The sequence below is a fragment of the Microbacterium sulfonylureivorans genome (assembly GCF_003999995.1).
In the GTDB taxonomy this organism is placed as follows: domain Bacteria; phylum Actinomycetota; class Actinomycetes; order Actinomycetales; family Microbacteriaceae; genus Microbacterium; species Microbacterium sulfonylureivorans.
This window is the reverse complement of record NZ_RJAD01000002.1, coordinates 677121-790530: the sequence shown is the minus strand read 5'-3', so window position 1 is coordinate 790530 and position 113410 is coordinate 677121. Positions and strand designations below refer to the sequence as shown.

Sequence of the window (113410 nt, the reverse complement as noted above, 5' to 3'; positions counted from 1 at the left end):
GGTTCCTCTTCCGGACGGCGCCGCGAAGGACTCTGAGGTGCTCGATCCCGACGCCGTCACGCTGGCGCTGCACCGGCTCTGGAGCGGCGCGCGGTTCTCGAGCAGGCGAGTGGTGCTCGGCATCGGCAGCCGCCGCATCCTGGTTCGCGAGTACACGACGCAGGCTCTCCGCCCCGACCTCCTGCGGCAGGCGCTCCCGTTCCAGGTGCAGGACCTCCTGCCGGTGCCCGCCGACCAGGCGGTGCTCGACTTCTACGCCTCGTCGCAGACCGGCGGAGAGATCACGGGGCTTCTGGTGGCCGCGGTCGCGGAGACCGTGGAGCTGCTCGTCTCGACGATCGGGAAGGCGAAGCTGACGGTCGATGCGGTCGACCTCGCGCCCTTCGGGCTCGCGCGGGCCGTGAGCCGCCTCGCCGCACCGGGTGAGTCCGTGGCGGCGCTGCACCTCGGCGACCACACCAGCTACGTCGTGATCGTGCGCGACGGTGTGCCCCGCTTCGTCCGCATCCTCCCGCTCGAGATCCTCACCGACGCCGTGCGCGAGCGCCAGCTCGCCGCCGCGCCCCCTGTGGAGGAGGAGGCGGACCTCGTCGTCGAAGAGCTCGTCGGTGCTGCGGCCTCGGGATCCTCCTCGTCACGGCGCCGCCGCGGAGCCGTGGCCCGGAGCGAACGAGCCGCCGGCATGACCGAGGCGGCGCTCGCCGACCTTGTGGGGCGCATGCGCAGCACACTGTCGTTCTACGCGGGGCGCGCGAACGACGTGCCGGTATCGCGCGTGATCCTCACCGGCGCCGGAGCCGCCGCGGCCGAGGTGGGCGATTCGCTCGCGGCCAGTCTGCCGCTCCCCGTGGCATACATCAGCGCGAGCGACGTCGTCTCGGCGAAGATCGCGCCCCAGGGGACCGTCGGTCTCGACCTGCTCACGACCGTCGGCCTCGCGCTGGGGGAGAGGCGCTGATGGCGATCGCGAAGACGTCCGCGATCCTCATCGCGGGAACGCCGTTCGTCAACCTGATCCCGCCGTCCGAGACCGCGCGCCGTGACGGCGTGAAGCTTCTCCGCCGATGGATCGCGGCGCTCGTCGCCGTGATCGCCGTCGTGGCGATCGCAACGGCTGGTGCGTTCTGGCTGCAGCTCACCGCCGCCCAGCGCCTTCTGGCCGAGAACCTCCGAACGCAGGAGCTCCTCTCGCAGATGGCCGAGCTCTCGGACGTCCAGGCGCAGCTCGATCTGCAGTCGGAGCTCACCACGTTCCGCAGCGAGGCGATGGCGACCGACCTCCGCTTCGACGGTCTCGTCGACGCGATCGGCGCCACGCTCCCGGGCGGAGCGGAGATCGCGGGCTTCAGCCTCGCGCCGGCCGGCGCGCCGCAAGGGGAGGACCCCGCCGCGGAGATCGGTGCGGCGGGCACGGTGACGATCGCCAGTGCAGGTCCGCAGGAGGTCGTGCCCATCGTGCGGGCGGTCCGCGGGCTTGCCGGAGTCATGGAGGCGGACGGCTGGGTGGTTCAGTCGGCCGAGGGCGGCTACACCTACGAGCTGCGCGTCGTGTTCGACCAATCCGTCTACACCGGCGCCTACAAGGAGGCGGAGTGAACATCCCCCGTCAGATGATCAATCTGGTCGGCGTCGTCGTCGTGGTGGCGCTGCTCGTCGCCGGTGTGACGATGATCGCCCTGCCGATGTGGAGCTCGGCGCGCTCCATCGACGGCGACACGGCCACGGTCGCCCAGACCAACGAGGTGTACGAGGTTCGCGTCGCCACGCTCACCGGCGCCCAGGACGAGATCGAGGCGCTGACCGGAGAGGTGTCCGGACTCCGGCGGCAGATCGCGGCATCCCCCCAGCTCGACGACGTCATGCAGATCGTGGTCGACGCCGCACGGGCGACGGGAGCGGAGATCCAGAGTGTCTCAGCCGCCGACCCCGAGCCCTGGACACCACGCGCCGGCCTCGCCGGCGACGACGCGGAGGCCGCCCCCGCCGACGAACCCGCCGCCGCCGAAGGCGAGGCCGCCGACGACGCGAGCGGTCAGGCGCCCGCCACCGACGACGGCGCAGCCGCGGCCGAGCCTGCGCCGGAGACCGAGCCCACCGCCTCGCCGCAGCTGCAGATCCCCGTCACCATCACCGTGACCGTCGCCGACGCCGATGCGGCGGGTGCGTTCATCGACGCCCTCGGCCGCGGACCTCGCCTGCTCGCAACCATCGACGCGGCCTTCGAGGGCGACACCCTCTCGGTCACCACCCTCGCCCTCGTCCGCACGGAGGACTGACATGACCGCATCCGAAGACCTGACCTCGATGCTCGCGACCGCGGCGCGCTCGCGAGCGTCCGACGTGCACCTGACGGCGCGACTCCCCGCTCTCATGCGGGTGGACGGTGATCTCACCCCGATCCCCGGCTGGGCTGAGGCCACGTCGCCGGCGTGGCTCGACGAGGCCGTCGGCAGCCTCATGTCGCGCGACCAGCTGGAAGAGTTCCGCACCCACGGCGAGGTCGACCTCTCCCACACGGTGCCGAACGTCGCCCGCTTCCGCGTCAACGTCTTCCGGCAGCTGGGCGATGTCGCCGTGGCGATGCGCTTCATCCCCGACCAGATCCGCCCGCTGGACGAGCTGGGGGTTCCCGCCGCAGCGCGCGAGCTCGTCCTGCGGCCGCGGGGGCTGGTCCTCGTGACCGGTCCGACCGGTTCCGGCAAGTCCACGACGCTCAGCTCGATGATCGACGTCGTCAATCGCACCCTCCCGGCGCACATCGTCACCGTCGAGGATCCGGTCGAGTTCCAGCACACCAGCCGGCGGTCGCTCATCCACCAGCGCGAGATCGGCAGCGACACGGCCTCGTTCTCCGAGGCGCTGCGCCGGGTCCTGCGGCAGGACCCCGACGTCATCCTGATCGGAGAGCTCCGCGATCCGGCATCCATCTCCACCGCCCTTTCCGCGGCCGAGACGGGTCACCTGGTGCTCTCCACGCTCCACACCCAGAGTGCGGCGAAGTCGATCAACCGCATCGTCGACGCGTTCGCACCCGATCAGCAGGCGCAGGTGCGCACGCAGCTCGGCGACACGCTGCAGGGGATCATCAGCCAGACGCTTCTGCCGCGAGCGCAGGAGGACGGTCGTGTGATCGCGACCGAGGTCCTCGTGAACACGCCCGCCATCGCCAACCTCATCCGTGAGGGACAGGTCAGTCAGATCTACTCGATGCTGCAGGCGGGAGGGAGCCTGGGCATGCACACGCTCGACCAGGACCTGAAGAGACTCGTCGAGGACGGGTCGATCTCGCTGGCGCTCGCGAAGAGCTATGCGACCGACCCCGCGTCGCTCGACGGCGTACGCGTGCGGCCACGTGACCTCGACGCCGATGCGTGGTCGGCGCACGCCGACGCCCAGCCGGTCGGATGGGGGCACTGATGGCGCTCGTCGAGGAGTACACGTACCGCGCGATCGACGCGACCGGCGGCGGCATCGTCAAGGGAACACTCGAGGCCTCGGGCGCGACGGGTGTGACGGCGAAGCTGCGCGCACAGGGACTCACACCGCTCGAGGTGAAGCTCACCTCGAAGACGGGCCTCAATCGGGACGTCTCGATTCCCGGCTTCGAGAGGCGCGTCAAGGTCGGCACGCTGGCGGTCTTCTCGAAGCAGATGGCGGGCCTCATCAACGCGGGGCTCCCGCTCATGCGCACGCTGTCGATCCTGGTCGAGCAGGCGGAGGACAAGCGGCTGCAGAGCGCGCTCCTCAGCGTGCGCGCCGCCGTGGAGTCCGGATCGTCGTTCTCGCTCGCACTCGCCGCGCACCCCGACGTCTTCCCGCCGCTCATGGTCAGCATGATCCGCGTCGGCGAGTCCGGCGGCTTCCTCGGCGAATCCCTGTCGACCATCGCCGAGACCTATCAGGGCGAGGCCGAGCTGCAGGGCAAGATCAAGTCGGCGACGACCTATCCGATCATCGTCTTCGTGATCGCCATACTCGGCGTGGTGGCGATGGTGACGTTCGTCGTGCCGATCTTCGAGGGCATGTTCACCAACCTCGGGTCGGCGCTGCCCCTCCCGACCCAGATCCTCGTGACACTGTCGAACAACATGCTGTGGATCCTCCCCATCGCGATCGCGGTGGGCGCGGCCGGGTGGCTCTGGTGGGTGCGCAATCGCCGGGAGGAGAAGGTGCGCCGCGTGGTGGATCCGTGGCGGCTCAAGCTTCCGGTGGTCGGGCCGCTGACCACGAAGATCGCCGTGGCGCGGTTCGCCCGCAGCCTCTCGATGATGCTGGACGCGGGAGTGCCTCTCGTGCAGGCGCTGTCGATCGTGGGTGCCGCCTCCAACAACTGGAAGATCGAGCAGGCGGTTCGCGAGATCCAGGAGTCGGTCACGCAGGGGAAGTCGTTCTCCGGTCCGCTCTCCAAGGCAGAGGTCTTCCCGCCGATGGTCGCGCAGATGATCGCCGTCGGCGAGGAGTCGGGAACTCTGGCAGACATGCTCAAGAGCATCGCCGAGTTCTACGAGAACGAGGTCGAGGCGGCGACGTCGCAGCTCACCGCATCGATCGAGCCGATCCTCATCGTCGGAATCGGCATCATCATCGGCGGCATGGTCATCTCGCTCTACATGCCGATCTTCTCGATCTACGGCGAGCTCGGACAGGCCGGCTGACGCACAGTGGACTGTTCCCCTCTCGATGTCAACGCCCGGCGACGAGAGGCGGCGACTGGATAGCCTGGCGGGATGGCTGACCTTATCGCGAAGGCAACGGGGTGGGCGCTGTCCCTGAAGCCGGTCCGCGTGTGGTTCCACTATCTGGAGCGGCGCGGATTCATGCTCGCCGACAGCATCACCTACCGAGCCCTCTTCTCGGTGTTCGCGGCGGTCCTTCTCGGCTTCTCTTTCGCCTCCCTGTGGCTGGCGGACAACCCTGCGGCGTGGCAGGCGCTGGTCGATACCGTGGATGCCGCCATCCCGGGGCTGATCGGCACCGGCGACGACGCCGTGATCGAGGTCGACCAGATCACGGCGCCTCCCGGCCTCACGCTGACCGGCATCGTCTCGCTCGTCGCCCTCGTCGGAGCGGCGATCGGCGCCATCGGCTCGCTCCGCGCCGGCCTGCGGACCCTCGCCGACGAGATCCACGACGACGTCTTCTGGATCTGGGTGATCCTGCGCAACCTGCTGCTCGCGGCGCTCATCGGCGGCGGGTTCATCCTCTCGGCCGCGGTCACCTTCTATGGGACGACCTTCATCGACTGGGTCGGGGACTGGCTCGGGGTCGAGGGGTTCGTCGCCGACCTCGCCACCCGCAGCCTCGCCCTGATCGCCGTGTTCGTGCTCGACGCGCTGGTGATCGCCCTCGGATTCGTGGTGCTCAGCGGGGTGAAGGCCCGACCCCGCACCCTCATCGTCGGCTCGCTCATCGGCGGGATCGGACTCACCGTGCTGCAGCAGCTGTCGGGGCTGTTCGTCCGCGGTGCCGGCGCCAACCCCCTGCTCGCCTCGTTCGCGGCGCTCATCGCGCTGCTGCTGTGGTTCAACCTCTCGGCGCAGGTGATCCTGATCGCGTCGACCTGGATCATCGTCGGTGTGGCCGAAGACAAGGACCGCGTGCGCGAGCGGTTCGGCGCCCCGACCTTCGAGGCCCGACGCGTGAAGCGTGCAGAAGACGCCGTGCGCGTCGCGTCGGAGGAGCTCCAACTCGCGAACGAGGCCGCCGAGAAGGCGCGGCGTGGCGGGAAGCCCGAGGAGGCCTGACCCATGGCGCCGCTCGTTCAGACCTACACGGCGGAGCAGGTGCGCGCCGCCGAGCATCCGCTCCTCGACGCCGGCGAGCCGCTCATGCGACGTGCGGCATCCGCCCTCGCCGCCGTCGTGCGCGAACGGGTCCAGGATGCCTCGTCGCCTCGCATCCTCGTCCTCGCCGGCAGCGGCGACAACGGCGGAGACGCGCTCTACGCCGCAGCCGAGCTCACCGCCGTCGCCACGGTCGACGTCCTCGCCGTCGGCACCCGCGTGCACGAGCTCGCGCTCGGCGCCGCGCGTCGGGCCGGAGCCCGCGTCGTCGATCTGGCGACGGCGGTGGCCGAAGCATCTGACTACACGGTCGTCCTCGACGGGATCCTCGGCATCGGCACTTCGCCCGAGTCGTCGCTGCGCGGCCCCGCACGCGAGGTGGTGTCGTGGCTGCTCCCGCTGCTGCGTGACGGGATGCCCCGCACCATCGCCGTCGACCTGCCGAGCGGCCTCCACCCCGACACGGGCGCTGCCGACGACGTCGTGCTCCCTGCCGCCGTCACCGTGACGTTCGGCGCCGTCAAGGCGGGGCTGGTCACCGGGCGCGGGCCAGAACTCGCCGGCGACGTCGTGCTCGTCGACCTCGGCCTCGGCCCGGGCCTCGCCGGCGAAGAGGCGGCGGGCGAGGCATCCGTCGCCCGCGTCATCGTCGCGCAGGCGATTCCGCGGCCGCGGCAGCCGGGGGAGCAGCCGCCTCCGCCCAGAGCGGGCGACTGAACCGGGCGGCGGGGGAGCCCCTACCGCGAGTAGCGCTCGACGAAGGTGCGCAGCATCCGGCTGGGGTGAGACACCGACGCGCGACGCACGGCCGCCAGAGTGAGCTCGAGCTCGTCTGCGGCGAAGTAGCCGTAGCCGGCGTAGGCGTGGATGCGCGTGGTGATGCCGCCGACGTCGAGCTCGGGATGGAACTGCGTCGCGTACACGTTCTCGCCGACCCGGAACATCTGCACCGGACAGTCGGGCGACGACGCCAGGAGCGTCGCCGAGGCGGGGAGGGCGCTGATGGCCTCCTTGTGCCCGACGAACGCACCGAACTCGCCCGGCAGCCCGTCGAGGAGGGGATCGGATGCCCCGGCCTCGGTCAGCGTGACCGGCACCACGCTGATCGGCTCGGTGTAGGTGCGGTCGATGACCGCGCCCTGGTGCACGCCCAGCGTGCCGATGCCGTAGCAGGCTCCGAGGAACGGGAAGTCGCGGGCGACGACGTCGTCGAGGAGGGTCTGGAACTCCGCCTCGACCCGGTGCTGCACGGCCGACTTCCTCTCGGCCGGGTCGGACGCGTTGAACGGACCGCCACCCACGAAGATGCCCGACAGCTCGTCGAGATCGAACCGGGGCATCGGCCCCGCCTCGAGCCGGACGCGGACAAGATCCCGTTCGCCGAGCCCGGTGTACCGCAGGAACAGCGCGTACTCTTCGTCGGCGGGCACGTCTTCGGCCCGCGTGGCGAGGAGGACGAACGGCTTCACCCCCCAAGCCTACGGCGAGCGGATGCCGCGACCTCGCGCCGCGGCATCCGCTCACCGCTCTGCGAGGGGATCAGCCCCGGTAGTCCTTCGTCCAGGTGCTCTTCGCGCCCGACTCGATCGCGACGTACGGCTTCGGCACGGCGGTGACCGTCACCTCGGCCCCGCGGCCGACGCGCTGGATGCCCGCCTTCGCCTTCTCGCCGTCGAGGTAGTAGTCGAACCGCCTGTCGTTCGGCACGATCACGATGTCGAACTTCACGCCCGGCAGGTCGACGAAGGCGGGCTTCTTCGGCTCCGCCGCAGTCGTCTGCAGCGGCACATTCGCGAAGTCCATGTCGCTCGCGAGGTAGTACCCCGTGTACGACGGCTGGTTGTACGTCGTGTTCTGGCGCGCGGCCTCGGCTCGGTACTGCACGTCGTGCATGAGCGTCGTGAGCTTGTGCCCCGTCACTTCGGTGCTGGTGAAGATGCGCAGCGCCGACGAGTCCGCCGTCCGCACGAGCAGCTCCTCGCGCCAGTCGCCCAGCACATCGGCCACCAGCGACGGGTTGCCCTTGGTGCCGTTGTTCGTGCGGGTGCCGGTCGCCGTGACCAGGGTGCCTCGAGTCCAGTCGTCGATCGTCGGGGTGACCTCGAGCGCACCGTTGACGATCTGCGTGGTGAGGTCGGCGCTCCAGCGGATCGACTGGTTCGTCCCCGGGCTCGTCGGGGCGACCGACGCGCCGGTCGCGCTGAGCACGCCCGAGCCCTCCGTGCCGTTGGGCATGCTGGCCCACACCTCGATGCCCGCGACGTCGCTGCGGACGTCGCCGATCATGCTGCGACCCGTGTCACGGCCGGAGTACGAGCCGAACAGCACGTCGCCGGTCGCGGCATCCCTCATCGCCGACCCGTAGGGGGCGTACGTCGCACCCTCGTGCGCGGTCCAGATCTCGAGCCCGGGGCGGCTCGGGTCGATGTCGGTCACGTGCATCGCGTCGCCGTGGCCGAGGCGCACCTCTTCGCCTGGCGCCGCGCTGCCCTCGGGAAGCGTGTCGAACGAGCTGTACAGCAGACCGCCGTCATCGTCGAGCGTCGCCGAGCCGTAGACGATCTCGTGCCTGCCGTCGCCGTCGACGTCGGCCGCACTGAGCGAGTGGAATCCCTGCGTCGTGAGGGTGCCGTACTCGGGGTCGGAGCCGTCGCGGCCGTGCGGGCCGTCGTTGAAGGGATTGGCCATGGGCACGTGGCCGCTGTCGACGAACCAGCGCTGGGCGAGGTGCTCGCCGTCCCAGTCGTACGCCGCCACGGTCGAGCGCGTGTAGTAGCCGCGGGCGAAGATCGCCGACGGGTGCGTGCCGTCGAGGTACGCGACGCCCGCGAGGAAGCGGTCGACGCGGTTCCCCGGCTCGATGCGCGCCATGGCGTAGTCGCCCCACAGCAGGCCGTCGTCGCCGCGACCGGGCTCGTAGGCGACGGTCTCGAGCTCCTCGCCGGTGGCCGAGTCGAACACCGTGAGGTACTCGGGACCGTCGACGATGAACCCCTCGAACGTCGTGAGGTCGTTGCGGGCGCTGCGCGCCGGGGCGTACGTCGAGATGAAGTAGTCCGTCAGCTCGGTCGCGGCGGCCTCCGACAGGGGGTACTCGTGCGTCACCGGGATGCCCCACGCCTCCTCGAGCGTGGCGGGCCAGGTGCCCGCCACGACCTCGGGATGCTCCGACCACCCCTGGAACATCTCGACGAGGTGGGCGCGATACCCGGCCGCGCTGAGGCGGTAGTCGTCGGTGTGGGCGTAGCCGGCGTCGAGGTCGGCCTGCGGCATGGTGACGAAGCGCTCGGCCGTGGGGGAGCCGTCGGGTCCGTAGGTGATCGACTTCGTGCCGGGCGCGGTCTTCAGCATCGTCTCGGACCGGCCGTCGCCGTCGAAGTCGTAGACCATGAACTGCGTGTAGTGCGCGCCGGCCCGGATGTTCTTCCCGAGGTCGATGCGGTTGAGGAGCGTGCCGTCGAGCTCGTACGTGTCGAGGTAGACGGTGCCGGTGTAGCCCTTCTGCGACACGTCCTTCGAGTTCGAGGGGTCCCACTTCACGACGAATTCGTACGCGCCGTCGCCGTCGACGTCGGCCACCGCGGCGTCGTTCGCCGAGTAGGTGAACGCCTCGCCGACCGGCGTGACGCCGTCGGCGGGCCTCTGCAGCGGCAGGTCGTAGTATCCGCTCGTCCACGCCGACACCTCGGCAGACGCATCGCCGACGACGTCGTGCCACGCCGGCGCGACGGAGTAGACGGATGCCGCGGTCCCGTCGGGATCGGCGAAGTTCGTGCTGTCCTCGACCGTCGCGATGCGCTCGCCGTCGCGGAAGACCGCGAACGCGGGGCCGCTCAGGCCTGTGTCGGTGGCGGGTCCGGCCTCGGGCGCGAGCAGGCGCCAGCTGAGGAAGACCCCATCGGCCGTCGACACCGCGACGAGCCCGCGGTCCAGCGCTTCGAGCTGTGGACGCTCGTCGCCGCCGGTGCCGTGCGCCGTGGCGGGCTGCACCATGCCGAGGATCAGGGCGCCGGCGAGGCCGCCGGCTGCCAGTGTGCGTGCGGATGTGCTCCGAAGATTCATCGTCGAATCGCTCTCCCGGTTGACTGGAAGCGCGGAATACGCTTTCCGCCGTCGACGCTAGTTCGCGCTCACACGGCGGTCAACGGGGAGGCCCGGTTTGTTGGAACGTTTTAATGTTCGGGCTGTCGGCCTCCGACGCCCTGCGAGCTGCTGGTTCGCACGCCTGACGAGAGCGGAGAGCCGCAAGAGCGGGCGACGCGAAGTAGCGAGGCGCCGGGGCGAGCCGCGGTCAGGACGCGTAGGTGACGAGACCCAGCTCGACCGGCGACACGAGCTGCGGATGCGTCGGCACGACCCGCACGGTGTACCCGAACGTGCCCGTCACGGTCAGCGGCAGCGTGCCGGTGAACGTCGTCACCCCGTCGACCGCGGGGCCCGAGGGGGAGAGGCGGTAGACCGAGTGATCGCGCGCGAGCGTGTCGTCCTCGTTCGTGCGGCCGTACGCCAGCTCGACCGCGACGTCGTCGGGCGAGAGCCCGTCGAGCCGCACCGCGGCGCTCACCTCGAGAGCGTCTCCGGCCTGGGCCTGCGCCGGGATGCCCGACGAGTCGACGCCGGCGATCGACACGCGGGACCAGGCATCCTTCACCCGTGTGACGAAGGCCGCCAGGGCCCTGGCCTCGGCGAAGTCGTCGGCGCGCAGGGCGACCTCGTGCGCGGCGGCCGGCACGTACAGGCGCGTGACGTAGTCCTGCACCATGCGGTCGCTCGTCGCCTTCTTGCCGAGCTCGGTCATCGTGTGGCGCACCATCGCGAGCCACCGGAGCGGGATCCCGCCCTCGCGCTCGTAGAACCGGGGCACGAGCTGGTGCTCGATGAGGTCGTAGAGAGCGGATGCCTCGGCATCGTCGCGCTCCTCGTCGTTCGACGCGGTATCGGCCGTGGGGATCGCCCAGCCGTTCTCGCCGTCGTACCACTCGTCCCACCACCCGTCGAGGATCGACAGGTTCAGCACGCCGTTGAGCGCGGCCTTCATTCCGCTCGTGCCGCACGCCTCCAGCGGGCGCAGCGGGTTGTTGAGCCATACGTCGCAGCCCGGGTAGAGGTCCTTCGCGAGCGTGATGTCGTAGTCCGGGAGGAACACGATGCGCCCGCGCACCTTCGGATCGCGGCTGAAGCGCACGAGCTGCTGGATGAGGATCTTCCCCGAGTCGTCGGCCGGGTGCGACTTGCCTCCGATGACGATCTGCACGGGACGCTCCGGGTGGGTGAGCAGCCGCGTCAGCCGCTCGGGGTCGCGCAGCATGAGGGTCAGGCGCTTGTACGTCGGCACACGGCGCGCGAAGCCGATCGTGAGCACCTCGGGGTCGAGGAGGTCGTCGACCCAGGCAGGCACGACTCCCGAGCCGGTGGCCTGGACGGATGCCGCGACCCGCCGCCGTGCGACGGCGACGAGCTCGCCCTTCATCTGCTGGCGCACCCCCCACAGCTCGGCGTCGGTGACGGCCTCGCGATTCGTCCAGTCGTGCGTGTCGGTGCGGGCGTCGCCGAACACGCGCTCGCTCACGGCCTTGAGCGCGGGATGCACCCACGTCGGGGCGTGGACGCCGTTGGTGATCGACGTGATCGGAACCTCGTCGGGGTCGACGCCGGGCCAGAGCTGCCCGAACATCCCGCGGCTGACCTCGCCGTGGAGCACCGAGACGCCGTTGGCGTGCTGGCCGAGGTGGAGACCGAGGACCGCCATGTTGAAGACGCCCTGATCGCCGCCCTCCCAGGTCTCCAGGCCGAGCGAGATGGCGCGGCCCGCGTCGAGGTTCGCGAACAGGCCGCTCGAGAGGAAGTCCGCGATGAGGTCTCGCGGGAACCTGTCGATGCCGGCGGGAACGGGCGTGTGCGTCGTGAACACCGTCGACGCGCGCACCTGGGCGAGGGCCGCGTCGAACCCGAGCCCGTCGTGCGTGATGAGCTCCGACATGCGCTCGAGTCCCTGGAACCCGGCGTGGCCCTCGTTCGTGTGGTAGACGTCGGGGGCGGGGCGGCCGGCGATCGCCGACCACGCGCGCACGGCGCGGACGCCGCCGACGCCGAGCAGCAGCTCCTGCAGGAGCCGGTGCTCACCGCCGCCGCCGTACAGGCGATCGGTGACGCGGCGCATCTCGTCGGAGTTCGACGGCGTCTCGGAGTCGAGCAGCAGCAGCGGGATCCGGCCGATGTCGGCGACCCACACGCGGGCGTGGAGGCGCCGGTCGCCGGGCAGGTCGAGGGCGATCTCGACGGGGGAGCCATCGTGGTCGCGCAGCAGCGTCAGGCCCAGGCCGTACGGGTCGAGGAGCGGGTAGCTCTCGCGCTGCCAGCCGTCGTCGCCGATCGACTGGCGGAAGTAGCCGGCACGATAGAAGAGGCCGACGCCCGTCAGTGGGACGCCGAGGTCGGACGCGCTCTTGAGGTGATCGCCGGCCAGGATGCCGAGTCCCCCCGAATACTGGGGCAGCGAGCCGTCGACGCCGAACTCGGGGGAGAAGTAGGCGATGTGGGCGGGCTTCGCGCCGTCGAGCCGCTGGAACCAGCGCTCGCCGTCGAGGTACGCCGTGAGGCGCTCGTCCTCCTCGCGCACCCGCTGGACGAAGTCCTCGTCGCGGGCGAGCTCGTCCAGGCGGTCCTGCCCGAGCGCGCCGAGCATGCGGGCCGGGTTCGCGCCGATCTCGTCCCACAGCGCCGGATCCATCGAGGCGAAGAGGGAGTGCGTCGCCCGGCTCCACGACCAGCGCCAGTTGGAGGCGAGGCGGTCGAGGGGAGCGAGGGTTTCGGCGAGGACGGGACGGACGGTGAACGTTCGGATGGCCTTCACGCGAGCGATTCTAGGGGCACCAGGTGAAAACGCTTGCACCCGGGGGTGGGGGATGCTCCGCGAACGCACGGGATCTGCCCGAGCGCACACGATCCGTTCGCACAGGCGATGCTCATTCGCGCAATTCATGTGCGCTCGGCGAGGGGACGTGTGGGCGCCCGGGTCTAGGCTCGGCACATGGCTATCGCACGACTGCACGGGGGCCCGCTCGACGGACAGCTCCTGCCCCTCGAGAACTCCGACCTCGACCGTCTGATCGTCCCCTACAGCGAGACCCAGGTGGTGTACGAGCGCAAGGGCGACCTCGAGCGCACCGGCGACACCGACGGCCCCACCGAGGCCGAGTTCTGGTTCGTCGAGTCGCAGGACGACATCGACCCCTACAGCGACTCGGCGAGTGAGCGCCGCTGACGCCGATGCCGGTTCGGCGGCTGCGGCGCCGGCCCGCTCGATCGAGATCGAGCTGAAGTTCGACGTCGACGCGGGCGTCCCGCTTCCCGACTGGTCGGGACTGCCGGGTGTCGCCTCGGTGAGCGCGGGCGAAGCCCGCTCGCTCGACGCGATGTACATCGACACCGACGACGCCGCGCTCGCGCGCGCGGGCTACGCACTCCGCCGGCGCACCGGCGGACCCGACGCCGGCTGGCACATCAAAGGCCCGCGCCGCACCGACGGCGGCCGCATCGAGCTGCACTGGCCCCTCGGCGGGGCAGAGGCGGTCCCCGACGGGGCGCGGGCCGAGCTCGCCCCGGTCGTCGGCGACGCCGCACTCGTGCCGCTCGCCCGCATCCGCAACGAGCGTGTCGCATACCTCCTGCTGTCGGAGTCCGGCGAAGTCGTCGCGGAGTTCGCCGACGACCACGTGCGCACCACCGACGAGCGCGCCGGCATCGAGCGCGAGTGGCAGGAGTGGGAGATCGAGCTCGGCCCGGCGGGGCCGACCGATCCCGCAGCCCGCGCGGCTTTCTTCGCCGCGGTCGAGAAGGCGGCGACCGCCGCCGGGGCGCGGGCGGCGGCATCCGATTCGAAGCTCGCCCGGGCGCTCGGCCACTGAGTCCGAACGGCACCGCCGGCTCTATTCTGTGAGCCATGACGACCGACTCCCCGCGCACCCGGACGTTCGGCTGGGACGACCCCGGCCCGCCCCTCGCCGCCTCGCGCGGCCTGGACGGCCTCAGCTACCTCCGGGCACTCATCGCCGAGGAGCTGCCGCCCCCACCCATCTCGCGGCTCATGAACTTCTGGATGGTTTCGGCCGAGCCCGGCGAGGTCGTCTTCGAATGCGAGCCGGGGGAGTACCACTACAACCCGCTCGGCATGGTGCACGGCGGCCTCGCCTGCACCCTCCTCGACACGGTCGTCGGCTGCGCCGCGCACACGACGCTTCCCGCCGGCGTCGGATACACCTCGATCGATCTGAACGTGTCGTACCTGCGCCCCATCCTCGCGACGACCGGCCTCCTCCGAGCGCGGGGCCGGGTCGTCAAGCCCGGGTCGCGGGTGATCTTCGCCGAGGGCGTCCTGGAGGATGCCTCGGGCACCGCCCTCGCGACCGCGACGAGCTCGCTCCTCGTGCTGCGCCCCTGACCTGGGGTAACCGAGTGCCGAGGGTGCGCGAACGACCACGTCGGCGGGAGGGGGACGGTCGTTCGCGCACCCTCGGCGCGTTGCTGCCGGCAACGACGAAGCCCCGGGCCCGCGAGGGCGCCGGGGCTTCGTGCTCTGATCGGATCAGAGGTTGATCATGTGGCCGGCGAGGCCGTGGAACGCCTCCTGCACGGCCTCCGACAGCGTCGGGTGGGTGTGCACGTTGCGCGCCGCCTCGAGGGCGGTGAGGTCCCACTTCTGCGCCAGCGTCAGCTCGGGAAGGAGCTCCGAGACGTCGGGGCCGATCAGGTGGCCGCCGAGCAGCTCGAGGTGCTCGCCGTCGGCGATGAGCTTCACGAACCCGATGGGCTCGCCCAGGCCGTTCGCCTTGCCGTTCGCCGAGAACGGGAACTTCGCGACCTTCACGTCGTAGCCCGCGTCGCGCGCCTGCTGCTCGGTGAGACCGAACGAGGCCACCTGCGGCGAGCAGAACGTCGCGCGGGGCATCATGCGGTAGTCGCCGAGCGTCATCGTCTCGGCCTTGCCGATGGTCTCGGCGGCCACGACGCCCTGCGCCTCGGCCACATGCGCGAGCTGCAGCTTCGCGGTGACGTCGCCGATCGCGTAGATGTGCGGCACGTTGGTGCGCATGTGGTCGTCGATGTCGATCGCGCCGCGGTCGGTGAGCTTCACACCGGTGTTCTCGAGACCGAAGCCCTCGACGTTCGCGGCGAAGCCGATCGACATCATGACCTTGTCGGCGTCGATCGATCCGGCGGAGCCGTCCTTCGCCGTGTAGGTGACGGTGACCTTGTCGCCCTGGTCGGTGACGGTCTCGACCTTGGTGGAGGTGAGGATGTCGACGCCGTAGCCCTTGTACTGGCGTGCGATCTCCTTCGACACGTCGGCGTCCTCGTTGGGGAGCGCGCGATCGAGGAACTCGATGATCGTGACCTTGACGCCGTAGTTCACCATCACGAAGGCGAACTCCATGCCGATGGCGCCGGCGCCGACGATGACGATCGACTGGGGCAGGTCGCGTGCGAGGATCTGCTCCTCGTACGTCACGACGTTTCCGCCGATCTGCACGCCCGGGAGCAGACGCACCTTCGAGCCGGTGGAGATGATGGCGTTGTCGAAGGTGACGCGCTCGCTCGAGCCGTCGGCCTTCGCGACGTCGATGGTGTGGGCGTCGACGAACGAGCCGCGGCCCTCGTACTCGGTGACCTTGTTCTTCTTCATCAGGTAGTGGATGCCCTTGACGTGGGTATCGGCAACCTTGCGGCTGCGATCCCACGCGACGCCGAAGTCGAAGTGCACATCACCCGAGATGCCGAAGAGCTCGGCCTTGTGGTGGAACTGGTGCGCGAGGTCGGCGTTCTTCAGGAGAGCCTTGGAGGGGATGCAGCCGACGTTGAGGCAGACACCGCCCCAGTACTTCTCTTCGATGATCGCGACCGAGAGGCCGAGCTGAGCGCTGCGGACGGCCGCGACGTACCCGCCGGGGCCCGCGCCGAGGATGACGACGTCGTAATGGGGCATGACCTCAAGCCTATCCCTCGGCGGGAGGCTCGGAGTCGGGTCCTGGAGCGCCCCCGAGCACCTTCTCGCGGTTCTCGGCGAGGGCCTTCTCGCGACGCGAGCGCGACACCAGGAGGTACACGACGGCGCCGGCTGCGGCCAGGGCGACGATCCCGAAGAGGATCCACGGCACGGCAGACGATCCGTCGGCCGCGGGAGCGGCGGTCGGGCTGGCCGAAGCGGTCTGGGTGGGCTCGGGCGTCGACGTCTCGGTCGGGAGGGGCGTCGGCGTCGACGTCTCGGTCGGCGTGGGCGTCGGCGGTGCCGTCACGGTGAAGGCGAACTCTCCCGAGATGGGGTGTCCGTCGCTGGAGACGGTCTTCCACAGGACCGTGATCTCACCGGATGCCTCGCCCGCGAGCGGCTGGGTCAGCACGTTGTCCTGCGCAGACGGGGCCCCGGCGACGAGCGAGGTGCCCGCGGCATCCGTCACCGCCACCTCGGAGGCGCCCTCGTCGGTTGCGATCGCGCCGCTGAAGGTCAGGGTGAGCTGCGCCGGCAGGGCGTCGAGGCTCGCACCGGCGCCCGGGTCGCTGCCCAGCAGCTCGTCGTGAGCGTGCGCCGGAGATGCGGGGATCAGCAGCGCGGAGGCGGCGAGAAGAACCGCCGCGACGAGCGTGAGAGAGTGGGACAGGCGAGCGGCGCGGGGTCGGGGGGCTTCCACCCGATCGAGCCTAGCCGGTGCGTTTCGACCACTCCGGCCGCAGTGCGGCGGCCGGAAGCGCGGCGTCGACGAGAGTTTCCGGGTGGCGGCCGAGGGCGCCACGCCGGCGCCGAGGCGGTGGGCAGGCGATCGCGGTCGCGGCGCCACACGACGAGGCGAGGAGGGAATGAGACTCGTGCGCTCCATCGCGGTCCGCGGCGGCGTCGCTGTGCACGGGGGCGTGTGTGAATTCCTTGTGACATCACCACGATCGAACCTCGCCGAGGGTTCTCAGCACGCGACCCCGCGGGTAGCCTGGCCGCAGGCGGGCACTCCTGCTCGCGGACGAACCACGGAAGCGAGGTGGGCAGATGGACTCCATGATGATGGACGCCATGTCGAAGGACATGAAGTCGATGCCCGGCATGAGCACGATGGACATGTCGGTCCTGCAGGCCTGTATGGACGCCTGCTCGGCCTGCGAGCAGGCGTGCACGGTGTGCTCCACGCAGATGATGTCGTGCGCCCCCGCATGCATGAACTGCGCGGACATGTGCAACACGATGATGCGCGCCATGATGCGCATGCAGGGGATGACTCCGGCATCCATGATGGCGATGCTCGACGCGTGCATCGCGATGTGCCAGACCTGCATGGACGAGTGCATGGAGCACGCCGACCACAGCGAGGTCTGCAAGATGTGCGCTCAGGCCTGCAAGGCCTGCATGGACGCCTGCATGGCGGTCAGAGAAATGATGATGGCTACGGCCTGAGCCGCACCCACCCGCGACGGCTCAGCCGCGAAGGACGTTGAAGCGCTCGCGACCGACCGCGAGCACGTGATAGCGCTCGTGAACGGCCACCGGCGCTCCCGGCGTGAGCACGATGGCCGCGCCCGCACCGCTCCACAGCGCGACCGGCGCGCCGTCTTCGAGCCCGCGCACGACGATCTCGCCCGACGACGGATCGACCGACTCGACGATCGCGTCTGCCCAGTCCGACGGCGTCGCCGAGGCGAGTCGGGACTGGATCAGGTGCAGCGCGTGCCCCGGAGCGAAGGAGGAGCAGACGTCGCCGTGGTCGCACATGCACTCCGCACGCTCACGCACCTGGAGGGGCGGGATGTGACGGTGCTGGCTCGACACGACGGGACTCCTTCTCGTAGGTTCGTTCTCCACCCCACGTTAGGGCGGCGGTTCGTGCGAGGCACGCCGCTCGACACGGGGCGAAACAATGCGGAACCGCGCGTCGCGCGGATTCCGACCCTTTCGCCCGGCGGGTGATCGGATAGGCTTGCACGCAGAGGAGGACCACCGTGGAGGAATACCGCCGACCCGACGAGGGCGACATCCGCCGGGCTTCCGGCGCAGATCCCGAGTCCGGCGAGTCCGACCGTGGGACCGACACGACCCAGACGTTCGGGCATGACTCCGATCTCTCGTTCGTGCCCTTCGGCAGCGAACTGGCCGAAGCCGAGCTCGAAGCGATCGACGCGCTGCCGACCGGAGCCGCACTGTTCCTGGTCCGCTCGGGTCCGACAGCCGGCGCACGCTACCTCCTCGACACCGACGTCACGACCGTGGGCAGGCATCCCGAGGCCGACATCTTCTTCGACGACGTCACGGTCTCGCGCCGCCATGCGGAGATCACCCGCACCGGCACCTCGTTCGAGCTCGTCGACCAGCGCTCGCTCAACGGCACCTACGTCAACGGCGAACGGGTCGACCGCTCGACGCTGCGCAACGGCGCCGAGGTGCGGATCGGCAAGTTCCGGCTGAACTTCTTCGTCTCGCCCGCCGACCTCGTACAGGCCGCGGACGGGTGATGCCCGCCCCATCCGCCCGCGAACGATCATCGTCCGCGGGTCTTCTCAGCATCGGGCAGGTGCTGGCACGGCTGTCGCCCGAGTTCCCCTCACTGACCTCCAGCAAGCTCCGTTTCCTCGAGGTCCAGGGGATCGTGACGCCGCTGCGCACCGAGTCGGGGTACCGAAAGTTCTCGCCGTCTGACCTCGAACGGCTGCGCCTGGCCCTCACCCTGCAGCGCGACCACTATCTGCCGCTCGTCGTGATCCGTGAGTACCTCGCCGATGTCGACGCCGGGCGCGAGCCGGCCACTCCGACCGCCGTCCCGCCGCCGTCGATCGTGCCCGCGCCGCGCCGCTATCGCCGTGACGAGCTGCTCGCCGCGTCGGGTGCGGCGCCGCAGCTGCTCAACGATGCGATCAGCACCGGGGTCCTGAACGGGTCCGACGCCTACACCGACCAGTCCGTCGCGCTGCTGCGCGCGCTCGTCGCGCTCGACCGCCACGGCATCGAGCCGCGGCACGTGCGCGCGCTCCGGCAGAACGCCGAGCGCGACGTCGCGCTGGTCGAGCAGGCGCTCGCGCCGCTGCTGCGGCGGACGGATGCTTCGTCTCGCGGCCGCGCCGGCGAACTGGCGCCTGAGCTGGCCAAGCGGCTCGACGAGGTGCGCGCGATCTTCGTGCGCGGGGCGCTCGATCGACTGCTGTCCTGACGTCCGGCCGCTGCCCGATCGCGCGACACGCCGGGGCCCGAGGAGCCGATGTCGTTGCCGGAGCGGGGTGGCTCATCTAGCGTGGAAGTATCCGATTCCGGAGGGGGCGAGCATGACTGCTCGAGAAGTGGCCGACAACGAGCCGTTCGTCGCCGAACTCCTCTTCACCGACGGCATGCCCGCGATGGACGACGAGGTGGGCTACCGCGGTGCGGTGGCCGCTCGCGCCGCCGGGATCACCTACCGCCAGCTCGACTACTGGGCCCGCACCGAGCTCGTCGAGCCGACCGTGCGCGGCGCCAGCGGCTCGGGCTCGCAGCGACTCTACGGCTTCCGTGACATCCTCGTGCTGAAGCTCGTCAAGAGGCTTCTCGACACCGGCATCTCGCTCCAGCAGATCCGCACGGCCGTGGATCAGCTCCGCGCCTCGGGCATCCGCGATCTCGCCGGCACGACGCTCATGAGCGACGGAGCCTCGGTGTACCTCTGCACCTCGAACGACGAGGTCATCGACCTCGTGAGCCGCGGCCAGGGCGTCTTCGGCATCGCCGTCGGCAAGGTCCTCCGCGAGGTCGAGACCGAGCTCGTCGCCTTCGAGGCGCAGGCGCCCGACGCGCTGGACGAACTCTCCGCCCGGCGCGCCGCGCGCACCGCCTGACTCAGACTGCCGCGGCTTCGGCGATCTGACGCGAGGTCGCCCCCACCGCGAACGCTCGCTCGAGATCGGCGATCAGATCCTCCGGGTCCTCGAGGCCGATCGAGAGCCGCACGAGCGCGTCCGAGGGCTTCGCCTCGGACTGCACCGGCCGGTGCGTGAGGGCGGCCGGATGCTGGATGAGCGAGTCGACGCTGCCGAGCGAGACCGCGTGGGTGAAGAGCTCCACGGCGCCGGTGAGCTCGCTCGCCGCCTCGAATCCGCCGGCCAGCTCGATGGCGATCATCGCGCCCGGCCCCGCCTGCTGAGTGCCGACGAGTCCGAGGGGGTCACATTCGGCGAACTCGGGGAAGTGCACGCGGGCGACCTCGGGCCGTGTGGTCAGCCAGCGGGCGACGGCGCGGGCGCCGTCCTGCTGGGCGCGCACGCGGACGGGCAGGGTCGGAAGACCCCGATGGAGCAGATACGCGGCGAGCGGGTGCATGATCGCACCCGTGATCGCCCTGGTGCGGCGCAGAGCGGCCGCGGTGCGCGCGTCGCATGCGACGACGCCGCCCACGACGTCGCCGTGTCCGCCCAGGTACTTCGTCGCGCTGTGGAGCGAGATCGCCGCGCCGAGGTCGAGCGGATGCTGCAGCACCGGCGTCGCGAACGTGTTGTCGACGAGCACCGGCACGTCGCCCGCGGCATCGACGACCGCGCGGATGTCGACGAGCTCGAGGGTCGGATTCGCGGGCGACTCGAGGATGACGAGGGCCGTGTCGGGCCGCAGGGCGGCGGCCACGGCATCCGGCGTGCAGTATGTCGCCTCGACACCGAGGAGCCCGGAGGCGAGGAGGTGGTCGGTGCCGCCGTAGAGCGGGCGCACGGCGACGATGTGGCGCTTTCCCTGCTCGTGCGAGAGGGCGAGGAGCACAGCGGTGACGGCTGCCATGCCCGAGGAGAACGCGACGGCCTCCTCGGCATGCTCCAGCCGGGCGAGCGCGTCTTCGAACCGTGCGACCGTCGGGTTCCACAGCCGCGCGTACACGTGCGAGCCGCCTTCGAAGGGATGCCCGCCGGTCGCGAGCACCTCGTACGAGAGCCCGCCGACATCGATGCCGGGGAGCGGGTTGGTCGATGAGAGATCGAGGGGGAGAGCGTGCACTCCGAGCTCGGCGAGGTCGTCGCGGCCGGCGTGCACGGCAAGGCTGTCAGGATGCAGCGTCTTCGGTGCCATGCAAAGATCGTCGGTGATATCGCAAGTGATGACAAGCCGACCTGCCAGTTTCGCATCACTCTGTCGGTATGATCTGCGGAATCCGCAAGATGGAGGCATCCGATGTCATTATCGTCGAAGAATCTGCAAGCAGCCTCGCTCGACACCGTCGATCGCGCCATCCTCGCGGCGCTCGTCGAGGACGGGCGCATGACCAACGCGGCCCTCGCCGCGCGGGTCGGCGTCGCAGAGTCGACGTGCGCGTACCGGGTGCGCGCGCTGCGTGAGACGGGGGTGATCTCCAGCATCAACGCACGGCTCGACCTCGCCGCGATCGGCCGTCCCATCCAGGCGGTGGTGCGGGTGCATCTGTCCAGTCACAGCCGCGTGCACATCGACGAGCTGTTCGACCGGCTCGTCGAGATCCCGGGCGCGCTGTCGGTGGTGCACGTCGCCGGCGACAACGACTTCCACCTGCACGTGGCGGTCGCGAGTCCGGAGCGGCTGCGCGACGTCATCCTCGAGCACATCACGAGCCACCCGGCCGTCACGAAGACCGAGACGCAGCTCGTGTTCGAGGTGCGCGAGGGTGCGGGCGTCCTCGGCCCGCTCTAGCCCTGGCTAGGCGCGCGCCTCGCCCGGCACCGGGATGCGTCCGGTGCGCATGACACGGTCGAGCAGCGAGTCGAAGTCGGCCGCGAGCTCCTGCGCGGAGTCGCCGGGCCAGATGTGCAGCGGCTTCGCGGCGCCTTGAGCCTGCTGCAGCGACGTGCGCTCCGGCAGCTGGGGCGAGAGCACCAGGGGGCCGAACATGTCGCGCAGCTCCTTGATGCGGAACTGGTGCTCGATCGACTGCGGGCGCACGCGGTTCACGACGATGCCGAGCGGCTGCAGGCGCGGCGACAGGCCGCGGCGGATCTCCTCGATCGCTCGCAGAGCGCGGTCGGCGGCGGCGACCGAGAACAGGCCGGGCTCGGTGATCACGATGACGCGGTCGCTCGCCGCCCACGCGGTGCGCGTGAGCGCGTTGAGCGAGGGTGCGCAGTCGATCAGGACGAGGTCGTAGTCCGCCTCGATCGTGGCGAGGGCCTCCTCGAGCTTCCAGACGTCGCGCACGGACGGGTGCGGACCGTCGAAGTTGATCGCGGACGGGCTGCCGATCATCACGTCTATGGTGCCGGGGTGCACCTTCGCCCAGCCGCTGGAGGTGATGGCCTGACGGACCGTCTTCTCCTTCGGGTTCGCGAGGACATCGGCGACATTCAGGCGACCTGCGACCTGGATGTCCATGCCCGTCGAGACGTCGGACTGCGGGTCGAGGTCGACGACGAGCGTGCGGACACCGCGGGCGAAGGCCGCCGACGCGAGTCCGAGAGTCACGGTCGTCTTGCCGACGCCACCCTTGAGCGAGCTGACGGATAGGACGTGCACAAGGCACCACGTTACCGTCCCCTAGGCTGTGAGCACACTCAGGCCCGCCCGCACCGCCGCCTTCGGAGGTCGAATGTTCCGCAAGATCCTCGTCGCGAATCGTGGCGAAATCGCCATCCGAGCGTTCCGCGCCGCTTACGAGCTCGGCGCCCGCACCGTCGCCGTCTACCCGTACGAAGACCGCAACTCGCTGCACCGGCTGAAGGCCGACGAGGCGTACATCATCGGCGAGAAGGGCCACCCGGTCCGCGCGTACCTCGATGTGGCGGAGATCATCCGCGTGGCCAAGGAGGCCGGCGCGGACGCGATCTACCCCGGATACGGGTTCCTGTCGGAGAACCCCGAGCTCGCCGAGCAGGCGGCCGCGCACGGCATCGCGTTCATCGGGCCCCCCTCCCGTGTGCTCGAGATGGCCGGCAACAAGGTCACCGCGAAGCACCACGCGATCGCCGCGGGCGTGCCGGTGCTGCGGTCGACCGAGGCATCCGACGACGTCGACGCGCTCATCTCGCAGGCCGACGCCATCGGATTCCCGATCTTCGTGAAGGCGGTCGCCGGTGGCGGCGGTCGTGGGATGCGGCGGGTCGAGACGCCCGCCGAGCTGGCGCCGTCGCTCGCCGAGGCCATGCGCGAGGCCGGGAGCGCCTTCGGCGACTCGCGCGTGTTCCTGGAGCAGGCCGTCCAGCGTCCGCGCCACGTCGAGGTGCAGATCCTCGCCGACCAGGCGGGGGAGACCGTCCACCTCTTCGAGCGCGACTGCTCGGTGCAGCGGCGCCATCAGAAGGTGATCGAGATCGCCCCCGCGCCGAACCTCGATCCCGAGGTCCGCGATGCGCTCCACGCCTACGCCGTCGCCTTCGCCAAGTCGATCGATTACCAGAACGCCGGGACGGTGGAGTTCCTCCTCGAGACGGCGGGCCCCCGCACCGGCGAGGTCGTCTTCATCGAGATGAACCCCCGCATCCAGGTCGAGCACACGGTGACCGAGGAGGTCACCGACGTCGACCTCGTCCAGTCGCAGATGCGGATCGCAGCGGGCCAGACGCTCGCCGATCTCGGCCTCACTCAGGACCGGATCCACCTGCGGGGTGCGGCCCTGCAGTGTCGCATCACGACCGAGGACCCCACCCAGGGGTTCCGACCCGACACCGGGAAGATCACGACCTACCGCTCGCCGGGCGGCGCCGGCATCCGTCTCGACGGCGGCACCACCGCGGCAGGGTCGCAGGTCAGCCCGCACTTCGACTCGATGCTGGCGAAGCTCACCTGCCGTGGCCGCGACTTCGGCGCCGCCGTGGTGCGCGCACGCCGAGCGCTGGCGGAGTTCCGCATCCGCGGCGTGTCCACGAACATCCCGTTCCTGCAGGCCGTCCTCGACGACCCGTCGTTCGTCGCCGGAGACGTCAGCACGTCGTTCATCGACGAGCGCCCCGGACTGCTGAAGGGCCGCGAGTCCAAGGACCGCGGAACCAAGATCCTCAACTGGCTGACCGACACCACGGTCAACAAGCCCAACGGGGAGAACCCGCTCTCGATCGACCCGCGCCTGAAGCTGCCGAAGCTCGACCTGACCGTCGAGCCCGCGGCCGGATCGCGCCAGCGCCTGCTCGAGCTCGGACCGGCGGGCTTCGCGAAGTCGCTGCGCGAGCAGAGCGCCCTCGCGGTCACCGAGACGACGTTCCGCGACGCCCACCAGTCGCTGCTGGCGACCCGCGTGCGTACGAAGGATCTCGTGACCGTCGCACCGTACGTGGCACGTCTGACGCCGCAGCTGCTGTCCGTCGAGGCGTGGGGCGGGGCGACATACGACGTCGCACTCCGCTTCCTCGGCGAAGACCCGTGGGAGCGCCTCGACAGCCTCCGCACTGCGCTGCCGAACGTCGCGATCCAGATGCTCCTTCGCGGTCGCAACACGGTGGGCTACACGCCGTACCCGACCGAGGTCACCGACGCGTTCGTGCGTGAGGCCGCGGCCTCCGGCATCGACATCTTCCGGATCTTCGACGCGCTCAACGACGTGTCGCAGATGCGTCCGGCGATCGACTCCGTCCTGGCCACGGGCACCGCAGTGGCGGAGGTCGCCGTCTGCTACACGGGTGACCTGCTGAATCCGGCGGAGGATCTCTACACGCTCGATTACTACCTGCGCCTCGCGGAGCAGATCGTGGGGGCGGGGGCTCACGTCCTGGCGATCAAGGACATGGCGGGCCTGCTGCGGCCGGCCGCGGCATCCCGGCTCGTCGAGGCGCTGCGCGCGAACTTCGACCTGCCCGTCCACGTGCACACGCACGACACCGCCGGCGGCCAGCTCGCGACGCTCCTCGCCGCGAGTGCGGCCGGAGCGGATGCCGTCGATGCGGCCGCCGCGCCCATGTCGGGCACCACAAGTCAGCCGTCGCTGTCGGCCCTGGTCGCGGCGCTCTCGCACACCGAGCGCGACACCGGCATCGACCTCGACGCGGTCAGCGATCTCGAGCCGTACTGGGAGGCCGTGCGCCACCTGTACGCCCCGTTCGAGTCGGGTCTTCCCGGCCCCACCGGGCGGGTCTACCACCACGAGATCCCGGGCGGCCAGCTGTCGAACCTGCGCCAGCAGGCCATAGCGCTCGGGCTCTCCGAGGACTTCGAGCTCATCGAGGACATGTACGCCGCGGCGAATCGCATCCTCGGACGGGTCCCGAAGGTCACACCGTCGTCGAAGGTCGTGGGCGATCTCGCGCTGCACCTCGCCGCCGTCAAGGCGGACCCCGACGACTTCGCCGAGAACCCGCAGAACTACGACATCCCCGACTCGGTGATCGGCTTCATGGCGGGCGAGCTCGGCGACCTGCCGGGCGGCTGGCCGGAGCCGTTCCGCACCAAGGTGCTGCAGGGGCGCACCGTCAGCATCGAGGTCACGCCGCTCACCGACGCGGAGACGGCAGCCTTGGCGGCGGATGCCACGGCCCGCCGCGAGATGCTGAACAAGCTCCTCTTCCCGGCGCCGACGCGGGCGTTCCAGCAGGTGCGCGACGTGTTCGGCGACCTGAGCGTGCTCGACACCGCCGACTACCTGTACGGCCTCACGCCCGGCACGGAGCACGTGGTCGAGATCGAGCGCGGCGTGCAGCTGTTCGTCGGGCTCGAGGCCATCGGCGAGGCGGACGACAAGGGCATCCGCACCGTCATGACCACCCTCAACGGCCAGCTGCGGCCCGTGTTCGTGCGCGATCGCGGCATCGAGGTCGAGTCGCGGCAGGCCGAGCGCGCCGACACGACGCGGCCCGGTCAGATCGCCGCGCCGTTCTCGGGCGTCGTGACACTGAAGACCAGCGTGGGAGACACCGTCGCGGCCGGTCAGCCCGTCGCCTCGATCGAGGCGATGAAGATGGAGGCGGCCATCACCGCACCCGTCGACGGGGTCGTCGAACGACTCGCCATCGGGGAGACCCAGCAGGTCGACGCAGGAGACCTTTTGGTCGTCATCCGTCCCGCCCAGTAACCTGGAGGGTGGAACCCTCCCGAATTTCCCCCTCTCTGTGTTGGAGAACGCCGCAGTGACGCCTGATCGCCCCGACCACACGCCCGACGAATCCGAGAACGGCGTGCTGTCCGACACGGGCAGCATCGAGACCACGGGCTTCGGCATCCTGCCCGGCTCGACCGCCCAGGTCAGCGTCGAGATGCCGTCCGAGTCCGACGACGACCTCGTCGACGACGACGTGATCGGCGACGAGGTTCCCTTCGTCGTGGAGATCCCCGCCGCCGACCCGCCGTTCGTCGTGGAGATCCCCGCCGAGACCGCCGAGGCCGAGATCGTCGAGACCGTGGCCGACGCCGAGGACTGGACCGTCGAGGACGGCGTCGAGGACTGGGAGCCCCTCGAAGACATCGCCGACGCCGACGAGGTGCTCGACGACAGGAGCGCGACCCGCGTGCCTTCGGCAGCGGCGGAGGAGCCCTCGTCCGCAGCGACGGAACGCGCGGCCGCCACCGTCGATGCGGCGTTCGACGACGTCGTCGCCGGTGCCCCCGCAGTCGCGGCCGCCGCGCCGCGCTCGGCCGCGCAGCCCGAGGCGGCTCCGCGTCCGCAGGCCGTCGAGCGCGCGTACCCGCTCGCCGACGTCAACCTGACCTCCAAGCGCCTCGGCGAGTTCGAGGCCGACCGCGAGACCGCGGACCTCCTCACCGCCGATCGGCTGCTCGACCCTCACCAGGTGATCCGCTCCGAGCCCGAGGGCTACTGGCAGCACCTCGTGTACTCGATCTCAGGACGTCGGATCAACCTCGGCGACGGCAAGCGCGCCCGTGCCCGCAAAGACCTCGATCGCCGCATCGCCGCGCCGCTGAACGGAGTCGCACGGTTCGTCCCGGTTCTCTCGCGCAAGGGCGGCGTGGGCAAGACCACCGTCACGACCCTGCTCGGCATGGCACTGGCCGACGCGCGGGACGACCGCGTCATCGCCGTCGACGCCAACCCCGACCGCGGCACGCTCGCCGAGCGGATCGCCCGCACGAGCGGGAAGACGGTGCGCGACCTGGTCCGCATCCGCGGCGACGTCGTCGGCTTCAACGACCTGTCCACCATCGTCGCCCGCGACGAGACCCGACTCGACGTGGTCGCATCGGACTCCGACCCACGCGTCTCCGAGGCGTTCAGCGACGTCGACTATCGCGACGTCGCCTCCCTCGCGGCGCACTACTACTCGATCGTCCTCACCGACACCGGCACCGGCATCGTCCACTCCGTCATGGGGGCCACGCTCGAGCTCGCCGATCAGATCGTGATCGTCGCCGGCCTGAGCGTCGACGAGGCCCGCCTCGCGTCCGAGACGCTCACGTGGCTCGAGACCAACGGGCACGCCGACAAGGTGCGCAACTCGGTCGTCGTGCTCAACAACTCGCGCCCCGGCAACCCGCTGGTGCAGCTCGAAGAGCTCGAGTCGCATTTCCGCACGCGCGTCCGCGCCGTCGTCCGCATGCCGTACGACCCGCACATCGCCGCCGGGAGCGCGATCGTCTTCCGCGACCTGCAGCCCGCCACGCGCCTCGCCGCGCGCGACCTCGCGGCCACGGTCGTCGAGGGCCTGCGCTCGCTCGCCTCCGCCGCCTAGGCCACCGATGGCAGTTCGTCCCATCCGGGTGTTCGGCGACCCCGTCCTGAAGTCCGTCAGCGCGCCGATCGACGAGATCGACGACGGTGTGCGCGCTCTCGTCCGCGACCTGCTCGACACCGTGGAGCTGCCGGGGCGCGCGGGCGTCGCCGCGCCGCAGATCGGCGTCGGACTCCGCGCCTTCAGCTACAACATCGACGGCGACATCGGATACGTTCTCAACCCCGTCCTCGTGGAGGTGTCGGGCGAGCCCGAGGCCATCGGCGAGGGGTGCCTGTCGGTCCCCGGGCTCTGGCACGACGCCGTCCGGCATCCGTGGGCGAAGGTCGTGGGCATCGACCTCGACGGCAACGAGGTCGTGCTCGAGGGGGAAGGGCTGCTGGCGCAGGCCCTCCAGCACGAGACCGACCACCTCGACGGCATGCTCTACCTCCAGCGGCTCACGCCCGAGGAGCGCCGTGTCGCCATGCGCGAGATCCGCGAGTCCGACTGGTTCTGACCGCGGACGCAGCACGACGAAGCCCCGGACCCTCGAAAGGGCCCGGGGCTTCGGCATCCGCTCGTCGTATCAGGTGAGCGAGACGTTCGTCGTGTTCACCGGGACGCTGTAGAGCTCGGCGATCTCGGCGGCGAAGTCGTCCATGATGATGTTGCGCTTGATGCTCATCTTGGGCGTGAGGTGGCCGCTGGCCTCGGTCCACTCCGTGTCGAGGATCGTGAACTTGCGGATCGACTCGGCACGCGAGACGGACTTGTTCGCGTGGTCGATCGCGCGCTGCACCTCGGCCCGCACCGCGGGGTTCTTCGCGGCGTCGGTGAGCGACATGTCGCCGGCGAGGTCGTTGTTGGCGAGCCAGGTCGGGAGCATCTCGGGGTCGAGGGTGATCAGGGCCGAGATGAACGGCTTCTGGTCGCCGACGACGACGACCTGACCGACGATCGGGTTGGCGCGGATCGGGTCTTCGAGCACGGCCGGAGCGACGTTCTTGCCGCCGGCCGTGACGATGATCTCCTTCTTGCGACCGGTGATCTTGAGGAATCCCTCCTCGTCGAACGTGCCGATGTCGCCGGTCTTGAACCAGTCGCCGTCGAACGTCGCCGCGGTGGCCTCGGGGTTGCGCCAGTACTCCTTGAACACGTTGATGCCGCGGACCTGGATCTCGCCGTCTTCGCCGAGGCGGACGCCGACGCCGGGAAGAACCGGTCCGACCGTGCCGATCTTCGACTTCGTCGCGAGGTTGACCGTCGCGGGAGCCGTCGTCTCGGTGAGACCGTAGCCCTCGAGGATCGTCACGCCGAGGCTGTGGAAGAAGTGGCCGAGACGGGGGCCGAGCGGTGCCGAGCCCGAGACGGCGTACACGACGTTTCCGCCCATGGCCGTGCGGAGCTTGCTGTACACCAGGCGGTCGAAGAGCCTGAACTTGATCTTCGTGAAGAACGGCACCTTCTTGCCGTCCTGCAGGAGCGTCGAGTGCTCGACGGCGGTGTGGGCCGCCGCGCGGAAGATCTTGCCCTTGCCCCCTGCTTCGGCCTTCTGCTCGGCCGAGTTGTAGACCTTCTCGAAGACGCGCGGGACGGCGAGGAGGTACGTCGGCTTGAACGAGCCGAGCGCGGGCAGCAGCTGCTTGGTGTCGGGCTGGTGCCCGGTCTTCACGCCGGCGTGGATGTTCAGCACCGAGATGAAGCGCGCGAAGATGTGGGCCGTCGTGATGAAGAGCAGCGTCGAGGCGCCGGGCTTGGCGACGACTTCGGCCAGGGCCTTGGCCGAGTTGCGGGTCAGCTCGACGAAGTTGCTGTGCGTGAGCACGCAGCCCTTCGGGCGGCCGGTCGACCCCGACGTGTAGATCAGGGTCGCGATGTCGGCGCCGTTGGCGATGTTGCGGCGGCGCTCGATCTCCTCGTCGGTGACGGCGGTGCCGCCGGCCACCAGCTTGTCGAGGTCGCCGCGCGCCATCTCCCACGTGGAGCGGATGAGCGGGAGGTCGGCGCGCACCTCGTCGAGGCGCGCCGAGTGGTCGGCGGACTCCATGATGCACGCGATGGCGCCCGAGTCGGCCAGGATCCAGCCGACCTGCGACGGCGAGCTCGTCTCGTACACCGGGACCATGACGGCTCCGGCGAAGAAGAGCGCGAAGTCGACAAGCGTCCAGTCGTAGGTGGTGCGGGCGATGAAACCGACCTTGTCGCCGGGCTCGATGCCCGCGGCGACGAAGCCCTTCGCCAGCGCGATGACCTGCTTGTGGAACTCGGCGGCGGTGATGTCGCGCCAGCCGTCGCCGTCGGGCACGGCGAACAGCGCGAGCTGCGGGGTCGCCTTGACGCGCTCGACCAGGAGGTCGGTGATGTTCGCCTGCGGGTCGGCGGGGACGATCGCGGGGACTTCGAATTGGACCACGGCAGCTCCTTCGGTACCGGACAAGAATCTCGGGTGGATCTCACACGAGTCTAATCCGCCGTGGCCGAGCGGCCATCAGGGGTGTGGACTCCGCCGCGCCGATAGACTTCAAGGCGCCGTCGCGCCCGCGTCGGCCGGAGAGGGAGTGCGGTGCTCAAGGTCGGTATCGACATCGGCGGGACGAAGATCGCGGGAGGCGTCGTCGACCAGGACGGCCGGATCGTCGAGAAGCTCCGCGTGGACACCCCGGTCGACACCCGGGCCCTGGCAGATGCCGTCGTCGACATGGCGCGCCACTTCGGCGCCGGTCACGACATCGCGGCCGTCGGCGTCGCCGCGGCGGGATTCATCGACCGCGACCGCGCGACCGTGATCCACGCCCCGAACATCGCGTGGCGCAACGAGCCGCTCAAGGCGACGCTCGAGGGACGCATCGACGTGCCCGTGACGATCGAGAACGACGCCAACGCCGCCGGATGGGCCGAGTTCCGCTTCGGCGCCGGTCGCGACGTCGACAACATGGTCATGCTCACGATGGGCACCGGCGTCGGGGGAGCGGTCGTGCTCGACGGCGCTCTCTTCCGCGGCGGTCACGGCATCGCCGCCGAGCTCGGTCACATCCGCTTCACTCGCGAAGGCCTTCCGTGCGGCTGCGGCCAGAACGGATGCCTCGAGCAGTACGCGTCCGGCCGTGCGCTGCAGCGGGAGGCCAACGCCATCGCCGACGGCGGCGGGATCGGCGCCGCACTCGCCGAGCTCCGGGCTGAGAAGGGCTCGATCAGCGGCCCCGCAATCTCGCGCCTCGTGCTGGCGGGCGACGCCGGCGCGACCGAGGCCCTGCGCCGGGTCGCCACCGCACTCGGCGAGGCCTGCGGCGGCTTCCAGGCGGTGCTCGACCCCGAGCTCTTCGTCATCGGCGGCGGCGTGGCCCAACTCGGCGAAGACCTGCTCGCGCCCGTGCGGATCGCGTATGAGACCTCGCTGCCCGGCTACGGCGACCGGCCGATCGCCGCATTCGCCATCGCGCAGCTCGGCAACGACGCGGGACTGATCGGCGCAGCCGATCTCGCCGTCGGGGAGGACTAGCTCCGATGTTCTACTGGCTGATGAAGTACGTGGTGGTCGGGCCGATCGTCAAGGCGATCTTCCGCCCCTGGATCGTCGGCCGGCGCAACATCCCCGTCGAGGGCGGAGCCATCCTCGCGAGCAACCACCTCTCGTTCGTGGACTCGGTGATCCTCCCTCTCATGATCGACCGGCGCGTGGCCTTCCTCGCCAAGAGCGACTACTTCACGGGCAAGGGCCTCAGAGGCTGGGCGACCCGCATGTTCTTCAAGGGCACCGGCCAGCTGCCGATCGACCGCTCCGGCGGCAAGGCGTCGGAGGCCTCCCTCAACACCGGCCTCCAGGTGCTGGGCGGCGGGGAGCTGCTCGGCATCTACCCCGAGGGCACGCGCAGTCCCGACGGCAAGCTCTACCGCGGCCGCACCGGCATCGCTCGTATGGCTCTCGAAGCCCATGTCCCCGTCGTCCCGGTCGTGATGGTCGACACCGACACGATGATGCCGATCGGTCAGCGGCTGCCGAACGTCGTCCGGGTCGGCGTGGTCATCGGAGAGCCGCTCGACTTCTCGCGCTTCGCGGGCATGGAGGGCGACCGCTACATCCTCCGCTCGATCACCGACGAGATCATGGTGGCGCTGCAGCGTCTCGGCGAGCAGGAGTACGAGGACGTGTACGCCTCGACGGTGAAGGACCGGCTGAAGACGAAGGCCTGACGAGTCGTCATGAGCGTCCGGGTGCACGTCGCCCACGGCTAGACTCGAGGGATGCTTCAGCAGCTCGACAGCCTCGACCACTGGCGGAATCTGCCCATCAAGCAGCAGCCCGTGTGGCCCGACCCCGACGCCGTCGCCGCCGTGTCCGCAGAGATCGCCACGCTGCCGCCGCTCGTCTTCGCCGGCGAGGTCGACAACCTCCGCGAGAAGCTCGGCAACGCCGCCTCCGGGCGCGCGTTCCTGCTCCAGGGCGGCGACTGCGCCGAGACCTTCGCAGGTGCGACCGCCGAGCAGATCCGCAACCGGATCAAGACGGTGCTGCAGATGGCCGTCGTGCTCACGTACGGCGCCTCGATGCCGATCGTGAAGATGGGTCGCATGGCGGGACAGTTCGCCAAGCCCCGCTCGAGCGACAGCGAGACCCGCGGCGACGTGACACTGCCCGCGTACCGCGGCGACATCGTCAACGGCTACGACTTCACCGAGGGTTCGCGCCAGGCCGACCCGCAGCGGCTGCTGAAGGGCTACCACACGGCCGCGTCGACCATCAACCTCGTCCGCGCGTTCACGCAGGGCGGCTTCGCCGATCTGCGCGAGGTGCACTCGTGGAACAAGGGCTTCGCGCAGAACCCCGCCAACCAGAAGTACGAGCGGCTCGCGACCGAGATCGATCGCGCGATCAAGTTCATGGAGGCGGCGGGCGCCGACTTCGACGAGCTCAAGCGCGTCGAGTTCTACACCGGCCACGAGGGACTGCTCATGGACTACGAGCGCCCGATGACCCGCATCGACTCGCGGACCAGCCTGCCGTACAACACGTCGGCGCACTTCCTGTGGATCGGCGAGCGCACGCGCGACCTCGACGGTGCTCACGTCGACTACTTCTCGAAGATCCGCAACCCCATCGGGGTCAAGCTCGGGCCTTCGACCTCTCCCGACACTGCGCTCGAGCTGATCGACAAGCTCGATCCCGATCGCGTGCCCGGCCGACTCACCTTCATCACGCGCATGGGCGCCGGCAGGATCCGCGATGCGCTGCCGCCGCTGCTCGAAGCCGTGCGGGACTCGGGTGCGACCCCGCTCTGGGTCACCGACCCGATGCACGGCAACGGCATGACGACGCCGACGGGTTACAAGACGCGCCGGTTCGACGACGTCGTCGACGAGGTCCGCGGGTTCTTCGAGGCGCATCGGGCAGCCGGCACGTTCCCTGGCGGCATCCATATCGAGCTCACCGGAGACGACGTCACCGAGTGCCTCGGCGGCTCCGAGGAGATCGACGAAGCCGCACTCGCGACCCGCTACGAGTCGCTGTGCGACCCGCGCCTGAACCACATGCAGAGCCTCGAGCTGGCGTTCCTCGTGGCCGAGGAGCTCGAGAAGCGCTGATGCGCGGTGACGGATGCCTCGGCCGAGGCATCCGTCGTGCATGCCCGGTCAACCGGCGTCGGAGCCCGCTCAGCCGCTGACGGTGATCTCGATGTACACGCGCGTGCCCTTGACGAGCATGCTGCCTTCGGCCGGATCCGATCCCGTCACCTCGGTGATGTCGTTGGGGAACGGCGCCCACAGCGCGGAGTAGTCGACCTGGAAACCGGCCCCTTCGAGCGTTGCGATCGCGTCGTCGCGCGTCTTGCCGGCAACCGGAGGGACGGCGAACAGCGGGGGACCGGTCGAGACGATGAGCGAGATCTTGTCGCCCGGCCGCCACCATCCGCCGCCTTCGCGCTCGGATGTGCCGATGACCTGTCCGGCGGCGACGTCGTCGCTCGCCTGCTCGACGACGTCTTCGTTCACGGCCAGCTGGGCGTCGGTGAGCGTGGCCCGGGCAGCGTCGACGCTCTGGCCGCTCACGGACGGAAGCTTGCCGAGCGAGACCCCGAGGCTTGCGGTGTCGCCCTCGTGCGCGGTGCACCCCTCGGTGCAGGTGATGTCCTCACCGTCGGCGCGCGGGTGGATCACCGCGACGACGACGGCGTCGACCGGAGAGTCGGTGTAGTACCCGGACTCGCCGTCGACCGCGATGCGGTGGGAGTCGAGGATCGCCGTGGCGTCGCCCTTGGGCGTGCCCAGGAGGGATTCGATCTGCACCTCGGCAGGGCCGAGCGAGATCAGCACGGCGACCTCGGAGTCCTTGTCGAGCCTCGTGCCCGACGGCGGATCGGTGCCGATAGCGAGTCCGGCCTCGATGTCCAGACTGTTCTCGCCCCGCTCGACGGCGACGAGGCCGTCTTCGGCGAGGCGCTCCTGCGCCTGCGCGAACGACATGCCCGACACCTCGGCGACCGCGACCATCGAGCCCGGTCCGGAGCCGAACCACCAGCCGAGCCCCGCCGCGAGGGCCGCGAGCAGGATGACGACGGCGACGAGCCAGCCGCCCTTCGCGCTTCGTCGCTTCATCGCACGGCGCAGCTGCGTGGCGTTGTCGACCTCTTCGACGGGTGTCGTCGGTCCGGTCGCGGTCGTCGGAAGGACGGCCGTGAGGTCGCCCGAGGGCAGCCCCTCTTCGCGGAGCACGCCGAGCGGAGCCGCGCGGGTGACGCTGGGGGTGATGCCGAGCTCGTGCTCGATCTCGCGCAGCCGATCGAGCATCTCGCGCGCATCCGACGGGCGGTCGTCGGGGCTCTTCTCCGTCGCCCACAGGACGAGCTCGTCGAGGGGCTCGGGGACCCCCGGGTTCTTGACGCTCGGACGGGGCACGGAGTCCGTCGCGTGCTGGAATGCGATCTGCATGGGCTGCTCGCCCTTGTACGGCTGCTCTCCCGTGAGCATCTCGTAGAGCATGATGCCGAGTGCATAGATGTCGCTGCGCGCATCGGCTGTGCCCCGCGTGACCAGCTCCGGGGCGAGGTAGGCGATCGTGCCGAGCAGCTGTGCCCCGGTGGCGGTGTTCGCGGTGGTCGCCCGCGCCAGTCCGAAGTCGCCGATCTTGATGCGGCCGTCTTCGGCGAGCAGCACGTTCTCGGGTTTGACGTCGCGGTGGACGATGCCGGCGCGGTGCGCGGCGGCGAGGCCGGACAGGATCGCGTCGAGGATCGACACGGCCTGCGGGACGGTGAGGCGTCGCTGCTCGCGCAGCAGCTCGCGCAGGGTGATCCCCGGCAGATACTCCATCACCAGGTACGCCATGTCGCCGTCCTGGCCCTGGTCGAACACGTTCACGACGTGCGGATCGGCCAGCCGAGCGGCTGCGCGAGCCTCCTGGATGAAACGGCTCTGGAAGACGGTGTCGTCGCTCAGATGCCCGTGCATCACCTTCAGTGCGACACGACGCTCGAGCCGGAGGTCGGTGGCGACGTAGACCGTCGCCATGCCGCCCCGCGCGATGCGAGCACGCACACGGTAGCGGCCGTCGACCAGACGGCCGATCAGCGGGTCCGTCTGCTGACTCGTGCTCACGGGGAAAGTCTACGGACGCGTACCTGCGAGCCCGCGGAGCGGCTCACCCTCGAAGCCCGGCGTTCTGGCTCAGCCGAGCGCGGCGAGCCAGGCGTGGGCAGGCTTCTCCCACTGTGCGTAACGATCGGGATACGCCGAGATCTGGACCGCCTGCGCGGCCTGCGCGAACGTCATCTTCTGCCAGCCGGGGATGTCGAGCAGCCCGCGCGTGCGGGATCCGTTCGGGTCCGACGGTCCGCCGTAGAAGGCCTTGATCGCCCGCACGCGGTCGCGCACCTGCTCCGCGGTGCCCCAGCCGGTGCTGGGCCGCTGCTGGAAGAGTCCCAGCGAGTCTCGGTCGCCCCAATCGAGGTTGCGCAGCCAGGACTCCTGCATGGAGGTGCCCAGGGCGATCGCGATCCCGCGATCGGGCACGCCGAGCTCGCGCCCGATCTGGATGATCAGCCTGGCGTTCTCGGTCTGCGGCGCGTTCAGGCCGGTCGCCGACGCCTTCGCGGGGATCGTGAGCTTCTGGCCGGGGTAGATGATCGACGACAGCCCGAGCCGGTTGGCGGACAGCACGGCCTTGACCGTGACGCCGTGACGCTGGGCGATCGCGGTGACCGTGTCGCCCGCCTTCACCACGTACGCTCCGCCCGGCGCCGGCGCCGGAGCGGGGGTCGCCGGTGCGGAGGGAGCGGATGCCGGTACCGCTTTCAGGGGAATGGTCAGCTTCTGCCCGGGATAGATGATCGACGACCACCCCAGGCCGTTGGCCGAGAGCAGGGTCGTGGTCGAGACGCCGTGGCGCTTGGCGATCGCGGTGACGGTGTCGCCGCGCTGGATCGTGTACGACGCGGATGTCGTCGGCGCGGCGGGCGCGGCCGGCGCCGTGGCCGCGGCACCCGAGAGGCGCAGCACTTGTCCCGGGTAGATCACCGACTTCCACGAGAGGCCGTTCAGAGTGAGGACGTCCACTGTGCGCAACCCGAATCGGGACGCGATCGCGCTGACGGTGTCGCCGCGCTGGACCGTGTACGTCGCAGGTCGCGCGGCGGCAGGGGCTCTCAGAGCGGCGGCGGTGCCGACGACCGTGGTCGCCTTGGCCACGGCCTTCGCGGACGCGTGTACGGGGTGGAGCCGCGGCATCCGCTCTTCGTCGACGCGGTCCTGGGCATGGGCGGGTGCAGCCGTCAGAACGAGGGCGATGGAGCCGAAGACGGCGGGCACCCCCGCTGCGATCAGCCGCGGTCCGCGGGCACGATGGGTGCGGATGTCAGGTCGCAAGAGATTTCCCCCCTCTATCGACTCCGAGAAACGGTGTCACGTATGTCAACAGGTGTCAACGGGTGAGAGAGGAGAGGCCTCTGTGACGGATGTGGCGGACGAGTCCTCCACCACGGCGTGCGCAGGGCCGCGGGAGAGTGCGATAGTTGCTGGGTGACCGCTGACGACGCCCCTCGCATCGAGACCGAATGGCTCACCCTGCCCGAACTCGTGGAGGTGCTCGGCGAACCGCTCGGACGCGTCCGGCGCTTCCTCGACGAGTCCGCCCTCGTGGGCACTCGACGGGACGGCGCGCTCAAGGTCCCCGCGGTGTTCATCCTCGACGGGCATCCCATCGCGTCCCTTCGCGGCACTGCGATCGTCCTCCACGACGCGGGCTTCTCCGACGACGAGGTGATCGACTGGCTCCTCACCTCGGAGGACTCGATCGGCGTCCCGCCCATCGAAGCGCTGCGCGCCGGTCGCAAGGCAGAGGTCCGGCGGGTCGCGCAGACGCTCGCCTGAGGCCGACTCGGCCTCAGGTCACCCGAACCGTGGCGGCGCGCGCGAGATCGCGCAGCTCGCCGACGGCGGCGTTGCCGAGCCTGGCTCCGGAGAGCGAGCGCTCGGCTTCGCGGGCGTACTCGGAGATCAGCGTCTCGACGCGATCGAGCGCCCCCGAGTCCACGATCGTCCGCTGCAGCGAAGCGATCTGACCCTCGTCGAGCGTCGGATCGCCGATGAGCTCGTCGGCGATCCGACGTGCGGAGGGGGCGAGCCCCTCGCGTGCGAACGCGATCAGCACCGTGCGCTTGCCCTCGCGGAGGTCGTCGCCTGACGGCTTGCCCGTCTCGCGCTCGTCTCCGAACACCCCGAGCACGTCGTCGCGCAGCTGGAAGGCCATGCCGAGCGGATGCCCGAACGCCGCGAGCGCCGCGGTCTGCTCGGCGTCCGCTCCCGCCAGTGCGGCGCCGATCGCGAGCGGCTGCTGGATGCTGTACCGGGCGGACTTGAGCGATGCGACGCGCAGTGCGCGCTCGGCGTGCCGCTCGTCGGGTTCGGTGAGGAAGGCGGACTCCTCCGCGATGTCGAGGAACTGTCCGATGGTCACCTCGCGGCGCATCGTGGCGTACTCGCCGCGCGCCGCGGAGGCCGGCACCGGCTGGGCGACGGCGAGGCCCTCCTCGAAGAGGTCGTCGCTCCACGCGACCAAGAGGTCGCCGAGCAGCACGGCGGCAGATCGGCCGAAGGAAGCCGCGTCTCCTACCCACCGCGCATCGCGGTGCGCAGCCTCGAGCGCTCGGTGAGCCGCGGGGCGTCCGCGCCGGGTGTCGGAGTTGTCGATGACGTCGTCGTGGACGAGCGCGCCCGCGTGGAAGACCTCGAGCGATGCGGCGGCGGTGACCACGTCCGCGGGCAGCGCCGGGGCGGGGCGGGATGCCTCCTCCACTGCCCTCCACCCCGCGACGCAGAAGCGGCCGCGGAGCCGCTTGCCGCCCGTGCAGGCCGCCGCTCCCGCCTCCACGAACAGCGCGGCCTCGGCCCCGAGAGCGGCGGCGTGGGCTCGCTGGGCCGCGAGGAACATGTCCAGACGCTGGGAAATGGCTTCGACCGGGTCTGGAGAGGCTGACACGGGCCTAGCCTAGTGATCTACGGCACGCGTAGAATCGTCCCAAGCGAGCTAAAGAGGGGGATGCATGCCACTCTCCGAACAGGAGCAGCGTCTGCTCGACGAGATGGAACGCCATCTGATGCGCAACGACGCTGACGTCGTCAGCGCGCCCCGGGATGGGCGCAGCCTCAGCTACCGCAACATCGTGTACGGCACGGTCCTGGTGCTGCTCGGGCTCGGCGGTCTGATCGTCGGCGTCTCGCAGCAGCTCATCTTCGTGGGTGTGATCGGCTTCGTCGTCATGCTCGTGGGTGTTCTGCTCGCGGCGACCCCCACGCGCGGCTCCGGTCACGTCCGGGTCGAACCTGAGAAGCCCGCGGCCGCCCGGCAGGGGTCCTCGTTCATGGACCGCATGAACAACCGCTGGGACAAGAGGCAGGGGGAGCGCTGATCCGCTCCATCCGCTGACGCCGGAAGACAAGCACCGACCTCCGGGTCGGTGCTTTTTCTTTGCCCGGATTCGGCCCTCCCTCGGCCCGAATGGGGCGCGGGGGAGCCGGCGCGCCATGAATGAGTGACAAAGTGGAGGGAAGTGGAGTAAAGTGGCGTACATCCCGGGGGGCCGGATGAAGGGGGTGTGGTGTACCGATGCTGTTGGGCACGCACACTCCGAAGCTCGACGACAAGGGCCGCGTCATCCTCCCGGCCAAGTTCCGAGATGATCTGGGCGGGGGCGTCGTCGTGACACGTGGTCAGGACCGCTGCCTCTACGTCTTCAGCGCGCAGGAGTTCGAGCGGGTGCACGAGCGCATCCGCGAGGCGCCGCTGGCCAACAAGCAGGCCCGTGACTTCCTGCGCATGTTCCTCTCCGGCGCGAGCGCCGAGAAGCCCGACAGTCAGAACCGCATCACGATCCCCCCTCCGCTGCGCGCCTACGCAGGCCTGGAGCGCGACCTCGTCGTCACCGGCGTGGGCGCCCACGCCGAGATCTGGAACGCCGACGCGTGGAACACCTACGCCGAGGCGAACGAAGAGAACTACGCCGAGCTGGAGCAGGAGGTGATTCCGGGCCTGTTCTGAGCCCTCGGCCCCGACTCCCAGCTGCTCGTGCCCTGACACCACTTCCCCGGTGCCAGGTCGGAGCGGATGGGGATCAGGGCCGAGGGAGCGGAGTCCGAGACGACGATGAATCTGCGCGACATCCACACTCCCGTCCTCCTCGACCGCTGTGCCGAGCTGCTCGGACCGGCCCTGCAGCGCGACGGCGCCGTCTTCGTCGACGCGACACTCGGCATGGGCGGCCACTCCGAGGCCTTCCTCGAGCGTTTCCCGGGCATCCGCCTGGTCGGTCTCGACCGCGACACCGACGCGCTGCGCATCGCGGGCGAGCGCCTGGCGCGATTCGGCGATCGGGTGACACTCGTGCACACGGTCTACGACGGCATCGCCGAGGCGGTCGCGTCGGCCGGGTATGCGGCGGCCGACGGCATCCTGTTCGACCTCGGCGTGTCCTCCCTGCAGCTCGACGAGGCCGAACGCGGGTTCGCGTACTCCAAGGACGCCCCGCTCGACATGCGGATGGATCAGTCCGCCGGAACGACCGCGGCCGACATCGTCGCGACGTACGGCGAGGGCGACCTGCGCAGGATCTTCGAGCGATACGGCGAGGAGAAGCTCGCCGGTCGGTACGCCCGGGCCATCATCGCGGCGCGCGTCGAGGCGCCGATCGAGCGGTCCGGCCGACTCGTCGAGATCCTCGTCGCGGCGACGCCGTATGCGGCGCAGCGCACGGGCCATCCCGCGAAGAGGGTGTTCCAGGCACTGCGCATCGAGGTGAACCGCGAGCTGTCGGTGCTCGAGCGGGCGATCCCGGCCGCACTCGGAGTCCTCCCGGTCGGCGGGCGCATCGTCGTGCTCGCGTACCAGTCGCTCGAGGATCGCCTCGTCAAGCGCGCGCTCGCGGATGCCTCGGCCTCCACCGCGCCGGCCGGGCTTCCCGTCGAGCTCCCCGAGCACGCGCCTCGGTTCAAGCTCCTCGTCAAGGGCGCCGAGCTGGCCTCCGACGAGGAGCGCGCCGTCAACCCGCGAGCCACACCGGTGCGCCTGCGCGCCGCGGAGCGACTGAGGGCCGACGCATGAGCACCGCATCGAGCGCACTGCGCACCGCCCCCTCGGTCGCTCCCGATCGCCGGGACGCACCGGTCCGCCGGCTCCGGGCCGTCGAGGCACCGGTCCGCCGCCGTCGGCCCAAGCTCATGTACGGCGTCGTCGCCGTGCTCGGGGCGTTCCTCATCGCCGGCGCGCAGATGGCGCTGTCGATCATGACGACGCAGAGCTCGTACGAGCTGTCGGCGCTCGCTCAGCAGCAGCGCGATCTGACGTATCAGAAGCAGATCCTCTACGACGACGTCGCAGGACTCAGCTCGCCGCAGTACCTCGCAGCCAACGCGGCCGCGCTGGGGATGGTCATCGACGAGTCGCCGAGCTATCTGCGCCTCAGCGACGGCGCTCTCCTCGGCGCCGGCGAGGTCTCGTACGGATCCTCGTCGGTCGACGCCATCGGCCGCGGCGCGGTGCCCAATGCCCTGATCGCCGACACCCCGCTGGTCACGGCGCCGGATGCCACGATCGACGGCAAGTCGGTCGAGGCGCCCGTCACGGACACGGATGCCGAGAACGGCGGAGTCGCCAACACTCCGCCTCCGCTCACCGACGGACTGCCCACGCCGAGCACACACTGAACCCATGACGACACGCAGCACCCGAAGTCCGCGCCGTCGGACCGTCGTCGCACTCGCGGTGGTCCTGGCGGTGCTCGCCGGATTCATCGTCCGCCTGGTCGACATCCAGGTGGTGAACGCCGACGAGCACGTCTCGGACTCCCTCGAGATCGCGCTCCGCGGGTCGCAGACGCTCCACGGCACCCGGGGGCCGATCGTCGACGAGACCGGACAGACGCTGGCCGGCAGCATCCTGCAGTACGACTGCCAGCTCGATCCGCTCCTGATCTCGCAGATCGACGAGGAGATCGAGCTGGGGAAGTCGAAGGCCGATCCCTGGATCGACGTGTCGGCCGAGGTGGCCGCGATCACCGGGCAGACGCCCGACGACGTGCTGGCGATCGTGGCCGCCGCCCTTGCCGAAGACCCGAATTCTCGCTTCGCCGAGCTGAAGAATCGTGTCAGCACACAGCAGTATCGCGACCTCGCGGACCTCGGCGTGCCGTACATCGCGTGCCTGCAGCATCCGTCCCGCTCCTACCCCGACGGCGCCGTCGCGGGCAACCTCGTCGGCTTCGTCGGCACCGACGGCGACGCTCTCGAGGGGCTCGAGAAGTCGTACGACGACTGCCTCACGGCAACGGACGGCAAGCTCGCCTACCAGAAGGGCAAGGACGGGGTCGTGATCCCGGGCACCGAGATCCAGCAGCCCGCCGTCGACGGCGGCACGCTCGAGCTCACGATCAACCGCGACCTGCAGTGGTACCTGCAGCAGCTCATCGGCGAGCAGGTCGCCACCATGCGCGCGGAGCGCGGCGCCGTCCTCGTCGTGGAGACCGCGACGGGCAAGATCCGCGCGGCGGCGGAGTACCCCACGGTCGACCCCAACGATCCGGGCGGCCAGGGCGACGACGTCCGCGGCAGCAAGATCTTCGAGGGCACGTTCGAGCCCGGCTCGACGTTCAAGGCGCTGACGGCCGCGACCGTGATCGACGCCGGGGGACAGACGCCCGGGTCCACCGTGGTCGCGTCGGGTCTCGAGAACTTCCCCGGCGGGGCGCGGGTGCGCGACGCGTTCCAGCATCCCGCGTACACGTACACGCTCGCCGGCGTGCTGATCGACTCGTCGAACGCGGGCATCTCCAAGTTCAGCGAGAAGGTCCCCGCGGCGACTCGCTTCGACTACTTCCAGCGGTTCGGCATCGGAGCAGGATCCGCGGTCGGCTTCCCCGGCGAGGAGAAGGGCGAGATCCATCCCGTCGACGAGTGGGGCGCGCAGACGACCTACAACACCTCGTTCGGACAGGGTCTGACCACCACCATGCCCGAACTCGCCGGCGCGTACGCCGCGATCGCCAACGGCGGCGTGCGGATGCCGCTGTCGCTGATCGAATCGTGCACCGAGGCCGACGGCACCGTCGTCGAGCCCGATCTCCCGGAGCCGACTCGCGTCATCAGCGAGTCCACGTCGACTCAGGTGCGGGCGATGCTGGAGAACGTCTTCCTCCAGGCGCCGTACGCGAAGGCGGTGGAGATCCCGGGCTACCGCATCGCCGGCAAGACGGGAACCGGCGAGAAGGCGGACCTCGTCAACGGCGGATACAAGGCGGGCGTGTACTACACGACGATGGTCGGGTTCGCGCCCGCCGACGACCCCGAGTACGTCGTCGTCGTCACGCTCGACGAGCCCAAAAAGGTAACATCGTCTGCGGCCAACGCGACCGCGTTCCAGAAGGCCATGACCCAGGTTCTCAAGACATACCGCGTCATGCCCTCGACGACGGCGCCGAAGCTGTTGCCCAAGTTCGGGTGACGCTTCCGATCCGGCCGGAGACCTCATGATCGCCCTCACCATCGCCCAGCTCGCCCGCGCCGTCGGGGGAGATGTCGTGCTCGCGCCCGGCGACACGCTCGACACCGTCGTGTCCGGGACGGTCGACACCGATTCCCGGCTCATCGGACCCGGCGACGTGTTCGTCGCCAAGCCCGGCGAGGAGACCGACGGCCACCGCTTCGTCGCCGCAGCCGCCGAGGCCGGTGCGGCGATCGCGATCGTGGAGCACATCGTCGAGGCAGAGGGCGCGGGGACCATCACCCAGATCGTCGTTCCGGGTGCGGTCGACGCCCTCGCCGACCTCGCCCGCGACGTCGTCGCCAGGGTGCGGAATGCCGGAGCCCTCCGCGCCGTCGGGATCACCGGCTCCAACGGCAAGACCACCACGAAGAACCTCCTCGCGCGCATCCTCGAAGGCGAGGGCGAGACGGTGTCGCCGAAGGCCTCTTTCAACAACGAGGTCGGCGCGCCGCTGACCATGCTGCGCCTCACCGAGACGACCGAGTTCCTGGTGAGCGAGTTCGGCGCGAGCGCGCCGGGCGAGATCGCGCGCCTGGCCGGCCTCGTCGAGCCCGACGTCGGGATCGTCCTCATGGTCGGCATGGCCCACGCCGGCGGCTTCGGCGGCATCGAGGCGACGTTCGCGGCGAAGTCCGAGCTCGTGCGTGCGATCCGCCCCGGCGGGCTGGCCGTCCTCAACGCCGACGACTCGCGCGTGGCGGCCATGGCGCCGCTCGCCGCGGAGCGCGGCGTCGCGGTGCGCTGGTTCGGCCGCGGCCCGGGGGCCGAGGTGCGTGCCGACGACGTCGTGGTGACGGCATCCGGCACCACGTGCCTCGTCACCGCCGCCGGCGTGACCGCGCCCCTGCGTCTGCGAGTGCTCGGCGAGCACCACGTGATGAACGCCCTCGCCGCGATCGCCGCCGCGACCGCGCTGGGCGTCTCGCTCGCCGACTGCATCGAGCGCCTCGAGACGGTCGAGATCGCGGAGCGCTGGCGCATGCAGCCGATGGGCTCGGAGCGCATCCGGATCATCAACGACGCGTACAACGCCAGTCCCGACTCGATGGCAGCGGCCCTCCGCACCCTGGCCCAGATCACCGGTCCCGGCGAGCGCACGGTCGCGGTCCTCGGCGCCATGAGCGAGCTCGGCGAGCACGCCGAGGAGGAGCACGACCGTGTCGGTCTGCTCGCGGTGCGTCTCGGCATCCAGCGCATCGTCGTCATCGGCCCCGATGCCCGGCGGATGTATCTCGAAGCCGTCGCGCAGGGGTCGTGGGACGCCGAGGCGGTCTTCTTCGCGACGGCCGACGAGGCGTTCGACTACCTGCAGGGCGAGCTGCGCGACGGAGACCGAGTGCTCGTGAAGTCCTCGAACTCGGCGGGTCTGCGGTTCCTGGGCGATCGTCTGGGAGAATCGTTCTCGTGAGATCACTCCTGACGGCGGCAGCGATCTCGCTGGCATTCACGCTCTTCCTCACCCCCGTCTTCCTGCGGCTCTTCCGCAAGTGGGGCTGGGGGCAGGTCATCCGCACGCCGGAGGACATCCGCAACCCGAACCACCACGCGAAGCGCGGCACGCCCACGATGGGCGGCACGATCTTCATCGTCGGCACGATCGTCGGCTACCTGGTCGGCGGCTACACGGGCAACAACCCGCCCACGATCTCGGGCCTGCTGGTCATCTGGATGATGGTCGGCCTGGGCGCGGTCGGGTTCATCGACGACTACATGAAGGTGCGCAGTCAGCGCAGCCTGGGGCTCAGCGGCTGGCGGAAGATCGTCGGCCAGATCCTCGTCGTGGTCCCGTTCGGCATCGTCGCCCTCAACTTCCCCAATGCGTGGGGCGAGACTCCGGCGTCCGCGTACGTCTCGGTCTTCCGCGACATCCAGGTCCTCTCGTTCATGGCGCTCGGCCCGATCCTCGGCTGGCTGCTCTACCTCGCGTGGGTGGGCTTCATCGGCGTGGCGACGTCGAACTCGGTCAACCTCGCGGACGGGCTCGACGGGCTCGCCGCAGGCGCCGGCATCTTCGTCACGGGCGCGTACAGCCTGATCGCGTTCTGGCAGTTCAACCAGGCCTGCTGGGGCGGTGACGGGCTCTCGGCTGCGGCGGCGTCGGCGTGCTATCCGACGCCGAACCCCTTCGACCTCGCGATCGTGTCGGCCTCGTTCGTCGGCGCCCTCGTCGGCTTCCTGTGGTGGAACGCTCCGAAGGCGAAGGTCTTCATGGGCGACGTCGGCTCGATGGCGATCGGCGGCGTCCTGGCGGCGATGGCGATCCTCACCCGCACCGAGCTGCTGCTCGTCCTCGTCGCCGGGGTCTACGTCATCCCGACGGGCTCGGTCATCCTGCAGCGCCTCTACTTCAAGGCCACGCGCGGCAAGCGTCTGTTCCTCATGAGCCCGCTCCACCACCACCTCGAGATGCGCGGCTGGCCCGAGATCACGATCGTCGTGCGCATGTGGATCATCGCAGGTCTCCTCGCGGTGTCGGGCGTCGGATTCTTCTACGTCGAATGGCTCTCCCAGACATGACCGCCGAACGCCTGCACGCCCTCACGAGCTGGCACGCGGACTGGAGGGGCCTGCGCGTCGCCGTGCTCGGGCTCTCGGTCACCGGCTTCTCCGCCGCCGACACGCTGGCCGAGCTCGGCGCCGACGTGCTCGTCGTCACCGAGCGCGCCGACGAGGAGTACGCGCGGCTGATCCCCGTGATCGGCGCGCGCCTGTGGACCGGTCGGCTCGACACCGTGCCGCAGGAGCTCGCCGACTTCGCACCCGACGTCGTCGTCGCCTCTCCGGGCTTCGCGCCGGGGCATCCGCTCATCTCCTGGGTGCAGCAGTCGGATGCCGCGCTCTGGGGCGACATCGAGCTGGCGTGGCGCGTGCGCGACAAGGTCGTGCGCGCCGACGGAACTCCCGCCGACTGGATCCTCGTGACGGGGACGAACGGCAAGACGACGACCACGCGCCTCACGGCCGCGATGCTCGTCGCAGGAGGACTCCGGGCGGCCCCGGTGGGCAACATCGGCACGCCCGTGCTCGACGCGGTGCGCGATCCGGGCGGGTTCGACGCCCTCGTGGTCGAGCTGTCGAGCCACCAGCTCTGGTACCTCGGCCTGCAGGACGGTCCTGACCCGCTCTCGCCGCACGCGGCGGTCTGCCTCAACCTCGCCGACGACCACCTCGAGTGGCACGGCTCGTTCGAGGCCTACCGCGACGCGAAGGCGCACGTGTACGACAACACGCGCGTCGCCTGCGTGTACAACAAGGCGGATGCCGCGACCCGCGCCATGGTCGAAGACGCCGAGGTCGTCGAGGGGGCGCGCGCGATCGGCTTCGACCTCGGCGTGCCGGGGCCGAGCGATCTCGGCGTCGTGGACGGGATCCTCGTCGACCGCGCGTTCCTCGACGACCGCCGGACGAGCGCGCTCGAGCTGACGACCGTCGCCGAGCTCGCCGAACTCGGCCTCTCCGCACCGCACATCGCCGCGAACATCCTCGCCGCGGCCGCCCTCGCGCGCTCGCTCGGCGTCACTCCCGCCGACATCCGGTCGGCGCTTCGAGGCTTCCGCCTCGACCCGCACCGCATCGAGGTCGTCGCGCGGCACGAGGGCGTCACATGGGTCGACGACTCCAAGGCCACGAACCCCCACGCGGCCGCGTCCTCGCTGACCGCCTTCCCCGGCGCGGTCTGGATCGTGGGAGGGCTCCTCAAGGGAGTGGACATCGCCGACCTCGTCGCAGGACGCGGCGCGCAGGCGAAAGCGGCGATCGTGATCGGCGCCGACCGCACGGCCGTCGTCACGGCGTTCTCGCGACACGCGCCGGGGGTGCCCCTGATCGAGGTCGACGGCGTCGAGACTGAAGAGGTCATGACGCGGGTCGTCGAGCTGGCGGCCGGGATCGCGCGTGACGGGGACGTTGTTCTGCTCGCCCCCGCCGCGGCATCCTTCGACCAGTTCGCGTCCTACGCGGACCGGGGCCGACGATTCGCGGCAGCGGTGAGGGAACGGATCGGAACGGGGGCCGACGATGAGCACGACGCAGTCGCGGACCCGACCGGCACCGACGACCCCGCCTGATCCTCCCGCGCGGCGCGGTCTCGCTGCTCGCGTGTCGCTCGGTCGCGTGCTCGCGCCGGTGCCGAGCGAGTTCCTGCTCATCGCGTCCACGGCGCTGCTGCTCACCTTCTTCGGGCTCGTGATGATCCTCTCGGCGACCTCCGCGGTCGCCACCGCGCAGGGACTGCCCCCGTACGAGGCGGTGCTCAAGCAGACGATCTTCGCCGTCATCGGCATCCCGCTGATGTTCGTCGCGAGCCGCCTGCCGCTGACGTTCTGGAAGCGCATCGCGTGGCCGGCGCTCATCCTCGCGACGGCGTTCCAGCTGCTCGTCTTCACACCGCTCGGCCACGGCGCCGACGGCAACCGCAACTGGATCACGATCGCGGGCTTCCAGGCTCAACCCTCGGAGTTCCTCAAGCTCGCGCTCGCGCTGTGGGTGGCGTACGTGCTGTTCCGCAAGCAGACGCTGCTCACCAAGTGGCAGCACGTCTTCATTCCGCTGGTCCCCGTCTCCGCACTCGCGATCGCGTCGGTCCTGGCCGGAAAAGACCTCGGCACCGCGATGATCCTGGTGCTGGTCGTGCTGGGCGCGCTCTTCTTCTCCGGGGTGAAGCTGCGGATCTTCGTGCTCCCGGCGATCCTCGCCGCCGGGGCGGTCGCCGTGCTCGCCGTCACGAGCCCCGACCGCATGCGGCGATTCATGAGCTTTCTGAACCCGAACTGCCTCGACGACTATTTCAACGACTGCTACCAGCCGCTGCACGGCGTGTGGGGTCTCGCCAACGGCGGCATCTTCGGGCTCGGGCTCGGCAACTCTCGCGAGAAGTACGACTGGCTGCCGGCGGCCGCGAACGACTACATCTTCGCGATCGTCGGCGAGGAGGTCGGGCTCATCGGATGCGCGGTCGTGCTGAGCCTGTTCGCGCTGTTCGCGGTCGGAGCCTTCCACGTCATCCGCAAGACGGACGACCCGTTCGTCCGGATCGCGGCGGGCGGCATCACCGTCTGGATCGTCGGACAGGCGCTCATCAACATCGGGGTCGTGCTGCGCGTCTTCCCCGTCCTCGGAGTGCCGCTCCCGTTCATGTCGCAGGGCGGGACCTCGCTGCTCTCGGTGCTCATCGCGTCCGGCGTGCTGCTGTCGTTCGCGCGGACGCTCCCGGCGGTCGTCGCCAGACGCGAGGCGGCGATCCAGCAGGCACGCGCGTCCCGCGCCCCCCGCCCCGCCCGACCGGCGCGCTGACCGGCCGCTCTCGGCAGATCCGACGCCCGGAGTCCGTCCGGCTAGGCTCGACAGGTGACGACGTACCTCCTCGCCGGCGGCGGCACAGCCGGACACGTCAATCCGCTGCTCGCGGTGGCCGACGCGCTGCGAGCCCGTGAGCCCGACGCCGACGTGCTGGTGCTCGGCACCCGTGAGGGGCTCGAGGCCCGGCTCGTTCCCGAGCGCGGCTACGAGCTGCTGTTCGTCGACAAGGTGCCGTTCCCACGTCGCCCGAACAGGGCGGCTGCCGCCTTTCCCGTGCAGTTCCCGCGTGCGGTGGCACAGGTGCGCGCGCACATCGCGGAGCGCGGCGTCGACGTCGTGGTCGGCTTCGGCGGCTACGCGTCCGCACCGGCCTACGTCGCCGCGCGTCGCGCGCGCGTGCCGTTCGTGGTGCACGAGGCCAACGCCCGCCCCGGCATGGCGAACGTCCTGGGTGCCCGCACCGCGGCCCGGGTCGGCGTCGCGTTCGAGGGCACGCCGCTGCGTCGCTCGCGCGTCGTCGGCATGCCGCTGCGCCGCGAGATCGTCGACCTCGACCGCGGTGCACTCCGAGCCGAGGCGGCGGCGCATTTCGGACTCGACGCCGACCGGCCGGTGCTCCTCGTGTTCGGCGGCTCGCTCGGTGCGCAGCGGCTGAACGAGGCGTTCGGCGACGGCTACGGCGCCGCATGGCGCGATGTGCTCGACGCCGGCTGGCAGTTGCTCCACGTGACGGGGGAGCGGTCGACTCTGGCAGATCCGGGCGCACCCGGCTACGCCGTGCGCAGGTACGTCGACCGGATGGATCTCGCCTTCGCGCTTGCCGATCTGATCGTGTCGAGGGCCGGCGCCGCCACCGTGAGCGAGATCAGCGCCCTGGCGATCCCTGCGGTGTATGTGCCGTATGCGGTCGGCAACGGCGAGCAGGCGCTCAACGCGTCGTCCGCGGTGCGCGCCGGGGCGGCGACGCTCATCGCCGACGCCGAGTTCACCGGCGATCGCGTGCGGTCCGAGGTCGTGCCGCTTCTGGCCGACGACGGCGCGCGTGCGGCGATGGCCGCGGCCGCGGCATCCGTCGGCACCCGCACCGGCACCGAGAACGTCGTCGCGCTGATCGACGAGGCGCTCGGGCGGTAGGCGACCCTCAGACCGCCGTGGCGTCTCCGCTGCCGCGCAGGGCGGCGGCGACGAGGGCGAGCGCCTCGTCGGCGTCCAGGCGAAGCGCGCGGATCTGCTCGGCGAAGGCCGCCGCTGCCCGCTGCGCCTGCTGGTGAGTCGGATCGCCGGTGAATGCGACGAAGGTCCCGTTGCGCCCGTGGGTCTCGATGAGAGCGGACGCCTCGAGCTCGCGGTATGCACGGGCGACCGTGCCGGGCGCGATGCCGAGGTCCTCCGCGAGGCGGCGCACCGTCGGCAGGCGCTGGCCCGGCGCGAGCTCGCCCGACGACATGGCGTCGACCAGACCTGACCGGAGCTGCTCGAACGGCGGGACGGGAGAGGCGGGGTCGATGTCGATCACCAGACGATCGTGCTCTTCCCGTGCGCAATGTGTCAACACAATCACGGAACAGGATGAGACGATCGGGCTCCGCGCGACACTGCTCCGGTGAGGCCGCTCACCGGCCGGTGCTCATCGGGAGGTGCCATGACCCCGCGGATCCACGCTCACGCGATCGCGTCAGGAGGGATGCTCCTCGCCGCGCTGCTGCTGACGGCATGCGCCACCGGGGGAGTCGCTCCGGGTGGCGGCGAGACGGGGGAGACGACGCCCACGATCGCCCCCGACCCGGGGACCGGTGCGGACACCCCCGCCGGCTTCACCGACCGGCCGATGCTCCCGTCCTGCGGGAGCGTCGAGCTCCATCAGGGCGAGACGATCCCGCAGGACGCGCTCGAGTGCCTTGCCGACGGCGGGCCCGGTGGCGCCGAGCTGACGGTGACGGCGCCGACCGTCGAAGGCGATCCGATCGTGACGTACTACCGCGCGCTACCCGGCGGCGGCGTCGAGGTGTTCACCGACATGACGCAGGATGCGTACGGCGGCGGATGGGGCTACGACTTCTGCGCCGACGCCGCCGCGGTCGATGAGCACGGAGTGTGCGTCGACGTGGCGACCGACTGACGCCGTCCGCCCGGACGCCTCACGCACAGCGCGCCGGGGCCGTGGTGGCCGTCGCCCAACTTAGGATTGACGGGTCATGATCAGACCCGACCTCACGCTGCCCATCCCCGAGAACATCGAGGCCGCCCACTTCATCGGAATCGGCGGCTCCGGCATGTCGGGCCTTGCCCGCATGTTCCTCGCGCGAGGCATCCGCGTCTCGGGCTCGGACCGCGCTGACAGCAAGGCGCTGCGCGATCTCGCGGAGCTGGGCGCGACGGTGCACGTCGGCCACGATGCGGCGAATCTCGGCGACGACGTCGACACCGTCGTCCACACCGGGGCGATCTGGCCCGAGAACCCGGAGTTCGTACTGGCCAAGGAGCGCGGGCTCCATGTCATCCACCGATCGCAGGCGCTGCACTGGCTCATCGGCGGACGGCGTCTCGTCTCGGTCGCCGGTGCGCACGGCAAGACGACGTCCACCGGGATGATCGTGACGGCGCTGCAGGCACTGGGTGCCGATCCGACCTTCGTCAACGGCGGTGTGATCGCGCAGCTCGGCGTCTCGAGCGGCACAGGTTCGGACGACCTCGTCGTGATCGAGGCCGACGAGTCGGACGGCACCTTCCTCCTCTACGACACCGCCGTCGCCCTCATCACCAACGTCGACCCCGACCACCTCGATCACTGGGGTTCGCGCGCGGCCTTCTACGAAGCGTTCGCGCGGTTCGGAAACGACGCGCGCGAAGCGGTGGTGATCTCCGCCGACGACGCCGGTGCGCGGCTGGTGGCCGAGCGGCTGACCCATCCGCACGTCGTCACCTTCGGCGAGGCGGAGGCGGCGACGGTGCGGGTGACCGAGATCCGCACCGACGGACCCGTCTCCTTCTCGATCACACACGGCGGCACGACGGTGTCCGCGACCCTCCCGGTACCCGGGGCGCACAACGCGATCAACGCGACGGGAGCCGTCGCGGTGCTGCTCACGCTCGGCCACGAGCTCGAGCCCGCGGTCCGCGCGATCGAGGGCTTCGCCGGCACCGTGCGCCGGTTCGAGCTGCACGGCACCGAGCGCGGCGTGAGCGTGTACGACGACTACGCCCACCACCCGACCGAGGTCGCCGCGGCCCTCGCTGCCGCCCGTACGGTCGTCGGAGACGGCCGGATCATCGCGATCCAGCAGCCGCACACGTACTCCCGCACACAGGAGATGTACCGAGAGTTCGCCGAGGTGCTCGAACACTACGCTGACCACACGGTCATGCTCGACGTGTACGGGGCGCGCGAAGACCCCGTGCCCGGCGTGACGGGCGAGCTCGTGAGCGGGGCGTTCGCCGATCCGGCGCACGTGCACTTCGTGGCCGACTGGCAGGATGCCGCCGACTACACGGCATCCGTCGCCCGCGACGGCGACTACGTCATCACGCTCGGCTGCGGCAACGTCAACCTCATCATCCCGCAGGTGCTCGAGGCCCTCGAGCGCAGCGCCGAACCGGGGGAGTAGGACCGGATGCGCCGGCCGTCGCCGCTGCCGCCGCCGCCCACGCGCGCCGTGGCGCCGCCCGCCGCGCCGACCGACGACACGGTCACCGTGTCCGGAGAGGGCGACGACGTCGGCGCGGAGAGCCTCACGGGCACCACGGCGCCGGTGATCCCGCTCGCGGCGCCGACCCCGATCGTGCCGTCGACCGGGGGAGTCCCCGACCTCGGGGAGGAGCCCGTCGGCCTGCGCGAGGTGTGGAGCGCCGCCCGCGCGCGCCGCAAGGCGCTGCGCGCGGAGGTCCGGCGATTCACGGCACGTCAGCGCCGCCGGCGCGCCGTCTGGATCGGCATCGGCGCGGCACTCGTCCTGCTGGCGCTGGTGACGCTCGGTGCGGCGTACAGCCCGCTGTTCGCCGTGCAGACGATCACGATCGTCGGCGCCCGGCAGCTCGACGCGACCCAGGTGCGCGCCGCGCTCGACGATCAGCTCGGCACTCCGATCCCCCTGGTCGACGAGAGCGCGGTCAAGGCCGCGCTCGTCACCTTCCCGCTCGTCGAGAGCTACACCCTCGAGGCGCGGCCGCCTCACGAGCTGGTCGTGAGGCTCGTCGAGCGCACGCCCATCGGCCTGATCGAGACGCGGGCGGGATTCACGCTCGTCGACGCCGCGGGCGTCGCCCTCTCGACCTCGGCGACCGCGACGGCCGGAGTCCCCGTCCTCGACATTCGCGGCGGAGTCTCGTCCGATGCGTTCGCGGCCGCGGGCCAGGTCATGCACTCCCTGCCGGCGGCGATCCGCACGCAGGTGACGGCGGTGTCGGCGTCGACGCCCGACGACGTGACCCTCGTTCTCGGAGGCACGAACACGCGGGTCGTCTGGGGCAGCGCGGAGCAGTCGGCCGACAAGGCGCTGACGCTCCAACGGGCCATGGTGAACCGTCCGCCGGCGTCGGTGAGCGTGTATGACGTGTCGTCGCCGACGGCGATCGTCATCCGCTGATCACCTTTCGAGCCGTTCTCCGCCGGGGATGTCGCGACACGCCCGCCTCGATCCAGCCCGGGAGGTGGCATCCGCTTACCTTCAATTCAGGAATTGCATACCGGGCAATTCTTTATACCTCTACTAGAGGTTGAAGGTTTAGACAGGTCCAGGGCTACGGAGGCCGGCATGAGCCAGAACCAGAACTACCTCGCCGTCATCAAGGTGGTCGGGGTCGGCGGAGGCGGCGTCAACGCCGTCAACCGCATGATCGAGCTCGGCCTGCGAGGCGTCGAGTTCATCGCCATCAACACCGATGCGCAGGCGCTGCTCATGAGCGACGCCGACGTCAAGCTCGACGTCGGCCGCGAGCTCACCCGCGGCCTCGGCGCCGGAGCCGACCCTGAGGTCGGCCGGCGTGCGGCGGAGGACCACGCAGAGGAGATCGAGGAGGCGCTCCGCGGTGCCGACATGGTCTTCGTCACCGCCGGCGAGGGAGGCGGCACCGGCACGGGCGGCGCGCCCGTCGTGGCCAAGATCGCCAAGTCGATCGGCGCCCTGACGATCGGTGTCGTGACGAAGCCCTTCTCGTTCGAGGGCCGACGCCGCCAGCAGCAGGCAGAGACCGGTGTGGGAAAGCTCAAGGAAGAGGTCGACACACTCATCGTCGTCCCCAACGACCGTCTCCTCGAGATCAGCGACCGCGGCATCTCGATGATCGAGGCCTTCGCCACGGCAGACCAGGTGCTCCTCGCCGGTGTCCAGGGCATCACCGACCTGATCACGACCCCCGGTCTGATCAACCTCGACTTCGCCGACGTCAAGTCCGTGATGCAGGGTGCGGGCTCCGCCCTCATGGGCATCGGCTCGGCCCGCGGCGCCGATCGCGCGATCAAGGCGGCCGAGCTCGCGGTGGAGTCGCCGCTGCTCGAGGCATCGATCGAGGGCGCGCACGGAGTGCTGCTGTCGGTCCAGGGCGGGTCGAACCTCGGCATCTTCGAGATCAACGATGCCGCGCAGCTGGTCAAGGAGGCGGCGCACCCGGAGGCGAACATCATCTTCGGAACGGTCATCGACGACACGCTCGGCGACGAGGTCAGGGTCACCGTGATCGCCGCGGGCTTCGACGGCGGCGAGCCGCAGCAGCGCATCGAGCCGATCACGGCCTCGCGCGTCGTGTCTGCCCCCGCAGTGCCGGCGCTGCCGGCCGACGAGGCCGCCAAGGACCGCGACGCGGAGCCGGTGCCGGTCGGTGCCGCGCTTCCCGAGTCGTCGTTCGACTCGGCGTTCGGCGACGACGACCTCGACATCCCCGACTTCCTCAAATAGACGCTGCACGACGGGCTCAGAGACCGACACGACCGTGCCAGATTTCACTGAGCCCGCCGCAACGCTATCCGCTCGCCTCGCCGGCATCGACGAGCGGATAGCGGATGCCGCGCGCGCTGCAGGCCGGGAGCCGGGCGCCATCACGCGGATCGTGGTGACCAAGTTCCACCCGGCTGCGCTCGTCGACGACCTGTACGCGCTCGGCGTGCGCGACGTGGGGGAGAACCGCCAGCAGGAGTTCTCCGCCAAGGCCGCCGAGGTCGGCGCGCTCGAGGGGCTCCGATGGCACTTCATCGGACAGGCGCAGACCAACAAGGCGCGGGCGATCAGGGCGGCGGCATCCGCCGTCCACTCGCTCGATCGCGCTCGGCTGGCCGACGCGCTCGACGCGGCCGCCCAGCCTGACTCGCCGACGCTGGACGTGCTGCTGCAGGTCAACATGACCGACGACCCCGGCCGCGGCGGCGTCGAGCCGTCGGACCTCGAGTCGCTGGCCGCGCACGCGGCCGCCCTGTCCTCGCTTCGCGTGCGCGGGATCATGGCGGTCGCGCCCCTCGACGTGCCGCCGGCGCGGGCCTTCGAGCGACTGGCATCGCTCTCGGCCACCGTCCGCGCGGTCGTCCCGGACGCCCATTGGATCTCCGCCGGCATGACGGCGGACTTCGCCGAGGCGATCGCAGCAGGCGCGACACACCTGCGGATCGGCTCGGCAATCACGGGCCCCCGGCCCCAACACGGTTAACCTCGGAACAGATGAGCACTACGGAGGATGCGATGTCGAACCCGCTCAAGAAGACCATGGTGTACCTGGGCCTCGCCGACGAGGAAGAGGTCTACGAAGAGCCTGCGCCGCAGCCGCGCGGCCGCAAGCCGGAGGCCGTCGTGGAGAAGTCCGCGCCCGTGACTCCGCTGCACCGTCCGGCGGTCGTGCGTCAGCCGTCGCCGTCCGCGATCAGCGAGATCCTCACGGTGCACCCGAAGCAGTACCGCGATGCACAGGTGATCGCCGAGAACTTCCGTGACGGCATCCCCGTCATCATCAACCTCTCCCAGATGAGCGACGCCGACGCGCGCCGTCTGATCGACTTCGCGAGCGGACTCTCGCTCGGCCTCTACGGCCGCATCGAGCGCGTGACGAGCAAGGTCTTCCTGCTCTCGCCCGAGAACGTCGCGGTGTCGGGAGACGGCACGGTCGCTCAGGCGGATCCGGAGTCCGTTCCCTTCAGTCAGCCGTAGTCTGGATCCGTGGCCGTCGTCCAACTCATCGCCTCGATCCTCAACCTGGCGCTCCTCCTCTATGTCTTCCTGTTGCTCGCGCGGCTGATCATCGACTGGATCCCGTTCTTCAACCGAGAATGGCGCCCGAAGGGCGCGGGTCTCGTCGCCGCCGAGATCGTCTACACGCTCACGGATCCGCCGATCAAGCTGTTCCGCCGCTTCATCCCGCCGCTCCGGGTGGGGGCGATCGCGATCGATTTCGGGTTCGCGCTGACCATGCTGCTTTGCTTCATCCTGCTCAGCGTCACCCGCGCCATCGCGAGCTGACATGGTGTCGCGGGCACGCCGAACTCCTTCGACACTCTCAGGGGAGCCCGACTATGCTTGCCTGATACGACCAGCCGCCGGCCGGTCGGCCCCCGACATCGGCCAGCGACCTGAGCGCTCGAAAGAGGAATCACCATGGCATTGACCCCCGATGACGTCGTCACCAAGCAGTTCCAGCACGTCCGCTTCAAGGAGGGCTTCGACCCCGATGAGGTCGACGACTTCCTCGACGAGATCGTCGTGGAGTGGCGCAAGGCCATCGCCGAAGCCGACGAGCTGAAGGCCAAGCTGGCTGCGTACGAGTCGGGTGCCGCGCCCGCGCGTGCGGCCGAGCCCGTCGCGGCTCCGGCCCCTGCCCCCGCCCCCGTCGCCGAGGCGCCCGTCGCGGCGACCGGTGCCGCGAGCGCCGGCATCATCGAGCTCGCCCAGCGCCTGCACGACGAGCACGTCGCCGAAGGCCGCGCACAGCGCGACCAGCTCATCGCCGACGCGAAGTCGCAGGCGGCGACGATCATCTCCGAGGCCGAGACGCGCGGACGCGACGAGGTCGCCAAGCTCGACCGCGAGCGTTCGCAGCTCGAGGGGCGCATCACCGAACTCCGCAACTTCGAGCGCGACTACCGCGCGCAGCTGCGCAGCTACATCGAAGGCAAGCTGCGCGACCTCGAGACCACGGCAACGTCGTCCGGCTCCACGCCGGTCTCCGCCATCGGTCTCTAGGCCGGCCCTTTGACAGGCCGAGCCCCCCTTCACAAGGCGGCGGCCGGCGCCATCATCGCGATCCTCGCGGTGCTGGTGCTGGCCGTCGACCAGTTCTCGAAGTACCTCGCGCTCGAGAACCTCCCGCTCGAGGAAGCGGTGCCGGTCCTCGGCGACTTCCTGAGCCTGTACCTCGTCAAGAATCCCGGCGCCGCGTTCTCCTTCGGTGCGGGAGCCACCTGGATCTTCACCATCGCCCTCGCGGCGGTGGCCGTGGTCATCGTCTGGCTCGCTGCCACGCGGGTGCGCTCGAGGGTGTGGGCCGTGACCCTCGGGCTGCTGCTCGGCGGCGTTCTCGGCAACCTGACGGACCGCCTGCTGCGCGAGCCCGGCTTCGCGGTCGGTCACGTGATCGACTTCATCAACACGCCGTGGATGTGGTTCTGGATGAACCCGGCCATTTACAACGTGGCCGACATTTTCATCGTGTGCGACATGATCGTGATCGCACTGCTGGTGCTGATTGGAGTTCACATGGACGGTACCCGCGAGCCGCGTCGCGGCGCGAAGGACGAGACCCTGCTCGGCGAAGGCGACGAGATGCCGCCGGGCGGACCCGTGGCGGGCTTCGGCGAGGAGTTCCCCGTCGCCGACCCGGATGCCGGCATCCCCGCCGACGAGCGCGGGCTGCCGCCGCTCTCGGAGAGCGAGCAGCGCGAGGTCGAACTCGAGGCCGACCGCGAAGCGGACGAGCGCGAGGCGGACGAGCGCCGCACCGACGTCTGACATGCCGTCACGGATGCTCCCCGTCCCGGACGGACTCGACGGCGCGCGTGTCGACCAGGCACTGGCGAAGATGCTCGGCTTCTCCCGCACCTTCGCCGCCGAAGTGGCCGAAGCCGGGGGCGTCTTCCTCGACGGGCGCGTGGCGGGCAAGTCCGACCGCGTGACCGGGGGATCGCTCCTCGACATCACCTGGACCGACCGCCAAGAGCCGACGATCGTCCCGATCGCGGTGCCTGACCTCGGCATCGCGTACGACGACGACGACATCGTCGTTGTCGACAAGCCGCCGGGCGTCGCCGCGCACCCCTCGGTGGGCTGGGAAGGACCGACGGTCCTCGGGGCCCTCGCCGCAGGGGGCTACAGGATCGCCACGACGGGTGCGGCCGAGCGTCAGGGAGTGGTCCACCGCCTCGACGTCGGCACGAGCGGGCTCATGGTCGTCGCCAAGACGGAGCACGCCTACACCGTGCTCAAGCGCGGCTTCAAGGAGCGGGAGGTCGAGAAGATCTACCACGCCGTCGTGCAGGGGCATCCCGATCCGCTCGCGGGCACGATCGACGCTCCGATCGGACGCCATCCCACGCATTCGTGGAAGTTCGCGGTGACTCCCGACGGCAAGGACTCCGTCACGCATTACGAGACCGTCGAGGCCTTCCCGCGCGCGTCGCTCCTCGAGATCCACCTCGAGACGGGCCGCACGCACCAGATCCGGGTCCACATGGCCGCGCACCGGCATCCCTGTGTCGGCGACCCGCTCTACGGCGGCGATCCGACCCTCGCGGCGAAGCTCGGCCTCACCCGCCAATGGCTGCATGCCCGCGAGCTGTCCTTCGCGCATCCGTCGTCCGGGGAGTGGGTCACCTTCACGTCCGAGTACCCTGCCGACCTCGCGCACGCCCTCGAGGTGCTGCGCGGCGACTGATGCGCGTGTCGGATGCCGGTGCCAGGCTGGCTCCGTGACGACGACGCTGACCACAGTGCTGCAGCGGAGATTCTCGCTGTCCGATGAGCTGTACGTCGATCTGGTGGCCGGACTTCCACCGGGCGCGCTCGCCCGGCGACTCGGCGAGCTGCCGTCGAATGCGATCGGCGCCCAACTGTGGTGTGTGCTCGGCGCACGCGAGAGCTACGTCCGCGCCGCGCGCGCCGGCGGCTGGCAGGGCTTCACGTCGCCGGTCACGGCCGCCGAGGCGACGGATGCCGCGGCCCTCCACTCCGCCTTCGTCACGACCTCGGCCACGGTCGCCGGGTTCCTCGACGAGCTCGACGCGGACGACGAGCAGGCACTGACCTACGCCCTGGCTCTGCTCGAGCACGAGACGCAGCATCACGGGCAGCTGATCCGCTACCTCTACGGGCTCGGAATGGCGAGGCCGTCGTCCTGGCAGCGGCGGTACGCATTGGACGGAGACTGAGATGGCCGTCGATGTGCGTCCCGCCGAGATCTTCGCCGATGTGAAGACGATGGTGGGCCCGAAACGGCCCGATGCCGACGTCTGCTGGTGCCTGAGCTACCGAGTTTCGAGCAAGGAGAACCAGAGCCTGCACAGGACTCAGCGCGGCGATCGGGTGCGAGAGCTCATGAAGTCCGGACCGCCGGGCGTCCTCGCGTACGACGGCGACGAGGTCGTCGGCTGGGCTGCCGTGCACCCGCGCTCCGACACATCGTTCGCGACAAATCGGAAGATCCCGCACGTCGACGATCTCGAGGTGTGGAGCGTGTGGTGCATCCGGGTGAGACCCGGTCACCGCGGCAAGGGCATCTCGCACGCGCTTCTGCGCGGAGCCGTCGATTTCGCGCAGCGGAACGGGGCGCCCGCGATCGAGGGCTACCCCGTCGACAACAAGGGCGAGAAGGTCGACCTCACGATGGCCTATGTCGGCACGCGCGAGCTGTTCCAGAAGGCCGGTTTCCGCAAGGCCGCCGACACCGAGTCGGTGCTCAACGGGTTTCCTCGCGTCCTGATGCGACTCGACCTCCGCTAGAGCATCTCTCGCCGGTCGCGTTCACCGGCCGCCGAGGAACTGGGCGGGGTCGTCCTCGGCTATCGCCAGTGCGACCCTGCGGACCTGGGTCTGGTCGAGCTCGCCCATCTCGCCGAGCCCGAACCAGCCCACCTCCGTGAGCTCACCGTCGGCGGGGTGGGGCTCACCCGACACCCAGGTGCACCGGAAGACCAGATCGAGATAGTCGACCTGGTCGCCGTTCGCGTACGTGATCCGGGGGACGGTCTGCACGAGCGCCAGGCGCTCGGCGCGGACGACGACCCCCGCCTCTTCGAGGCACTCGCGCACGGCGGCGTCGGCGGGCTCCTCGCCGGGGTCGACGATGCCCGACACCGACTGCCAGGCGCCGTTGTCGGCGCGGCGGCCGAGGAGCACCTTCTCGTCGCGGAACACGACCGCCGTCACTCCGACGAGCGGCAGCGGCGCCGCGCCGATCTTCTCGCGGAGGGCGGTGACGAAGTCGGGAATGGCCATGTCTCTCACCCTAGGCCGAGCCGCGAACGCGTCGCTGACCCGGAGAGACGACCTCGAACCTTCACCGTTCTGTTGAGGGTGAATCGACCTCGCCGAGCAGTCGCCGGGGCGCGCGCGAGCCCGGTCGCGACGTCCGACCTGATCCGTAGACTCGATCCGTGGCATCCGACTCCTTCGTTCACCTGCACGTGCACAGCGAGTACTCGATGCTCGACGGAGCGGCGCGCATCGGCCCCATGGTCCAGGAGGCCGTGCGGCTCGAGATGCCCGCGATCGCGGTCACCGACCACGGCAACACCTTCGCTGCGTACGAGTTCTACAAGACCGCCAAGGACGCGGGCATCAAGCCGATCATCGGGATCGAGGCCTATGTCACGCCGGGGACGCACCGCTCCGACAAGGCCCGCGTGCGCTGGGGAACGCCGGAGCAGAACGACGACGACGTCTCGGGCTCGGGCGCGTACACGCACATGACCCTGCTGTCCCAGACGACCGAAGGCATGCACAACCTCTTCCGGCTGTCGTCCAAGGCGTCGATGGAGGGCTACTACTTCAAGCCCCGCATGGACCGCGAGCTGCTGCAGCGGTACGGCAAGGGACTGATCGCGACGACCGGATGCCCGTCGGGCGAGGTCCAGACCCGCCTCCGCCTCGGCCAGTACGACGCGGCGCGGGCCGCGGCCGCCGAGTTCCAGGATCTGTTCGGCAAGGAGAACTACTTCGCCGAGATCATGGATCACGGTCTCTCGATCGAGCGCCGGGTCATGACCGATCTCCTCAAGATCGCCAAGGATCTCGACATCCCCCTCGTCGCGACCAACGACCTCCACTACACGCACCAGCACGACGCGAGCAGCCATGCGGCCCTGCTGTGCGTGCAGTCCGGCTCGACGCTCGACGACCCGAAGCGATTCAAGTTCGACGGCGACGGGTACTACGTCAAGTCGTCGGCCGAGATGCGGCAGATCTTCCGCGATCACCCCGAAGCCTGCGACAACACGCTGCTCATCGCCGAGCGCTGCGACGTCGAGTTCAACACCAGCGCGAACTACATGCCGCGCTTCCCCGTTCCGCAGGGCGAGACCGAGGAGTCCTGGTTCGTCAAGGAAGTGGAGGTCGGCCTCAACGAGCGCTACCCGGCGGGCATCCCCGACGAGGTGCGGCGCCAAGCCGAGTACGAGACCGGGGTCATCGTGCAGATGGGCTTCCCCGGCTACTTCCTCGTCGTCGCCGACTTCATCAACTGGGCCAAGCGAAACGGCATCCGGGTCGGCCCGGGCCGCGGTTCGGGCGCAGGGTCCATGGCCGCCTACGCGATGAAGATCACCGACCTCGATCCACTGCAGCACGGCCTGATCTTCGAGCGCTTCCTCAATCCCGACCGTGTCTCGATGCCCGACTTCGACGTCGACTTCGACGACCGCCGCCGTGCCGAGGTCATCCAGTACGTCACGGAGAAGTACGGCGACGAGCGCGTCGCGCAGATCGTCACGTACGGGACCATCAAGGCCAAGCAGGCGCTGAAGGACGCGGGCCGGGTCCTGGGCTTCCCGTTCAGCATGGGGGAGAAGCTCACCAAGGCCATGCCACCGGCCGTGATGGGCAAGGACATGCCGCTCGAGGGCATGTTCGACAAGGACCACCCGCGGTTCAAGGAGGCATCCGAGTTCCGCGCGCTGATCGAGACGGATGCCGAGGCGAAGACCGTCTTCGACACCGCTGTGGGCCTGGAGAACCTCAAGCGCCAGTGGGGTGTGCACGCCGCCGGCGTCATCATGTCGTCCGAGCCCCTGATCGACATCATCCCGATCATGAAGCGCGAGCAGGACGGCCAGATCGTCACGCAGTTCGACTACCCGGCATGCGAGTCGCTCGGACTCATCAAGATGGACTTCCTGGGGCTTCGCAACCTCACGATCATCAACGACGCCCTCGACAACATCGAGGCCAACCGCGGGCATCCGCTCGTCCTCGAAGACCTGTCGCTCGACGACCCGGAGTCGTACGAGCTGCTGTCGCGGGGCGACACGCTCGGCGTGTTCCAGCTCGACGGCGGCCCGATGCGCTCCCTCCTGCGACTCATGAAGCCCGACAACTTCGAGGACATCTCGGCCGTCATCGCGCTGTACCGTCCGGGCCCGATGGGTGCGAACTCACATATCAACTACGCACTGCGCAAGAACGGCCAGCAGGAGATCACCCCGATCCACGAGCAGTTCAAGGAGTCGCTCTCCGAGATCCTCGACACCAGCTACGGCCTGATCATCTATCAGGAGCAGGTGATGGCGATCGCGCAGAAGGTCGCCGGGTTCAGCCTCGGACAGGCCGACATCCTCCGCCGTGCGATGGGCAAGAAGAAGAAGTCCGAGCTGGACAAGCAGTTCGAGGGCTTCCAGGCCGGCATGCATGCGAACGGGTACACCGACGAGGCGGTCCAGAAGCTGTGGGAGATCCTGCTCCCGTTCTCCGACTACGCCTTCAACAAAGCGCACTCCGCGGCGTACGGCCTGGTGTCGTACTGGACGGCGTACCTGAAGGCGCACTATCCCGCCGAGTACATGGCCGCGCTCCTGACGAGCGTCGGCGACTCCAAGGACAAGATGGCCGTGTATCTCAACGAGTGCCGCCGCATGGGCATCAGAGTCCTTCCGCCGGATGTCGGCCAGTCGATCCGATACTTCGCGGCCGTCGGCGAAGACATCCGCTTCGGGCTCGGCGCCGTGCGCAACGTGGGCTCCAACGTGGTCGACGGCATCGTCGCGGCACGCGCGGACGAGAGCTTCGCGAGCTTCCACGACTTCCTCACGAAGGTCCCGGTCCATGTCGCGAACAAGCGCACGGTGGAGTCGCTGATCAAGGCGGGAGCGTTCGACTCCCTCGGGTCGACCCGGCGAGCACTGATGGAGATCCACGAGGACGCCACGGAAGCGGCCGTCGACGCCAAGCGGAAGGCAGCCACCGGAGCCATCGGGTTCGACTTCGACAGCCTGTACGACGAGGCGGAGGAGGTCATGCCCGCGAAGGTCCCCGAGCGGCCCGAGTGGACGAAGAAGGACAAGCTCGCGTTCGAGCGCGAGATGCTCGGACTGTATGTCTCGGATCACCCTCTCGCGGGGCTCGAGATCCCGCTCGCGAAGCACGCGTCCACCAGCATCCATGACCTCCTCTCGTCCGAGGACGTCAACGACGGCGACCAGGTGACCGTCGCAGGCCTCGTCACCAGCGTGCAGCATCGCGTCGCCAAAGCGAGCGGCAACCCGTACGGCATGATCACGGTCGAGGACTTCAACGGCGAGGTCACCGTGATGTTCATGGGCAAGACCTACACCGAGTTCTCCTCCATGCTCGTCGCCGACTCGATCCTGGTCGTCCGCGGTCGCGTCTCGCGTCGCGACGACGGGCTGAACCTGCACGCGCAGTCCGCGTTCGCGCCGGACCTGGGGACCATGGATGCCTCCGGACCGCTCGTGCTGATGATGCCCGAGCGACGCGCGAACGAGGCGATCATCGGAGAGCTCCTGCAGATGCTCGACCGTCACAAGGGCGAGACCGAGGTGACGGTGAAGCTGCATTCGGGCTCCGTCGCCAAGGTGTTCGAGGTCCCGCACCAGGTGCGGCTGACCGCCGATCTGTACGGCGAGCTGAAGGGCCTCCTCGGGCCGCAGTGCCTCGGCTGAGGCAGCCGCCATCTCATTTCCGTCTCATGAGGCGTGAGTACCATGACAACGACGTACGCCGCCCTGGAGCGGCCGGAAGGGAATATCGTGACCGACGATCAGCTGGATGAGGATTTCGACGTCGAAGAGGCGGCCGTGCACACCGAGGAGCCCCCGCAGTACGGGGTGGGTCCCTTCTCGATCCGCGAGGTCGTCCTCGCCGGTGTCTGGCTGGTCGCCTTCGTGGTCTCGTTCTTCTCCATCGCAGAGGTCCGCTTCGAGTCGGTCTGGACGTCGGGCATCGGGTGGATCCTGACGATCGGCGTCCCGACGGTCGCGGTGTTCCTCATCGTGCTGCGTCGGCTCTCGCCCGACGGCATCCGCCGGGTCGGCTCGCTCGGCATCGACCAGTTCGCATCCGTCGCGTTCTCGGTGGCCTCCCTCGTCTGGCTCCAGCTGGTGTGGGAGACCGTCGCCTTCGCGATCGATGAGGGATTCTGGGCCCGCACCTGGGTGATCTGGGTCGAGCTCGTCCTCATGCTCGTGGGCGTCGTGCTGACCGTGTTCGCCGCGCTGATCCCGCTGTTCGAGCAGGACTTCCGCGGCCGCGCAGAGATCCCCGCCCACCGCAACGCGCGCCCGATCCGTCCGGTCTCGCCGCGCCCCGCGGCGCAGCCGCGTGCGGCCGAGCCCGATGCGAACGACTTCGCCGCCTACGCCCCGCCGGGTCCTCAGCCTGAGCAGCCCGCGGGCGCAGCCGCTGTGGGCGCGGTCGCCGAGCCGACCGCCGAGACCACCGCCTTCGAGCCGATCCAGTCGCGCGACACCTTCGAGCCCGTCGAGACGCCGTCGGCGACCGTCGAGCCGGCGGAAGAGCCCGCAGTGCGTCAGCAGGCGTTCTGGGCACTCGTCCCCGAGTCGCGCGACGTCGTCGACGAGATCGGAATCCCGGTGTTCCGCATCGGCCCCTCGGCCTGGGCCCTCGTGATCGAGGACCGCGGCGAGGCGTTCGTGGTCCGTCACGAAGACGGGCGCATCGGCTACCTGCACGACGTCTCGGGCGTCACACGCGGCTGATGCCCGCGGTTGCAGCGCTAGCGTAGAAGGATGCTCCGGACGATCGATCTGCGCGGGCGTGCGCTCTCACCCGCCGAACTGCTCGAGGCGGTGCCGCGGGCGACCGCGGCGCGCGAGGAGGCCCTCGCCACCGCGGCCCGGATCGTCGGTGACGTCGCCTCGCATGGCGAGACGGCGCTCCGCGACCAGGCCGAGCGGTTCGACGGGGTGACCGGGCACGACATCCGTGTTCCCGCCGCTCACCTCGACGAGGCGCTGGCGTCGCTCGACCCGGCCGTGCGCGCTGCGCTCGAAGAGGCGATCGCCCGGGTGCGCGAGGCATCCGCCGCCCAGGTCCCCGCTCCGATGACCACCGAGCTCGGGCCGGGGGCCCGGGTGACGCAGCGCTGGCAGCCCGTCCGTCGCGTCGGGCTGTACGTGCCCGGCGGCAAGGCCGTCTACCCGTCGAGTGTCGTGATGAATGTCGTGCCGGCACAGGTCGCCGGCGTGTCCGAGATCGCGCTCGCCTCGCCGCCTCAGCGCGAGCACGGCGGGCGCGTGCACCCCGTCATCCTCGGCGCCGCGAAGCTGCTCGGCGTCGAAGAGGTCTACGCGATGGGCGGCGCCGGCGCCATCGGCGCGCTCGCGCACGGCGTTGCAGGGCTCGGGCTCGATCCCGTCGACGTCGTCACCGGTCCCGGCAACAACTTCGTGGCGGCGGCCAAGCGCGCGGTCGCAGGCCTGGTGGGGACGGATGCCGAGGCGGGCGCCACCGAGATCCTCATCGTCGCCGACGACTCGGCCGACCCCGTCCTGGTCGCGGTCGACCTCATCAGCCAGGCGGAGCACGACGAGCAGGCGTCCGCCGTGCTCGTCACGGCATCGGAGCGACTCGCCGGTCGGGTTGCCGCCGCCATCCGCCCGCGCGCCGCGGCCACGCGCCACGCCGCCCGGGTCGAGGTCGCCCTCTCGGGTCCGCAGTCCGCGATCGTGCTCGTCGACGACCTCGCCGCCGCGACGGCGTTCAGCAACGCCTACGCACCCGAGCACCTCGAGCTGCACCTGGATGCTCCGCGCCCCGAGGACTTCGTCCATGCCGGCGCGGTGTTCGTCGGACCGGACTCGCCCGTGAGCCTCGGCGACTACCTCGCGGGGAGCAACCACGTCCTTCCGACCGGGGGACAGGCGCGCTATTCGGCGGGGCTGTCGGCCGCCACGTTCCTCCGGCCGCAGCAGGTGATCGAGTACGATCGGGCCGCGCTCGGAGCCGTCCGCGACGCGATCGTCGTGCTGGCGGAGGCGGAGGCGCTGCCCGCGCACGGCGAGGCCGTCGTCGCCCGGTTCGAGTCGCCCGCCGGCTGACGAGGCGTAGTCTGTCTCTGCCATGCACTGCCCGTTCTGCCGCCACCCCGACTCACGAGTCATCGATTCGCGCACGAGCGACGACGGACTCAGCATCCGTCGGCGTCGTCAGTGTCCGGAGTGCGGAGGTCGCTTCACGACGAGCGAGACCGCGAGCCTGAACGTGATCAAACGGTCCGGCGTGATCGAGCCGTTCAGTCGCGAGAAGGTGATGTCCGGTGTGCGCAAGGCGTGTCAGGGCAGACCGGTGACCGAGGCCGATCTGGCCGTCCTGGCCCAGACGGTGGAGGAGACCGTCCGGCAGACGGGCGCGTCGCAGCTCGATACCAACGAGATCGGTCTCGCGATCCTCGGGCCGCTGCGCGAGCTCGACGAGGTCGCCTACCTGCGGTTCGCGAGCGTCTATCAGGCGTTCGACTCACTCGAGGACTTCGAGTCGGCGATCGAACTGCTGCGCGCCGACCACCACCGGCATCGCCACGCCCAGTCAGCGGCATCCGACTCCGCCGGCTGAACCCGTCGTCGGGGGCCGGGGGAGCGACCGGATAGCCTGGAGGGGATGTATCCCCTCCTCTTCCGGACCGTCCTCTCGCGCATGGACCCCGAGACCGCGCACCACGCGGCCATGGCCGTCATCAGGGTCGTCGGCGTCCGCCCGTTCTCCTGGGCCGCACGCGTCCTGACCCGGCCCGAGCCGCAGCTCGCCACCACGGCCCTGGGGCTCGCGTTCGACTCGCCCTTCGGCGTCGCCGCCGGTTTCGACAAGGACGTGAAGGGAGCCGCCGGACTGTTCGCGCTCGGCTTCGGCCACGTCGAGTTGGGCACTCTCACCGCGATCGCGCAGGAGGGCAACCCGCGCCCGCGGCTCTTCCGCCTCATTCCCGACCGGGCGGTCGTCAATCGCATGGGGTTCAACAACCACGGCGCCGAGGCAGCGGCCGTCCGCCTGGCGAAGCTGCGCCGTCGCAGTCGCCGCGGGGTGATCGGCGTGAACATCGGCAAGAGCCGCGTGGTGGACGTCGACGACGCCACGGCGGACTACGTGCGCAGCGCGACGCTGCTCGCACCCCTCGCGGACTATCTCGTGGTCAACGTCTCCTCGCCCAACACCCCGGGCCTGCGCGGTCTGCAGGCGGTCGAGACGCTGCGCCCGCTTCTGGCCGCCGTGCACGCAGCCGCAGGACCCACTCCGCTGCTGGTCAAGATCGCCCCCGACCTGCCCGATGACGAGGTCACGGCGGTCGCGCGCCTCGCCGTCGACCTGGGCCTCGCGGGCATCATCGCGACGAACACCACGATCTCCAGAGACGGACTCGTCACCGATCCCGCGGTGGTCGCCGCGGCGGGCGACGGGGGTCTGTCGGGCGCTCCGCTCAAGGCGCGCGCCCTCGAGGTGCTCCGTCTCGTCCGCGCCGCTGTCCCGGCGGAGTTCTGCGTGGTGTCGGTCGGCGGCGTCGAGACCGCAGACGACGTGCGCGAGCGCATGGATGCCGGAGCCACCCTGGTGCAGGGTTACACGGCGTTCCTCTACCGCGGTCCGCTCTGGGCGCGTCAGATCAACCGCGGACTGGCGCGCAAGGGCTGACGCGACCTCCCCGGCGAGAGACTGCGGGGATCAGACCGGACGCTGTCCGCGCTTGACCTGCGGCTTCGGCAGGCGAAGGAATCGCATCTGCACCGTGCGCATGGCCGCGTACCAGCCGAGGCCCTTCTCGACCTTGTCGGCGCCGAACTTCTCCTTGACGGCGCGCTTGACGAAGATCGACGTCAGGATCATGTCGCCGACGACGAAGAGGATGAAGATCCACAGCGCGACGAACGAGTAGTACTGCACTTCGGGGACCGGGATGAAGGTCGCCAGGATCACGACGACCATGGCGGGCATGACGACCTCGCCGAGGTGCCAGCCGGCGTCCACGAAGTCGCGGACGAACTTGCGCTGCGGGCCCTGGTCGCGTGCGGGGAGGTACTTGGGATCGCCGGCTGCCATGCCGACGCGGGCCTTCTCCCGCTGGGTCTGAAGATCGGCGCGGGCGCGCGCCTTCGCCTCTTTGGTGTCGGGCACGAGGGGGCGCTTGCGCGCGGCCTCCTGCTCGGCGCGAGTCGGCGTCGCACGGCCCTTGCCGCTGTTCACGGGCTCGCCGTTGAGCAGCGTTCCGTCGGAGGGGGCGTCGCTCGACGCGGAAGCTGCAGGGTTCTTGGCCACGATGATCCTCGGAAGTGGTGGGGCGGGAGTGCACTTAAGATTACCCGCATGACCTCTGAGCTCTCCCGACAGGATGCTGTGCGCGACGCCGCGGCCTCCGGCATCCCCTCCGCCCTCGCAGATCTCGGTGCGCTGGTGCGCATCCCGTCCGTCGCCTTCCCCGGATTCGACACCGCTCCCGTGCAGCGCAGCGCCGAGGCGGTGGCCGAGCTGGTGCGCGGCACCGGGCTGTTCGAGACCGTCGAGATCCGCAGCGCCGCGATCCCCGGCACCGACGAGCAGGGCCACCCCGCGGTGCTCGCCACGCGCGCGGCCCGCAACGGCCGCCCCACGATCCTCCTTTACGCGCACCACGACGTGCAGCCCGTCGGCGACGAGGCGCTGTGGGAGTCGCCGCCCTTCGAGCCGACCGTGCGGGGCGGGCGTCTCTACGGGCGCGGCGCCGCCGACGACAAGGCCGGAATCATGGCGCACATCGCGGCCCTCCGCGCACTGAAGGAGGGGATCGGCGACGACTTCGACCTCGGCGTCGCCCTGTTCCTCGAAGGCGAGGAGGAGGCGGGCTCGCGGTCGTTCGCGCAGTTCCTCTCCGACAACGCCGACGCATTGCGTGCCGACGTGATCGTCGTCGCGGACTCCGGCAACTGGGACGACAAGACCCCTGCGCTGACGGTCTCGCTGCGCGGCAACACGAGGTTCACTATGCGCGTGAAGACCCTGGATCACGCCTCGCACTCCGGCATGTTCGGAGGAGCCGTGCCCGACGCCATGATGGCGACGGTGAAGCTCCTCTCGACGCTGTGGGACGCCGACGGCGCGGTCGCCGTGGCAGGTCTCACGGAGAGGGATGCCGAGACCCCCGCGTACAGCGAGGAGACCCTCCGCGACGAGGCCGGGCTCCCGGAGGGCGTCTCGCCGATCGGACGGGGGACGATCCTCAGCCGGATCTGGAACAAGCCGTCGATCACGGTGACGGGCATCGACGCACCGAGCGTCGCCAACGCCTCCAACACGCTGAGCCCCGAGATCGCGGTCGTGATCAGCGCGCGCATCGCCCCCGGCCAGCCCGCCCGCGAGGCGTACGCAGCCATCGAGGCGCACCTGCGCGCGCACGCGCCCTTCGGCGCCGAGCTGACGTTCACCGATCAGGACTACGGCGACGCGTTCCTCGTCGACACGTCGGGGTGGGCCGTCGCCGCGGCCCGCGAGGCGCTCCACGAGGGCTACGGAGTGGAGTCCGTCGACATCGGCGTGGGCGGATCGATCCCGTTCATCGCCGACCTGGTGCGCGAGTTCCCGGGGGCGCAGATCCTGGTGACCGGTGTGGAAGACCCGCACGCGCGCGCCCACAGCCCCAACGAGTCGCTGCACCTCGAGACGTTCCGCAACGCGGTCCTGTCGGAGGCGCTGCTGCTCGAGAAGCTCGATGCGCGCGACGACCGGGCCTGACACGCCCGGCTCGGAGCCGGTTCCCGGCGTACGGGCGTAGAATCGCAGCATCCCGCCGCACTGTGCCGATCACCGGATCAGGCGGCCCGTCCGGAGGAGTGCCATGACCGACACTGCACTGTCGACCGACCAGTCCGTTCGCGAGCACGGCGTCCTGCTGACCGATGCCGCGTCGCTCAAGGTGAAGAGCCTCCTGTCGCAGGAGGGTCGCGAAGACCTGCGCCTGCGCGTGGCGGTCCAGCCCGGCGGCTGCAGCGGTCTGATCTACCAGCTCTACTTCGACGAGCGGTACCTGGACGGCGACAAGACGGTCGACTTCGACGGCGTCGAGGTCATCATCGACGACATGAGCGTCCCGTACCTCGATGGCGCGACCATCGACTTCAAGGACACGATCTCGGAGCAGGGCTTCACGATCGACAACCCGAACGCGGCCGGCAGCTGCGCGTGCGGCGACAGCTTCCACTGATCCGAGCGGATTTTCCCGCAGGCCCGGCGCGCTCCTCGGAGCGCCCGGGCCTGCGGTTTTCCGCTCTCAGGACACGGTTCAACCTGGGCGGATGGCCTGAATCCCCTGGATGCTTGCCCTAGACTGGCGAGAGTCCTGTTCGCGACCCGGAAAGGTGCACCGTGCCCTCGAAACGCCGTATCCGCTGGGCCGTTCTCCCTGTCGGGATCGCAACGGCCGCAGTACTCGCCGGATGCACCCCGACGGAGCTGCACGGCTTCCTTCCCGGCTTCGTCGAGAGCGGTCAGCCCGCGACGAACCACACCGACATGGTCGCCGGCCTGTGGGTGAACTCGTGGATCGTCCTGCTCGTCGTCGGCGTCATCACCTGGGGCCTCATGGGCTGGGCCGCGATCGCGTATCGCCGCCGCCGCGGACAGGTCGGTCTGCCCGTCCAGCTGCGCTACAACATGCCGATCGAGATCTTCTACACGATCGTGCCGCTGATCCTCGTGATCGGCTTCTTCGCCTTCACCGCACGCGACCAGACGATCCTCGAGACCCACCCCGAAGAGCCGGACGTCAACATCACGGCGATCGGGAAGCAGTGGGCCTGGGACTTCCAGTACGACGGCGAGACCGAGGACGAGACGGTCTGGACCATGGGCGTCCAGGCGCAGACCGATGCCGAGGGCAACGTCACGAGCGAACTGCCGACGCTGGTCCTGCCGGTCGACAAGTCGGTCACGATCAAGCTCCAGTCGCGCGACGTGATCCACTCGTTCTGGATCATCGACTTCCTGTACAAGAAGGACATGTACATCGGGAAGGACAACCTCTGGTCGTTCACGCCCACCCGCGAGGGCGAGTACGCCGGCAAGTGCGCCGAGCTGTGCGGCCAATATCACTCGATGATGCTCTTCAACGTCGAGGTCGTCAGCGAGTCGGAGTACGAGGACTACCTCGAGACGCTCCGCGAGGCCGGTCAGACCGGTGACATCAACGACGAGTACGACCGACTTCAGAACCTGCCCGGCACCGATGGGTCGGGCGAGGCTTCCGAGGAAGAGGGAGACCACTGATCATGGCGACGACGCTTCCGCTCCAGGAGAAGACGCAGGGTCGTCCGACCACCCTTCCGCCGCGACAGGCGGCGCTGCTCAGCGCTTCGCGCGTCGAGCAGAAGGGCAACATCATCGTCAAGTGGATCACCTCCACCGACCACAAGACGATCGGCTACCTGTACCTCATCGCCTCCGTCCTGTTCTTCCTCCTCGGCGGGGTGATGGCGCTGATCATCCGCGCCGAGCTCTTCGAGCCCGGGATGCAGATCATCCCGACGAAGGAGCAGTACAACCAGCTGTTCACGATGCACGGCACGATCATGCTGCTCATGTTCGCCACGCCGCTCTTCGCCGGCTTCGCGAACGCGATCCTGCCCTTGCAGATCGGCGCACCGGATGTCGCGTTCCCGCGTCTGAACGCCTTCGCCTTCTGGCTGTTCCTGTTCGGCTCGACGATCGCCGTCGCGGGCTTCCTCACCCCGCAGGGTGCGGCAGCCTTCGGATGGTTCGCCTACCAGCCCCTCGCCAACGCGAGCTTCTCGCCCGGTGCCGGTGGAAACCTGTGGATGCTCGGCCTCGGCATGAGCGGTTTCGGCACGATCCTCGGCGCCGTGAACTTCATCACGACGATCATCACGATGCGCGCGCCCGGCATGACCATGTGGCGCATGCCGATCTTCTCGTGGAACACGCTGGTCACCAGCATCCTGATCCTGATGGCGTTCCCCGTGCTCGCCGCCGCGATCCTCGCCGCCGCTGCAGACCGCGTGCTCGGCGCCCACATCTACGACCCGGCCAATGGCGGAGTCCTGCTCTGGCAGCACCTCTTCTGGTTCTTCGGTCATCCAGAGGTGTACATCATCGCGCTGCCGTTCTTCGGCATCATCTCCGAGATCCTGCCGGTGTTCAGCCGCAAGCCGATCTTCGGCTACAAGACCCTCGTCTACGCCACGATCGCGATCGCGGCGCTGTCGGTCGCGGTGTGGGCCCACCACATGTACGTCACCGGCGCCGTGCTGCTGCCGTTCTTCGCACTGATGACGATGCTGATCGCCGTGCCCACGGGTGTGAAGATCTTCAACTGGATCGGCACGATGTGGCGAGGATCGGTGACCTTCGAGACACCGATGGTGTTCTCGCTCGGATTCCTCGTCTCGTTCGTGTTCGGCGGTCTGACCGGTGTCATCCTCGCGTCGCCCCCGCTCGACTTCGCGCTCTCCGACTCGTACTTCGTCGTCGCGCACTTCCACTACGTCGTCTTCGGGACCGTCGTGTTCGCGATGTTCGCCGGCTTCTACTTCTGGTGGCCGAAGTGGACCGGCAAGATGCTCAACGAGCGTCTGGGCATCGTCCACTTCTGGATGCTGTTCATCGGCTTCCACATGACGTTCCTGATCCAGCACTGGCTTGGCGTCGACGGCATGGTCCGTCGCTATGCGGACTACTCCGCGGCGGACGGCTGGACGTGGCAGAACCAGGTCTCGACGATCGGCTCGATCATCCTCGGCGCCTCGATGATCCCCTTCCTGCTCAACGTGTGGATCACGGCCCGAAAGGCACCGCGCGTCACGGTCAACGACCCGTGGGGCTACGGAGCATCGCTGGAGTGGGCGACATCGTGCCCGCCGCCGCGTCACAACTTCACGTCGATCCCGCGCATCCGCAGCGAGCGGCCCGCGTTCGACCTCAACCACCCCGAGGCGGGAATCCCCGTCGGCGTCGGACCTGCGAAGGACGCGCCCGAAGCCCCCGTCGTCGACCTCGCCGAGGGAGAGGTGAAGTAAGTGCGCACCAACACCGGTCTGTGGTGGCTGCTCGCCGCGTTCTTCCTGCTGATGGCGGTGACGTACACGACGTGGAGCATCATCTTCTACTCCGACGAGGTGTGGTACGACGCGATCGAGTGGGTCGGCAGCGTGGCGCTGCTGTTCACCGCCCTCATGGGTGCGCTGATCGCGTTCTACCTCGGACGCGTCCACCATGCGCAGCGCGGTGAGCTCCCCGAAGACATCCTGACGTCCGACATCGACGACGGCGATCCCGAGCTCGGCGAGTTCAGCCCCTGGTCGTGGTGGCCCATCGTCCTCGCGTTCTCGGCCGCTCTCGCGATGATCGGCCTGGCGGTCGGCGCGTGGATGGTGCCAATCGGAGTGGGCGTGTTCGTCGTCGCGATCGTGGGTTGGGTGTACGAGTACTACCGCGGGTACTTCGCGCGCTGATCGTGCCGCTGCGGCCTTCTCGCGTGCGGCTGCGTGCCGCCGCTGTCTCCGACACGGGAGCGCATCGTTCTGTGAACCAGGATGCTGCGTTCACTGCGCCCTGGGGCGGAGCGGTGGCCGACGGCGTCGGTGGCGGCCCCGCCGGAGACCTCGCCTCCGCCGCATTCGTGCACCGGCTCGCCGCCGGCCGCGTGGACTCCATCGATGCCGAGTCGCTCGCGGTGAGCGTGCGGCTGGCGAACTGGGACCTGCGCGCGCACGTGGAGCGCGATCCCGCGCTGAACGGCATGGCGACGACGTTCACGGGAGTCTTCGTCTCCGAGAACGACACGCTGCTGCTCGCCCACACCGGCGACTCGCGCGCCTACCGGCTGCGGGACGGCGTCCTGACCCAGCAGACCCGTGACGACTCGTACGTGCAGGTCCTCGTCGACAGAGGGCTCGTGGCCGAGGAGGATGCCGCCACCCACCCGCGACGCAACCTCATCACGGCCTCTTTGAGCGGAGGCGAGCGTGACCGTGTCGTCGTCGTCGAACACGAAGCGCGTCCCGGCGACCGGTGGCTGCTGTGCAGCGACGGCCTCACGGACTACGTGCCGCACGACGACATCGCCGCGGTCATCTCACGTCATGGCGGTGTCACCGAGGCGGCCGGCGCGGCCGTCGCCCTCGGACTCGCTGCCGGAACCCGAGACAACGTCACGGTGGTGATCTGCGACGTCGAGGTCGGTGCGCCCGAACGGTTCCCTGCACGCGCTCAGGCCTCGTTCTACGGCGCAGCGGCCGCTCGATTCACCGAGGGCCTCGAATCCGCCTGACGGCGGCTCCAGCGGCCGCTCAGCCTGCGACAGGCTGGCGGACCACCATCACCTGCGCGTCGAACACGCGGGGAAGCGCGCCCTCGTCGTTCTCGATGGGCTGCCCTTCGCGGATCCAGTACTCGTAGCCGCCGATCATCTCGCGGACGGTGAAGCCGAGCTTCGCGAACGCGAGCGCGCCTTTCGCGCCGCCGTTGCAGCCCGGACTCCAGCAGTAGACGACGACGGGCACCGAGGGGTCGAGCTCGCTCGCGGCGCGCTCGGCGATCTGCTGGTGGGGGAGGTGGCGGGCGCCGGAGATGCGCCCCTGCGCCCACGCCTCATCGCCGCGCACGTCGATCAGAACGAAGTCCTCTCCGGCCTTCTGAGCGGCGTACACATCGGAGGCATCCGTCTCGAGGGCGAGCTTGGCGGCGAAGTAGTCGAGTGCTGACGTCATGCCGTCCACGCTAGGCCCGGGAGGCGGAGACTGCTCCCGCGGCGGCTGACAGGCGTGGGCGATATTCTGCCGACCGTCGATCGTCGGTCGTCGAACGACGGCTTGACGTCATACGGGAACCAGCCGCGGAAGCAGGATGCCCCGGCCCGAAACCCTCGAGGGGTGTCGGGCCGGGGCATCCGGGCGAATCGAGACCAGTTCTACTGGCCGGACTCCTTCTCGCGGTTGCGGGGCTTCTTCTCGCCGTCTTCGGGGACGATCACGTTCGAAGGACGCACCGCGGACTCGGTGTTGTGACCGTCGTCGATCGGGACGTGAGGAGCGTCCGGCACCCCGGCGCGCTCGTGCGCACCCTGGATCTCGGCATCCTCTTCCTCGGCGATGTGGTCCAGTGCGTGGTGCTGGTGAGACAGCGCCTCGTCGAGCTCCGTCTGGGTGACGGGGGAGAGACGGTCCTCGAAGAACCAGCGGGAGAACGCCGCGCGGACATTCTCGTGCCACGGGATACGGCCCTTTGCGTTGGGACGCACCACGAGCGGCTCGTACGTCTCGAAGTCGACCAGCTTGTACCGCTCGTACTCGTCGACCGGCTGGTGGACCTCGATGTACTCGCCACCGGGGAGGCGCACGATGCGGCCCGACTCGTAGCCGTGCAGTGCGATCTCGCGGTCCTTCTTCTGCAGCGCGATCGCGATCCGCTTCGCGACGAAGTACGCGAGGATCGGGCCGAGGATGAGAAGTGCCTGAAGGGTGTGGATGACGCCCTCCATCGTGAGCCAGAAGTGCGTCGCGATGATGTCCGACGCGGCCGCCGCCCACAGCACCGCGTAGAACGTCACGCCGGCAGCGCCGATGGCGGTGCGGGTCGGGGCGTTGCGGGGACGCTGGGCGATGTGGTGCTCGCGCTTGTCTCCGGTGACCCACGCCTCGATGAAGGGGTAGATCAGCACGAGGACGATGAAGACACCGATGACGGCGAGCGGTACGAGGATGTTGAACGACCAGGTGTGGCCGAGGAACACGAACTCCCAGCCCGGGGGGACCAGGCGCAGGGCGCCGTCGGCGAAGCCGATGTACCAGTCGGGCTGCGTACCCGCCGAGACCGGCGACGGGTCGTACGGGCCGTAGTTCCAGATCGGGTTGATCGTGAACAGCGCCGCGATGAGTGCGATCACGCCGAACGTGATGAACAGGAAGCCGCCCATCTTCGACATGTAGACCGGCATCATCGGGTAGCCGACCACATTGCTGTTCGAGCGGCCGGGAGCGGCGAACTGCGTGTGCTTGTTGATCACCATCAGCATGAGGTGGAGCACGAGCAGCCCGACGAGGATCGCGGGGAGCAGCAGGATGTGCAGCGAGTAGAGGCGTCCGACGATCGCGGTGCCGGGGAACTCGCCGCCGAACAGCAGGAACGAGGTCCACGTGCCGATGAGCGGAATGCCCTTGACCATGCCGTCGATGATGCGCAGGCCGTTGCCCGAGAGCACGTCGTCGGGAAGCGAGTACCCGGTGAAGCCCTCACCCATCGCGAGGATGAACAGGATGAAGCCGATCACCCAGTTGAGCTCGCGCGGCTTGCGGAAGGCGCCGGTGAAGAACACGCGGAGCATGTGGACGCCGATGCCGGCGACGAACACGAGCGCGGCCCAGTGGTGCATCTGGCGGACGAGGAGCCCGCCGCGCAGGTCGAACGAGATCTCGAGCGTCGAGGCCATGGCCGCCGACATCTCGATGCCGCGCATCGGCAGGTAGGCGCCGGTGTAGTGGGTCTCGACCATCGAGGCCTGGAAGAAGAACGTCAGGAACGTGCCGGTGAGCAGCACGACGACGAAGCTCCACAGCGCGATCTCGCCGAGCATGAACGACCAGTGGTCGGGGAAGATCTTGCGGCCGAGCTCCTTGACGAAGCCCGACAGGCTGGTGCGCTCGTCGATGTAGTTCGACGCGGCGCCGACGAAGCGGCCACCGAGCGGCTTGTCACGCGGCGGCGTCGCGGCCGGGGGAGCCTCGACGAGGTTCTCGGTGGCGGTTGCGGTACTCAATGACGCTCCCAGAAGCTCGGGCCGACGGGTTCGGTGAAGTCGCTGCGCGCGACGAGGTAGCCCTCATCGTCGACGGTGATCGGAAGCTGCGGCAGCGGGCGGGCCGCCGGGCCGAAGATCACCTTCGCGGCGTCGGTGACATCGAACTGCGACTGGTGGCAGGGGCACAGCAGGTGGTGGGTCTGCTGCTCGTAGAGGGCGACCGGGCAGCCGACGTGCGTGCAGACCTTGGAGTAGGCGACGATGCCGTCGTACGACCAGTCGGCCTTCTCGGGCGCTTCGGTGATCTGCTCGGGGAGCAGGCGCATGAGGAGCACGATCGCCTTGGCCTTCTCCTCGAGATAGCCGTCGCTGTGCGAGATCGCGGCGAGGTCTTCGGGGATGACATGCACGGCGGAGCCGAGCGTGACGTCCGCGGCGCGGATCGGCTCGCCGCTGGGGTCGTGCGCGAGGCGCGTCCCCTCCTTCCACATGGTGTGGCTGAGGAGGTACACGGGATTGCCCCCGTTGGGGTGCTCGGGCGAGTCCTGCGGCGCGAGCCCGCGGAAGAGGACGATGCCGGGGGCGACCGACGCGACCAGCGCGGCGATCATCGAGTTGCGGATCATCACGCGACGACCGAAGCCCGACTCCTCGTTCGCCACGGCGAACGCCTCGATCGCTGCTTCACGCGTCGAGTCGCGCCCACGGGTCGCGTGGCGCGGCTCCGTGTACTCGTGGTCGGACATGATCGCCTTCGACCAGTGGATCGCGGCGATGCCGATGGCGAACAGCGCGAGAGCGATGCCGAGGCCGATGAACAGGTTGTTGTTGCGGATGTCGACCATCCGGCCGCTCTCGATCGGGAAGAGCATGTAGGCGGCGATCGCCCAGATGCTGCCGGCGATCGACAGGTAGAAGAGCGTGTACACCGTGCGGACGGCGGCCTTCATGGCCACCGGGTCCTTGTCGGTCATCCGCGGGCGATGCGGAGGGAGCTCCGGGTTGCGCACCGGGTCGGTGACCGCGACGGCGAGCCCGGGGGAGGGCTTCCAGGAAGCCCTCTCGTGCTCGAGCGGGTCGTCCTCGTGTGCCATGCTGCTCCTCGTCAGTTCTTGCGTGTCAGTAGGTTCAGTTGGATTTCGCCGTGATCCACACGGTGAGGGCGATCAGAGATCCGATGCCGAAGATCCAGATGAAGAGGCCCTCGGAGACGGGGCCGAGCGATCCGAGCGTGAATCCGCCGGGCGACTGGCTGTCCTGCAGCCAGAGCAGGTAGGAGATGATGTCGCGCTTCTCCTCGGTCGTCAGCGTCATGTCGTTGAAGACCGGCATGTTCTGCGGGCCCGTGACCATGGCCGCGTACATGTTGAGCGGAGTCGTGTTGTAGAGCGCCGGGGCGTACTTGCCCTCGGTCAGCGCGCCGCCGGCGCCGGCCACGTTGTGGCACATCGCGCAGTTGATGCGGAACAGCTCGCCGCCCTCTGCCGCGTTGCCTTCGCCGTCGAGCGTCTCGTCGTCGGGGTAGGTCGGGCCGGGGGCGATGCTCTGGATGTAGGCGCCCACCGCGGCGATCTGCTCGTCGGTGAACTGCGCCGGCTTCTGCGGCGCCTGCGGGCCCTGCATCTGGAGCGGCATGCGGCCCGTGCTCATCTGGAAGTGCACGGCGAGCTCGCCGACTCCGTAGAGCGAAGGGCCGTCGGCGGTGCCCTGGACGTCGAGTCCGTGGCAGGTCGCGCAGTTGGCCTGGAACAGCTTCTTGCCGTCTTCGACCGTCGACGCCGTGGCGACGGTGGTCTCGGCGGTGGTGGCTGCGACGGCCGCCGACGCACCGGCGTACACGCCGCCGGTGATCAGAAGGCCGATGCCGATGAGTGCGGCGGCAGCCCAGGGGCTGCGGCGGCCTTTCGAGCGGCGCGGGGTCTCTCGTGCCATGTCGGGGATCAGCTCCGCTCTTATTTCAGGAAGTAGATGACGAGGAACAGGGCGATCCAGACGACGTCGACGAAGTGCCAGTAGTACGACACGACGATCGAGGACGTCATCTCCTTGCGCCCGAAGTTCTTGACGGCGTATGCGCGGCCGATCACGAGGAGGAACGCGATCAGGCCGCCGGTGACGTGGAGGGCGTGGAAGCCGGTCGTCAGGTAGAAGGCCGAGGCGTACGAGTTCGCACTGATCGGCATCCCCTCGGCGACGAGCTGCGCGTACTCCCAGACCTGGCCGGACACGAAGATCGCGCCGAGCGCGAAGGTCAGCCAGAACCACTCGACCATGCCCCAGCCGAGCCATCCGCGCTTGCGCGTCGAATAGGGCTGGAAGCGCTCCGCGGCGAAGACGCCCATCTGGCACGTGACCGACGAGAGCACGAGGATGATCGTGTTCACGGTCGCGTACGGGATGTTGAGGAGCTGGGTCTCCTCCGCCCACAGGTCGGGGGAGGTGCTGCGAAGGGTGAAGTAGATCGCGAACAGGCCGGCGAAGAACATCACCTCGCTGCCGAGCCACACGATGGTTCCGACGGCGACCGGGTCGGGCCGCTTGACGGACCGCATGGCCTGGGCGTAGGTCGCTGAGGAGGTCGTCACGCTCCCCATTATGGCCGATCCTGCGGCCCGATATTCGCATCGGGAGGCATGCATTTGGCTCGACGGGGACTTAGGACAGCCTAAGGATCCGCCGCGAGTCTGCCGTGAACCCGAGGTGAAGACGCAGAACCGGGTGCAGCGGGATGCCGTGTCACGAAACGGTTCCGATCCATGCGCCCCGGCTAGGCTCATCGTTATGGCGGAGCTGTACACCTGGCCGGGCATCCTCACGACCCTTCTCGAGCGGCGCGATCTCAGCGTCTCGGAGTCGACGTGGGCGATGCGGCAGATCATGTCGGGCGCTGCGACGCCATCCCAGCTCGGCGGATTCCTCGTCGCGCTCAGGGCGAAGGGCGAGACGGTCGACGAGATCGTCGGCTTCCGCGATGCGATCCTCGAGGCGGCTGTGCCGCTCCCGGTGGACCCCGCCGTCCTCGACATCGTGGGGACCGGCGGAGACCGCTTCGGCACCGTGAACGTGTCGACGATGGCCGCGCTCGTGGCCGCGGCATCCGGCGTGCCCGTCGTCAAGCACGGCAACCGCGCCGCGAGCTCTTCGTCGGGCTCGTCCGACGTGCTCGGCGCGCTCGGCGTCGACCTGTCGCTGCCGCCCGAGGCGGTCGCCGCGGCGCTGCCGCGGGCGGGCATCACGTTCGCCTGGGCCGCGGCGTTCCACCCCGGCTTCAAGCACGCCGGCCCGACCCGCAGCGAGCTCGGCGTGCCGACGGTCTTCAACTTCCTCGGCCCGCTCTGCAACCCGGCGCGCGCCGAGGCGAACGCGGTCGGCGTCGCCCAGCTCGACCGCGTGCCGCTGATCACGGGCGTCTTCCGCACCCGCGGCGCGACCGCGCTCGTCTTCCGCGGCGACGACGGTCTCGACGAGCTCACGACCACCGGGCACAGCCGGGTGTGGGAGGTCAGCCGCGGAGACATCCACGAGCACGACCTCGACCCGCGTGATCTCGGCATCCCGCTGGCCGACATCGACGACCTGCTCGGCGGCGATCCGGCGCACAACGCAGCCGTGGTGCGACGCGTGCTCGGCGGCGAGGAGGGCGCCGTCCGCGACATCGTCCTGCTCAACGCGGCGGCGGGCATCGTGGCGTACCGCCTGTTCCAGGACGCGACACAGGTGCAGCGGCCGATCCTCGAGCGCCTCGCTGAGGCGAGGGACGAGGCGTCGGCGGCCATCGACAGCGGAGCCGCGGCGAACACCCTGGACCGATGGGTCGAGATCACGCGCGAGCTGGGCGCCTGACCGCCGCGTCTTCCACGGCGCGTGGTCTTCCGCCGACGTCGACCGCGCCGCTACCGTGTGCCTAGGACGACCTGACCCACGGAGGATGCCATGAGCGAGGATCTGCCCACCACCACCGCCGACGCCGTCGAGCCGCCCGTCAAGAAGGTCGGACTGGTCAAGGCGGTGGGAGTCCTCGGCATCATCGGCGGCGTCCTGCTGATCGTCGTCGGCATCGTCGCGTGGATCGGCGTGACGTCGCAGCTGACGGCCGAGAACATCACGATCCCCGACGATGCGGCCGCGTTCCAGGGGCAGCAGGTCACCGGTCCCGTGACGGCGTACGTGCAGGCCGACATCATCAACCACCATGCGCTCGAGGCATCCGGCGGCAAGACCTACGCCGAGCTCGACCAGGACGACCCGGTGCGTGCCACGGTCATGCAGGCGTCGTTCCTGCGGGCGTCGCTGTTCACCTCGGTGGTCGCCTACGGCGTGGCGCTCTTCGCCGCGGGCATGGGCGTCCTCGCGATCCTGTTCGGCTGGGCGATCCATCGCCTTGCGAGCGTGCCCGTGGTCGTGAAGCGAACGGCGCTGGCGGCCGAATGACTCCGCGCCCGCGCGCGGGCCGGCGATGAACCCCCACGACGCCCTCACCGAGATCGCGACCCTCCTCGAGCGCGAGCGCTCGTCGCACTACAAGTCCAAGGCGTTCCGGGCCGCCGCGGACTCCATCGAGGGCTTGACCGATGACCAGCTGCGGGATGCCGCATCCCTCCGTCGCCGGAAGGGGATCGGCGACTCGACCTTCGCGGTGATCCAGGAGGCGCTGGACGGCGGCGTGCCCGGCTATCTCGCCGACCTTCGTGAGCGAGCCGGCGTCCAGGTCGCGTCGCAGCTGCGGGGCATGCTGCGCGGAGACCTCCACTCGCACAGCGACTGGTCGGACGGCCTGACGTCGATCGACCTCATGGTCGACGCGGCGCGCGCCCTCGGCCACGAGTACCTCGCCCTCACCGACCACTCCCCGCGGCTGCGCGTGGCGAACGGCCTGTCTCCCGAACGACTGCGCGAGCAGCTCGCGGTCGTCGCGGGGATGAGCGGCCAGGGCTTCACGCTGTTGTCGGGAATCGAGGTCGACATCCTCGACGCCGGCGCGCTCGACCAGGAGCCCGAGCTGCTCGATGCGCTCGACATCGTCGTCGCCTCGGCCCACTCGAAGCTGCGGATGGAGCGCGGTCCGATGACCCGGCGGCTCGTCGTGGCGGCCTCGAACCCGCACGTCGACGTCATCGGCCATGTGACCGGAAGACTCGTCGAGGGTTCGCGCGGCACGAGGCCGCAGTCGACGTTCGACGCGAAGGCCGTCTTCGAGGCGTGCGCAGCGCACGGCGTGGCCGTCGAGATCAACTCGCGTCCCGAGCGGCAGGATCCTCCCGACGACCTTCTCGCCCTCGCACTGGACATCGGGTGCCTGTTCTCGATCGACTCCGATGCGCACGCCCCGGGTCAGCTGTCGCTCATCGACCACGGCGCCGAGCGTGCGGAGCGCGCGGGCGTGCCGCCGGAGCGGATCGTCACCACCTGGCCCCTCGATCGGCTGCGGGAGTGGACCGGACGACCCCGATGACCTCGGCGCGCACGAGGGCTACGGTGGCGTCGTGGACTACACGCATTCCGAGCTGATCGCACGCAACGACGCCGAGTTCGAACAGCTGCTGGCGATGATCGACGGGCTGCCCGCCGAACGCCTCGACGAGCCCTTCGCCGGAGACGCACGAGATCGCAACCTGCGAGACGTCATCGCCCATCTGCACGCCTGGCACATCCTGCTCGAGAAGTGGTACGCGGACGGCGAGGTCGGCGGCGCTCCGGCGATCCCGGCAGAGGGCTACACGTGGCGCGAGCTCGACTCGCTGAACGAGGAGCTCCGTCAGCAGTGGCAGGACACCAGCCTTCCCGAGCTCCTCGCGCTCCTCCGTGCATCGCACGAGTCGCTCCAGGCGATGGTGGCGCTGCACACGGACGCCGAGCTGGCGGCTCCAGACGCGTACGCGTGGACGCAGGGTTCGCCCCTGGGCGAGTTCGCGTGGGAGTGCGGCGGCGGCCACTACGCGTGGGCCCGGGGCGTCATCACGGCCGGGCTCGGTCTTCCCACCCCGGCCTAGACTCGACGAGTGACCCCCGATCTCGCCTCTCACGCGAGGCGGGGAATCCCGTGGCTGGTCATCGCCGGCGTGATGGTCGCGGCCCTGAGCCTGCGGGGTCCGATCGTCGCCCCGACCCCGGTGCTCAGCGAGATCGAGGACGACCTCGGCATCGGGGCTGCCGCGGCAGGGCTGCTCACCACGGCGCCCGTCCTGATGTTCGCGCTCCTGACACCCGTCGCCGCCCTCGTCATCCGGCGCGCGGGCGCCGAGTTCGCGCTGCTGCTCTCGCTGAGCGGCGTGCTGGTGGGAACGTTCGTGCGCGCCCTGCCCGGATTCGGATGGATGCTCGCGGGAATGGTCGTGATCGGGGCATCCATCACCATCGGCAACGTGGTGATCCCCGTCATCATCCGTCGCGACGTCACCCCCGACAGGGTCGCTCTCGTCACGGCTGCGTACGCGGCGATGCTCAACGCGGGATCGCTCATCACCTCGCTGCTCACGGCGCCGCTCGCCCTGTGGATCGGGTGGCCGGCGGCGCTCCTCACCTGGTCGCTGATCACGGTGGCGGGCATCGTGCTGTGGGGCGTGCATCTCGGCCGGACCCGCCGCGCGGGGAACGAGCTCGGCGATCGGTTCTCGGGAGCCGCGCCGGTCGGGGCCTCGCCTCGCGCTGCCGACCCGGTCGACCCTGCGGCGCTGACGGGGCCGCTCCCCGTCGTGTCGCGAGGACGCGGGTCGCTGCTGCGGCGGCCGGTGGCGTGGCTGCTTCTCGCCGCGTTCGGGCTGCAGTGCCTCATCTACTACGCGCTGTCGACGTGGCTGCCCACCTTCGCGGCCGACGAACTCGGTCTCGGGCCGTCGGCCGCGGGAGCGATGGCGTCGGTCTATCAGGGCGTCGGGATCTTCGGCGCGTTCCTGGTGCCGGTACTGCTGCGCTTCACGCCGCGGATCGTGCCGCCGCTCGTGATCTGCGCGTCGTGGCTGATCGTGACGAGCGGCCTGCTGCTCGCCCCGGAGCTGCTGTGGGTCTGGCTCGCGATCGGGGCGATCGGCCACGCGGGCGGCTTCGTCGTGATCTTCTCCGCGCTCGTCGCCGTCGCGCGCGACGATGCCGAGGCGGCCGGGATGTCGGCGCTGGTGCAGGGCGGCGGCTACGCGATCGGCGCCCTCGGTGCTCCGCTCATGGGCGCGCTGCACGAGGCGACCGGTGCCTGGAACGCCGCGCTCGCCCTCATGCTCGCGCTCGCGATCGTCTACTGCGGCGCCCTCCTGGCGGCGGTGGCGGCATCGCGTCGCGCGACGCGCTGACCCCGCACAGGGCGGGATCAGCGCGGCGGCGCGATCAGCCGGCGGCGTTCGCGCGGATCACCTCGAGCCGGGCGCGGTACTCGGTCTCGTCGATGTCTCCCTTTGCGAAGCGCTCCGCGAGCGTTCCCTCCGCCTGACGGGCGGGGCTGAGCCGGCCCTGCGGTCCATAGCCGCCTTCGGCGGCGGCGCGACGCCAGCGGCGTCCGAAGATACCGAAGACCAGCGCGAACAGCAGGATCCAGAACAGCGGGATCAGCAGGAACCACCAGCCGAAGCCCCACGGGCCGGCGAAGTGGTTGGCCACGAGTGCGGTGGCGAGCGTTGCGGACATCGGATTCCTCTCGGTCCGGGCCGTCGACGTCGGGTCGACGACCGGATGCCTCGAGTCAACGCGGGACGCAGCATCCGCGAATCTGCCCGTCGGAGTGACCTGGCGTGCTCCGAGGGGAGTACTCCGTGCGCTATCGCCAGCCGGGTGTCGCGATGCCGGACTCGTACGCGAGCACGACGAGCCGCACGCGGTCGCGCGCGTGGAGCTTCTGCATGATGCGCGACACGTGGGTCTTCGCGGTGAGGGGCGACAGGTGCAGACGGGCGCCGATCTCGTCGTTGGTCAGCCCCTCGGCCACCAGCCGCAGCACGTCGACCTCGCGGTCGGTGAGCGCGGCGAGCAGTTCGGGATCCGGCGATTCGCGCATGCCGACCGCCGCCCGGTCGAGCAGTCGGCGGGTGACGCCGGGAGAGAGCAGCGCGTCGCCTGCCGCGACGGCGCGCACGGCACGGATGAGGTCGGCGGGCTCGGTGTCCTTCACGAGAAACCCGCTCGCGCCGGCGAGGATCGCGCGCGAAACGTACTCGTCGAGCTCGAACGTCGTCACGATGACGACGCGGACGGCGGCCAAGGAGGGATCCGCGGCGATCTGCTCGGTCAGCCACAGGCCGTCGCCGTCGGGCATGCGGATGTCGAGCAGCGCGACGTCGACGGGCGTCTCGCGGATCGCGCGGAGCAGCTCCTGTCCGCCGGATGCCTCGGCGACGACCTCGATGTCGGGCTCCGAGTTCAGCAGTGCGCCGAACCCCGCGCGCACGAGCTGGTGGTCGTCGGCGAGCGCGACGCGGATCACGACGCCGGCTCCCACGGGAGACGGGCGACGACGGTCGTGCCGTGCGTGCTCGTCTCGATCGCGAGCGAACCACCGAGCAGCGCGGTGCGCTCGCGCATGCCCCGGAGACCTCCGCGCTCGCTCGCGCCGGAGGGGATGCCGGCGCCGTCGTCGGTCACGGTGAGCACCAGCTCGTCGCCGTCACGCGCGACGACGACCGTCGCACGGGCGGCCGCGGAGTGCCGCACCACGTTCGTGAGCGCCTCCTGGGCGACGCGGTACGCCGCGGTCTGCGTCGCGCTCGGGGGCAGGTCGGCGCCGAGTCGGTCGTCGAGCTCGACGACGAGCCCGAGTCCGGACCGGCCGGATACGAGTGCGGGGAGCTCCGCGAGCTGGGGCTGCGGCGTGAGCGGAGCCGTCACGGGAGCACCGCCGTCGTCGCCCCGGAGGAACGAGAGCACGCCGCGCACCTCGTCGAGCCCCGTGGCGCTGAGCGTCCGGATGTTGGACAGGGCCTCGCGGGCGCGCTCGGGCTCGCGGTCGAACAGGTGCAGGCCGACACCCGACTGCACGGCGATCTGGCTGAGGGAGTGGGCGAGCACGTCGTGCAGCTCGCGGGCGATGCGCGCCCGCTCCTCCTGCTCGGTGACGCGTCGCCGTTCGACGAGCTGCGCGCGGCGCTGTGCGGCGCCCTGCAGGCGGGCGCGGATGCCTTCGCCGATCGCGAAGCAGACGGCCAGCCCGAGCGTCGCCAGTGCGATGCGGAACGGATGCCATGACACGTCCATGAGGCCGGCGACCACGATCGCGCCGAGCCATCCGATGCCGACGGCGATGAGCGCCCACAGCCGGGCGCCGCGCACGACTGCGCCGATGATCGCGAAGGCGAGGGCGACGGCCGGCGGTCCGCCCTCGGGCGGCACGAAGAGGTCGATCGCCGTCAGCGCCGCCACGAACGCGACGGTGGGTCCCGGCCAGCGTCGGGCGGCGAGAAGGGCGAGAGCGGATGCCGCGGCCAATGCGACGCTGAGCGCTGCGACGGGCACCGGGGTGCGGGTCCACCACGACAGGGCGATCGTCGCCGGCACCTGCACCAGGAACGCGACGACGACGGGGACGAAGAGGGTCACGCCCGGCGGCGGCCGGAAGCGCGGCCCGGTCTCATCCCACGTCTGGCCCGACATGCCGTCGATCGTACGCCGGGCGATTCTGTGAGGAATCTGACCGGGGGAGCGGGCGCCGTACTCCCGAGGGAGTATGCCGCGGTGCGGGTCAGACGGCGTCGAGAGCCGCGATGATCCTCGTCATCGCCGTGCCCAGTGCCCACCGTTCGGCGAGGGCCGAGGCATCCTCCTTCGCCTTGTCGTCGAGCGGATGAAGGCGTGCGTCGATCTCGGGCAGCGGCAGGTCGCGCACGACGCCGACGACGGTCGGGGCGACCGCGAGGTAGGCGGATCCGGCTTCGAGCTTGGCCCGCACGCCGGCCGACATGCCGTCGCCCGCCTCGGCCGCCGCGAGGATGCCGGGGAGATCGCCGTGGGCGGCGAGGAGGCCCGCTGCGGTCTTCTCGCCGATCCCGGCGACTCCCGGCAGTCCGTCGGACGAATCGCCGCGCAGCGTCGCGAAATCGGCGTACTGGCTGGGAAGGATCCCGTACTTGGCCACGACGCTGGCGTCGGTGAGCACCTCGAGGTTGCTCATGCCGCGGGCGGTGTAGACAACGCGCACGTCGCGGGCGTCGTCGATGAGCTGGAAGAGGTCGCGGTCGCCGGTCACGACGTCGACCGGTATCGGGGCGCGGGTCGCGAGCGTGCCGATGACGTCGTCGGCCTCGTGCTCGGCGGCGCCGACGATCGGGATGCCGAGGGCGTCGAGCGTGTCACGGATCACGGGCACCTGCACCTCGAGCGGGTCGGGGACCACCTCGACGTCGGGACCGACGGCGACGACCTCGGCAACCCGGTGCGTCTTGTACGTCGGGATGAGGTCTACACGCCACTGCGGGCGCCAGTCGTCGTCCCAGCAGGCCACGAGGTGGGTGGGACGGTAGGTGGTCACGAGCTTCGTGATGATGTCGAGGAACCCGCGCACCGCGTTGACCGGAGTGCCGTCGGGCGCGCGGACCGTGTCGGGCACGCCGTAGAACGCGCGGAAGTACAGCGAGGCCGAATCGAGCAGCATGAGGCGGTCGGTCACGGGCTTCATCCTGGCACGCGGCGCCGACGTCCGGGGGTGACCGGTTCGCGTCAGCGGATCTCGTAGGTGATGTGCGTCACGTGCGGCGTCGAGCGGACGTGCGCCGGATCGAAGCGCAGCGGCGGCACCCCGTCGAACAGGCGCACCACATCGGTGCGCCCCCCGAGCCCGAGCGTAAGGGGCACGACATGGAGGCGCAGCACATCGAGAAGTCGCCGCGAGAGGACCTGGTTGAGCGTTTCGGCACCGCCGGCGATCGAGACGTCCCTGTCTCCGGCCGCCTCCTTCGCCCGGGAGACCGCCGACTCGATGCCGTCGGTGACGAAGTGGAAGGTCGTCCCGCCTGCCATGACGACCGGCTCACGGGGGAAATGGGTGAGCACGAAGACCGGCGCGTGATAGGGCGGCTCCGGTCCCCACCAGCCCTGCCAGTCGCCCGTCCACAGACCGCGGATCGGCCCGAACATGTTCCGGCCCATGACGTAGGCGCCGGCCTCCAGGATCGCGGCCGTCTCCTCGCGATGATCGGCGCCGTGCTCGAACATCCACTCGTGGAGGATCTCGCCGACACCGTCGCCGAACGGAGCGTCCTCGCGCTGATTCGGCCCGGTCGAAAAGCCGTCCGCCGAGACGGAGATGTCTGCAGTCACGCGTGCCATGGCGCCCAGCCTGCCGGGTGTCGCAGGTGCATGGAAGACTCCCCGTCATGACGTTCGCGAACATCGGCAGCCTTGGCACGCTCCCCGGCCGCCGCGACGAGCTGGTCTCCCTTCTCATCCGTCCGAGCGCCGCGCTGGCCGAGGTCGGGTGCCTCCTCTACGAGGTCGGCGTGTCCGACGACGAGCCCGACATCGTGTTCGTCGCGGAGCTGTGGGTGTCCGAGCAGGCGCATCGCGACTCGCTCGCCCTCCCGTCGGTGCAGGCGGCCATCGCCGAAGCGCGCCCGCTGCTGTCGGGTGTCATGGGAGGAACGCGGTTCCACGTCGTGGGGTCGCCGCTGCGCGCTCACTGAGGCCGCGGCGCGCTGATCTGAGCGCTCCGCCCCCCACCGTTCACCTTCCCGTCGCCGCACGGTCGCCTGTCGGGCGCCTTCGCGTTCACGCGTCGCGCCCACCGTGGTGAGACAGCCGCGGCAGGAGGTGACATGGCTCGCAACGACGTCCTCGCGTGGGTCGAGTCGCCGCTCCAGCTCGTGGGGGCGGCCGAGTGGGCCGATGCGCACCGCACGACCGTCCCCGTCGCCGGCCGGCTCACGGCGCAGATGTCGGCCACCGCCGACGAGCTGCTGGCCCGTGGCGCACGGTTCGGCGAGCTCGAGCCGTACCTCGGCATCCCGTTCTCGCTGCTCGCCCGCCACGGGCACTGGCTCGTGGGCGACGGCTTCTCCGGCCAGTTCCGGGTCGCCGCGTCGCTGCTGCGGCCGCACCGGATCACCTTCCTCGACGACGGCGCGCATGCGATCGCCTACGCCGACGCATTGCTCGGGCGCCGACCGTACGCGCGACCGGGAATCGCCGAGCGCGGACTGACGACGCGGATCGCGCCTCTCGCGCAGGCGACGGTGCTCCACCGGGCCTCGGCCCGCCGCGCCGGGTTCTTCACGGCCTTCGACCTGGGCGCCGAGCGCGCCGACGCGCTCCACGACCGCGGCTTCGGGATCCGCCGCCACGGATTCGACTGGACGCGGGCCACGGCGCCCGCCGCTCCCGAGCTGGGACGTCGGGTCGTGCTCGGCAGCGCTCAGCCCGTCGACGGCCGCATCACGCTCCGCGACTACCTCGGGTGGGTGACGCACGCCGCGACCCCCGGCCCCGCGGTCTACCTGCCGCACCGCCGCGAGACGGCGGAGCAGCTCGCCGCCGTCGCACGGGTGCCGGGGCTGACGATCCGTGAGACGAACCTGCCCGTCGAACTGGTGCTCGCCGGGGCCACCGAGGTCCTCGACATCCGCACGCTCGCGTCCAGCACGACCACGACGCTGCCGCTCGTGCTCGCCGGGACAGGTGCGACGTTGCGGATAGGTGCGGGCGCCGTCGCCGCGAGGGAGACGACCGCATGAGCGAGGTGGTCGCGATCGTCCCCGCGCGCGGCGGCTCGAAGGGCGTGCCCCGCAAGAACCTGAGCCGCGTCGGCGGCATCCCGCTGATCGCGCGCGCCATCGACGCCGCGCGGCGGTGCCCGTCGATCGACCGCGTGGTCGTCACGACCGATGACGGCGACATCGCGGCGGTGGCGGAGGAGTGGGGCGCCGAGGTCGTCGTGAGGCCCGCCGATCTCGCCGGCGACGCCGCGACCTCCGAGAGCGCTCTGCTCCATGCGCTCGACGTGCTCGAGGAGCGCAAGGTCGACGTGGGAGTCGTGGCGTTCCTTCAGGCGACATCGCCGTTCATCGACGTGCCCGCGCTCGACGACGCCGTCCATCTTGTGCGCTCGCGCCGTCGCGACAGCGTCTTCTCCGCGGTCGAGACGTACGGATTCCTGTGGGCCAAGGCAGCCGGCGATGCCGCGGAGGCCATCAACCACGACGTCGACGTGCGCCCGCGTCGCCAGGAGCGCGAGCCGCACTATCTCGAGACGGGCGGCTTCTACGTGTTGCGGGCCGCGGGCTTCCGGGCGACCGGGCACCGGTTCTTCGGCAGCATCGGCATCGCCGAGGTCGCCGAGCGCACCGCTATCGAGATCGACACCGCGGCCGAGCTCGAGATCGCCCGTGCCCTCGCGCCGCTCGTCGACGCGCCTGCGCCGATCGACGTCGACGCCGTCGTCACCGACTTCGACGGCGTGCACACCGACGACTCCGTACGGGTGGACCAGGACGGCGGCGAGTCCGTCAACGTGAGCCGGTCCGACGGCATGGGTGTGGCTCGGCTCCGGGCGGCGGGCATCCCGGTGCTGATCCTCTCGACCGAGGCGAACCCCGTCGTCACCGCGCGGGCGCGCAAGCTGCGGGTCGACGTCGCGCAGGACACCGCCGACAAGGCCTCGGCCCTGCGGGCATGGGCCGACGGCCGCGGCATCCCGCTGTCGCGCATCGCGTATCTCGGAAACGACGTCAACGACCTCGCCTGCCTCGACATCGTCGGCTGGCCCGTCGCCGTTCCCGGCGCGCACCCGCTCGTCCTCGCCGCGGCCCGTGTCGTGCTCGACCGCCCCGGCGGCGCCGGCGCGGTGCGCGACCTCGCCGAGCGCGTGCTCGCCGGCCGGGCCACGGCATCCGCAGATCCCCTCACCGCCGCACAGGAGGCACCATGACCGTCACGATCGGAACCCGCGTCGTCGGAGGCGGTCGTCCCGCCTACGTGATCGCAGAGATCGGCCTGAACCACAACGGCGACGTCGAGCTCGCCAAGCAGCTCATCGACGTGGCCGCCGATGCGGGTGCCGACGCGGTGAAGTTCCAGAAGCGCACCCCCGAGATCTGCACCCCGGAGCACATGCGCGACATCCCGCGCGAGACGCCGTGGGGGACGATGACGTACCTCGATTACCGTCGCCGGGTCGAGTTCGACCGCGACCAGTACATCGAGATCTCCGACCACGCGCTGCTGCGGGGCCTCGAGTGGTTCGCCTCCCCGTGGGACGAGCCGAGCATCGCGTTCCTCGAGGACCTGGGGGTCACCGCGCACAAGGTCGCGTCGGCATCGCTGACCGACCACGCGCTGCTGCGAGCGCTCCGCGACACCGGCAAGACCGTGATCCTCTCGACCGGCATGTCGACCATCGAGCAGATCGACGCCGCGATCGAGGTCGTCGGCACCGAGCGCCTGCTGCTGATGCACGCGACCTCGACGTATCCGATGGAACCGGGCGAGGCCAACCTCCGGATGATCCCCGCCCTGCGCGACCGGTACCCCGGAGTCCCGGTCGGCTATTCCGGGCATGAGCGCGGCCTGCAGATCTCGCTCGCCGCCGTCGCCCTCGGCGCTGTCGCGGTCGAGCGCCACATCACTCTCGACCGCACGATGTGGGGTTCCGACCACGCGGCATCGCTCGAGCCCACCGGCCTGCAGCACCTCGTGCGCGACATCCGCGTCATCGAGGCTGCACTCGGCGACGGCGTGAAGCGCGTGTACCCGGGCGAGCTCGCGCCGATGGCCAAGCTGCGCCGCGTTCCCGCGTGACGCGGCCCGGGAAGAGGCCCGGCGCGGGGCCGCCGCGGCGCATCGTCGCGATCGCCGACACCGACTCCTACGTCAAGTGGGCGGCAGCGCTCCTCGGCACGCTCGATGAGGGGTGGGATGCCTCGCTCCTCGTCGTCGAGACGCCGCTGGTCGTCTCGGACGTGCAGCTCGCCGCCGCCCTCGCGGGAAGCGGCCTGCCGGTCGAGCGCGTTGCCCGCGTGACGTGGGACGGCCTGATGCCCGCCTTGGCAGGGCGGCGGGCGGACGCCCTCCTGCTCGCGGCGAGGGGGCCGTTCGTCCGTGTGCTCGCGCGCGAGGCGGCGCGCCTGACACCGCGGCCGGTGCTGGTCACCGGGCTGCCGGGGATCTCGATCCCCGCCACGCGCAAGGCGATCGCGTACCGCACCCAGTGCGACCTCTTCGTGCTCCACTCGCGCCGGGAGTGCCGCGAGTTCGCCGACCTGTCGGTCGAGCGCCGGATGCCGCAGCGCTTCGCCCTGGCTTCGCTCCCGTTCGCGCGGACCGGTGCCGGAGGCGGCGCGGCGGGAACGGACCTGGTGTTCGCGCCGCAGGCGAAGGTTCCGGCCGACCGGGCCGACCGCCTGCGGATCGCCCGGCTGCTGGTGCGCGCCGCGGAGACCGACCCGTCGCGACGCGTCGTGGTGAAGCTGCGTGCGGCGAGCGGTGAGCACCAGACGCACGCCGAGCGCGACAGCTATCCCGATCTGCTCGCGACGCTGGCGCCGCTGCCGCCGAACCTCGTGATCTCGTCGACGTCCATGGGGCTCGCGCTGGATGACGCCGAGGGGCTCGTCACGGTCAGCTCGACCGCGGCGATCGAGGCGATCGCCCGCGGCATCCCGGTCATCGCCCTCGACACCTTCGGCGTCGCCCCCGAACTCATCAACGAGGTGCTGGCCGACGCCCGGCTCCTCGGCGGCGAGCAGGACGTGGTCGAGCGACGGTTCCGGCGGCCCCAGCGGGCCTGGCTCGACGACAACTACTTCCACGACCCTTCCGCCGACGACTGGGCCGGCCGGACGGCGGAGCTGATCGAGGCCCGCCGATCGGGGACGCTCGCCCCCCGAGCGCCCCTCGCGCGCCGCGGTGGGTCGCTGCGCGACACCTGGGAGCGAAAGATCGTGCTCGGGCCGCAGGACCGCACGCTCCGCGGACGGGTGGCCGTCGTGATCGGGATGCCGCTGCGCCTGGTCGTGCGCACCGCCCAGCGTGTGCGGAGCCTGGTCCGCGTCGCTCCGTCCGCGGCGCGCTGACTCGTCAGCAGCCGGGACCGGTCGGATCCTCGCGGCACGTCTCGTCGACGAGCGCCGTGCGCACCTCGACCACACGCACCTCGTAGCCGCCGGACGAGGCGGTGACGTACCCGGGGACGGGTCGCCACGACCCGTTGCCGAAGTCGACGGATGCCGCGTACCGCACGGTGACGCCGACGGGGAACGTCCCGCGCTCGTCGTAGACATGGCTGGTCGCGGTGGGCGTGAACTGCGCCTGGCCGAGACTCGACCAGCTCGCGCCACCTGTCCCGGCCGTCGCCGAGGTGCCGTCGCCGTGCGCGAACACGAACTCGGCCGGCACGAAGCGGACGGTCACGTCCCAGCCGAGAACGGTTCCGGTCATGCGCTGCTCGGATGCCTCGCCCACGAGATTCGTCGGCATGCCCACGACGCCGAACCCCGCGGGCTCGCCGGTGAGCGACGGCGCCGCCGGACGGAACGACGCGATGTCGGCCAGCGTGACGTCGGGGAGCGCCGCAACCTCATAGTCGCCGCGGCAGCCCAGCGGCCCGCAGTCTTCCGGCTCGGCCGGGACCGCATCGGGGGTGGCCGAGTGCACAGGAGGAGCGATGGCATCGGCGCCGGCGTCGCCACCGCGGCCGGGGGAGCCCGGGCGGTTGAGGTCGGCGGAGATGTCGACCTGGGAGCCGGAGTTCTCGATCTTGCACTGCCAACGGTTGGTGCATACGTCCGCGGCATTCGCGGCCGGTGAACCAGCCGCGATAGCGAGCATCACCAGTCCACCCGCGGCGAAGTACCTCAGTCGCACCTTGGCGCTCCGTCACGACCCGTGATACTCGCAATTACCCATGTGGTGGAGGTGGTCGGCGAACTCGCCAGCGTCACGAGCATGCTTTGGACAGCGGGACGGTCTGCGTCGACTACAGATTGCCCTTCCGAATCGACAAGCTCGACGTCCGAGACATCCAGGCAAACCGCGATTTCGAGTGTTCGCTCGTTCGTGCCTCCTAGCGAACGCGCTTCGACAACGGTTGCGCGACTCTCGCCTGACACGACCCACCCGTCGCCGTGCATCTGGGAGAAGTTCTTTCGTTCGTCCGCATTAGCCTCACCCGTCGTCCACGCGTAGACGTCTTCGAAAGTCTCCGGATCGCTGAGGTCGACCTGGTTCAGCGCATCCACGTACGCCCGATACGTCTCCTCCGCCGCCGCGAACGCTTCGGCCTCGCTCGAGAACGCCGGTGTCGGTCCCGACGGCTCGGTGGGCGCTGCGGCGCAGCCTGCGAGCGAGGCCACGAGAACCGCGACGATAGTCACCGGGGCGGTTCGCGAAGTCACGCCACCACGGTATCCGCGATGGAATCCGGTCCCTCCGACTTATCCACATCCCGGTTCCGGACGCGCCGGGCGCCCCAGGCGGCGGCTCGGTCGCCGGCGGCGACGACCATCGCGAGCACGAGGATGATCCCGACGAGCCGCAGCAGGGCGATCACGAGACCCGCGGCGCCGAGCGTCTCGAAGTCGAGGAACGGGTACGGGAAGCGGTCGGAGGCCGTGGGGGAACGCTGCGGCGCGCAGCAGCGACAGCGCACCGTATGCGAGGGGGAACAGCGTCCACAACAGACCGTCCCGCCAGCGCACGAGGCCCTGCGGACCGATCGCGACCCAGTCGGCGACGGCCATGGGTGCTCGGGTGTCGAAACACGGGCTGGGGAGGAGCCGGCGATCGCGTGGGGGGCGTGACCGCCGGCTCTGGGCGACTCGCAGAGGCCGCCCCTCGTGCCTCTGGGGGCGGGCACGAGGCGGGGTCCCTCCGACGGTCGCCGCCGTCGGGTTCCGCGGCATCCGGCTGCCCCTGCGAGGGGGCCTTCCGGTGTCGTGGAGACTCCTCAAGAATCCCACTCCGACCTGGGAATCGACTGTTCTCCCGCACGATGCGAGCAGCCTGTGGATCGCCGATGCGATGCCTGAGATCATCGAGTCATGAGGATCACGAAGCTCCTCGCGGCTGCCGGTCTCGCCGCGACGCTCGCGGTGCTCGGCGGATGCGCGGCACCGTCGGGGCCGGTCATCGCGCCCGTGACCCGCGAGGTGGGCTCCCTCCAAGGCGCCACCGTCGAACTGGTCGTCGGGCAGGCGCTGAACATCGACACGGGCGATGTCGCGGTCGACAGCTACACCGGCCAGGTCGACGATCCCGCCGTCGCCGAGTTCGTGCCCGGACGCGAGGAGGACGACGCCGTCTACAACCCCGGTGTCATGGCGCGCGCGGCGGGGACGACGACCGTCGTGCTCTCGAGCTCGGACGCCGGTATCGAGGACGTCACCTTCACCGTCGAGGTGTCCGGCGCTCAGCAGGGCGGATACTGACCCGCGTACGCTCGATGGCGATGCGCACACCGCCCCCTCTCGATGATCGCGACGCCGAGCTCGACGCAGCCCGTTCCGTCGCCGTCGTGCGGCTGAGCGCCCTCGATGCGGCGGTGGGGCAGCTGCGCGCCGATCGCCGGTCCGACACCGCCGACGACGAGCACGACCCCGAGGGCGTCACGCTGTCGGCCGAATGGGCGCGCCTGGAGGGGCTTCGAAGCGGGGCCGCGCGCGACCTCGACGAGATCGACGCGGTCATCGCCCGGCGCCGTGACGGCGTCGACGGCATCTGCGCCGACTGCGGGCGGAGCATCCCGATCGAACGGCTGCGCGCCCGCCCGACCGCCACCCGGTGCGTCGACTGCGCCGCGCGGGCGGGAGCCTGACGTGTCGTTCGGCGCGGCGGCGGCCCGCACTCCCGACGACCGGTTCGCCCGCGTCGGCGGCGACCGCCCCTGCCCGTGCGGAAGCGGCGATCCGTTCGACGGATGCTGCCGCCCGCTGCTGCGCGGCGCCCCTGCACCGTCGGCCGAGCGCCTGATGCGGTCGCGGTACACCGCGTTCGTCGTCGGCGATGCCGCGTACCTGGTGGGGACGTGGCATCCGCGGACCCGTCCCGACGAACTCGACCTCGACCCGGCGCAGCGCTGGACGCGGCTCGAGATCGTCGCCACCGAGGCGGGTGGTCCCGGCGACCTCCGCGGAGTGGTGGAGTTCCGCGCGCACTGGAGCCATGGCCGCGAACGCGGAGTCCTGCACGAGCGGAGCAGGTTCGCGCGGGGGAGCGGCCGATGGTGGTACGTCGACGGGGACGTCTGAGCGGCCGCGGTCCGTCGGCCCCGCGGGCGCTGCGCGCCGTTAGCGTGGAGCCATGAGCACCCAGGTCGACAGAGCCCAGTCCCTCGCCCGCCTCCACGCGGCGCCCGAGATCCTCCGCGTCGTGAACGTGTGGGATGCCGCCTCCGCCAAGACGATCGCCGCCCTCCCCGAGACGCGCGCGATCGCCACAGCGGGACACTCCATCGCCGCGACCTTCGGCTACCGCGACGGCCAGGTCCCGCTCGACGTCATGCTCGACATGGTCGGCCGAATCGTCGAGTCCGTCGGTGGCCTGCCGGTCACCGCAGACCTCGACGCGGGATACGAAGACCCCGGTGAGACGGTCCGTCGCGCGATCGGCAAGGGCGTCGTCGGCGCGAACGTCGAAGACCGCCTCCAGCCGCTCGCCGATTCGGTGGCGGCGGTGCAGGCGATCATCGCCGCCGGTGAGGCGGAGGGCGTGCCGTTCGTCCTGAACGCCCGCACCGACGCGCTGGTCCGCGGCGGCGACCGCCCGCTGGAGGCATCCGTCGCCGACGCCATCGAGCGCGGCCGCGCCTACCTCGACGCCGGAGCGAGCCTGGTGTTCGTGCCGGGCATCCTCGATGCCGACGTCACCCGCCGGCTCGTCGACGGCATCGGCGAGCGGAAGGTGAGCGTCATCGGCCTCCCTGGCTCACTCAGCGCAGGGGAGTACGAGGCGCTGGGCGTCGCCCGCATCTCCTACGGGCCGATGACGCAGCGTGTGGCGCTCACCGCGCTGCAGGACGTCGCCGCCGACCTGTACCGCGACGGGGTGATCCCCGCGTCCACGCGAAGCCTCAACTGACGGGGCCATGAGCAGCTTCACCGCCGCGCTCGCCGCCGAGCCGATCGTGCTCGACGGCGGGCTCGGCACCCTCCTCGAGGCCCGCGGAAACGACCTGTCGTCGACGCTGTGGTCGGCGCGCCTCCTCCTCGAGGCGCCGTCAGAGATCCGTGCCGCCCACGCCGAGTACTTCCGTGCCGGGGCCAGGGTCGCGATCACCTCTTCCTACCAGGTCGGCTACGCCGGGCTCGCGGCGGTCGGCATCGGTCGCGAGCACACGGACGAGGTGCTCGCCCGCAGCGTCGACCTCGCACGGCTCGCGCGCGCCGACGCGGGCCTGACCGACTCCGAGGCGTGGGTGGCGGCATCCGTCGGTCCCTACGGCGCCACGCTCGCGGACGGCAGCGAGTACACGGGCGAGTACGGGCTGACCGTCGAGGCGCTCCGCGAGTGGCATCGCCCGCGCCTTCGCGCGCTCGCTGCGGCGCGGCCGGACGTGCTGGCGATCGAGACGCTGCCTTCGCTCGCCGAGGTCGAGGCGGTGTGCGCCGAGCTCGCGGGGCTCGGGGTTCCGGCATGGGTGAGTGTGACCGTGGCCGAGGGACGGCTGCGCTCGGGCCAGTCGATCGCCGATGCCGCCGCGCTCGCCGCCGCCCATGACGAGGTCGTGGCGGTCGGCGTGAACTGCTGCGCGGTCTACGACGTCGCCCCTGCACTGGCCGAGATCGCCGCCGTCACGGGGATCCCCTTGGTCGCCTATCCGAACAGCGGCGAACGCTGGGACGCGCACGCCCGGTCCTGGGCGGGCACGGCGGCGGCCGCCCACGATCACGCGGGGGCGTGGCGGGATGCCGGGGCCAGGCTGATCGGCGGGTGCTGCCGCGTGACCCCGGACGAGATCGCCCGGATCGCCCGCGCGCTCGCCGGCTGAAGCCGGGAATCCTCGGCAGCCGACGATTGTTCTCACCGGCATGGAGTCCGCACCCGTCGACGTCGTCGTGATCGGCGCCGGGCAGGCCGGTCTCTCCGCCGCCTACCACCTGCAGCGGCGCGGTTTCGTGCCCGCCGGGCGCGCGCAGTCCGGCGACGAGACCTTCGTCGTACTGGACGCGGAGCCCGAGCCCGGCGGTGCGTGGCAGCACCGCTGGGAGTCGCTGCGCATGGCCACGGTGAACGGGATCCACGAGCTGCCCGGCTTCGCGGTGCCTCCGGCCGATCCGGCCGCGTCGAGCCGCGACATCCTCCCCGCGTACTTCGCCGCCTACGAGGAGCGGTTCGCCCTGGACGTGCGGCGCCCCGTCGCGGTGCGTGCGGTGCGGCGCGAGGACGACGACCCCGAGGGCCGCCTGCGAGTGGAGACGGACCGGGGCGAGTGGTCGGCGCGGCACGTGATCAACGCGACGGGAACGTGGTCGCGTCCGTTCTGGCCGCACTACCCGGGTCAGGCGCGCTTCCTCGGCCGCCAGCTCCACGTGGCCGACTACGTGTCGCGCGACGAGTTCGCGGGGGCGAAGGTCGTCATCGTCGGCGCCGGCATCTCGGCCGTGCAGCTCCTCGACGAGATCTCACAGGTCGCCGACACGTTCTGGGTCACCCGGCGCGAGCCGGAGTGGGTCGACGACGAGTTCGACATCCCCGCACGCGTCGCGGCGATCGCCGGAGTGGAGGAGCGCGTCCGTCGCGGACTGCCTCCCGGCAGCGTGATCTCGGTCACCGGCATGCACTGGACGCCCTGGGCGCGCGCGGCGCAGGCGCGCGGCGTGCTGGTGCGGCATCCGATGTTCGCGTCCATCGAGGAGCACGGCGTGCGCATGCCCGACGGCGGGTTCGTCGCCGCCGACGTGATCCTGTGGGCGACGGGGTTCCGCGCCGCCGTCGACCACCTCGCGCCGCTTCGGCTCCGGACCCGCGAGGGAGGCATCCGCGTCGCGGACGGCCGGTCGATCGACGAGCCTCGGCTCTTCCTCATCGGCTACGGCCCGTCGCAGTCCACCGTCGGGGCGAACCGGGCCGGGCGCGACGCCGTGCGCGCGATCGTCGCGGAGAGGGCCCCGATGGCGGCGTGACCCGCGGGGATGGCTCGGCGGCTCAGCCGCGGAGGCGGTCCGCGTACGTCTTGATGACGCCCCAGGCCCCCTCGGAGCTGTTCGAGACGATGGTGACCGTGCTCCGCGACTCGGGGTCGAATCGGGTGCGGATCGAGACGCCGGCGTCGTAGCCCTCCAACACGATGCCCGGGCCGTCCAGGTCGAGCCAGAATCCCATCCCGTAGCGGAGCCCCTCGGAGGCGTCCGTGTTCCGCGGGCGCCACATCTCGGAGATCGTGGAGGCGGGGAGCACTGCCCCGTCGGCGAGGGCGCGCCAGAACCGGCTCAGGTCGGGCGCGGTCGTCAGGGCCCCGCCGTCCCCGTTTCCCCGGACGGGGAGATGCAGCACGTTCGACCGCAGCGACTCCGGCTCTTCGTACACGTACCCGACGGCGGCATCGCCCGGCAGCTCGTCGAGGCGCGGGTAGCCTGTCGCCCCGAGTCCGGCACGGGCGAAGACGCGCGTGTCGACGAGATCGTGGAACGGAACCCCGGATGCCCGTTCGGCGATGAGGGCGAGCACGATGAAGCCGCCGTTGTTGTACGTGAACCGGTCGCCGGGTGCGGACTTCTGCGGATGGCCGTCCACGGCGGCGACGAACGCCTCGGTGAGCGCGAGCTCGTGGACCGGCACGGTCAGAACGTAGTCGTCGACCTCCCAGTCCGCCTCCTCGTCGAGGTAGTCGCCGATCCCCGATGTGTGCGTCAGCAGGTGCTCGATGGTCACGCCGTCGTCGATCGTCGGCAGATCGTCGCCCAGGATGCCGCGCACCGGCGTATCGAGCTGCACCGTGCCGTCCTCGACGAGCCCCATGACCGCGAGCGCCGTGAACGCCTTGCTCGCACTGGCCATGCCGAAGCGCGTCTCCGTCGTGTTGGCGATCCCGTGCGCCCGATCGGCGAGCCCGTACGCACGCCCGAACACCGGCTCGCCGTCGACGTCGATCCACACGACGCCGTTCATGCCATCCTCGCGGGCCCGCCGGTCGAGAGCGGCGGCGAGGGCGTCCAGATCGAGGTCGGCCATGCGGCTCACGCTACGGCGTGGGTGGCGACGCGCCAGCGAGTACGGTGGAGGCGGTCTTCGGATCCGCCCCACGTCAGACGCACCAGGAGGTCGGCGCATGAGCATCGCGCGCGAGCTGTTCCGCCGCAAGCCCGTCACCGCACCGGTCGCCGCTCCCGGCGGGCTCACCCGAGGGATCGGCACCTTCCAGCTCGCGATGCTCGGCGTCGGCGCGACGATCGGCACCGGCGTGTTCTTCGTGATGCACGAGGCGGTCCCGCTCGCCGGACCCGCCGTCATCCTCGCGTTCCTCGTCGCAGCGATCGCAGCGGGCCTGTCGGCGGTCTGCTACGCCGAGATGGCATCGGCCGTCCCGGTCGCGGGGTCGACGTACTCGTATGCGTACGCGACGCTGGGGGAGATCGTCGCCATGGGCGTCGCGGCTTGCCTCATGCTCGAGTACGGCGTCTCCACGGCCGCGGTCGCGTCGGGATGGAGCGGCTATATGGACCGCCTGCTCGGCGACGTCCTCGGCTGGAACCTTCCCTCCGCACTCACCGTCGGTCCGCTCGAGGGCGGCATCATCAACCTGCCGTCGGTCGTCCTCGTGGGGCTGTGCGCGCTTCTGCTGATCCGCGGCACCCGCGAGTCGGCCACGGTCAACACGATCATGGTCCTCATCAAGATCGGGGTCCTGGTCATGTTCGCGGCGATCGCGATCACCGCGTTCAACGCCGACCACTTCGCCGACTTCGCGCCCCACGGCGCAGCGGGCGTGACAGCGGCAGCGGGAACGATCTTCTTCACCTTCATCGGCCTGGACGCCGTGTCGACCGCCGGAGACGAGGTGCGCGACCCGCAGCGCTCGCTGCCCCGTGCGATCCTGATCGCCCTGGTCGTGGTGGTCGTCGTCTACCTGTTCGTCGCGATCGCCGCCGTCGGCGCGCAGCCGTGGCAGGACTTCGAGGATCCCGCGCAGCAGAGCGCCGGACTGTCGGTGATCCTCGGCGATGTGCTCGGCGCGTCCTGGCCGGCGACGGTCCTCGCTGCCGGCGCGGTGATCTCGATCTTCTCCGTGACGCTCGTCACCCTGTTCGGGCAGACGCGCATCCTCTACTCGATCGGCCGCGACGGTCTTCTTCCGAGCGTGTTCGCCAAGGTCGACCCGCGGACCCACACGCCGGTGTTCTCGACGGTCGTCGTCGCCGTAGCCGTCGCCCTCCTCGCCGGGCTGATCCCGCTGTCGAGCCTGTGGGACCTGGTGTCGATGGGGACGCTCGTCGCGTTCATCGTCGTGTCGATCGGGGTCATCGTCCTGCGGCGCACGCATCCCGACCTGCCCCGCGCCTTCCGGGTGCCCGGCTATCCGGTCACGCCGATCCTGGCGATCCTGGCGTGCCTGTACCTGATCGTCGGGCTCGGATGGTCGACCTACGCCTGGTTCGCGGTCTGGGTGGCCGTGGTGCTCGCGTTCTATCTGCTGTGGGGGCGGCGCCACAGCCTGCTCGGGCGAGCATCGACCGAGGACGATGCCCCGTCGTCCGTGAGGGATGCCTCAGCCGACGCCGACGACCGCGCACCCTGAGCGCGGCCATCGGAGTCGCCCCGCGGCGTAGCGTAGGGGTGCGACGAGAGGAGCCCCCCTGGCCCGCGTACTCATCCTCGGCGGCCACGGCAAGGTCGCGCTGCTGCTCGAGCCCCTGCTCGTCGGGCTCGGCCACACCGTGACGGCCGTCGTCCGCAACCCCGCCCACGCCGGTGACGTCGACGCGACCGGCGCGACGCCCCTCGTCGCCGACATCGAGACGCTCGACCTCGACGGCTTCACCGACCTCGTCGCGGGCAGCGACGTCGTGGTCTGGTCGGCGGGCGCCGGCGGCGGCAGTCCGGAACGCACGTACGCGGTCGACCGCGACGCGGCGGTGCGGTCGATGGATGCCGCGGCCGCCGCCGGAGTCCGCCGCTACGTGATGGTTTCGTGGATCGGATCGCGCGCCGACCACGGCGTCGCGCCCGAGAACTCCTTCTTCGCCTATGCGGATGCGAAGTGGGCCGCCGACGAGCACCTGAGGGGGAGCGGCCTCGACTGGACGATCCTCGGCCCCGGCACCTTGACGCTCGACGATCCCACCGGTCGGATCGACACCGATCCGTCCGGTCGCGGAGAGGTGACGAGAGCGGATGTCGCAGCCGTCGTGGCGGCCGTCATCGACGACGACTCGACGGTGGGGCGCAGCATCCGGTTCGGAAACGGCTCGGTGCCGATCGCCGAGGCGCTCTCGAACTGACGCCTCAGCCGACGCGGGTGAAGCGGGGACCGATGTAGCCGTCGCGGTCGACGTGCTCCGTCCACATCGAGGCGGGGCGCACCCACAGGCCGCGCTCACCGTAGAGCGCGCGGTAGACGACGTGCTCCTCGTCGGTCTCGCTGTGGCGGGCGACCCCGATGACCTCGTACTGCGCACCCTTGAAGTGCCGGTAGGTTCCGGACTCGATCGTCATGCCGCCAGCGTACGGGGCGGCCCCTCGTGGGTCACACCGTCGGCGGGGCGAGAAGCGACGGCGCGATACCCAGGCCGGCCCCCACGCTCATCGCCTTGCATGCGGGCGCGCTCCTGGCCTCGACCTCGCCGGGACCTGCGGCCGAGGGATCGGGCGGCCCTTCGGCGTCGTCGTCGGGCGGATCCGTCTGATCGCTCATCCGCGGTGTGCCTTCGCCGTCTCGACGCCATCGTGGGTCGGCGACGTGCGCATGTCAACGGGTGCGCTCGTTCGGATCCCGCGCGCCCCGAGCGGTTCCCGCGTCCTAGGCTCTTCACATGCTTGCCACCGTGATCCATGCCGCCCGCGACATCCGCGTCGAAGAAGTGCCCGATCCCGTTCTGTCCACCGGCGCCGACGCCATCGTCCGCGTCGTCGCCGCCTGTGTGTGCGGCTCCGACCTGTGGCCGTACCGGGGCGTGACCCCCACCGACGAGCCGCACCGCATCGGCCATGAGTTCGTCGGTGTGGTCGAGGCCGTCGGCGACGACGTCGCGACCGTGAAGCCGGGTGACTTCGTGATCGCCCCGTTCTACGTCTGCGACGGCACGTGCGCCAACTGCCGCAACGGCGTCAGCACCTCGTGTCTGACAGGCGGATGGTGGGGGAGCGACGACCGCTTCGGCGGGTTCGCCGACGGCGGGCAGGGGGAGTTCGTGCGCGTCCCGCTGGCGGACGGCACCCTCGCCGTCGTGCCGGGGCCGGTCTCCGACGACGAGATCCCGGGACTGCTCACGCTCAGCGACGTGATGGGCACGGGGCACCACGCCGCAGTGTCGGCGGGCGTCGGCCCGGGCGACTCGGTCGCCGTCGTCGGAGACGGGGCGGTCGGGCTCTGTGCGATCATCGCGGCGAAGCGGCTCGGAGCGACCACGATCATCGCCATGTCGCGTCACCCGCAGCGCCAGGCTCTCGCCCGCGACTTCGGCGCAACCCACGTCGTCGAAGAGCGCGGCGACGAGGGTGTCACGGCCGTGCGCGCGCTCACGGGCGGGATCGGCGCCGACCGCGTGCTCGAGTGCGTCGGCACGAAGGAGTCGATGGACCAGGCGATGCGCTCCACGCGCCCCGGCGGCATGGTCGGCTACGTCGGTGTGCCCAACGGCGGCCCCGAGCTTCCGATCCGCCAGATGTTCGGGCGCAACGTCGGCGTCAACGGCGGTGTCGCGCCGGTCCGCGGCTACATCGACGAGCTGCTGCCCGACGTCCGCTCGGGCGTCATCCGACCCGGTCGCGTGTTCGACCTGGAGCTGCCGCTCAGCGACGCGGCCGAGGCCTATGCGGCCATGGACGAGCGCCGCGCGACGAAGGTGCTCCTGCGTCCGTGACGCCGCCGTGCGGCGACGCGCCCGGGCGCCTCCCGTTCGGAATGCGCGCCATGGGGTAGAACTGTGGAGTTCGCGCTCCGGGGGGATCGCTCTGTCGTCGACCGAAGGGACCCCTCAGCCGTGAAGCTGGTCAAGCGCCTCCTCATCGGGCTCGTCATCGCTTTCGCGGTGTTCTACCTCGTCACGAGGCCCCAGGATGCCGCGAACGCCGTTCAGGCCGCCGTCGGTGCGGTGTGGGGCGCGGGCGTCGCGGTCACCGACTTCTTCGTGGCCCTCGCGGGCGGATGAGCCTGTTCGATCCGCGGATCGACAAGCACCTCATCGCCGATCAGGGCGAGGTGGTGATCGACGAGGTGCACAAGCACTGGGCCGCGGTGGTCGTCGCGACGCTGGAGCTGTTCGGCGGGGTCGTCCTGCTGCTGCTCGTCTTCTTCGTGCCCGCGCAGGCATGGTGGGTGCCCGTGCTCCTCGGGGGTGCTATCTGCCTCCACGCCGGGTGGCGGATCCTCGAGCGCCGCACGGACATCTTCGTGATCACCAACATGCGGGTCTTCCGCGTGCACGGCATCCTGTCGCGGAGCATCGCCACGATGCCGCTCGCCCGGATCCTCGACATCTCCGTGCACAAGCCGATCCTCGGGCGCGTCTTCGGCTACGGGCACTTCGTCTTCGAGTCCGCCGCACAGGCGCAGGGACTGCGCGAGATCCGCTACGTCGGCGATCCCGACGGGCGCGGCCTCACCATCCAGCGTGTGATCCAGCAGGCGGGCCTGCGCGGCTTCGTCGCGAATCAGCCGATGACGAGCGTGGACGCCCGGCGCAGCATCCCTCCGGCGCCGCCGCTTCCGAGCGGCCACGACCGCGACTCGCCGTGGGCGCAGACCGCTCAGCTCCGGCCCGAGCGCTCGCCCGAACAGACATCGACGGATGCCGAGACCGCCGGCATGGGCTGGGACTGGCTCGCGGTCGCCCAGCGCCGCGAGCAGGAGCGCCTGGCCCATCTGCGGTGCGATCCGGAGCCGGAGGAGAGCCCGCCGTTCGATCCCGATCGGACCAGCACGGCGCCGATCGATCTGCCCCGATAGCCGGTCCCGATCGCCGTGATTCCGGCGCTGCGGGAACATCGCGACGCACAGCCGCGTTCTGATACCCTGGAGTGTCACTCGTGTGGCTATATCGCCACGCCTCGGATCCGGTTCGCGCCGGCGCCGAAGTGACATCGCACGACAACAATCCGCTTCGCCTCGCTCGAGGCATCCGTTCGCCATCGCGCGGCCGGGAGCCGCAGTTCGAGCCGGCCCGATACCCCCAACCCAACAAGGACAACCCACTACATGACTACCGCAACGACCGCCCCGGCCACCAAGCAGGTCGCGATCAACGACATCGGATCTGCCGAGGACTTCCTGGCAGCGGTCGAACTGACCCTCAAGTTCTTCAACGACGGCGACCTCATCGAAGGCACCGTCGTGAAGATCGACCGCGACGAGGTCCTCCTCGACGTCGGATACAAGACCGAGGGCGTCATCCCCTCGCGCGAGCTCTCGATCAAGCACGACGTCGACCCCAACGAGGTCGTCAAGGTCGGCGACGCTGTCGAGGCCCTCGTTCTCCAGAAGGAGGACAAGGAAGGCCGCCTCATCCTGTCGAAGAAGCGCGCCCAGTACGAGCGCGCGTGGGGCGACGTCGAGAAGATCAAGGAGAACGACGGTGTCGTCACCGGCTCCGTGATCGAGGTCGTCAAGGGTGGCCTCATCGTCGACATCGGCCTCCGCGGCTTCCTCCCCGCGTCGCTCATCGAGCTCCGCCGTGTCCGCGACCTCACGCCGTACCTCGGCCAGGAGATCGAGGCCAAGATCCTCGAGCTCGACAAGAACCGCAACAACGTGGTTCTCTCGCGCCGCGCGCTGCTCGAGCAGACGCAGTCGGAGTCGCGCACCACGTTCCTGAACAACCTGCACAAGGGTCAGGTCCGCAAGGGCGTCGTCTCGTCGATCGTCAACTTCGGCGCGTTCGTCGACCTGGGCGGCGTGGACGGCCTCGTGCACGTCTCCGAGCTCTCGTGGAAGCACATCGAGCACGCCTCCGAGGTCGTCGAGGTCGGTCAGGAAGTCACCGTCGAGATCCTCGAGGTCGACCTGGACCGCGAGCGCGTGTCGCTCTCGCTCAAGGCGACGCAGGAGGACCCGTGGCAGGTCTTCGCCCGCACCCACGCCATCGGCCAGGTTGCTCCGGGCAAGGTCACCAAGCTCGTCCCGTTCGGTGCGTTCGTGCGCGTCGCAGACGGCATCGAGGGCCTCGTGCACATCTCGGAGCTCTCGGGCAAGCACGTCGAGCTCGCCGAGCAGGTCGTGTCGGTGGGTGAAGAGGTCTTCGTCAAGATCATCGACATCGACCTCGAGCGTCGCCGCATCTCGCTCTCGCTCAAGCAGGCGAACGAGTCGGTCGACCCCTTCGGCACCGAGTTCGACCCGGCCCTCTACGGCATGGTCACCGAGTACGACGAGAACGGCGAGTACAAGTACCCCGAGGGCTTCGACCCCGAGGCGGGCACCTGGCTCGAGGGCTTCGACGCTCAGCGCGAGAAGTGGGAGCAGGAGTACGCTGCCGCCCAGGGTCGCTGGGAGGCTCACAAGGCCGCCGTCGCCAAGGCCCTCGAGGCCGAGGCGAACGCCCCGGCCGACACCGGCTCGTCGAGCTTCTCCTCCGAGAGCAGCGCCGGCGGCACGCTGGCCGACGACGAGGCCCTCGCCGCACTGCGCGAGAAGCTGTCGGGCCGCTGATCTGATCAGCAGCTGAACCGTCAGGTTCGAAAGGGCCGGGACCTTCGGGTTCCGGCCCTTTCGCATGCCCCGGGAGTGTCGGTGCTCTCGCCTACACTCGCGATGTGCCCCGCCGTTGTGTTGTGGAGAGCGGATGCCGCGGCCCCGTGCCGCCCGACGCTCCCGTCGCCCTGTGCGAATGGCATCTTGCGGTGGCGGCCGAGTGGGAGGGGTGCGGGCACGGCGTCACCGACGTCCTGCCGTTGCCGTGCGCGCTGTGCGGCTCCCGGCTCGGTGTGAGCTACCCGTCGGGGTGGCTCTGCGCGGAGTGCGAGTGGCGGCACGGCGAGCTCGTCGACGGCGAGCTGCCTCCGCCGCGGATCGACGTCGTGTACTACCTCCGGTACGACGACCGGATCAAGATCGGCACGACCGCGAATCCCCGGCAGCGGCTGTCGGCGATCTGGCACGACGACCTGCTGGCGTTCGAGCGGGGCGATCGGGCGCTCGAGCGCCGCCGCCACGAGCAGTTCGCGGCCGATCGGTTCCCGCGCACGGAGTGGTTCCGGGCGTCGCCCGAGCTCACCGCGCACATCGCGGATCTCGCCGCCGGCGTGGACGATCCGTGGCAGGTCCATGCCCGCTGGGTGAGCGCGGCGATCGCGCGCACCGGCTGAGGCACGAGACGCGGCCGGCGTCCCTGGCTGGGAGACGCCGGCTCGTGGTGGGGCGGCGACACCGCGGGACGCCGCGGGCTTGGGCCGCTTCCGCGGCTCCGGCGGCGACGTCAGGTTCTGACCGCATCGCGAGCCTCGTTCACGGCCGAGGTCGGCATCCGTTAGCGTCACCGTATGGACGCCGCGAAAGGGGACGAGGGGCGCCGCGGGTCACGGCCGTCGGACGCGTCGCCTCGACGCGCTCGCACGGTGTGGCTGCGCGAGGATTTCGCCGACCGCACGCGGGACCGAACGGCGACGCTGAACCAGCTCCTTCTCTCGTCGGTCGTCTTCGTGCTGGGCGTGCTGATCGCCCTCGATCCCGGCGAGGTCGACGCCGCGCTGTTCTTCGCCGGCGTCGTGATCGTGATGATCGTCATGGGCGCGGCGCTCATCATCCCCTGGAACCGCCTGCCCTTCGGATGGGTCGCGGTCGTCCCCGCGATCGACATCGTTGCCATCATGCTCATGGTCCTCGCCGCCCCGGGCACGGCGATGGGCCTCCTGTGGATCTTCCCGACGACCTGGCTCGCCGCGGGATTCGGGATGCTGGGGCTCTTCGCCGTCATCGTGGCGATCGCCGGCGTGATCGGCGTGCTGACCGTCCTCACCGCGCAGGAGGTCGAGTACACGACGCTCCTGCTGCCGCTGGTGCTCTTCGCGGTCGCGGCGACGAGCCACCTCACCGCACGCCGCTCCGACGCCCAGCGGATGCTGCTCGCCAAGCAGTCGCAGCTGCTGCGCCGCGTGCTGGAGCAGACTCGGCGCCAGGAGCAGGTCGTGACCGAGGTTCTCGATGCCGTCGACTTCGGGGTGATCCGGGTCGACGCCGACGGACGCGTCGCGGTGACCAACGAGGCCCACGGGCGTCTCCAGCAGGCGATCCGCGGCGACGATGCCGACGACGACGCGCCGGCGTTCCGCGACGACGGCGTCACCAGGCTGCCCGACGACGAGCTCCCCGTCGAGCGCGCCCTCCGCGGCGAGGCGTTCGACGGCCAGATCGTGTGGTTCGGCGAGGAGCCGGGACCTCGGCAGGCGCTCAGCATCACGGCACGTCGGCTGATCGACCCCGACGGGGAGGACGTCGGAGCCGTGGTCGTCTCGCGCGATGTCACGGCCGAGCTCGATGCGCTCCGTGCCCGGGACGAGCTCGTCGCATCGGTGTCGCACGAGCTGCGCACCCCCCTCACGTCGATCCTCGGCTACCTCGACCTCGCGATCGAGGAGCCCGACATCCCCGATCACGTCCGGGCGAACCTCGACATCGCCGAGCGGAACGCCGAGCGCCTGCTGCGGATCGTCGCCGACATCCTCGCCGCGTCGAGCTCGTCCTCGTCGTCCGTGGAGGCATCCATGTCGCCGCAGCTCCTCGACGCGCGCGACATCGTCCGCGCGGCGGGTGAGGCACTTCTGCCCCGCGCCGCCTCGCGCGCTGTGACGATCGACACCACCGGGCTGGAGGAGTCCGAGGTGTGGGCCGATCCGGTGCGCCTCCGGCAGGTGGTCGACAACCTCGTGTCGAACGCGATCACCTACAACAAGGACGGCGGCACCGTCTTCCTCGGCACCACGACCGACGGTGCCAGCACCTGGATCCTCGTGCGCGACACCGGCGTCGGCATCAGTGAGGCCGACCGCTCCCGGCTCTTCCAGCGGTTCTACAAGGCGGGGGCGGGCCGCAGGACGGGGACCGGCCTGGGCCTCGCGATCACGCGCGACATCGTCCGCGCCCACGGTGGTGAGATCGGGCTGCACAGCTCGCCGGGTGTCGGTTCGACCTTCATCGTCAAGCTCCCCGCGACGGAGCACCACGGGGCGCCGCCGCCGGCGCCCCGCCCGCACCCGTCGCCACCCGAAAGGACCCCGTCATGATCCTCGAGCTCCAGAGCGTGGTCATCATGACGGCGCTGGTCGTCAACGTCAGCGGCATCCTCTTCATCGTCGAGACGCTGCTGCGCCGCGATGAGGGTGCCGGTCGTGTGTGGGCACTCGGCTTCCTCGCCGCCATGCTCACCACGCTGGCGTACATGGTCTGGTCGCAGAGCCCGGGCGCGTGGTGGGCGGTCGCGGTCGGCAACGCCGCATTCGTCGCCGGCACGGGCTGCATGTGGCTCGGGTGCCGGCGCTTCAACGGCAGCCCGATGGCGTGGTCGTCGTGGCTGGTCGGTGGAGCCATCGTCGCCGCGGGCGTCGCAGTCGCGGTGGAGGGCGCGGACGGGGGCGACTGGGCGGGCGCCGTGTGGATGTTCGTCGCGCTCATGGTCTTCGCCGGGGCGGGGGCGGCCGAATGCGTCCGCGGAGCCCTCCGCGAGTCGCGCACCGCGTGGGTGCTGGCGTTCGTCCTCGGCCTCCAGTCGCTGTACTACGTCTCGCGCACCACGGCGTTCCTCGTCGCCGGCCCCGAGAGTGCCCTGTTCGAGACCGCGTTCGGAACGATCCCCACGAGCTTCCTCACGGTCATCCTCACGATCGTGGCCGTCGTCGTGACATCCGTCCTTCGCTCCACACGTGCTCCGATGCGCGGCTACCTGCGGCTCGCGGGACTCGGAACCGCGAAGGGCGGCATCCTCTCGCGCGACGTCTTCGACGCGGCGCTGGCCGGCCTGTGCGAGCGGGCCGCGTCGCGCTCCGAGGTCGTCGGCGTGATCGCGGTGCGCATCGACGACCTCGACCAGATCTCGACGGCGTTCGGGAGCGAGGTCGCCAGGGCCGTCACCGAGACGTGGCGCACCGGCGTGCGTCGTCATGCCCCGTCGAACGCGCTTGTCGGCGAGGACGGTACGACCGGACTCGTCATGGGCGTCGTCGTGGACTCCGCGCCCGAGGCGCGCCGGGTGGCGGGCGCCGTGTACCGAGGGCTGTTCGACGACCTCGGCAAGGTGGGCGGGGGAGTCATCCCCGTGGTCGGGGTCGGGGTCGCCCTGAGCGATGCCGCCGGCTACGATGCATCGACGCTGCAGCGCGTCGCCCGAGAGGCTGCGAGCCGGGCGGCGGCGAGCGTGGAGACGTCGGTCCTCGTGGGGGAGACCGAATAGCGGCATCCGATCTGGGATCCTCGCCGCCTCGCGCGTCGGTCAGGGTGCTGTGAGGCGGTATCCGACGCCGCGGACCGTCTCGATCCACCGCGGATTCGTCGGCGACTCGCCGAGCTTCCTCCGCAGGTTCGCGACGTGCACCTCGATCGCGCGCGCGTCGCTGTCGCTCACGAACTCGACGCCCGTGAACTGCTCGCCGCGCAGCATGAGCGCGAGGTCGGACTTGCCGCGGACGCGTCGCCCGGCGGCGAGCAGGTCGGCGAGGATGTCGAACTCGCTGCGGGTCAGCTCGAGATCGTCGCCGTCGATCGTGACGATCCGCATTTCGGGGTTCAGTCGAAGGCCCTGGTGCTCGAGCCACGCGGCGCTGATGGGACCGGACGGGTCGGCCATGACCGGTGCCGCGGCGACATTGTGGCGGGGGCGGCGCAGCATCGCGTCGATGCGGGCACGCAGCTCACGGGGGCGGAACGGCTTGGCGACGTAGTCGTCGGCCCCGGCCTCGAGTCCCTGGAGCGCGTCGATCTCCTCCGTGCGGGCGCTGAGCATCACGATGTACGTCGGGCTGACGGCGCGGATGCGCTTGGCCGTCTCGAATCCGTCCATGCCCGGCATGTTGACGTCGAGCGTCGTGACGAGCGGCTGGTGCTCGAGCACGAGCTCGAGGCCGTCCTGGCCGTTTGCCGCGCCGTGCACGTCGAACCCCGCCTGTGCCAGCACCGCGGAAAGCAGCGACCGGATGTCTTCCTCATCCTCGATCACCACGGCTACGCGCGTTTCATCCACCGATTCACCCTCCGGTGCCGGCGAAACGATCGCAGGCTCCTGGACGTCGGTCATGATATCCCAGAACGCGGTCTGGAACAGGCGTCCGGGATCGGCCATCAGGCGACGTCCCTGGCGGATCGCGCGGCTCGGGGGTGTGCGCCGGAGAGGCGGCGGCCAGGATCCGACAGATCCCGGCCGCGCGCCCCGCCGGAACGGGAGGCCGCACGCTTCACGACACGAACCCCCCCGTGCCGCGACGCGCGCGCCCCCGTGGTGCGGGAGGGGGAGGCGATCGCCCCCACGACCACCACCCCACCGCACCGATGGCGGACTTCTCCACCCCGCCTCGCGAACGAGCCGGGCGGGTGGGTGGACAGGCAGGTGGCCGACGTCGCGGATGCTCGTCGGTGTGTCACGTCCTGTCCTCCCCAGAGACCCCCTGTGAAGGTCCGCCTTCTTTCGGGTTGTCCCGAACGTACCCGGGTGGCCTCAAGCCACCCTCAGTGAGACCTCAGGAGCGCCCAAGGTTCGGTCACCCGCCCGGGCTTCGGCCGTGGCATCCTCGACTCATGCCTCTCGTCGCGCTCACCGGCGGCATCGCGTCCGGAAAGTCCACGATCGCCCGGCGCCTCGCCGAACACGGTGCCGTCGTCGTCGACGCCGACCAGATCGTGCGCGACGTGCAGCAGCCCGGCTCGTCCGTGCTCGCCGCGATCGCGGCCGAGTTCGGGGAGGGGATGCTCCGCCGCGACGGGTCGCTGGACCGGGCGGCCCTCGGGGGGCGGGTCTTCGGCGACGACGCGGCGGTCAAGCGGCTCAACGCCATCGTCCATCCTGCCGTCCGGGCCGAATCCGCCCGCCGCTTCGCCGCGGCGTTCGCGGCAGACCCCGATGCGGTGGTCGTCTACGACGTGCCGCTGCTGGTCGAGGCGCGCGTCGACGATCCGTGGCAGCTGATCGTCGTCGCCCACGCCCCGTCCGACACGCGCCGGAGGCGGCTGGTGGAGCTCCGAGGGATGTCCGACAAGGAAGCCGCGGCCCGGATCTCGTCGCAGGCGGATGACGAGGCGCGGCTGGCGATCGCCGATGTCGTGATCGACACGACAGGGTCGATCGACGACACGAACCGTCAGGTCGACGAGCTGTGGGCGGCCCTTCCCGAGCGGATCACCGCGCGCGCGACTTAGTCCCCCCTCGGCGCGGCGCGGTATCCTGCCCCTGGCACAAGGAGGTTCGCTCATGGGCTGGTTCTCGAGGTTGCGAAGCAAGCGCCGTGTCGAGGCGCTGACCGACGAGGAGCGCATGGGCCGCTACGTGTACCTGCTCAACACGCTCCCCGCCTCGGTCATCGAGAGCGCGCATGCGACGGCTTTCCGCGATCTTCCGATCGAGAAGCGCCGCGACATGTTCGAGCAGCTCAAGCCCTTCATGTCGGATGCCGAGCGCGACGCGGCCTCCGATGACCCGACCGTGCTGGCGAAGCTGGTCCGCCGAGCCGAGGAGCGTCGCGCGCAGCGCGCGTCGGCGAGCGGCTCCGTCGAGGCCGGCGGTGTGGCAACCGCGACGCGCGAGGCCGGCGATCCGCGCGACGCCCTGGACCCGCGCGATCTGCTGCTCACCAGTGGAGTGGGGGTCGTCGTCGCCCAGAACTTCCTCGTGTCCGCCGCTGTGATGTCCTACTTCTCGGCAGGCGGAGGCTCCCTGGCGATCGGGTCCGAACCCGCATGGGTCGGCGAAACCTACGACACGGGCACGTCGGGCGGGTTCGACGGCGGGGGATTCGGGGGCGACGGCGGCGGAGGGTTCGACGGCGGGGGATTCGGCGGGTTCGACGGCGGCGGATTCGGGGGCGACGGCGGCGGCGGCGGCTGAGCCGGGCGCGGTCGCACGGACGACTCCGCCTGACGCCTCATCCGCTCGGCGCGAACGGCGCCCCCGGTGTCGGGGGCCGCGCCTACGCTGGAGGGGTGCAAGCCACCCGTTCCGTGCGTCCCTTCGAGGTCATCAGCGATTACGAGCCGTCCGGCGACCAGCCGGGAGCCATCGCCGATCTCGCTGCGCGCATCAACGCGGGCGAGACCGACGTCGTGCTGCTCGGCGCGACCGGCACCGGCAAGTCCGCGACGACGGCGTGGCTGGTCGAGGCGGTTCAGCGGCCGACCCTCGTGCTCGCGCACAACAAGACGCTCGCCGCGCAGCTGGCGAACGAGTTCCGCGAGCTCATGCCGCACAACGCGGTCGAGTACTTCGTCAGCTACTACGACTACTACCAGCCCGAGGCGTACGTCCCGCAGACCGACACCTTCATCGAGAAGGACTCGTCGATCAACGCCGAGGTCGAGCGGCTGCGTCATTCCACGACCAACTCGCTCCTCAGCAGGCGCGACGTCATCGTCGTGAGCACCGTCTCGTGCATCTACGGCCTCGGCGCGCCCGAGGAGTACATGCGCGCGATGGTCGCGCTCCAGGTCGGCGAGGTCTACGACCGCGACGCCCTCATCCGCAAGTTCATCGCGATGCAGTACAACCGCAACGACGTCGACTTCTCCCGCGGCAACTTCCGCGTCCGCGGCGACACGATCGAGATCATCCCGGTGTACGAGGAGTACGCCATCCGCATCGAGCTCTTCGGCGATGAGATCGAGGCGCTGTACATGCTGCACCCGCTCACCGGCGACGTGATCCAGCGCATGGACGCCGTTCCGATCTTCCCGGCCTCGCACTACGTCGCCGGCACCGAGACCGTCCAGCGTGCGATCGGCACGATCGAGAACGAGCTCGAGCACCGGCTGAAAGAGCTCGAGTCGCAGAACAAGCTCCTCGAGGCGCAGCGGCTCCGCATGCGCACGACCTTCGACCTGGAGATGCTCCAGCAGCTCGGATTCTGCTCGGGCATCGAGAACTACTCGCGTCATCTCGACGGACGCTCGCCCGGAGAGCCGCCGCACACGCTGCTCGACTTCTTCCCCGACGACTTCCTGATGGTCATCGACGAGTCGCACGTGACGGTCCCGCAGATCGGGGCGATGTACGAGGGGGATGCCTCGCGCAAGCGCACGCTGGTCGAGCACGGGTTCCGCCTGCCCAGCGCCCTCGACAACCGGCCGTTGCGGTTCGACGAGTTCAAGAACCGCATCGGCCAGACCGTCTACCTCTCGGCGACCCCCGGTCGGTACGAGATGGGGATCGCCGACGGAGTCGTCGAGCAGATCATCCGTCCCACCGGTCTCGTCGACCCGCAGATCATCGTGAAGCCGTCGAAAGGTCAGATCGACGACCTGCTCGAAGAGATCCGCGTGCGCGCGTCGCGCGATGAGCGCGTGCTGGTCACGACCCTCACGAAGAAGATGGCCGAAGAGCTCACCGACTTCCTCGGTGAGCACGGGGTTCGCGTGCGCTACCTCCACTCCGATGTCGAC

General features: G+C 70.3%; 114 protein-coding genes and 1 pseudogene (2 of these 115 only partly in view). 83 read left to right on the top strand and 32 right to left on the bottom strand.

Annotation, left to right across the window (positions count from 1 at the left end; all coding sequences use genetic code 11):
* From pilM to EER34_RS13285, 7 genes are all read left to right on the top strand, one after another.
* Positions 1 to 958: the 3' portion of a pilus assembly protein PilM gene (gene pilM, locus EER34_RS13315; RefSeq protein ID WP_164743556.1), read on the top strand. The gene continues 98 nt to the left of window position 1, outside the view; only the last 958 of its 1056 coding nucleotides appear in the window; its start codon lies off the left edge, out of view; its stop codon occupies positions 956 to 958.
* A complete protein-coding gene (locus EER34_RS13310) occupies positions 958 to 1596 on the top strand; it encodes a hypothetical protein (protein ID WP_127475523.1) in 639 nt (212 codons plus the stop codon). The genes pilM and EER34_RS13310 overlap by 1 nt, the downstream gene beginning before the upstream one ends.
* A complete protein-coding gene (locus EER34_RS17535; RefSeq protein WP_164743555.1) occupies positions 1593 to 2276 on the top strand; it encodes a hypothetical protein in 684 nt (227 codons plus the stop codon). Before EER34_RS13310 ends, EER34_RS17535 begins: the two co-directional genes overlap by 4 nt.
* 1 nt (position 2277) lies before the next feature.
* Positions 2278 to 3417 carry a type IV pilus twitching motility protein PilT gene (locus tag EER34_RS13300; RefSeq protein ID WP_127475521.1) on the top strand — a complete coding sequence of 380 codons (1140 nt, stop codon included), beginning with the start codon at positions 2278 to 2280 and terminating at the stop codon, positions 3415 to 3417.
* Positions 3417 to 4655 carry a type II secretion system F family protein gene (locus EER34_RS13295; protein ID WP_127475519.1) on the top strand — a complete coding sequence of 413 codons (1239 nt, stop codon included), beginning with the start codon at positions 3417 to 3419 and terminating at the stop codon, positions 4653 to 4655. The genes EER34_RS13300 and EER34_RS13295 overlap by 1 nt, the downstream gene beginning before the upstream one ends.
* 72 nt (positions 4656 to 4727) lie before the next feature.
* On the top strand, positions 4728 to 5744 hold the full coding sequence (locus EER34_RS13290; protein ID WP_127475518.1) for a YihY/virulence factor BrkB family protein: 1017 nt from the start codon (positions 4728 to 4730) through the stop codon (positions 5742 to 5744).
* 3 nt (positions 5745 to 5747) lie between these two features.
* On the top strand, positions 5748 to 6500 hold the full coding sequence (locus tag EER34_RS13285; RefSeq protein ID WP_127475516.1) for an NAD(P)H-hydrate epimerase: 753 nt from the start codon (positions 5748 to 5750) through the stop codon (positions 6498 to 6500).
* Between the two features lie 20 nt (positions 6501 to 6520).
* Here the strand turns inward: EER34_RS13285 and EER34_RS13280 are convergent, their stop codons facing one another.
* The 3 genes from EER34_RS13280 to glgP all read right to left on the bottom strand — a co-directional run bounded on the left by EER34_RS13280 (position 6521) and on the right by glgP (position 12636).
* Positions 6521 to 7252 carry a glutamine amidotransferase gene (locus EER34_RS13280; RefSeq protein ID WP_127475514.1) on the bottom strand — a complete coding sequence of 244 codons (732 nt, stop codon included), beginning with the start codon at positions 7250 to 7252 and terminating at the stop codon, positions 6521 to 6523.
* Between the two features lie 70 nt (positions 7253 to 7322).
* Positions 7323 to 9845 carry a rhamnogalacturonan lyase gene (locus EER34_RS13275; RefSeq protein ID WP_127475513.1) on the bottom strand — a complete coding sequence of 841 codons (2523 nt, stop codon included), beginning with the start codon at positions 9843 to 9845 and terminating at the stop codon, positions 7323 to 7325.
* Between the two features lie 229 nt (positions 9846 to 10074).
* A complete protein-coding gene (gene glgP / locus EER34_RS13270) occupies positions 10075 to 12636 on the bottom strand; it encodes an alpha-glucan family phosphorylase (RefSeq protein WP_127475512.1) in 2562 nt (853 codons plus the stop codon).
* Positions 12637 to 12813: 177 nt separating this feature from the next.
* On the opposite strand from glgP, the gene EER34_RS13265 reads away from it, so the two are divergent.
* Genes EER34_RS13265 through EER34_RS13255 form a run of 3 tightly spaced genes read left to right on the top strand, consistent with a single transcriptional unit; the run spans position 12814 to position 14223 of the window.
* Positions 12814 to 13047 carry a response regulator gene (locus EER34_RS13265; RefSeq protein WP_127475510.1) on the top strand — a complete coding sequence of 78 codons (234 nt, stop codon included), beginning with the start codon at positions 12814 to 12816 and terminating at the stop codon, positions 13045 to 13047.
* Positions 13034 to 13690, top strand: a complete 657-nt coding sequence (locus EER34_RS13260; protein WP_127475509.1) for a CYTH domain-containing protein — start codon at positions 13034 to 13036, stop codon at positions 13688 to 13690. Before EER34_RS13265 ends, EER34_RS13260 begins: the two co-directional genes overlap by 14 nt.
* A 35-nt stretch (positions 13691 to 13725) precedes the next feature.
* Entirely contained in the window at positions 13726 to 14223 is a 498-nt protein-coding gene (locus EER34_RS13255; RefSeq protein ID WP_127475507.1) for a PaaI family thioesterase, read from the top strand.
* A gap of 144 nt (positions 14224 to 14367) precedes the next feature.
* On the opposite strand, the gene lpdA is transcribed toward EER34_RS13255, so the two are convergent.
* Together lpdA and EER34_RS13245 are read right to left on the bottom strand one after the other, a co-directional pair.
* Positions 14368 to 15765 (bottom strand): dihydrolipoyl dehydrogenase, encoded by a 1398-nt coding sequence (gene lpdA, locus EER34_RS13250; protein WP_127475505.1) that lies wholly within the window; start codon positions 15763 to 15765, stop codon positions 14368 to 14370.
* A gap of 10 nt (positions 15766 to 15775) precedes the next feature.
* Entirely contained in the window at positions 15776 to 16468 is a 693-nt protein-coding gene (locus EER34_RS13245) for a copper resistance CopC family protein (protein ID WP_240642328.1), read from the bottom strand.
* A gap of 350 nt (positions 16469 to 16818) precedes the next feature.
* Here EER34_RS13245 and EER34_RS13240 point away from each other — a divergent pair, with 350 nt between their 5' ends.
* Positions 16819 to 17220 (top strand): four-helix bundle copper-binding protein, encoded by a 402-nt coding sequence (locus EER34_RS13240; RefSeq protein ID WP_127475502.1) that lies wholly within the window; start codon positions 16819 to 16821, stop codon positions 17218 to 17220.
* A gap of 21 nt (positions 17221 to 17241) precedes the next feature.
* On the opposite strand, the gene EER34_RS13235 is transcribed toward EER34_RS13240, so the two are convergent.
* Positions 17242 to 17592 carry a hypothetical protein gene (locus tag EER34_RS13235; RefSeq protein ID WP_127475500.1) on the bottom strand — a complete coding sequence of 117 codons (351 nt, stop codon included), beginning with the start codon at positions 17590 to 17592 and terminating at the stop codon, positions 17242 to 17244.
* A gap of 170 nt (positions 17593 to 17762) precedes the next feature.
* On the opposite strand from EER34_RS13235, the gene EER34_RS13230 reads away from it, so the two are divergent.
* From EER34_RS13230 to EER34_RS13220, 3 genes are all read left to right on the top strand, one after another.
* Entirely contained in the window at positions 17763 to 18272 is a 510-nt protein-coding gene (locus EER34_RS13230; protein WP_127475498.1) for an FHA domain-containing protein, read from the top strand.
* Positions 18272 to 18964 carry a transcriptional regulator FtsR gene (ftsR, locus tag EER34_RS13225; RefSeq protein ID WP_127475497.1) on the top strand — a complete coding sequence of 231 codons (693 nt, stop codon included), beginning with the start codon at positions 18272 to 18274 and terminating at the stop codon, positions 18962 to 18964. The genes EER34_RS13230 and ftsR overlap by 1 nt, the downstream gene beginning before the upstream one ends.
* A 112-nt stretch (positions 18965 to 19076) precedes the next feature.
* Positions 19077 to 19622 carry a MerR family transcriptional regulator gene (locus EER34_RS13220; RefSeq protein ID WP_127475495.1) on the top strand — a complete coding sequence of 182 codons (546 nt, stop codon included), beginning with the start codon at positions 19077 to 19079 and terminating at the stop codon, positions 19620 to 19622.
* 1 nt (position 19623) lies between these two features.
* Here EER34_RS13220 and EER34_RS13215 read toward each other — a convergent pair whose 3' ends face one another.
* Positions 19624 to 20838, bottom strand: a complete 1215-nt coding sequence (locus EER34_RS13215; RefSeq protein ID WP_127475493.1) for a trans-sulfuration enzyme family protein — start codon at positions 20836 to 20838, stop codon at positions 19624 to 19626.
* 102 nt (positions 20839 to 20940) lie between these two features.
* On the opposite strand from EER34_RS13215, the gene EER34_RS13210 reads away from it, so the two are divergent.
* A complete protein-coding gene (locus EER34_RS13210; RefSeq protein ID WP_127475491.1) occupies positions 20941 to 21432 on the top strand; it encodes an Lrp/AsnC family transcriptional regulator in 492 nt (163 codons plus the stop codon).
* Positions 21433 to 21438: 6 nt separating this feature from the next.
* On the opposite strand, the gene EER34_RS13205 is transcribed toward EER34_RS13210, so the two are convergent.
* Entirely contained in the window at positions 21439 to 22248 is an 810-nt protein-coding gene (locus EER34_RS13205) for a ParA family protein (RefSeq protein ID WP_056119365.1), read from the bottom strand.
* 73 nt (positions 22249 to 22321) lie between these two features.
* On the opposite strand from EER34_RS13205, the gene EER34_RS13200 reads away from it, so the two are divergent.
* The 3 genes from EER34_RS13200 to def all read left to right on the top strand — a co-directional run bounded on the left by EER34_RS13200 (position 22322) and on the right by def (position 27840).
* Positions 22322 to 25729, top strand: a complete 3408-nt coding sequence (locus EER34_RS13200; RefSeq protein ID WP_127475490.1) for a pyruvate carboxylase — start codon at positions 22322 to 22324, stop codon at positions 25727 to 25729.
* A 181-nt stretch (positions 25730 to 25910) separates the two neighbouring features.
* The gene (locus tag EER34_RS13195; RefSeq protein ID WP_127475684.1) at positions 25911 to 27341 is read left to right on the top strand and encodes a MinD/ParA family ATP-binding protein; all 1431 of its coding nucleotides are present in this window, start codon (positions 25911 to 25913) and stop codon (positions 27339 to 27341) included.
* 7 nt (positions 27342 to 27348) lie between these two features.
* Positions 27349 to 27840: a peptide deformylase gene (gene def / locus EER34_RS13190; RefSeq protein ID WP_127475488.1), complete on the top strand. Its 492-nt coding sequence runs from the start codon at positions 27349 to 27351 to the stop codon at positions 27838 to 27840.
* Positions 27841 to 27909: 69 nt separating this feature from the next.
* On the opposite strand, the gene EER34_RS13185 is transcribed toward def, so the two are convergent.
* Entirely contained in the window at positions 27910 to 29736 is a 1827-nt protein-coding gene (locus EER34_RS13185; RefSeq protein ID WP_127475486.1) for an AMP-dependent synthetase/ligase, read from the bottom strand.
* A gap of 150 nt (positions 29737 to 29886) precedes the next feature.
* On the opposite strand from EER34_RS13185, the gene EER34_RS13180 reads away from it, so the two are divergent.
* From EER34_RS13180 to EER34_RS13170, 3 genes are read left to right on the top strand one after another with little or no spacing between them, the layout of a single operon-like run.
* Positions 29887 to 30822: an ROK family glucokinase gene (locus tag EER34_RS13180; RefSeq protein ID WP_127475484.1), complete on the top strand. Its 936-nt coding sequence runs from the start codon at positions 29887 to 29889 to the stop codon at positions 30820 to 30822.
* Positions 30823 to 30827: 5 nt separating this feature from the next.
* Complete coding sequence (locus EER34_RS13175) at positions 30828 to 31514, top strand: lysophospholipid acyltransferase family protein (RefSeq protein WP_127475483.1); 687 nt, start codon at positions 30828 to 30830, stop codon at positions 31512 to 31514.
* A 51-nt stretch (positions 31515 to 31565) separates the two neighbouring features.
* A complete protein-coding gene (locus tag EER34_RS13170) occupies positions 31566 to 32903 on the top strand; it encodes a class II 3-deoxy-7-phosphoheptulonate synthase (RefSeq protein ID WP_127475481.1) in 1338 nt (445 codons plus the stop codon).
* 69 nt (positions 32904 to 32972) lie between these two features.
* Here the strand turns inward: EER34_RS13170 and pknB are convergent, their stop codons facing one another.
* Both pknB and EER34_RS13160 read right to left on the bottom strand, forming a co-directional pair.
* Positions 32973 to 34913 (bottom strand): Stk1 family PASTA domain-containing Ser/Thr kinase, encoded by a 1941-nt coding sequence (gene pknB / locus EER34_RS13165; RefSeq protein ID WP_127475479.1) that lies wholly within the window; start codon positions 34911 to 34913, stop codon positions 32973 to 32975.
* 69 nt (positions 34914 to 34982) lie between these two features.
* Positions 34983 to 36179, bottom strand: coding sequence for a muramidase family protein (locus EER34_RS13160; protein ID WP_240642325.1), 1197 nt, complete (start codon positions 36177 to 36179; stop codon positions 34983 to 34985).
* A gap of 153 nt (positions 36180 to 36332) precedes the next feature.
* On the opposite strand from EER34_RS13160, the gene EER34_RS13155 reads away from it, so the two are divergent.
* Positions 36333 to 36683 (top strand): Rv2175c family DNA-binding protein, encoded by a 351-nt coding sequence (locus EER34_RS13155; protein WP_240642323.1) that lies wholly within the window; start codon positions 36333 to 36335, stop codon positions 36681 to 36683.
* A gap of 13 nt (positions 36684 to 36696) precedes the next feature.
* Here EER34_RS13155 and EER34_RS13150 read toward each other — a convergent pair whose 3' ends face one another.
* Positions 36697 to 37791 (bottom strand): polyprenyl synthetase family protein, encoded by a 1095-nt coding sequence (locus EER34_RS13150; RefSeq protein ID WP_127475478.1) that lies wholly within the window; start codon positions 37789 to 37791, stop codon positions 36697 to 36699.
* A 64-nt stretch (positions 37792 to 37855) separates the two neighbouring features.
* Between EER34_RS13150 and EER34_RS13145 the strand changes: the two genes are divergently transcribed.
* The 10 genes from EER34_RS13145 to EER34_RS13100 all read left to right on the top strand — a co-directional run bounded on the left by EER34_RS13145 (position 37856) and on the right by EER34_RS13100 (position 48777).
* Complete coding sequence (locus EER34_RS13145) at positions 37856 to 38221, top strand: DUF3040 domain-containing protein (protein WP_127475476.1); 366 nt, start codon at positions 37856 to 37858, stop codon at positions 38219 to 38221.
* 197 nt (positions 38222 to 38418) lie between these two features.
* Positions 38419 to 38850, top strand: coding sequence for a division/cell wall cluster transcriptional repressor MraZ (gene mraZ / locus EER34_RS13140; RefSeq protein ID WP_127475475.1), 432 nt, complete (start codon positions 38419 to 38421; stop codon positions 38848 to 38850).
* Positions 38851 to 38955: 105 nt separating this feature from the next.
* Positions 38956 to 39909 (top strand): 16S rRNA (cytosine(1402)-N(4))-methyltransferase RsmH, encoded by a 954-nt coding sequence (gene rsmH / locus EER34_RS13135; RefSeq protein ID WP_205791626.1) that lies wholly within the window; start codon positions 38956 to 38958, stop codon positions 39907 to 39909.
* A complete protein-coding gene (ftsL, locus tag EER34_RS13130; RefSeq protein WP_127475471.1) occupies positions 39906 to 40511 on the top strand; it encodes a cell division protein FtsL in 606 nt (201 codons plus the stop codon). The genes rsmH and ftsL overlap by 4 nt, the downstream gene beginning before the upstream one ends.
* Positions 40512 to 40515: 4 nt before the next feature.
* A complete protein-coding gene (locus tag EER34_RS13125; RefSeq protein ID WP_127475469.1) occupies positions 40516 to 42303 on the top strand; it encodes a peptidoglycan D,D-transpeptidase FtsI family protein in 1788 nt (595 codons plus the stop codon).
* A 25-nt stretch (positions 42304 to 42328) separates the two neighbouring features.
* The gene (locus EER34_RS13120) at positions 42329 to 43753 is read left to right on the top strand and encodes a UDP-N-acetylmuramoyl-tripeptide--D-alanyl-D-alanine ligase (RefSeq protein WP_127475468.1); all 1425 of its coding nucleotides are present in this window, start codon (positions 42329 to 42331) and stop codon (positions 43751 to 43753) included.
* The gene (gene mraY / locus EER34_RS13115) at positions 43750 to 44862 is read left to right on the top strand and encodes a phospho-N-acetylmuramoyl-pentapeptide-transferase (protein ID WP_127475466.1); all 1113 of its coding nucleotides are present in this window, start codon (positions 43750 to 43752) and stop codon (positions 44860 to 44862) included. The genes EER34_RS13120 and mraY overlap by 4 nt, the downstream gene beginning before the upstream one ends.
* A complete protein-coding gene (murD, locus tag EER34_RS13110; RefSeq protein WP_127475464.1) occupies positions 44859 to 46412 on the top strand; it encodes a UDP-N-acetylmuramoyl-L-alanine--D-glutamate ligase in 1554 nt (517 codons plus the stop codon). Before mraY ends, murD begins: the two co-directional genes overlap by 4 nt.
* Positions 46363 to 47637, top strand: a complete 1275-nt coding sequence (gene ftsW / locus EER34_RS13105) for a putative lipid II flippase FtsW (RefSeq protein WP_127475462.1) — start codon at positions 46363 to 46365, stop codon at positions 47635 to 47637. Before murD ends, ftsW begins: the two co-directional genes overlap by 50 nt.
* 54 nt (positions 47638 to 47691) lie before the next feature.
* Positions 47692 to 48777, top strand: a complete 1086-nt coding sequence (locus EER34_RS13100) for a UDP-N-acetylglucosamine--N-acetylmuramyl-(pentapeptide) pyrophosphoryl-undecaprenol N-acetylglucosamine transferase (RefSeq protein WP_127475460.1) — start codon at positions 47692 to 47694, stop codon at positions 48775 to 48777.
* A gap of 7 nt (positions 48778 to 48784) precedes the next feature.
* Here the strand turns inward: EER34_RS13100 and EER34_RS13095 are convergent, their stop codons facing one another.
* A complete protein-coding gene (locus tag EER34_RS13095; RefSeq protein ID WP_127475459.1) occupies positions 48785 to 49159 on the bottom strand; it encodes a GntR family transcriptional regulator in 375 nt (124 codons plus the stop codon).
* A 126-nt stretch (positions 49160 to 49285) separates the two neighbouring features.
* Between EER34_RS13095 and EER34_RS13090 the strand changes: the two genes are divergently transcribed.
* The 12 genes and pseudogenes from EER34_RS13090 (at position 49286) to EER34_RS13035 (ending at position 58550) form a co-directional block, all read left to right on the top strand.
* Positions 49286 to 49762 carry a DUF4362 domain-containing protein gene (locus tag EER34_RS13090; RefSeq protein ID WP_127475457.1) on the top strand — a complete coding sequence of 159 codons (477 nt, stop codon included), beginning with the start codon at positions 49286 to 49288 and terminating at the stop codon, positions 49760 to 49762.
* 76 nt (positions 49763 to 49838) lie between these two features.
* Positions 49839 to 51248 (top strand): UDP-N-acetylmuramate--L-alanine ligase, encoded by a 1410-nt coding sequence (murC, locus tag EER34_RS13085; protein WP_127475456.1) that lies wholly within the window; start codon positions 49839 to 49841, stop codon positions 51246 to 51248.
* A 6-nt stretch (positions 51249 to 51254) separates the two neighbouring features.
* Positions 51255 to 52226, top strand: coding sequence for an FtsQ-type POTRA domain-containing protein (locus tag EER34_RS13080; RefSeq protein ID WP_127475454.1), 972 nt, complete (start codon positions 51255 to 51257; stop codon positions 52224 to 52226).
* Positions 52227 to 52394: 168 nt separating this feature from the next.
* Positions 52395 to 53534 (top strand): cell division protein FtsZ, encoded by a 1140-nt coding sequence (gene ftsZ / locus EER34_RS13075; RefSeq protein ID WP_127475453.1) that lies wholly within the window; start codon positions 52395 to 52397, stop codon positions 53532 to 53534.
* 34 nt (positions 53535 to 53568) lie between these two features.
* Positions 53569 to 54276 carry a YggS family pyridoxal phosphate-dependent enzyme gene (locus EER34_RS13070; RefSeq protein WP_127475451.1) on the top strand — a complete coding sequence of 236 codons (708 nt, stop codon included), beginning with the start codon at positions 53569 to 53571 and terminating at the stop codon, positions 54274 to 54276.
* A gap of 32 nt (positions 54277 to 54308) precedes the next feature.
* A complete protein-coding gene (locus EER34_RS13065) occupies positions 54309 to 54770 on the top strand; it encodes a cell division protein SepF (RefSeq protein WP_127475679.1) in 462 nt (153 codons plus the stop codon).
* Positions 54771 to 54779: 9 nt separating this feature from the next.
* Complete coding sequence (locus tag EER34_RS13060; RefSeq protein ID WP_127475450.1) at positions 54780 to 55079, top strand: YggT family protein; 300 nt, start codon at positions 54780 to 54782, stop codon at positions 55077 to 55079.
* Between the two features lie 135 nt (positions 55080 to 55214).
* Positions 55215 to 55799, top strand: a complete 585-nt coding sequence (locus tag EER34_RS13055) for a DivIVA domain-containing protein (RefSeq protein WP_127475448.1) — start codon at positions 55215 to 55217, stop codon at positions 55797 to 55799.
* 9 nt (positions 55800 to 55808) lie between these two features.
* Positions 55809 to 56369 (top strand): annotated as a pseudogene (gene lspA, locus EER34_RS17765) (signal peptidase II); the annotation flags it as partial.
* A 196-nt stretch (positions 56370 to 56565) separates the two neighbouring features.
* Positions 56566 to 57486, top strand: coding sequence for an RluA family pseudouridine synthase (locus EER34_RS13045; protein WP_127475446.1), 921 nt, complete (start codon positions 56566 to 56568; stop codon positions 57484 to 57486).
* A gap of 34 nt (positions 57487 to 57520) precedes the next feature.
* A complete protein-coding gene (locus EER34_RS13040) occupies positions 57521 to 57979 on the top strand; it encodes a hypothetical protein (RefSeq protein WP_127475444.1) in 459 nt (152 codons plus the stop codon).
* Between the two features lies 1 nt (position 57980).
* A complete protein-coding gene (locus EER34_RS13035; RefSeq protein ID WP_127475443.1) occupies positions 57981 to 58550 on the top strand; it encodes a GNAT family N-acetyltransferase in 570 nt (189 codons plus the stop codon).
* Between the two features lie 21 nt (positions 58551 to 58571).
* Here the strand turns inward: EER34_RS13035 and EER34_RS13030 are convergent, their stop codons facing one another.
* Positions 58572 to 59045, bottom strand: a complete 474-nt coding sequence (locus tag EER34_RS13030; protein ID WP_127475441.1) for an NUDIX hydrolase — start codon at positions 59043 to 59045, stop codon at positions 58572 to 58574.
* 206 nt (positions 59046 to 59251) lie between these two features.
* On the opposite strand from EER34_RS13030, the gene dnaE reads away from it, so the two are divergent.
* From dnaE to EER34_RS13005, 5 genes are all read left to right on the top strand, one after another.
* Entirely contained in the window at positions 59252 to 62722 is a 3471-nt protein-coding gene (dnaE, locus tag EER34_RS13025; RefSeq protein ID WP_240642363.1) for a DNA polymerase III subunit alpha, read from the top strand.
* Between the two features lie 87 nt (positions 62723 to 62809).
* A complete protein-coding gene (locus EER34_RS13020; RefSeq protein ID WP_240642321.1) occupies positions 62810 to 63778 on the top strand; it encodes a hypothetical protein in 969 nt (322 codons plus the stop codon).
* Positions 63779 to 63808: 30 nt separating this feature from the next.
* On the top strand, positions 63809 to 65119 hold the full coding sequence (gene hisD / locus EER34_RS13015) for a histidinol dehydrogenase (protein ID WP_127475438.1): 1311 nt from the start codon (positions 63809 to 63811) through the stop codon (positions 65117 to 65119).
* A 22-nt stretch (positions 65120 to 65141) separates the two neighbouring features.
* Positions 65142 to 65633, top strand: a complete 492-nt coding sequence (gene nrdR / locus EER34_RS13010) for a transcriptional regulator NrdR (RefSeq protein WP_127475436.1) — start codon at positions 65142 to 65144, stop codon at positions 65631 to 65633.
* A 45-nt stretch (positions 65634 to 65678) separates the two neighbouring features.
* Positions 65679 to 66704, top strand: coding sequence for a quinone-dependent dihydroorotate dehydrogenase (locus tag EER34_RS13005; RefSeq protein WP_127475434.1), 1026 nt, complete (start codon positions 65679 to 65681; stop codon positions 66702 to 66704).
* 30 nt (positions 66705 to 66734) lie between these two features.
* On the opposite strand, the gene EER34_RS13000 is transcribed toward EER34_RS13005, so the two are convergent.
* A complete protein-coding gene (locus EER34_RS13000) occupies positions 66735 to 67325 on the bottom strand; it encodes a DUF3043 domain-containing protein (RefSeq protein WP_127475432.1) in 591 nt (196 codons plus the stop codon).
* A gap of 48 nt (positions 67326 to 67373) precedes the next feature.
* Between EER34_RS13000 and EER34_RS12995 the strand changes: the two genes are divergently transcribed.
* The 6 genes from EER34_RS12995 to EER34_RS12970 all read left to right on the top strand — a co-directional run bounded on the left by EER34_RS12995 (position 67374) and on the right by EER34_RS12970 (position 73323).
* Positions 67374 to 68774, top strand: coding sequence for a dipeptidase (locus tag EER34_RS12995; RefSeq protein WP_127475431.1), 1401 nt, complete (start codon positions 67374 to 67376; stop codon positions 68772 to 68774).
* 103 nt (positions 68775 to 68877) lie between these two features.
* Positions 68878 to 69243, top strand: coding sequence for a HesB/IscA family protein (locus tag EER34_RS12990; protein ID WP_127475429.1), 366 nt, complete (start codon positions 68878 to 68880; stop codon positions 69241 to 69243).
* 161 nt (positions 69244 to 69404) lie between these two features.
* Positions 69405 to 70304, top strand: coding sequence for an aa3-type cytochrome oxidase subunit II (gene ctaC / locus EER34_RS12985; protein WP_127475427.1), 900 nt, complete (start codon positions 69405 to 69407; stop codon positions 70302 to 70304).
* Between the two features lie 2 nt (positions 70305 to 70306).
* Positions 70307 to 72070 carry an aa3-type cytochrome oxidase subunit I gene (gene ctaD / locus EER34_RS12980; protein WP_127475426.1) on the top strand — a complete coding sequence of 588 codons (1764 nt, stop codon included), beginning with the start codon at positions 70307 to 70309 and terminating at the stop codon, positions 72068 to 72070.
* The gene (locus EER34_RS12975; protein ID WP_127475424.1) at positions 72071 to 72505 is read left to right on the top strand and encodes a cytochrome c oxidase subunit 4; all 435 of its coding nucleotides are present in this window, start codon (positions 72071 to 72073) and stop codon (positions 72503 to 72505) included.
* A gap of 71 nt (positions 72506 to 72576) precedes the next feature.
* Positions 72577 to 73323 (top strand): PP2C family protein-serine/threonine phosphatase, encoded by a 747-nt coding sequence (locus EER34_RS12970; protein ID WP_240642320.1) that lies wholly within the window; start codon positions 72577 to 72579, stop codon positions 73321 to 73323.
* Between the two features lie 19 nt (positions 73324 to 73342).
* Here EER34_RS12970 and EER34_RS12965 read toward each other — a convergent pair whose 3' ends face one another.
* The 5 genes from EER34_RS12965 to ctaE all read right to left on the bottom strand — a co-directional run bounded on the left by EER34_RS12965 (position 73343) and on the right by ctaE (position 78383).
* Entirely contained in the window at positions 73343 to 73762 is a 420-nt protein-coding gene (locus tag EER34_RS12965; RefSeq protein WP_127475421.1) for a rhodanese-like domain-containing protein, read from the bottom strand.
* Positions 73763 to 73962: 200 nt separating this feature from the next.
* The gene (gene qcrB, locus EER34_RS12960; RefSeq protein ID WP_127475420.1) at positions 73963 to 75807 is read right to left on the bottom strand and encodes a cytochrome bc1 complex cytochrome b subunit; all 1845 of its coding nucleotides are present in this window, start codon (positions 75805 to 75807) and stop codon (positions 73963 to 73965) included.
* On the bottom strand, positions 75804 to 76883 hold the full coding sequence (gene qcrA / locus EER34_RS12955; RefSeq protein WP_127475418.1) for a cytochrome bc1 complex Rieske iron-sulfur subunit: 1080 nt from the start codon (positions 76881 to 76883) through the stop codon (positions 75804 to 75806). Before qcrA ends, qcrB begins: the two co-directional genes overlap by 4 nt.
* Positions 76884 to 76917: 34 nt before the next feature.
* Positions 76918 to 77721: a cytochrome bc1 complex diheme cytochrome c subunit gene (qcrC, locus tag EER34_RS12950; protein WP_127475416.1), complete on the bottom strand. Its 804-nt coding sequence runs from the start codon at positions 77719 to 77721 to the stop codon at positions 76918 to 76920.
* 20 nt (positions 77722 to 77741) lie between these two features.
* On the bottom strand, positions 77742 to 78383 hold the full coding sequence (gene ctaE / locus EER34_RS12945; RefSeq protein WP_127475414.1) for an aa3-type cytochrome oxidase subunit III: 642 nt from the start codon (positions 78381 to 78383) through the stop codon (positions 77742 to 77744).
* A gap of 187 nt (positions 78384 to 78570) precedes the next feature.
* Between ctaE and trpD the strand changes: the two genes are divergently transcribed.
* The 5 genes from trpD to EER34_RS12920 all read left to right on the top strand — a co-directional run bounded on the left by trpD (position 78571) and on the right by EER34_RS12920 (position 83072).
* Entirely contained in the window at positions 78571 to 79632 is a 1062-nt protein-coding gene (gene trpD, locus EER34_RS12940) for an anthranilate phosphoribosyltransferase (RefSeq protein ID WP_127475412.1), read from the top strand.
* 90 nt (positions 79633 to 79722) lie between these two features.
* Entirely contained in the window at positions 79723 to 80220 is a 498-nt protein-coding gene (locus EER34_RS12935) for an aromatic ring-opening dioxygenase LigA (protein WP_127475410.1), read from the top strand.
* A 25-nt stretch (positions 80221 to 80245) separates the two neighbouring features.
* Complete coding sequence (locus tag EER34_RS12930) at positions 80246 to 81241, top strand: PHP domain-containing protein (RefSeq protein ID WP_127475408.1); 996 nt, start codon at positions 80246 to 80248, stop codon at positions 81239 to 81241.
* 31 nt (positions 81242 to 81272) lie between these two features.
* Positions 81273 to 81779 (top strand): ClbS/DfsB family four-helix bundle protein, encoded by a 507-nt coding sequence (locus EER34_RS12925; RefSeq protein WP_164743553.1) that lies wholly within the window; start codon positions 81273 to 81275, stop codon positions 81777 to 81779.
* Positions 81780 to 81788: 9 nt separating this feature from the next.
* The gene (locus EER34_RS12920; RefSeq protein ID WP_240642316.1) at positions 81789 to 83072 is read left to right on the top strand and encodes an MFS transporter; all 1284 of its coding nucleotides are present in this window, start codon (positions 81789 to 81791) and stop codon (positions 83070 to 83072) included.
* Positions 83073 to 83106: 34 nt separating this feature from the next.
* On the opposite strand, the gene EER34_RS12915 is transcribed toward EER34_RS12920, so the two are convergent.
* From EER34_RS12915 to EER34_RS12895, 5 genes are all read right to left on the bottom strand, one after another.
* The gene (locus tag EER34_RS12915; RefSeq protein WP_127475404.1) at positions 83107 to 83403 is read right to left on the bottom strand and encodes an SHOCT domain-containing protein; all 297 of its coding nucleotides are present in this window, start codon (positions 83401 to 83403) and stop codon (positions 83107 to 83109) included.
* 130 nt (positions 83404 to 83533) lie between these two features.
* A complete protein-coding gene (locus EER34_RS12910; protein WP_127475403.1) occupies positions 83534 to 84196 on the bottom strand; it encodes a response regulator transcription factor in 663 nt (220 codons plus the stop codon).
* Positions 84193 to 85359, bottom strand: a complete 1167-nt coding sequence (locus tag EER34_RS12905; protein ID WP_127475401.1) for a sensor histidine kinase — start codon at positions 85357 to 85359, stop codon at positions 84193 to 84195. The genes EER34_RS12910 and EER34_RS12905 overlap by 4 nt, the downstream gene beginning before the upstream one ends.
* An 88-nt stretch (positions 85360 to 85447) precedes the next feature.
* Positions 85448 to 86371, bottom strand: a complete 924-nt coding sequence (locus EER34_RS12900) for a 5'-3' exonuclease (RefSeq protein WP_127475399.1) — start codon at positions 86369 to 86371, stop codon at positions 85448 to 85450.
* A 50-nt stretch (positions 86372 to 86421) separates the two neighbouring features.
* Complete coding sequence (locus tag EER34_RS12895) at positions 86422 to 87030, bottom strand: dihydrofolate reductase family protein (RefSeq protein WP_127475398.1); 609 nt, start codon at positions 87028 to 87030, stop codon at positions 86422 to 86424.
* Positions 87031 to 87077: 47 nt separating this feature from the next.
* Between EER34_RS12895 and EER34_RS12890 the strand changes: the two genes are divergently transcribed.
* The 5 genes from EER34_RS12890 to EER34_RS12870 all read left to right on the top strand — a co-directional run bounded on the left by EER34_RS12890 (position 87078) and on the right by EER34_RS12870 (position 91766).
* On the top strand, positions 87078 to 87383 hold the full coding sequence (locus EER34_RS12890) for a putative quinol monooxygenase (RefSeq protein WP_127475396.1): 306 nt from the start codon (positions 87078 to 87080) through the stop codon (positions 87381 to 87383).
* 132 nt (positions 87384 to 87515) lie between these two features.
* On the top strand, positions 87516 to 88430 hold the full coding sequence (locus EER34_RS12885; RefSeq protein ID WP_127475395.1) for a hypothetical protein: 915 nt from the start codon (positions 87516 to 87518) through the stop codon (positions 88428 to 88430).
* A complete protein-coding gene (locus EER34_RS12880; RefSeq protein WP_127475393.1) occupies positions 88427 to 89623 on the top strand; it encodes an acylneuraminate cytidylyltransferase in 1197 nt (398 codons plus the stop codon). Before EER34_RS12885 ends, EER34_RS12880 begins: the two co-directional genes overlap by 4 nt.
* Complete coding sequence (locus tag EER34_RS12875) at positions 89620 to 90492, top strand: N-acetylneuraminate synthase family protein (protein ID WP_127475392.1); 873 nt, start codon at positions 89620 to 89622, stop codon at positions 90490 to 90492. The genes EER34_RS12880 and EER34_RS12875 overlap by 4 nt, the downstream gene beginning before the upstream one ends.
* Complete coding sequence (locus EER34_RS12870) at positions 90489 to 91766, top strand: DUF6716 putative glycosyltransferase (RefSeq protein WP_127475390.1); 1278 nt, start codon at positions 90489 to 90491, stop codon at positions 91764 to 91766. Before EER34_RS12875 ends, EER34_RS12870 begins: the two co-directional genes overlap by 4 nt.
* Positions 91767 to 91770: 4 nt before the next feature.
* On the opposite strand, the gene EER34_RS12865 is transcribed toward EER34_RS12870, so the two are convergent.
* Genes EER34_RS12865 through EER34_RS12855 form a run of 3 tightly spaced genes read right to left on the bottom strand, consistent with a single transcriptional unit; the run spans position 91771 to position 93340 of the window.
* Positions 91771 to 92556 carry a hypothetical protein gene (locus EER34_RS12865; protein WP_127475389.1) on the bottom strand — a complete coding sequence of 262 codons (786 nt, stop codon included), beginning with the start codon at positions 92554 to 92556 and terminating at the stop codon, positions 91771 to 91773.
* Complete coding sequence (locus EER34_RS12860; RefSeq protein WP_127475387.1) at positions 92547 to 93086, bottom strand: hypothetical protein; 540 nt, start codon at positions 93084 to 93086, stop codon at positions 92547 to 92549. The genes EER34_RS12865 and EER34_RS12860 overlap by 10 nt, the downstream gene beginning before the upstream one ends.
* Positions 93083 to 93340 carry a Pr6Pr family membrane protein gene (locus EER34_RS12855; RefSeq protein ID WP_127475385.1) on the bottom strand — a complete coding sequence of 86 codons (258 nt, stop codon included), beginning with the start codon at positions 93338 to 93340 and terminating at the stop codon, positions 93083 to 93085. The genes EER34_RS12860 and EER34_RS12855 overlap by 4 nt, the downstream gene beginning before the upstream one ends.
* 391 nt (positions 93341 to 93731) lie before the next feature.
* Here EER34_RS12855 and EER34_RS12850 point away from each other — a divergent pair, with 391 nt between their 5' ends.
* Genes EER34_RS12850 through EER34_RS12825 form a run of 6 tightly spaced genes read left to right on the top strand, consistent with a single transcriptional unit; the run spans position 93732 to position 97811 of the window.
* Positions 93732 to 94118, top strand: a complete 387-nt coding sequence (locus EER34_RS12850; RefSeq protein ID WP_127475383.1) for a hypothetical protein — start codon at positions 93732 to 93734, stop codon at positions 94116 to 94118.
* 20 nt (positions 94119 to 94138) lie between these two features.
* Positions 94139 to 94504, top strand: coding sequence for a TraR/DksA family transcriptional regulator (locus tag EER34_RS12845; protein WP_127475382.1), 366 nt, complete (start codon positions 94139 to 94141; stop codon positions 94502 to 94504).
* Between the two features lies 1 nt (position 94505).
* Positions 94506 to 94937: a YchJ family protein gene (locus tag EER34_RS17760; protein WP_240642314.1), complete on the top strand. Its 432-nt coding sequence runs from the start codon at positions 94506 to 94508 to the stop codon at positions 94935 to 94937.
* Positions 94938 to 94989: 52 nt separating this feature from the next.
* The gene (locus EER34_RS12835) at positions 94990 to 95766 is read left to right on the top strand and encodes an isocitrate lyase/PEP mutase family protein (protein WP_127475380.1); all 777 of its coding nucleotides are present in this window, start codon (positions 94990 to 94992) and stop codon (positions 95764 to 95766) included.
* Positions 95767 to 95773: 7 nt separating this feature from the next.
* Positions 95774 to 96676 carry a homocysteine S-methyltransferase gene (gene mmuM / locus EER34_RS12830; RefSeq protein ID WP_127475379.1) on the top strand — a complete coding sequence of 301 codons (903 nt, stop codon included), beginning with the start codon at positions 95774 to 95776 and terminating at the stop codon, positions 96674 to 96676.
* A 40-nt stretch (positions 96677 to 96716) separates the two neighbouring features.
* The gene (locus tag EER34_RS12825; RefSeq protein ID WP_127475377.1) at positions 96717 to 97811 is read left to right on the top strand and encodes an NAD(P)-binding domain-containing protein; all 1095 of its coding nucleotides are present in this window, start codon (positions 96717 to 96719) and stop codon (positions 97809 to 97811) included.
* Positions 97812 to 97833: 22 nt separating this feature from the next.
* Here EER34_RS12825 and EER34_RS12820 read toward each other — a convergent pair whose 3' ends face one another.
* On the bottom strand, positions 97834 to 98859 hold the full coding sequence (locus EER34_RS12820; protein WP_127475375.1) for a serine hydrolase domain-containing protein: 1026 nt from the start codon (positions 98857 to 98859) through the stop codon (positions 97834 to 97836).
* Between the two features lie 97 nt (positions 98860 to 98956).
* Between EER34_RS12820 and EER34_RS12815 the strand changes: the two genes are divergently transcribed.
* Together EER34_RS12815 and EER34_RS12810 are read left to right on the top strand one after the other, a co-directional pair.
* Complete coding sequence (locus EER34_RS12815; protein WP_127475373.1) at positions 98957 to 100423, top strand: APC family permease; 1467 nt, start codon at positions 98957 to 98959, stop codon at positions 100421 to 100423.
* Between the two features lie 58 nt (positions 100424 to 100481).
* Positions 100482 to 101126: an SDR family oxidoreductase gene (locus EER34_RS12810; protein WP_127475372.1), complete on the top strand. Its 645-nt coding sequence runs from the start codon at positions 100482 to 100484 to the stop codon at positions 101124 to 101126.
* 4 nt (positions 101127 to 101130) lie between these two features.
* On the opposite strand, the gene EER34_RS12805 is transcribed toward EER34_RS12810, so the two are convergent.
* Entirely contained in the window at positions 101131 to 101340 is a 210-nt protein-coding gene (locus EER34_RS12805; protein ID WP_127475371.1) for a DUF1653 domain-containing protein, read from the bottom strand.
* Positions 101341 to 101371: 31 nt separating this feature from the next.
* A complete protein-coding gene (locus EER34_RS17530; RefSeq protein WP_164743552.1) occupies positions 101372 to 101539 on the bottom strand; it encodes a hypothetical protein in 168 nt (55 codons plus the stop codon).
* A gap of 118 nt (positions 101540 to 101657) precedes the next feature.
* Between EER34_RS17530 and EER34_RS12800 the strand changes: the two genes are divergently transcribed.
* The 7 genes from EER34_RS12800 (at position 101658) to EER34_RS12775 (ending at position 109223) form a co-directional block, all read left to right on the top strand.
* On the top strand, positions 101658 to 102707 hold the full coding sequence (locus EER34_RS12800; protein ID WP_127475369.1) for a zinc-dependent alcohol dehydrogenase family protein: 1050 nt from the start codon (positions 101658 to 101660) through the stop codon (positions 102705 to 102707).
* 120 nt (positions 102708 to 102827) lie between these two features.
* Positions 102828 to 102995, top strand: coding sequence for a hypothetical protein (locus EER34_RS17525; protein ID WP_164743530.1), 168 nt, complete (start codon positions 102828 to 102830; stop codon positions 102993 to 102995).
* Positions 102992 to 103792, top strand: a complete 801-nt coding sequence (locus EER34_RS12795) for a PH domain-containing protein (RefSeq protein ID WP_127475367.1) — start codon at positions 102992 to 102994, stop codon at positions 103790 to 103792. The genes EER34_RS17525 and EER34_RS12795 overlap by 4 nt, the downstream gene beginning before the upstream one ends.
* 249 nt (positions 103793 to 104041) lie before the next feature.
* Entirely contained in the window at positions 104042 to 105490 is a 1449-nt protein-coding gene (rpsA, locus tag EER34_RS12790) for a 30S ribosomal protein S1 (RefSeq protein WP_127475366.1), read from the top strand.
* A gap of 191 nt (positions 105491 to 105681) precedes the next feature.
* Positions 105682 to 106146 carry a GIY-YIG nuclease family protein gene (locus tag EER34_RS12785; protein ID WP_338067955.1) on the top strand — a complete coding sequence of 155 codons (465 nt, stop codon included), beginning with the start codon at positions 105682 to 105684 and terminating at the stop codon, positions 106144 to 106146.
* A 174-nt stretch (positions 106147 to 106320) separates the two neighbouring features.
* Positions 106321 to 108060: a sensor histidine kinase gene (locus EER34_RS12780; protein WP_127475364.1), complete on the top strand. Its 1740-nt coding sequence runs from the start codon at positions 106321 to 106323 to the stop codon at positions 108058 to 108060.
* Positions 108057 to 109223, top strand: a complete 1167-nt coding sequence (locus EER34_RS12775) for a hypothetical protein (protein ID WP_127475362.1) — start codon at positions 108057 to 108059, stop codon at positions 109221 to 109223. The genes EER34_RS12780 and EER34_RS12775 overlap by 4 nt, the downstream gene beginning before the upstream one ends.
* 39 nt (positions 109224 to 109262) lie before the next feature.
* On the opposite strand, the gene EER34_RS12770 is transcribed toward EER34_RS12775, so the two are convergent.
* Complete coding sequence (locus EER34_RS12770) at positions 109263 to 110063, bottom strand: response regulator transcription factor (RefSeq protein WP_127475667.1); 801 nt, start codon at positions 110061 to 110063, stop codon at positions 109263 to 109265.
* A gap of 497 nt (positions 110064 to 110560) precedes the next feature.
* Here EER34_RS12770 and coaE point away from each other — a divergent pair, with 497 nt between their 5' ends.
* The 3 genes from coaE to uvrB form a co-directional block, all read left to right on the top strand.
* On the top strand, positions 110561 to 111178 hold the full coding sequence (gene coaE, locus EER34_RS12765; protein WP_127475360.1) for a dephospho-CoA kinase: 618 nt from the start codon (positions 110561 to 110563) through the stop codon (positions 111176 to 111178).
* A gap of 52 nt (positions 111179 to 111230) precedes the next feature.
* A complete protein-coding gene (locus EER34_RS17520; RefSeq protein ID WP_164743551.1) occupies positions 111231 to 111863 on the top strand; it encodes a hypothetical protein in 633 nt (210 codons plus the stop codon).
* Between the two features lie 95 nt (positions 111864 to 111958).
* Positions 111959 to 113410 carry the 5' portion of an excinuclease ABC subunit UvrB gene (gene uvrB / locus EER34_RS12755; protein ID WP_127475359.1) on the top strand. Its footprint extends 630 nt past the window's final position, so 1452 of the gene's 2082 nt are visible here — the first part of the coding sequence; it begins with the start codon at positions 111959 to 111961; its stop codon lies off the right edge, out of view.

Bases quoted from the DNA above. Each gene is read 5' to 3' on its own strand.
- EER34_RS13200 (WP_127475490.1), top strand. From the start codon at position 22,322: ATGTTCCGCAAGATCCTCGTCGCGAATCGTGGCGAAATCGCCATCCGA.
- EER34_RS12890 (WP_127475396.1), top strand. From the start codon at position 87,078: ATGACGTTCGCGAACATCGGCAGCCTTGGCACGCTCCCCGGCCGCCGC.
- def (WP_127475488.1), top strand. From the start codon at position 27,349: ATGGCAGTTCGTCCCATCCGGGTGTTCGGCGACCCCGTCCTGAAGTCC.
- ftsW (WP_127475462.1), top strand. From the start codon at position 46,363: ATGAGCACGACGCAGTCGCGGACCCGACCGGCACCGACGACCCCGCCT.
- ctaE (WP_127475414.1), bottom strand. From the start codon at position 78,383: ATGGGGAGCGTGACGACCTCCTCAGCGACCTACGCCCAGGCCATGCGG.
- trpD (WP_127475412.1), top strand. From the start codon at position 78,571: ATGGCGGAGCTGTACACCTGGCCGGGCATCCTCACGACCCTTCTCGAG.
- EER34_RS13065 (WP_127475679.1), top strand. From the start codon at position 54,309: ATGTCGAACCCGCTCAAGAAGACCATGGTGTACCTGGGCCTCGCCGAC.
- rsmH (WP_205791626.1), top strand. From the start codon at position 38,956: ATGAATCTGCGCGACATCCACACTCCCGTCCTCCTCGACCGCTGTGCC.
- EER34_RS13265 (WP_127475510.1), top strand. From the start codon at position 12,814: ATGGCTATCGCACGACTGCACGGGGGCCCGCTCGACGGACAGCTCCTG.
- EER34_RS12800 (WP_127475369.1), top strand. From the start codon at position 101,658: ATGCTTGCCACCGTGATCCATGCCGCCCGCGACATCCGCGTCGAAGAA.
- EER34_RS13255 (WP_127475507.1), top strand. From the start codon at position 13,726: ATGACGACCGACTCCCCGCGCACCCGGACGTTCGGCTGGGACGACCCC.
- EER34_RS17520 (WP_164743551.1), top strand. From the start codon at position 111,231: ATGGGCTGGTTCTCGAGGTTGCGAAGCAAGCGCCGTGTCGAGGCGCTG.
- EER34_RS13125 (WP_127475469.1), top strand. From the start codon at position 40,516: ATGACGACACGCAGCACCCGAAGTCCGCGCCGTCGGACCGTCGTCGCA.
- EER34_RS13240 (WP_127475502.1), top strand. From the start codon at position 16,819: ATGGACTCCATGATGATGGACGCCATGTCGAAGGACATGAAGTCGATG.
- EER34_RS12875 (WP_127475392.1), top strand. From the start codon at position 89,620: ATGACCGTCACGATCGGAACCCGCGTCGTCGGAGGCGGTCGTCCCGCC.
- rpsA (WP_127475366.1), top strand. From the start codon at position 104,042: ATGACTACCGCAACGACCGCCCCGGCCACCAAGCAGGTCGCGATCAAC.
- ftsL (WP_127475471.1), top strand. From the start codon at position 39,906: ATGAGCACCGCATCGAGCGCACTGCGCACCGCCCCCTCGGTCGCTCCC.
- EER34_RS12880 (WP_127475393.1), top strand. From the start codon at position 88,427: ATGAGCGAGGTGGTCGCGATCGTCCCCGCGCGCGGCGGCTCGAAGGGC.
- EER34_RS13030 (WP_127475441.1), bottom strand. From the start codon at position 59,045: ATGGCCATTCCCGACTTCGTCACCGCCCTCCGCGAGAAGATCGGCGCG.
- murD (WP_127475464.1), top strand. From the start codon at position 44,859: ATGACCGCCGAACGCCTGCACGCCCTCACGAGCTGGCACGCGGACTGG.
- EER34_RS12780 (WP_127475364.1), top strand. From the start codon at position 106,321: ATGGACGCCGCGAAAGGGGACGAGGGGCGCCGCGGGTCACGGCCGTCG.
- ftsR (WP_127475497.1), top strand. From the start codon at position 18,272: ATGCCCGCCCCATCCGCCCGCGAACGATCATCGTCCGCGGGTCTTCTC.
- EER34_RS12990 (WP_127475429.1), top strand. From the start codon at position 68,878: ATGACCGACACTGCACTGTCGACCGACCAGTCCGTTCGCGAGCACGGC.
- EER34_RS13045 (WP_127475446.1), top strand. From the start codon at position 56,566: ATGCCGTCACGGATGCTCCCCGTCCCGGACGGACTCGACGGCGCGCGT.
- EER34_RS12845 (WP_127475382.1), top strand. From the start codon at position 94,139: ATGCGCACACCGCCCCCTCTCGATGATCGCGACGCCGAGCTCGACGCA.
- EER34_RS12835 (WP_127475380.1), top strand. From the start codon at position 94,990: ATGAGCACCCAGGTCGACAGAGCCCAGTCCCTCGCCCGCCTCCACGCG.
- EER34_RS13210 (WP_127475491.1), top strand. From the start codon at position 20,941: ATGTCATTATCGTCGAAGAATCTGCAAGCAGCCTCGCTCGACACCGTC.
- coaE (WP_127475360.1), top strand. From the start codon at position 110,561: ATGCCTCTCGTCGCGCTCACCGGCGGCATCGCGTCCGGAAAGTCCACG.
- EER34_RS12775 (WP_127475362.1), top strand. From the start codon at position 108,057: ATGATCCTCGAGCTCCAGAGCGTGGTCATCATGACGGCGCTGGTCGTC.
- EER34_RS17530 (WP_164743552.1), bottom strand. From the start codon at position 101,539: ATGAGCGATCAGACGGATCCGCCCGACGACGACGCCGAAGGGCCGCCC.
- hisD (WP_127475438.1), top strand. From the start codon at position 63,809: ATGCTCCGGACGATCGATCTGCGCGGGCGTGCGCTCTCACCCGCCGAA.
- EER34_RS12885 (WP_127475395.1), top strand. From the start codon at position 87,516: ATGGCTCGCAACGACGTCCTCGCGTGGGTCGAGTCGCCGCTCCAGCTC.
- EER34_RS13295 (WP_127475519.1), top strand. From the start codon at position 3,417: ATGGCGCTCGTCGAGGAGTACACGTACCGCGCGATCGACGCGACCGGC.
- EER34_RS12930 (WP_127475408.1), top strand. From the start codon at position 80,246: ATGAACCCCCACGACGCCCTCACCGAGATCGCGACCCTCCTCGAGCGC.
- EER34_RS12895 (WP_127475398.1), bottom strand. From the start codon at position 87,030: ATGGCACGCGTGACTGCAGACATCTCCGTCTCGGCGGACGGCTTTTCG.
- EER34_RS12795 (WP_127475367.1), top strand. From the start codon at position 102,992: ATGAGCCTGTTCGATCCGCGGATCGACAAGCACCTCATCGCCGATCAG.
- EER34_RS13220 (WP_127475495.1), top strand. From the start codon at position 19,077: ATGACTGCTCGAGAAGTGGCCGACAACGAGCCGTTCGTCGCCGAACTC.
- EER34_RS12770 (WP_127475667.1), bottom strand. From the start codon at position 110,063: ATGACCGACGTCCAGGAGCCTGCGATCGTTTCGCCGGCACCGGAGGGT.
- qcrA (WP_127475418.1), bottom strand. From the start codon at position 76,883: ATGGCACACGAGGACGACCCGCTCGAGCACGAGAGGGCTTCCTGGAAG.
- EER34_RS12825 (WP_127475377.1), top strand. From the start codon at position 96,717: ATGGAGTCCGCACCCGTCGACGTCGTCGTGATCGGCGCCGGGCAGGCC.
- qcrC (WP_127475416.1), bottom strand. From the start codon at position 77,721: ATGGCACGAGAGACCCCGCGCCGCTCGAAAGGCCGCCGCAGCCCCTGG.
- nrdR (WP_127475436.1), top strand. From the start codon at position 65,142: ATGCACTGCCCGTTCTGCCGCCACCCCGACTCACGAGTCATCGATTCG.
- EER34_RS12850 (WP_127475383.1), top strand. From the start codon at position 93,732: ATGAGGATCACGAAGCTCCTCGCGGCTGCCGGTCTCGCCGCGACGCTC.
- EER34_RS13290 (WP_127475518.1), top strand. From the start codon at position 4,728: ATGGCTGACCTTATCGCGAAGGCAACGGGGTGGGCGCTGTCCCTGAAG.
- ftsZ (WP_127475453.1), top strand. From the start codon at position 52,395: ATGAGCCAGAACCAGAACTACCTCGCCGTCATCAAGGTGGTCGGGGTC.
- EER34_RS13055 (WP_127475448.1), top strand. From the start codon at position 55,215: ATGGCATTGACCCCCGATGACGTCGTCACCAAGCAGTTCCAGCACGTC.
- EER34_RS13215 (WP_127475493.1), bottom strand. From the start codon at position 20,838: ATGGCACCGAAGACGCTGCATCCTGACAGCCTTGCCGTGCACGCCGGC.
- dnaE (WP_240642363.1), top strand. From the start codon at position 59,252: ATGCTCGACGGAGCGGCGCGCATCGGCCCCATGGTCCAGGAGGCCGTG.
- ctaD (WP_127475426.1), top strand. From the start codon at position 70,307: ATGGCGACGACGCTTCCGCTCCAGGAGAAGACGCAGGGTCGTCCGACC.
- EER34_RS13090 (WP_127475457.1), top strand. From the start codon at position 49,286: ATGACCCCGCGGATCCACGCTCACGCGATCGCGTCAGGAGGGATGCTC.
- murC (WP_127475456.1), top strand. From the start codon at position 49,839: ATGATCAGACCCGACCTCACGCTGCCCATCCCCGAGAACATCGAGGCC.
- EER34_RS12915 (WP_127475404.1), bottom strand. From the start codon at position 83,403: ATGTCCGCAACGCTCGCCACCGCACTCGTGGCCAACCACTTCGCCGGC.
- EER34_RS13300 (WP_127475521.1), top strand. From the start codon at position 2,278: ATGACCGCATCCGAAGACCTGACCTCGATGCTCGCGACCGCGGCGCGC.
- EER34_RS13080 (WP_127475454.1), top strand. From the start codon at position 51,255: ATGCGCCGGCCGTCGCCGCTGCCGCCGCCGCCCACGCGCGCCGTGGCG.
- EER34_RS12935 (WP_127475410.1), top strand. From the start codon at position 79,723: ATGAGCGAGGATCTGCCCACCACCACCGCCGACGCCGTCGAGCCGCCC.
- lpdA (WP_127475505.1), bottom strand. From the start codon at position 15,765: ATGCCCCATTACGACGTCGTCATCCTCGGCGCGGGCCCCGGCGGGTAC.
- EER34_RS13310 (WP_127475523.1), top strand. From the start codon at position 958: ATGGCGATCGCGAAGACGTCCGCGATCCTCATCGCGGGAACGCCGTTC.
- mmuM (WP_127475379.1), top strand. From the start codon at position 95,774: ATGAGCAGCTTCACCGCCGCGCTCGCCGCCGAGCCGATCGTGCTCGAC.
- EER34_RS13170 (WP_127475481.1), top strand. From the start codon at position 31,566: ATGCTTCAGCAGCTCGACAGCCTCGACCACTGGCGGAATCTGCCCATC.
- EER34_RS12805 (WP_127475371.1), bottom strand. From the start codon at position 101,340: ATGACGATCGAGTCCGGAACCTACCGGCACTTCAAGGGTGCGCAGTAC.
- EER34_RS13175 (WP_127475483.1), top strand. From the start codon at position 30,828: ATGTTCTACTGGCTGATGAAGTACGTGGTGGTCGGGCCGATCGTCAAG.
- EER34_RS12820 (WP_127475375.1), bottom strand. From the start codon at position 98,859: ATGGCCGACCTCGATCTGGACGCCCTCGCCGCCGCTCTCGACCGGCGG.
- EER34_RS13005 (WP_127475434.1), top strand. From the start codon at position 65,679: ATGTATCCCCTCCTCTTCCGGACCGTCCTCTCGCGCATGGACCCCGAG.
- EER34_RS12995 (WP_127475431.1), top strand. From the start codon at position 67,374: ATGACCTCTGAGCTCTCCCGACAGGATGCTGTGCGCGACGCCGCGGCC.
- EER34_RS12905 (WP_127475401.1), bottom strand. From the start codon at position 85,359: ATGTCGGGCCAGACGTGGGATGAGACCGGGCCGCGCTTCCGGCCGCCG.
- EER34_RS13145 (WP_127475476.1), top strand. From the start codon at position 37,856: ATGCCACTCTCCGAACAGGAGCAGCGTCTGCTCGACGAGATGGAACGC.
- EER34_RS12815 (WP_127475373.1), top strand. From the start codon at position 98,957: ATGAGCATCGCGCGCGAGCTGTTCCGCCGCAAGCCCGTCACCGCACCG.
- EER34_RS12965 (WP_127475421.1), bottom strand. From the start codon at position 73,762: ATGACGTCAGCACTCGACTACTTCGCCGCCAAGCTCGCCCTCGAGACG.
- EER34_RS13035 (WP_127475443.1), top strand. From the start codon at position 57,981: ATGGCCGTCGATGTGCGTCCCGCCGAGATCTTCGCCGATGTGAAGACG.
- EER34_RS13285 (WP_127475516.1), top strand. From the start codon at position 5,748: ATGGCGCCGCTCGTTCAGACCTACACGGCGGAGCAGGTGCGCGCCGCC.
- EER34_RS13275 (WP_127475513.1), bottom strand. From the start codon at position 9,845: ATGAATCTTCGGAGCACATCCGCACGCACACTGGCAGCCGGCGGCCTC.
- mraZ (WP_127475475.1), top strand. From the start codon at position 38,419: ATGCTGTTGGGCACGCACACTCCGAAGCTCGACGACAAGGGCCGCGTC.
- EER34_RS13195 (WP_127475684.1), top strand. From the start codon at position 25,911: ATGCCGTCCGAGTCCGACGACGACCTCGTCGACGACGACGTGATCGGC.
- EER34_RS13120 (WP_127475468.1), top strand. From the start codon at position 42,329: ATGATCGCCCTCACCATCGCCCAGCTCGCCCGCGCCGTCGGGGGAGAT.